The following is a 112,581-nucleotide window of genomic DNA, read 5'->3' as shown; positions in this document are numbered from 1 at the left end:
GAATCAATGTCACTTTGATTCTCCCCCTTTTTTTCTTAATTGGTTGATCGTTTTCGATAATGAAATCTGCTCAGGATCTGTTTCTACTTCAATCACGACAGGCTTGTCCAGAACCAGCGCCTGATCAAGCGCGCGTCTGAACTCTTCCTGTGTTTTCACATAAAAACCTGCCGCCCCCAGATTCTCCGCTACTTTTGAAAAGGCGACCTCCCCTAAATCCGTACCGATGACTTCGCCCGGGTAATGGATTTCCTGATGCATACGGATCGTTCCGTACATCCGGTTATTAAAAACGATGCTGATAATCGGAATGTCATATCTGACGGCTGTTTCCATCTCCTGCATCGTCATCATGAATCCCCCGTCCCCCGAAAGTGAGACGACCGTTTTGTCAGGATCAGCAAGCTTCGCTCCCAGGGCTGCCGGCATGCCGTACCCCATCGCACCTGATGTTGGTCCTATATATCGATGTTTCTTAAATTGAAAATACGTATGCAGCCAACCGGCGAAGTTTCCCGCATCGTTCGTCAGGATACTGTCTTCCGGCAGGTTCTCCTGCAAAAGGGAAATCACTTCCCCGTTCAATGTTTTGCGACCTTCTGTCACGAGCGTCGCCTCGTAGGCTTTCCGTCTCGCGCTTGTCCAAGCCCTCAAATCTCTTCCGTAGGCGGCAGCAGCTAAAGCCTCGAGCATTTCGTTGGCATCTGCAACAATCCCCACATCCGGAGGGTAGACTTTGCCTAAGACCTCGTCATCGATATCACAGTGGATCAAGGTCTGCTTTTTTAACAGCGTATAGTCCTGTGTCGTTACTTCCGAGAGTCTTGTCCCAATTGCGAGCACTGTATCCGCTTGAGAAATCGTCTCTAAAATGTTCGGATGGGTGCCGAGCCCGAGATGTCCGCAATAGTGGATATCATCGTTCGGAAAGACATCATGACGTCGGAACGCACTCACAATCGGAGCTCCCCATTTATAAGCCAGTCGCTTCAACACCATTTCTGCACCCGCAAGCTTCACTCCCCCACCCGCTAAAATCAGCGGACGTTCCGCTAAACGGAGGCGGTCGACCACCTCGATGACTTCATGATCCGATGGCTTCGGTGCCGGCCTTTTCACAACAGGTCCGAATGACATGAGCGCTTCTTTTTTCAAGACATCTTCGGGCAAAGCAAGGACGACGGGTCCCGGCCTCCCGGTCATAGCGATCCTGAGCGCCCGTTGGACAAATTCCGCCGTCCGGGGCGGTTCGCGGATTTCAGCCACCCATTTAGCGATCGGTCTGAAAAAAGCTTCAAGATCGACTTCCTGGAAGCCTTCACGTCCACTGAAGTTCGTGTGCACCTGTCCGAGGAGAACGACCATCGGTGTGGAGTCCTGACAGGCCGTATGAACACCGATCGCAAGGTTGCTTGCACCGACACCTCTTGTCGCCATCACCACGCCCGGACTTCCACTCGCTTTGGCGTATCCTTCCGCCATGAAAGCGGCCCCGCCTTCGTGTCTGGCCGAGATGAGATCCACGTCCGGCTCTTTTAAAATGGCATCCATCACAGGAAGATAGCTCTCCCCTGGTACACAAAACACTTTGGAAATGCCTTGCCTCTTCAGACAGGAGACGATGGCTTCCGCGCTCGTCATCTGACGTTCATCCATGGACTTCAGCCTCCCTTCATCGCTTTTCTCATTCGTATCGAAGCTTCATGCAGCCGCTCGATCGGAACAGAGAGGCTCATTCGGAAATAACCTTCTCCTTTCTGACCGAAAGCTGTTCCAGGCGTAAGAATGATGCCTGCTTCGTCGAGCATTTTTTCAGAGAATTCCTGCGAGGTATATCCTTCTGGCACACGCGCCCATAGAAAGAAGGTCCCCTTCGGTTTTTCCGCCTGTATATTCATCCCATTAAAGGCGTTCATCATTAGATCGAGCCGCTGCTCGTAGGTCCGGTTGTTCGCTTTTACCGATGAAAAATCACTCCGCAGCGCTGTAGCACCAGCTAATTGGATCGGTAAAAACTGACTCGTATCCATGTTGCTCTTGTACACACTGAGCGCACGGATCAGCTCCTGATTGCCGACGACATAGCCAAGCCGCCAGCCGGACATATTGAACGTTTTTGAAAGCGATCCGAACTCGACAGCGATTTCCTTCGCGCCAGGAACCTGTAATAGACTGGGAGCCTTGTAATCCCCGAACGTCACGAGATCGTAGGCGGCATCCTGGATGAGTGAAAGGTGGTGTTCTTTCGCAAAGCGCACCGCTTCCTCAAACGTCTCAAGATCGACCGTTCCGCCTGTCGGGTTGTTCGGATAGTTGAGCAGCATCATTTTCGATCTGGAGACATCCCTTGGAGAGATTTGATCGAACAACGGTGCATAACTGTTTTCTTCATCCAATGGAAAGCGGACGGTCACTCCATGAGCAAGATGGATCGCCGATTGATAGACAGGATAGCCCGGATCCGGCGCAAGCACCCCGTCCCCCGGGTCGAGGACGGCACTGATCAAATGGGCGATCCCTTCTTTCGAACCGATCAGTGTCAGCACTTCCGTCTCTGGATCCAAATCCACGTCATAGTGAGATCTATAGAAATCCGCGACGGCCTCTCTGAACTCCCGGCAGCCGCCGTACGGGGAATATTTATGGTTCTTCGGTTTGCGTACCTCTTCGGTCAAACGGTCGATGATGAATGGTGGTGTCGGTAAATCCGGGGCCCCGATGCCGAGATCGATGACATCAACCCCTTGAGCGGTCAACGCGACTTTCTTTTTATGAAAAATGGAAAACAAATAGGGTGGCAGGCTCTGCACCTGCTTCGAGCTTTGGATCATGGAAAGACCCCCTTCAAACAATGTGGTTGTCCCATCGCTCTATCCTATTAATCCATCCATGATTCTATGAAACAAAGTTTTCAGGTCATCTTTTCCAAATCGCTGCATATAGTGTGATATAGCCCGTCAAGGACAACTCCCCTATCTGAATTGATCCGTGTTTCCCAAGCCAGTTGGATTCATACGTCGTATGGGTTCTTCTGGCTTTTTCTATCGTGAAAGGGTGTGATGAGTGGTGACCGCCGCATTGGAAGGCATCCGCGTCCTCGATTTGACCCGGGTTCTCGCGGGACCTTATTGTTCGATGATCCTCGGAGATCTCGGCGCTGAAATCATTAAAGTCGAAGCTCCCGGGGGCAGTGACGAAACCCGTACATGGGGACCTCCCTTCAAAGAAGGGGTGAGTGCTTATTATTTATGTACCAACAGAAATAAGAAGAGTTTGACGCTGGATTTGAAGTCTCGTGAAGGAAAAGAAGTGTTGGAAAAGCTCGTCAGAGAAAGTGACGTTGTCCTCAATAATTTCAAGACGGGAACGATGGAGCGGCTCGGGTTCGAGTATGACCATATAAAAGAAATCAACCCGCGCATCGTCTTCTGCTCAATTACGGGGTTCGGAGAGACAGGCCCCTATCAGCAGCTGCCCGGCTATGACTTCATCATCCAGGCGATGAGCGGACTGATGAGCATCACAGGGGATGACCAATCTGGTCCCCAGAAATTAGGTGTGGCCATCACGGACATCCTTACCGGTTTGTATGCCTGCATCGGTATTCAAACGGCTCTGTTAGAACGAGAACGATCCGGATATGGTCAAAAAATCGATCTGTCTCTATATGATGCAGCCGTCAGTTCCCTCATCAACATCGGGAGCAATTTTTTAATGACCGGAAAAGTCCCTCAACGGCTCGGAAACCACCATGCCAACATCGTGCCCTACCAGACGTTCCGTTCCCGTGATGGTGAAATGGTGATCGCTGTCGGGAATGATCGTCAATTCGCCCACCTATGCGCCGTCGTCGGACAACCTTCGCTTGCTTCGGATCCTTTATTTTCTACCAATGCAAAAAGGGTGGAAAACAGAGAAGCGCTCTCATATATTTTGCAGGAACTTTTTTCACAAGAAAAAACGGCTTACTGGCAGGACCGGTGTCAGGAGAAGCACATCCCTTTCGGCCCGATTCAAACACTTGAAGACGTCCGTAACGATGAGCAGTTGAAAGCCCGTGACATGTTCCTCAACCTTGAGCATCCGAAAGCAGGTAATGTGGAGATGATCGGCAGTCCACTGAAACTCTCCCGCACGCCGGTGGATTACAAACAGCACCCGCCGGATGCTGGTGAACATACAGAAGAAATTCTTACAGGACTTGGGTACGACAAAAATACGATCCGCAAGTGGAAAAAGGATCACAAGGTTTAAGGAGTGAACGAAATGAACTTCGATTTCAGTGATGAGCAAGTGATGTTAAGAAAAGCGGTCCGAAGTTTCGTCGACCATGAAATCATGCCCAATATTGGCGAGTGGGATGCGAAAGGACACTTCGATCAGCAGACGTTGAAAAAACTGGCGGGGCTCGGTCTGATGGGTGTGTGCATTCCAGAGACCTATGGCGGAAGCGGGATGGATTACAATTCTCTCGCGATTGTCTGTGAAGAACTCGAGCGTGGAGACACGGCCTTCCGCACAGCCGTTTCCGTTCATACCGGCTTGAACAGCATGACACTCCTGCAGTGGGCGACAGAATCCCAGAAACAGAAATACTTGGTTCCACAGGCGAGAGGTGAAAAAATCGGGGCTTTCGGTTTGACGGAACCGGCGGCAGGTTCGGACGTTGCCGCCTTACAGACGACTGCGACCCTCGACGGTGATCATTATGTACTGAACGGGCAGAAAACATGGATTTCCCTCTGTGATGTGGCCGATCACTTTTTAGTGTTTGCTTATACGGATAAGAGTAAGAAACACCACGGGATTTCCTGTTTTATTGTGGAAAGGACCTATGAAGGATTCTCTTCGAAAGCGACGAAAGGAAAGCTCGGGATCCGGGCAGGCAATACAGGCGAATTGTTCTTTGATCAGATGAAAGTACCGAAAGAAAACCTGCTCGGAGACGAAGGGGACGGCTTTAAAATCGCCATGTCCGCCCTGGACAGCGGCCGGTTCACGGTTGCTGCTGGCGCCTGCGGACAGATCATGGCTTGCCTTGAGGCTAGTGTAGAATACTGTCATGAGAGAAAAACGTTTGGAAAAGAAATCGGCAAGCACCAGCTCGTCCAGCAGATGATCGCGAAGATGGAGGCCGGTTTACACATGAGCCGCCTGCTCGTCTATCGTGCAGGTGCATTGAAGAACAAAGGGGTGAGAAACACGAGAGAAACATCCCTTGCCAAATGGCAGGCGTGTGATTTCGCCAACCAGGCGGCGGATGATGCCGTGCAGATCCACGGGGCATACGGGTATTCCAACGAATATCCCGTCGAACGTTATTTAAGGAATTCCAAAGCTCCCGTCATTTACGAAGGAACGCGGGAAATCCATACGATTATGCAGGCGGAATATGTGCTTGGATATCGGAAGGACAAACCACTCAGTCAGATGCTTCCGGCTTGGGAGGGCTAAGTTGAAACGTGCGTGGATCATCCACGCACGTTTTATCTTTATGTAAAGTCCGCTGACCAGGGAAGCTCTTCTAAGATGCATACTAAAAAGCCAGCTTTTTCCGCTGACTTTTGAAGGCACATTTAATTGCGTTTAAGAAGAACAACAAAACCTAATAGTATACAAATGGCTATAGCCAGTATAGGAACGGTCGTTAAAATCGGGTTTCCACCCCAACCGATCCCTGGCCCATCCGCTCCGGATATCGATGCCGATACATGGGCAGCTGACATTTTAATGGCTGTGATCAGCTCACCTATGGAGTACGCGATGACTCCGGTTAATAAAGATAGTCCTACCAATAAAACTCCTAAAGCACGGTTGTTCATATGACTTCCCCCTTGGCTCTCATCTTGTGCACATCCCTTAGAACCTTAACATAAAATCAACGGGTGAAAAATTATGGGGAAATTGTTCCACTTTTAGATTTCACTAAGAAATTAGAGCAAAGAAGACGAACCTTTGTGATTCCGTTCATAAAGCAACCCTTTTTCATCGAGATTCGACTCAATCTCACTCGCTAATGGAACATTGTCACCGATCACGAACTTCCAATCCTGTGCCATTAGAAACGCTTCCTTCTCTATCCGCTCCCGCCATTCTATTAAATCCTCCATAGACCTCCTAACAGGTTCGGTCGTACTCCTGGCTAGTTGATTTCGGTAATGTCTTATAAAGTCTTTTTCCGTACAATCATTGACCTTGATGAAATGGCGCTTTAAATTCCTCATGACAAAATCACTCGTGTTCCCGGCTTTCGTTCGATGCCCGACATGGTGAATATGCTTCAAATCATGGCATGACCGGCACAAAGGCTGGATATCGTTTAAGATTAAAAGGTACTTCTCCTCGTCATATTGCCAGACTTCATGCGCATGCAATTTCTCTTCATCATGAAAGCCGCAGATTTGGCACTGAAAATCACTTTTCTTCAAGACATGGTGCCTCACAGCCTTCCACAAGGAACGAGGAATGGAATCCCTTACCGTTTTATTCTGCGCATAAGAAGGCTTTCGGATCTCTATGGTTAACTTATAATCAGACATAGCAACCTCCCTAAGATTCCAGTTGATAAAATTGGGTCATGAACCATTTATATCCTTATTATATCACGCTGCATCATCGACACTACGGTTGGAAACGAGCTCTCTTATAATGTATGTTCATCAGAAAATCTTACATAAAAAAATGCCCCGCCTCCTACTTAACGCTTGTAGAAAGGGGGCAATTCTCTATTCAACGTTCCATCACCTTCGTCCGCACTTTTCAGATGATCCTCATTTCTCCCCTTCCAACATTAAGACAGACCATTAATTTAGAGCATGTTATGTATCCTTCTGCATAAATCTTTAAGAAGGAGGCGATGCGTGTGGGAGATTTAATTCCTTTTCCTAAGAGAGAACCTGCAGAAGTCATCGTTCTGACACCGGAAGAAAGACAGGAATTCGCTCACCTGACTTATGAACTGATGAAAGAAGACCGACTCATCCCTTTTCTAAGAATCAAACGTCGTCTGAAAAAATTGATTAAACGGGGCCTTGAACGTGCGAAACACCAGGATTATCATAAGTGAGTCTGGTTCAGTTATCCTTTCCAAATAAACGAACTATCATCCTGCATCTCAACTTCCGGATGCTGCTTCAACTCTTCCACAAGCCGGAATAACGCTTCATCCTTCTGCTTAGCTTCAATCATGCAGTCGATTTGGTCTGTGGAGCCATTCGTTTTCTTTACAAACTCGAGGAACATTTCTGCATCCACAAAATCCGCATGACTTTTGAAATCCTTTTCGCTCTTCGGACTGGAAATATGCATTTTCACAGGAAGGGGTGAATGACGCCAAGTATCCACGACACGGGCCCAATGATCCTCCCATTTCTCCCCTTCATGGTTGGCATAATGATGATGGAGATCAAAGACGAGAGGGATGTTCAACTTTTCACAGACATAAAGACCATCCGCTAATGTGTAGGAGGTATCATCATTTTCAATCATGACGGTCTTTTGAATGCCTGAAGGGACCAGGGCCCAATTTTCAATGAACCGCTCCAGCGATTTTTCCTTATCCTTGTATCTGCCTCCGAGATGGAAAACACAACGATGAGTAGGATCTAGACCCATATGATGAAGCAGCAGGTAATGATACTTCAGCACGCCCATCGAAGCTTTGAAAATTCCCTGATCCGGAGAATTGATGACAACGAAGTGATCGGGATGAAAATCCAGCCTCATCTCATTTTCCACCGCATACGCTCCCAATTCCCTCAAATCTTCCTTAATCGGATTCAAATAATCCCAACCCTGTAGCTCTTCATGTGTAGCAAGAGGCACAAGCCGTGAACTCAACCTAAAAAAGTGGATATCATGAGCTTTATTATGTTTCAGTAACCGCAGACAGTTGTGAAGGTTGGATTTCGCAATCCGTTCCAGCTTCCGTCTGGCCGCTTCCACGTCACGAATCTCTGAAAATCGTTTATAGGTCATCGTTTGAGATGGAGAAGCGTTTTGCAAATGGACACTCATCGCTACATAACCGAGCCGGTACAAAGTCATGATTTCACCTACTCCCCGTTTTCCTTAGCTTGTGCGAAAAGCCTTTCGCTTATGTAGGTAAAGGAAATTGGCTTGTCCACCTCTCCCAAACAACCCCTACTCGTCCATTAAGATGGTGGGGATATGACATAACATTAAAAAGATAAGGAGAGGCATAACCCCATGACCAACAAAGGCAGGAATACAAAAAGCATGATCCATAACTTCACATTCCGCTCATCAGAGAAAAAGCTTTTTCTTGTGATATAAATGTAAACAATCAACCCCAGGATACCTATGAATAGAAATAATGCAGACATTTACAAACCCTCTTTCTTCACTAATCATCACTAAGGTTTATAAAGGACCCGCGTTGGACCCACAGGAAAAGTTCGATTATGCCAAGTACTGATGAGCTTCAGTTACTGCCAAATCACTCGATTTCCTGCACATCGACTAATCTTGACTGTACAATAAACCTTTCCGGGGCACTCCCTATGAAATCAAAAGGATAACAGGTCGTTAATGTAAGCGTCGGATCCTCATGATCAACGATGACAGAGCGGTCGTCTTCATCCGTCACCCATGTTTTCTCCACCTCATACTTGTACCTTTTCCCTTCATATTCATAAAAAAGCGGGGCGCCTTTTTCAATTTCCCCAAGCTCTGTGAAAACGGTCTCGCGGTGTCCGCTCAGGACGGTATGACGCTTCTCATCAGGTGTCGTTGTCCACTTGCTTATGAACATCCCTACCCCTTGATGAAGCGACTGTTCATCCGTGCCCCAATAGGTGGCATAGCCTTTATTCAAATGAGGAATGACCAGTCGCCCCACTTTTTCACCATCGTCAAACATATGTAGTTCATTCGAATATCGTGTGGTTTTCGTTTTCTCTTGTTTTTTAACAACCACAGGTTCAGGTTTCTCTGCCTGTCCCTGGGAGTGCCATTCGTTGATTTCCTCTTCGGTCACCTTTTCAACAGCCTTCGTAGAGTCCCACCATTGAAAGGTGAAATATGCAGTGCACGACAAACCGATCACGACAAGCATGTAAAGGACTTTGTTCAGCATGATGGCCTCCTCATCTATGGAAAGATTGAAAGAGCCAGGCCTGAGCCCGACTCTTATTTTTTACTGCAAGGATCTCTTTCTCACGAACAAAACACTTCCGGCAAGCAATACTACACTTGCGCCAAGTAAAGCATACATCAAATCCGGACTTGCGGTATCAGGCATTTCGCCTCCGATGGCATCTTCAATCGGTTGAGCCTCATCCAGCACCTCTTGTGGAATTTGAATTTCTCCGACACCATTAAAGTTTTCCAGTGTCATTTCAGTTTCCTGAGTGATCGGCATCGGCTGGCCCTCTTCGGTTTCGATTTCCATTTCCAAATGAACGTAGCTGGAAGTTAAATAGTGATTTTCTTTGTCGATCGTCATTTTATAGGTCACATCTTTGATGGTCATTTTATCAAGGATTTCTTCACCCAGTTCTTTTAACCCCTGCTCACCTTCACTGGAACCCATACCTTGTTGCAGCATTTTCATCGACATTTTCAAAAGTTTCTCCCCGTCACCCTCATAATGGAGGACATAGGAACCGTCACTTTCTTCCACACTCATATCCTCAGCTAATGGAAGCGCCTGAGCCATCTGTCCTTCCGCAAGCATCGACTGCATCATTTCCTGACTGGAATCATCAGAGAGCTGAACCCACCCTTGCCCTGGAAGTTCACTGTAGTAGCCTTCTTCTGTAAAATAAGACTCCGTCGTCTCTCCTGCCAATTCTGTTTTCAAATAGATGGCGAAAGGATCCATAGTTACATCGGACATCGTTGTGGTTTCCATTCCTTCTCCTTCATTCATCATCGGCATTTTCGCCTTGGAGACTTGTTTCATAGAGTAGCTGTCCAGGTTTTTCATCGCTTCATTCGATTTCTTCAACACGTCTTCTGCTGACATGTCCGCAGCGAATACCTGAAGAGGAAACAGGAACAGCACCAGAAAACTCAACAACAACAGGTTACACTTTTTTAACATCCAAACACTCCCGAATTTTTTATTCGGTAAAAAAAGAGGCTGGTCTATGTAATGACAAAAGCTGACTTCCACATCCCACTATTTTCCACCTAACTCCCTATATCCTTTCTCCCACAAAATTAAACACATTTTTCCAAATTCCTGCAAAAGAATGGCCCTCCTCATTTTGACGAAGGTTGACCATGAAAAAGCAGACAATCGTCGTATTGTCTGCTCACTTCCTGTTATTCTCCAGCTGGACTTTCATCCTGAAGGACAGATGGCTAAGCTTTCTTTCTGCTTCTGCCGGCGACATGCACGATCTCTTTGCAGGAAAAAAGCTTCTCAAAAAAACATAGACCTATTCTACTGTTTCTATAAAGATCGTCCCATCAGGATTGACCTGTGCAACCAGTACTTCCTTCACATTGGAAATCCCATGCGCCTGCAGTTGATCTTGCAGCCAGGCTTCACTGTAACCACTGGCATTCAATTGTTGACGGAGAATTTCCCCCTGGACCATGACCACGTGTGAATATTTTGCAGGGGCTGTTTCTAACTTCATATCACGAGAGGTGACAGGGGTTGCCTCTGATTTTCTTAGAACACTTACAGAACCATCCGTTTCCAAGATCGCTGTCTGAACATCACTGAACTGGAACACTCCCGCTTTTCTTAATTCAGCAATGAGTTCGTCGACATTGAATCGCACTTGTTTCATATTCTTTATAAGAATTTTCCCATTGTCCATCAGCAGCGTAGGTTGACTGTTCACAAGCTTTCGTATCGTCAAACTTTTAAGTGTGAGATAGTCGATGACAAGAACAAGGGCTGCGAAGGTCAGTAATCCAAGCGCTCCTCTTGAGAGCGTCACATTATCAGCAAGGAAGGTTGTAGCAGTCATAGATCCCAGTGTAATGCCTGCGATAAAGTCAAAAAGCGTCATTTGTGAGATCAGCTTCTTGCTTAGAATTCTCGCTAAAACGTACAATATAATAAATACGATGATACCTGTTCCGACGAATTCCAACCACTCATTCATAAGCGTCCTCCTACTCTTTTCTTATTATTTCATTTCCCTTCACAATTATGTTGAACAGGAAAATATAAGGGATACATTTCCAAAATAAAAAAACAGCAACCTTGAATGGTTACTGTTCTGTGTCCATCAGCCTTCTTTCGGCTCCGGCAAATATTTTGTGAAAAATGCTCCGGTAATAAAGCAAACACCAAGGATGAACCAAGTGGCAATGCCTCCGAATTCAAATAGATAGGAAAACAAGGCCACTAATGGTGCGATTACAAAAGCCCCCGGCGTCACGTAGCTCTTCCAGCCATATTCCTTCTTCAAATTTTTCCTCTTCTTATAAATCAAATAGATATAACCCGCTACTAAAACAACGGTTATGATCAGCATCAACAGTTCAAGCATCGAATCCCCCGTCATCTTTGTTTTTTCCAATGTGGTTGCAAATAATCACGGTATTCCTTGGTTAGATCTGCGGGTAGGTGATTGATAGAAAAGAAAGTGATTTGATGGGATTCTTCCTCATCCACCTCTACCTTTCCTTTGTACTCGTCCGTCCTGTAGACCGCCGTCACCGAGTACAGTTCATCCCCATTGGAAATCTTAAAAAAGTAGTCCTCTCCTGAAAAGATATCCAGTAGTTCAAGTTCCCCTACATGGAGGCCGGTTTCTTCTTTCACTTCACGTCGCGCCGTTTCCTCCAAACTCTCGCCGAGCTCCATTAAACCCCCAGGAAGTCCCCACCCGCCATCTTTGCGATGTTGGAGTAGAATCTTCTGCTGATCATTGACGATAATCACAACAGCCCCGGGTAGAATTAACGGTCTTGTTCCTACTTCTTTTCTAAGCTCTTTGACATACTCCATTTAAAATCCCCCCTTAATGGGTCTTGTTCCTTTAAAACCTCTGTGCTATCCCTTCATTCATTCAAATCGAATCATCGTTTATGTATGTGTGCCCTATCAAAATGAAAGAAACGAAACTTTCATCCCCATGATCCCCTCTCCCTTTTCCTTTATGGGATCAATAACGCGCCGAGCACGAAGACACCAGCAATGTAAAAGCCGATCAGCGATCCCCAGGACAATGGTTTTCTCATGAACACGACGACCTTCCGCAGCCAGCGGAACAAGGTATACATCACCAGAAACAAGAGGCTGTAGCCGATGAAGCTCCACCCCTCACCGATAAGGATGACCATCGTGTTATGAAAGAGTGTAAACAAAAGCATGAACAATAGAAACCACAGCTCTTTGAACTTCGCAAAGTCACTTCTTCTTTGTTGTTTATCCTGCTGCATCCCTAATCTCCTTCCTTGTTAAAACGCTGTCATCATGAGTAACTTTACCACTCTCCGTTTGTGCTAGTCAAAGTAGTCGGTGATCATTTGCCTGAATTTCAGTCGCTCTTCAAGATGAGGGTAGTGATTACTCTCAAGAAACCTATGATGGACAGCACCGGGAATAGCTTCGGCGATTTCTTCCGAATAAGAAGGTGGACACTGGACATCATGCGCACCAGATACAACCATCACCTTGGCAGCTATGAGTTTCAGCTTCCTTGTCACATCAAACGTGTGAAGCTCTCGGGAAAAGAAGTTCATGCGGAGGGCTGACATCTTCTTTTCAATCCCTTGATTAAAATAGCGTTCATAATTTTGCGGCTTCCATAAAGAAAGTTTTGTTCGTTCAACGGTTAATTCTTTTCTTGCTTCAGAGGAAAGGTCTTCTTTTTTCAACCCCTCGATCATTGACTGCATGTTATGGAATTCCGGGTGGGATTCATTATAAATACAATCCTTTGAAAACGTCATATACTCCCGAGCTGCTGCATTAGCAATGATAAGTGTGTCCAGGCTCCCCGAGAAATAGATCCCATACACACAAGCAAGCATGCCTCCCGTAGAGTGACCGGCAAAGTCCCAGGATTCATACCCTAATGTACTTCGGATGGCTTCAAGATCGAGGACACTTTCAAGCATTGTCAGTTCGTGAGGGGCCTTCGCCCTGTCAGACCCTCCACACTCTTTCAAGTTTATTAAGTAGACGTGATGGCTCTCTACAAAAGCTTCTGCAAAATAGTCTCCCGTTTCGTTGAACTCTGAATACAAATGAGTGACCGCAAGCGGGCGCCCCTGTCCTTTTTCAAAAACTTCGAAAGTACCGCGGCTGGTTTCTACTATCGTCCGTTTCCAAGTCATCTTCCTTCCCCTCCCATGTCTTACAGGTACTTCTACGATTCCCCACGGGTAAATGTTTCATCATTTCAGCTTTTGGTACTGGTATCTAATCAAAGAATCCAGGTGTCAGGTTTACTGCTCCCTTATGAACCTGGGAGGCTTAACGTTTGATAGAAAAGACGCGCTCTGAAATAATAAGAAGAAAATCAATGAACGGGGGTTTCTTTATGGAACGATTTATCCGCTCCGATCAGTATCATTTTATAAAAAATCAGGCTCATAACCTGTTGAACAGTCATATGACAACGAACGATGCCTCAGTCACTCAGGCCTTACAATCGATCACGCAGGAAAAGGTGCTGGATTTGTTTACAGAGCTTTCATCAGAACAGGAACAAATGATTGCACAAGCCAGTGACGTCAAAGACGAAACCGATGCGATCCTTTACTTTTCCCGCCTGAAGCAGTACGTGGTACCTTTTCCAAAACTGTCAGAAGCTGATATTCAAAAATTGTTCCCGAAAGTGAAAAAGCTGAGGGTGCCGGCAATTCCGAATGAAGAATGGACCGAGCTTTCTTATATTGGATGGAACGATGTATCAGCAAACAGAAAATACATCATTACTACAGTGGACGGTGAACTTACAGGGTTGTACGGTCATTACAAACCATTAAGACAGAAAAGCATTTGTTCGCTTTGCCATGAGCATGAAAAAGTGGGCATGTTCACAGCTACCTTCAAAGGGGAAAATAAGGAGGAAACGATCAGCCGCGGGAACTATATCTGCCATAACAGCCAGAAATGCAATCAGAACATCCAGTCACGTCAACCACTTGAATCCTTCATCAAAAGGATGCAGGCATAAAAAGAAGCAGGACCATTCCTTCTTGGAATGGTCCTGCTTCTTTTTTATTGCTGTTCTGCTGAATAATCCGGCGCAACCGCTTTTCTGATGAACAAAGCCACCACAAAGGTGAGGGCGGCAAGGCCTAAAGCGAACCAATACGCCTGATGGACCCCTGCTGTCATCGCCTGTCCCATGACTTCGCCTGTTACTTCTCCTGATACATCATTCAAATAGCTTCTCTCTCCCTGAGTCATGATGCTTACGAAAATGGAAACACCAAGGGCTCCACCAATCGGCTGCAATGTATTTGCGATCGCCGTTCCGTGCGGGTATAAATGCTTCGGCAGTTCATTCAACGCATTCGTCTGAGAAGGCATGAGCACCGCTGAAACGGCCAGCATCAATAACACATACGCCAGAATAAAGGACCATACAGGAATGGACGGCCCGATGTTGCTGAAGAAGATCATGACTCCTACCAGCACTAGTGTACCCGGGATGATTAATTTCCTTGGACCGAATTTATCAAAGAGCGTCCCCATCACCGGAGACATCAAACCGTTCAATAATGCACCGGGAAGCAGCAGCAACCCAGCTGTCTTCGCTGAAAACCCTAAAGGTCCCTGCAGATACATCGGCATGACGATTTCTGAAGCGAACATCGCCATGATGACGATCACGAAGATCGTAATCCCTCTTGCATAACTTTTATACGTAAAGACACGAACATCCAACAAAGGTTCTTCCAATTTCAATTGCCGGAGGACAAAAAGAGTCAAACTGAGAAAAGCCACGCCTAAAATGATGAGGATGTTGAGAGAAGAGAATCCTTCTCCACTTTCCCCTGCGCTGCTGAACCCATAGACGATGCCCCCGATCCCGATGGATGACAGGACAATCGAGAATAGATCCGCCTTCGGACGCGTCACTTCCCCAACATTCTCCAAATACTTCACGGCAAATAATATCGAAAATAAGGCAAACGGAATGACGGTGATAAACAACCATCTCCAGCCCAGGAAGTCTACAATAACGCCTGAGAGCGTAGGCCCGATGGCTGGGGCAAACATGATGACAAGACCGAACGTCCCCATGATCCGGCCACGGACTTCCGGTTCATAAAGCAGTAATAAGGCATTCATAATGACAGGGATCAATAGCCCCGTCCCGACCGCCTGAATCATCCGTCCTGTCAATAGCATCGGAAAATTAAAGGCCGACGCTGCAATGATTGTTCCTGCTAAGAACACAGTCATCACACCGATGAACATCTGTCTTGTTGTGAACCATTGAATCAGCAACGCAGAGACCGGCATCAACACACCCATGACGAGCATGAACCCGGTGGCCATCCATTGGACCGTAGGCGCATCGAGGCCGAACACCTCCATCAGCTCCGTAAGTGCAATATTGAGCAGCGTCTCATTCAGAACGGCAAAAAATGCTCCAATCATGAATGTCACGAGTATGATTTTTCTATTGTATTGCGTTTCCATCTTTATCCCTCTACTTCTCTTTATTTATAATCCAACCATTTACTTCTTCTATTCTTCCGCCAGGATTCCATAGATGGTGTGATTGACATAATGGTCGTACAGCCATTCCGCACCCCTGATGGTCCCTTCCTTCTTGAATCCAAGGCGCTTCGGAATCGCCGCGCTTTTTTCATTGCCTTCCGCTACACGGATTTCCACTCGGTTCATGTTCAGTTCCAAGAGTGCATAGTCCGTCAACGCCTGGGCCACACGTGTCATGATTCCTTTCCCTTGGAATTCCCGACCGAGCCAATAACCGATTTTCACGATTCTGTTTGTGTGGTCGATTTCATTGAAACCTGCCGTACCCGCAATGGCACCATTATAGAGTACCATAGTTGTCATGCTTTTGTTTTCTGAAAAGCCTTGCCTTCCTGATTGAATGAATGATTTCGTGTCTTCCACAGTTTTCGTTGAATCCAGCCATGGTAGCCATTCACGCAAATGCTCACGGGATCCATCCGTCAGATGAAAGAGCGCATCCGCATCTTCCGGGCCTGCAAGTTTGAGTGACAGCTCATGATCGATCTTATGTACAAACATACTTTCTCCCCCTTTTTTCATCATTTTACCATGAACCTTTGACAACAGAACAAAGATAAGGTAAATTACTAATGTACGAACAATAATTTTAATTAACCTTTTAAATATTCGGTTTTAGGAGTGAAATCCATGGAAAATGTATTTGATTACGAAGATATCCAACTAATTCCCGCGAAATGTGTCGTAAACAGCCGTTCGGCCTGTGACCCATCGGTTAAACTCGGCAACCATACATTCAAACTGCCTGTCGTACCCGCGAACATGCAGACGATCATTGATGAAACCATTGCTGCTCAGTTAGCACAGGAAGGTTACTTCTATGTGATGCACCGTTTTGAGCCTGAAACTCGTTTGTCTTTTGTAGAAAAAATGCAAAGCGAAGGATTGATCGCTTCCATCAGTGTCGGTGTGAAACCTGAAGAATACGAATTTGTCCAGATGTTGGCTACGAAAGAACTGGTGCCGGAATACATCACGATTGATATCGCCCACGGACATTCCACGGCGGTCATTGATATGATTCAGCACATTAAACAGCACCTGCCGGAAACATTTGTGATTGCCGGTAACGTCGGAACGCCGGAAGCCGTCCGGGAACTCGAAAACGCTGGTGCGGATGCCACCAAAGTCGGGATCGGTCCAGGGAAAGTTTGTATCACGAAGATTAAAACCGGCTTCGGCACAGGAGGCTGGCAGTTGGCAGCCCTAAGGTGGTGCGCGAAAGCAGCAAGCAAGCCTGTCATCGCTGATGGCGGCATCCGTACACACGGGGACATCGCCAAATCGATCCGTTTTGGAGCCACGATGGTCATGATCGGCTCTCTATTCGCAGGCCACGAAGAGTCCCCTGGTGACACAGTAGAACGAGACGGTAAGCTTTACAAAGAATACTTCGGTTCCGCTTCTGAGTACCAAAAAGGGGAAAAGAAAAACGTAGAAGGCAAGAAAATGTTCGTGGAACATAAAGGCGCCCTTCAGGATACGTTGACGGAAATGGAACAGGACCTGCAATCGGCCATCAGTTACGCCGGCGGCACGGATCTTGACAGCATCCGCCACGTCGATTATGTCATCGTCAAAAATTCCATTTTCAATGGAGATAAAGTCTATTAAAAAAAGAGCCCTGCGCGGGCTCTTTTTCTATTCTATGCTTTGATTGGAATATAAATATCAAAATGGGGGTCATCAAAATCCCGGTCAACCGGATACTTTTCGAATTTCAACGGCAGTCCATCAAAATATTCCGTATCAGGTTCAAGGTAGGGCTCCCCATTCCCTTCCCGAAACCATTGGTAAATGGCAGCATAGGTTTCACCGATGTCTCTGCCTTTCGGATGATGGACGTTCAAATACGTATGTGGAGGTACACTCATTTCTTCATACGCTTCCTGACTGCTTCCAGGGTCCACCTCGAAACCGCTGAAATGGACAAAGCCATTTTCAACTGTATGAACCGATAACCCCCACTGGAAATCAGGGTCTACAGGATTTATTTCTTCTTTTTCGTTCTCTACCTTTTTAATCACTTCTTTTAATACAGGAACTTCTTCATACCTTCCTTCCCATTTACGTCCTCGCACCTTAAATGCGGGTAAATCAAGAATCGTGACTTCCACGACATGACCTCCTTTACTAGTCCATAGATTCTCCATGTCTGAAGTCTTTTCCTGTTCAAAAACGATGGATTTTAAGATTCAAAGCCAAGGAGGCTACCTAATAGTCCTGTGATAAACCCTTCCGGTTCATATTTCCCCAGGAACTTTTCCTCTTTGATAGAAATAGGAATAAACCTTCGCACCTCCACCATACCAGGAGAGGCCGATACCAAAAGCTTTCGGAGAGAGCCCACCCATATAACAGTAGTACACTTTTCGGGTCAGGGTTTTTATGATAAGTCCATTCTTCCAGTAAAACGGCGAGAGAGGAGATCATGGAACCATAGAAGACGGTCAACAAACTGACGACGATGGTTATTTCGATCGATACAAATGAAAAGAAAATCCCGGAAATGATGATGAAGTATCCGATCATTTCAAAAATCGCACTCAATAGTTCGACGAAAAGATAATAAGGGAGAGAAAACATGCCGATCCCTTTGTATTTTGGATTGAAAATCATTTCTCTATGTTTCCAAAGGGTTTCCGCAAGCCCTTTCTGCCATCTCTTCCTCTGTGCTCTCAAGGAATAAAATGTAGAGGGCGCTTCTGTCCAGCAGACGGGATCCTGGATATACTCGATCCTCTGCCGTGACTTTTCATCTTTCAACGACCGATGGATGCGGACAATGAGTTCCATATCCTCGCCGACGGTATTGGAATCATACCCTCCCGCTTTGATGACTCGATTTTTTTCAAAAACACCAAATGCCCCCGAGATAATCAACAGGATGTTCAGTTTGGAAAGTCCCAGTCTCCCGATTAGAAAGGCGCGGAAATATTCCACGATCTGCATCAGGAGCATCGGCTGTTTCGGTAAACCGATCCGTTGGACAACGCCTTTGATGATTTTGGAACCATTGGCGATTCTCACTGTACCGCCGGTCGCTGCAACGGTGCCATTTGAATCGATGATCGGTTTCATCGTCTTCAACAACGCATCACGGTCGAGAATCGAATCCCCATCGATTGCTGCAAAATAAGGATATTTGGAAAAATTGATCCCTGCATTGAGGGCATCCGCTTTTCCCCCATTCTCTTTTCTCAACAGGTAGAGATTCGGATGGGTCGTCGATTGATAGCCTTCCAGGATTTCCTCGGTTTTGAAATGACGCCGGACGGCGAGTTCCATTCGTTCCATGGCAAACGTATCAATCATACGCTCGGCCGTTTCATCCTTCGAACCATCATCAATCACGATCACCTCGGACTGAGGGTAATTCAGGGCCAACATCGACCGGGCTGTACTGACGACACCGACCTCTTCATTATAAGCAGGCACCAGGACGGAGACCGGAAATGTATCTGTATTGATGGCGGTATCCTCAATGAGTTCCTCTCTATGAAGCCCCCGTTCTTTCCTGATATTAGGACTTGCGATCAAAAATAAAGCGAGATAGACGACAGCTACGACGATCATATAAACAATGACAAGATACCCCATCATTTCCATTGTGGTATAGAACAGATCAACATTCATATCGTATCCCCTACTTTCACTGTCAAATGCTGCCTAGCCATGGACCGGGCGAATTTATCCTCATGATGCTTGTGTGTATAATCCAGCAGACGGGTTCCATCGGGGAGGTTTTTCATCGCTTCACACGCCGAATACCTTACCCACCAGTGAGGGTCTCCCGCAAGTTTGAGCAAGGCATCCTGAGCAGATGCCAATTTCAGACTCCCCGCTATTTTAGCTGCATACATCCGCTCCTCCCAAACGTCTGACTCGTAGAATTTCTCCAGCTGATGGTGATCGGTGCAGGCCTTCATTTCCATTAGACTCCGGAGAGCTTTGAGACGTATTTCTTTTGAAGGGGATAGAAGCATCCCTTCAACGAATGGAAGATAATCCAAAGATTGCTTTTCTCCACAGAATGAAACGATCGCCAGATGAACAGGGTCAGGCACTCTTCCTGGTTCATCCTCTACCACCTTCACCATCTGTTGAAAAAGGTCCTCTTCGAAACGACGCAGGACTTGCTTGACGAGACGTTGAGGAATCGTTTCCTTTTCCAGCAGCCATCGAATGATTCGCTCGTCCTGGAAGGAAGCAAGTACCCTCACCGCCTGCCTGTATTCTTCGTCCACTACCGTGAGACGTTTAAAATAGTCCCAAACTTCGATTTTCATATCTATCATGCCGAAATCTTCTATATAATGAAGGGTGTTCACCCGTTGGGACCAGCTTCCTTTTTTCAAATAAAGACGATAAGCATGCGAAAGATACGTCAGCGCCGTTTCGCGCACTCTCGTATAATCGGTCCGCCCCTTCGCCTGATCCACAAAGCGATTCAACAGCCGCTCGACGAGTCGAACGCGGTAGCGGATGTCGCTTGGAAGCTCAGGACACTCCTCTGTTTCCCTCTCCAAATATTGAAAGAATGGCTTTTCACAGGTTTCTATGTACGTTGAAATCAATCGTTCATCCTTCAAACTATGGATCTTGGAAAGGACCAGGCCTCCCAACAGACACAGTTGAATGATGAATAGTAGAATTACAGTCCATATGACAATGGAGACCAACACAACCCCTCCCTAAGAGTTCATAGGCGATTATAATGAACACGCAAGCAATCATCTTCCGTATAAGATCGCCCGCTCCCCCTAGTATGACAGGACCATTGCTTTTTTTCTATCTATATCCCTGGAGAATTCACCTATGAATCCCCCTTTGAAAAGCAAAGCTTGTAAGCTATCATCCCTCTCATTTTCCATGAATAACAAACAGCCTCATCAACCATTCAAAGCCGTGAGCAGAAAACAAATGGCCGTGATGAACGATAAGGGTGTCATGATCATCTTTTCCTTCTTACTTCTGGAAAAAGCATTCATGGTCGTATTGAAGAATAAATAAACCGCGAAGAAGTAGCACACGCCTTTTGCCATAGGGGCCAGGAAATCAACGGAAATGATATTGCCCATCTGTAAGAGGAACAAAATGGCTGTCCATTGTATCAAAATGGATAGGGCGGTGGCGATGCGCATCTGTTTTGGTAACCTTTTATATTTTCCACCCATGGCAAACTCTCCATAAGGCAGACCTAAAGCAAGTAGCACGTACAAAATGGACACGGAGAAAAAAGCAATACTTCCCATCCATGCTGAGATCACTGGCTCACACCCCTTTGATTAATGATGACGCCTTCCAGGACTTCGGAACAGACCTTCGTTAAACTCTCCACCTAATTCCACGTGACATACCAAAAACCCTTTTCGTGCATCAATATACAAAGGATATTTATAGAGGGTTACGGCAGAAATAATTTTGACCTGGGAAAACATTAAAAAGACCAAATCTATTCGATTTGGCCTGTTACTCCTATACGCGCATGAGTGTGGCTTATTATTCCTCGGCAGCCAAAGCGTCTGCTTTCGTTTTGTGAACCGTACCAAAAGGATGTTCCGGCGGGGCATAAATCGAATAAAGTTTTAACGGCTGCTGTCCTGTATTGGTCAGGTTATGCCATTTCCCTGCAGGTACCATGATCGCAAAATCATCAGAAACTTCCTGTTGGAAGTTCAACTGATCTTTGCTATCCCCCATCTGCACGAGCCCCTGCCCTTGTTCTATTCGCAGAAACTGATCCACATCCGGATGGAGTTCTAACCCGATATCCTCCCCGACACCAATACTCATCAAGGTAACCTGCAGATGATCTCCCGTCCAAAGAGCCGTTCGGAATGTACGGTTTTGTGTTGTCGCTTCTTCGATATTGAGGACGAATGGCTGCCCTCCATAATCTCGAATGACCATACGGCCTTCCCCTCGTGAAAAAGCAACGAGCTTATTGGTCGTTACAGCTTTATCATGACAGGCTCTGTAAAATACATCACCAAGCTGATTTCCCTGGTTTTCCAGATAAGCTCGCTGGTACTTTTCAAATTCTTCCACTCCATGGTCATAGCCGACTCTCAAACCTTCTTCAAAGGTGCGGAAATCCGCGTCTTCCCTTTCATATTCCGGTTGCTCGCCAGTGAAGGATGTGTATAAATTCTTAAAATGATCCAGGTGCCTTTTCTCATTCTCTAACGCTTGACGAATTTCGTTTTTATAGGACTCATCAGGAGCTACATCGGCCAATTGACGAAAGATCTGAATAGCAGAATCTTTCCTTCTGATTCCTTCTAAAATATCTTCGGTGTTTTGCTCAGCACTTCTAAACAACCCCGTATGCGGGTATCCATATCCATATGGAGTGTGACTCATACACCTCATCCCCCCTCTCCAAACTATAAACATTTCTATGCGGAGAAAGAGAAAATCATACGTGTACACCTTTCCATATGGTCGAGTTTACGAAACAAAAAACCCGTCCATGGACGGGCTCTTATACATTCGAGTGCGTGGCTTCTTTTTCAACACGATCCAAAAATTCTTCGACCACACGATCATTCCCTTTTTTGTTCGCGAGTTTCATCATCGCTTTTCCGACGAAATTCACTCCTCTGTTTTGTCCAGCGTAAGTCAATCGTGTATGTTCCTCATCCACTTTCTCTAAAAGGAAGGACGCCGTCACTTCAAACGCTTTCCCGATGACGAACGCGATTTTTTTGTGCTTGCGTTCAGGGGATTCTTCATAGGCAAGCGTCTCAACCGTATAGGTTTCCAGACGCTTCCCTTCCCTGTACGTCTGTCTGTGTTTGGCTCCTACTTCCGTTTCGTTTTTTTCTATCAGTTCATGCTCTTCAACTTTAGGCATGATCCGCTTGATGTTGACGTCTCTGAAAAGCTCCCACACTTCATCGATGGGTGCGGCAATCACTCTATCGTTTTCCCATTGAATCATTCGTCTTCCTCCCTGCCAGATTCTAAAAAGGCATCAATGTCAGCAAGTCTACTCTGAAGATCGTGAATCTCCCTATGGATCTTGCTGCGTTTTTCCAGTAGCAGTTGTTCGAGTTGCAAAAAGGATTCATCATCCATCACTTTTTTCATTTCCTGAATAGTGAACCCAAGCGCCCGCAGCTTCCCGAGCATGAGCGCCAAAAAATAACTGCCATCATCATAATACCGGTAATGGTTATCCGGATGAATGTACGCAGGCTCAAGCAGACCGACCTCTGCATAGTAACGGAGCGTTTCTTTACTGAGTCCGGTCAGTTGTGAAAATTCGCTGATTTTATACACCGTGCTTCCTCCCACTTTCTATAGTAAACCGTGGGGTGCACCACAGAGTCAAGTCCTTACCGTTTCCCATAGTTCCATGTGAAGGTTTTCCTTATCCTGCCATGAATGATAGACTTCCACGTGCCAGGCCGTCAATTCCCGGGGATACCCCTTCCATTCCATCCAGTGGTGCAGGGATTCATAAGCTTCTCGGATTCGATCGTTTGAACCTTCATATGTAGTGATCGCATACGTTTGCTTTTCTATGAGCAATGACTCCATATCATCCGGAACGGCCGTTTCAGGACTCTGAGGGACGCCGATCCAATACCCGTCATTCTCTTCCTTACACTCTCCGGGGATAAATGCTCCTATTTGAACGTCTGCTTCCGGGAAACGGTGGTGAAGTTTTTCTGCTGCTTTCGGAATTTCCATAATATAATCTTCGCCATCACAGACCACCCTGTATCCTATGATCGCAATTGCTTCTTTCTCTTCGACCTTCGTGTTCCTATTCATACCTTGACCTCCATTCCTATTCCAGTTTGGGGGTAGAGGAAACGACCGCTTCCCCCCTCACCTGCCACGGTCATCCGGAACGGCCTTCTTGTAAACATAACTGACCCGTTCGTAGTCCACTTTCCCTTCATAAAATCGGTGGGCCCTGAGCCTACTGACACCAGTAGAAAGGGCAACACTCTCCCTACCATGTTCCTTTGCCCAGTTTTCCACGAAAGTCAGCAGCTCTTCGCCGTATCCTTGTGAACGGTGGGTGGAAGATGTGACTAAATCACAAACCCATACAAAGCGACCGTAATACAGAGTCGTCATCTCTTTGAACCCCGTAAGAGCAACGATTTCTTCATCTGCATATAAAGCGAAAAGGTGATAGCGGTCCACCTCCATCGCCTCTTGCACCAATTCGATATACTGCTCTTCACTTACATGCGATCTCAATTCCTTCATGACGGGATAAGCCGCTTTAATCTCTTCTGTGGACTTCAACTCGATAACTTCCTTACGTTTCATGTCTTTTCCCTCCTCAATAATTGAACATAGCCATTACCCATGGAGATGCGATCAGAACCATCGACCCAACAATAATAATTCTAGTCAAACTTAAGGGGAGCTTCTTTCTCCCTTTGCCCTTATACCACCCGGAAAACTGCCAGCGATTTCTATAAAACACAAATAGAATTCCGTACACTCCGAGGGCGCCAAGCCATTGATACTCTCTGGATAAAGGATGGACGTTATAGAAAGGAGCGAGCACAACCCAAACCAGCGCCCCTCCGAAAATAAATAGAAAAACGATGCGCAATAACTCTAACAAGACTCTCATATTATGAATACCTTTCTATCAAACTTACAGACTCATACCGATGTAGATCACCATCGCCGCTACAAAAAAACTGGTAAGAAATAAACCTCTCTGCAAGCGCGTCCAGTTCTTCATCCAGCCCCACCGCTTCCGATCGCGATCGAACCAAAAGTAATCAAGAGCAACAGCGATTGCGATCATAATCATGACTCCAACCGTTTCCACATGGACCCCTCCTTTTATTCCTTCACATTCACAAGGATCGTCCCAAACGCTTCACCATCGAGACTCGTTTCCAGTCTCCAATCACCACTTTCAGGCAAGGACATGTTCGACGGAAGAGACGCATCAGCGCCATTTACCGGCCCCGCGACTTCTGAAGTTTCCAGAACGGTGACTGTTTCACCAGTTTCCATATGTGTGCCTGTTACTTTGAAGGGGCCGTCCAGTTCTTCTCCACTTCCCCAAAAATGCCACATGTACTTTTGCACCTCACCTTCGATCCATGGGGCATCAATGAAAGCGACTTTACCCGGGATTCCTCTCATCGTGTAGGAGCCGGCTTCAAACTCCTCGGTTTTTATGGTAACCGATGACTCTTCATTTCCTGCTTGCTGACATCCCGCACAAAGGATGAACAAAATGATCCAAACGATCTTTTTCATCAAACAACCTCCTTTCCATCTTCCCCCATCATATCAAAAAATGGGTATTATTTCCTTTTTCAAGAATGAAGAAAAAGTATTTCGCCACAGCTTCTATAACTCTATTGGACTCACTACTATAATGATTTCAATACCAACGGTGTAATTCCTTTAAAAAGACAGCGACTTGCAGAAATGGACACTCTCTTATCATTTAATGTCGAAAAAAATAATTACATTCCGCCGGATAAGGGTATGGGGATGTATGAAGGATAAAAATGAAAAGGGAGTGTCATTCCATGAGCTTTAAATTATATCAACATGCCCCGGACTTCAAACTGTCTTCTGTCCAGGGAGAAGAGTTCCATTTTTCCGAGGATCTAAAAGAAAACCATCATTGGTACTTATTCGTGTACTTCCGCGGTTCATGGTGCCCTGTCTGCATGAGCGAGCTGGACGAATTCCAGAACACGTTGAGTTACTTCGAAGAACATGACATCAAATTCGCCGCGATTACTCACGAAAGCAAAGATAGTCTGGAAAAAATGGTAAGTGAACATGACTTCACCTTCCCTATTCTGATGGATGAGAATTTAGAATTTCTATCCAACTACCATGTGCATTATCATGATGAGCATGCGCCTTATGAAGACCATGGGACCCATGGGGAACCAGCTTATTTCCTGACAGATGAGCAGGGACGTGTCCTTTATCAACAAAGACAGACAAGTCCATTCGGCCGTCCGCATCCAGATGAAATCAGAAAGATCATCAAATATATCCGCGAGAATTTGAAATAATGACAAACGAGCTTCTGAACAGGAAGCTCGTTTTTTTATGGAAAAAACAGTCCCTTCTGAATCCGGCATCTTTTTCATATAAATCAGAAGGATGGAATCAAAGAGGGTGAACAATATGAACGATCGGATCAAGGATGCAATCAAACAACTGGAGGCTGAAATCCAAGGCCGCCAGAAGGATGACGGATGTTTTCATTTTTGTTTTGAAAACAGTCTGATGACCGATGCCAATATGATTCTTCTGCTTCAAACGTTCTCGAAAGAAAAGGAGCTCACTAAACAGTTGTGTGAGCGGCTCTCTTCCCTTCAGAACGAAGAGGGATACTGGAAGCTTTATGAAGACGATGAAGGCAACCTGTCTGCAACCATCGAAGCGGTTTTCGCTCTTCTCTATGCCGGATACTATTCAAATGGTGACCTCGCGATTAGGAAAGCCAAGGCTTTTATCCGGAAGCATGGAGGGTTGAACCGCGCTCATTCTATGACCAAAATCACATTGGCTATTCATGGGCAGTACCCATGGCCGAGTCTATTCCACTTGCCGGTTCACATCATTTTGCTTCCGCCATCTTCTCCTGTATCTTTTTATGATTTCAGTAGTTACGCACGTGTGCACATGGCACCTGTTCTGCTCTTATCCGATCAACCGTTTGTTTTGAAAAATAAACAAATTCCCGATATGAGTGACTGCTTTTTCAGAGAGGAGGAAGACTTGCTTCCAGAGGCAAGCCGGTCCTTGTTAACGAGTGTGCAGAGTGCGGTTAAAACGTTAACCGGACTTCCTCATCGACTCTATCTGCTCTCAAGGCAGCGCCTTCTTACCTACATGCTGCAGCGCATCGAGTCAGACGGAACACTCTATAGTTATTTCTCTTCCACTTTTTATATGATCTATGCTCTGGTGAGTTGCGGGTATCAAAAACATGACCCCCTCATCAAAAAAGCCATCCAGGGCCTCATGCAGCATGCCTGCCTGACAGAACGCGGCGTCCATATCCAAAATTCGCCTTCTGATATATGGGATACGGCGCTGATCAGTCATGCCCTTCAGGCGCATCCGGCATCAGGTATCCCTTTACACAAATCCGAACAGTTTCTTTTAAAACATCAACAAACCAAATTCGGAGACTGGATGGTAGCTGTCAACCATACCGAACCAGGGGGATGGGGTTTTTCCAAAAGCAATACCATCCATCCGGATGTCGATGACTCCACAGCTGCTTTGCGGGCGCTTCGTAAAGATGATCCCTCTTTCCAGAGCCATTACACGAGAGGCTTAAAGTGGGTTCTCGCGATGCAAAATGATGACGGTGGCTGGCCGGCTTTCGAGATAGGCAAGACCAATCCTCTCATGAAGTTCGTTCCAATAGACGGGGCCGAGTCGGCAAGCATCGACCCTTCCACAGCGGACTTGACGGGTCGGACACTCGAGTTCCTTGGAAGTAACGCTCGTTTCCCTCTCACCGATCCCCGCATTCAAAAAGCGGTGAACTGGCTGCGCTCCCATCAAGAAGGGGATGGATCCTGGTATGGCCGCTGGGGTATCACCTACCTATATGGAAGCTGGGCCGCCATTACTGGAATGCGGGCCGTAGGAGTAGGCAAGGATGATCCTTCCATCAGAAGAGGCGTGCAGTTTTTGGAGGCCGTTCAAAATGAAGACGGCGGTTGGGGAGAATCGTGTAAAAGTGACCAAGAAAAGACCTACATTCCTTTAGGGGATAGTACTCTTCCGCAAACTTCCTGGGCTCTGGATGCTTTGATGGCTGTGCACGAAAGACGGACACCGGTCATTGAAAAAGGAATCTCTTGTGTGCTTCGAAAACTGGAGGAGAAGGACTGGACATATGAATACCCGACGGGGGCAGGTCTCCCCGGAAACTTTTACATCTACTATCACAGCTACAACTACATTTGGCCGCTCCTAGTGCTAAAGAAATACTTATCACTCAGCACGTAGAAAATAAGTAAGTTAGCGCCAGGTACTAATATAATGGATGAAGTCGCCAATAAAACTTCGAAACCTGCTAATAAAATCCGAAATCCAGCTCATATTCAATAAAACACAGGGGCGAATACACAAACCTTCGCCTCTTTTCCCAGCGAATGGATGCCTAAATGAGAGGTTTGTACATATACATCTTTAAATGAGACTACCTGTGAAGGGAGCTGAAAAAATGAATTCTCAAAACGTGTCTATGAATTCCGCCATCGATCCATACGTGTACCAGACACTCTTGTCTATCCAGGGATCACCTGTCGTCGTCCAGACGACGCAAGGATCTGTACGAGGCGGGTTGAAGACGGTCATGCCGGATCATATCGTCGTTGAGGTGAGCGGAACCCCATTTTTCGTTAGGACCCAGCAGATTGTCTGGGTGTTTCCTGATCAACGTTACAAATAAAAGGAGGATGTTATGTTTAAGCGACTCGACCGGATGCAGATTGCTCTGACCATTCCTGAACACGGCGACGCCAATGCGGCTGCAGCTGTGCAGGAACTTTTAGGCGGAAAGTTCGGCGAAATGTCCACATTGAATAACTACATGTTCCAGTCCTTCGCTTTTCGCCAAAAGAAAAAGCACCGTCCATTCTATGATCTCGTTGCAAGTATTACAGCGGAAGAATTCGGACATGTGGAACTCGTGAACAATTCGATCAACCTTCTTACTCGCGGAGTGACTTTTACCGGGGATCCCGATATCGCTCCCCTGCAAAATGGGTTGAACAAAAGAAATACCTATCAATTCATCGCTACCGCACAAACGGCCCTCCCAGGCGATTCGATGGGACGAGCCTGGACGGGGGACAACGTGTTTTCCAGTGGCAACCTGGTGCTCGACCTTTTGCACAACTTCTTTCTCGAACTCGGTGCACGGACCCATAAGATGCGTGTCTATGAAATGACCGACCACCCGACCGCCCGTGAAATGATCGGCTACTTACTTGTCCGCGGGGGTACGCATGCCCTTGCTTATGCAAAAGCTTTGGAGATCGCCACAGGTGTCGATGTGAAAAAAATGCTCCCTGTGCCTGACCTCGACAACTCGAAGTTCGATTATGCCCGCCCCTACCTTGATCAGGGACTGGATAATATTCTCTACACGTGGAGCGACTATGATTACGGAGAGATCAGGAAGATATGGAAAGGGACGAACCCTGAGAACGGACAGCCCCTTCAGGTCATCCAAGGTACGCCAAAAGGAGCACCGATTCCTGACCTCGATGACCTTCCTGAAGAATTCGCCCCTGGTATCGACCGGGATGATTATGAACGGATTGCCAAGAAACTGATGGAGAATATGTAAAAAAAGAGCGTGATCCTCTATAGGAGGTCACGCTCTCATTTGTTCTATTTCCTCTTGTTCTTCTTCCACAGGAGGTTTTTCCAATTTATATACCAGCACCCCGCCGATCAACAAAGCGATGCCTGCAAGCTTCGTCACAGAAAGAGGCGAAGCATCGAAGCCGAACCAGCCTCCCGTATTGATGACAAATGCGATGACGATTTGTGATATGAGGGCGATGGAAATCGCATAAGCCGGACCGATCAGTGTTACGCCGCGCATGAGACAGAACACGATTCCTACTCCGAAAACGCCACTGAACAGAAAGATTTTGTTCACATCACCGAAATCAAACAAGCTCCTCTCTTCCATGGCATAGAAGACGGGTAGAGAACAAACAAGCCCTAAACCAAGCACGAGCGATGTCGTCGCCCATGCTCCTGTTTTCTCACTGACACGTGCATTGAACACGTTCTGCATACTGATCAAAATTCCGGCTACGACTGAAAATACAACACCAAGCATTGGATCCCTCCTTACTCATAAATGTTTCCGTTCGCAAGCTCCCGGAGTTTTTCTAAATCTTTAATCTTAATTGAGCCCTTCGCTCGTTCAATAATCCCATCAGAACCCATTTTCTTCAGCACCCGGTTCAGATGGCGGTAACTCGTCCCCACCCATTCAGCGAGCTCTGTGAGATTCGCCGTCCGCATCTCCTGATGAAAAAGTGTCCCTTCCCCATCTGAAGAGATGGATAGGAAATAACTGGCCAGCCGCACTTCGACCGGATAGAGCATATGCAGGCTCGACGCCTGGGATTCGGAATAAAACTTGTGCGCCACCGTCTCCAGTAAAAAACGAATGAATGGCGGATGGTTCCTTTCGAGATCCTTCAAATCCTCAAAGGATGCAGCAAGCATCACACCGTCAGAAACCGCTTCAACAGAGTTGATCACAGAGTTCCCTTTGACATATTCGACATCCCCGATTACGCCGAGCGGTCGTTTGAAACGGTTGATCAAAGACTTCCCTTCCGGAGTAAGGGTGAAAATTTTGATCTTACCCTCCACGAGCAGGTACATGTCATGCAACGTTTCCCCAGGTGCGAAAAGAACGTCCCCTTTGGCGAAAGTGTACACGCTCATTTTCGGAACAAATTCTTCAGGAAAAATCCGTTCCAGCTCGTACCTCTCGATATAAGGATGCGGATTGAATTTTTTGTTTTCTTTCATAAGAAACGAGCTCCTTTTTACAGTTGGAAAAGGATGACACCCACGAGCATCATAGCGATTCCGATTCCCTGCCTTTTCGTCACAGGAATTTTGTTCTCACCGAACCAGCCTTTCGATTCGATGACAAAAGCTGTACCGATTTGTGCCACGAGTAAAATGGCGATGGCACTTGCCGGGCCGATCATTTTAATGGCCGTCAATTCTGCAAAAACGACGACAACCCCGAACGTCCCTCCAATCAAATAAAGGAAGGGCACTCGTTTAAAGCTTTTCCCTTTTCCGTCCCTGACATAAAAATAAACGAGAATGGATATCGTGAAAGCGACCAGATGGACCATCGAAGTGGTATGCCAGCCGCCTATGGAGTCACTCATCCTCGCGTTGAAGATGCCCTGCATCGTGATGCACAAGCCTCCGAGTAGTGAAAATAAAGCACCTTTCATCGTTCATCCTCCTGTTCTGAAATCCATTTAAAAGGATGACGGCAATTTCTGAAAGGACATATGTCCTAAAGACTTAAATTTATTTCATATTCATCAAAGTGGCAGGATAATGCATGACTCATTTTCGAGATGTTTGTTGAGTGGGTGGGGGCTGCGGGAAAAGGTTCGCTTTCCATGGGACGGGCGCTGAGCCTCCTCGGACTACGTCCTGTGGGGTCTCAGCTGTCCCGCATACCCCATAGGAGTCTCACCGTTTCCCTCCGCCCTTCACCACTGGAGGTTCTCGAAACCCCCTTCAAAGGAGCCTACCTTGTTCAACTGTACTCACATTTTCCATGCTTGATTGTAGCGATATCAGACATCCTCTCTCTGTTATTTGGCTATATCATTATGACAGCAAGAGTACTCACAGTAGCCCATCCAAATCAACAAAAACACCTATATCAAGTCCTCACATATTAGGAAAAACACCTTCCAATGCTGTGTTTATCTTATTCTCCATCCCCTTACAGCTTGCTGAACCCAAATGTGTTTCGAGCATCTCATTATCCATGGTGGTTGGGAATATGGGGAGACTCCTGTGGGAAATGCGAAGTAGATGAGACCCCGCAGAGCGTCAGCTCGAGGAGGCTCAGCACTCGCCCACGGAAAGCGAGTCGTTTTCCCAACCACCTCATCCTCATGCAAAAGTCTCGAAACTACCCCTTCACAAAAGGGAGCTTAGTGGAAGTTATGTAGCCATAGAAAAAGACGCTTTAGGAGGAAGCGTCTTTTTCTTTCATGAGCTGTTCACTTTTTTGTACACGCTGTTCCAACGTTTTCTTGAGCTGTTCCTTGTACTTTTCTTCTACGAGAATGTACAGGAAATCTCCCGCTTTGATTTCTGTTTCCCCGTATGGCGTAATGACTTCATTGTTACGGATGATGGCACTGATGTTGGCCCGGTTCGGAAAGCTGACTTCATGGAGTTTCTTGCCGACAACCGCTGATTCGGCATTGGTCTGGTATTGAATCATTTCTGCCTTGGCTTTCCCCATGGATATCAATTCGATGCTGTGGTGAGGGATGTCTTTTTTCGGCCCCACCAGGTTCATCTTTTTCGCAACAAGCGAAATTGTAGATCCTTGGACGAGTGCTGAGGTCAGCACAACAAAGAAGACGAGATTGAACAAAGCCTGGCTGTTCTGAAGTCCCTCCACGATCGGAAAGGTGGCGAGTACGATCGGTACAGCCCCTCGCAGGCCTGCCCAGGAGATGAACAGTTTTTCTTTTGTTGAATAGTTCATCTTGAACAGCGATAAGAAAACAGCAATCGGCCTTGCGATCAAAATAAGTACGATCGATAGCAATATGCCGTTGACGATAATACCAGGTGTGAACAATTCACTCGGGAATACATAAAGACCGAGGATGACGAACATCAGAATCTGCGCCATCCAGGCAAATCCTTCATTGAACTGGAAGATCGAATAGCGGTATGTCAGTTCACTATTTCCGATGACCAATGCGGCTACATAAACCCCCAGGAAGCCACTACCTCCACTAAAAGCGGTGATACTGTAAGTCGCGAGAGCGAATGCTACAGAAAAAATCGGATAGAGGGCACTGGAGTCCAGTTTGATGCGGTTAATGGACAAAGATGCAAATTTTCCTAACGCTAAACCAATGATCAGGCCAAGCCCCATCTGCAAAAAGAACGTCGGGATCAGCATCCAGAACGATGATTGCTCTGAAGTGATCAATTCAATAAGAGATAATGTCAAGAAGACGGCCATCGGATCGTTCGTCCCGGACTCCGCTTCTAACGTGGCCCCCATTTTCGCCTTGATGTTTCTTTCTTTCAATGCTGCAAAAACGGCCGCTGCGTCGGTGGAGCCAACGATGGCACCGAATAAGAACGATTCCAGCCAACTCAGTTCGAACAGGAAATAGGCGGCAAGTCCGACAATAAGAGAGGTAATCAACACTCCAATGGTAGCAAGTGACAGCGAAGGGACAGCAACAGAACGCACAGTTCCCCACTTCGTATGTAGACCACCTTCGAACAGAATGATGACGAGGGCAAATACACCGATAACCTGAGCCGTCCCGGCATCACTGAAATAAACAATTCCGAGTCCCTCACTGCCGAAAGCCATGCCGACCATAATGAAAAGGATCAATGCCGGGATACCCCACCGGCTGGAAAATTTGGCTACAAGCACGCCGCTGAATAATAATAATGCCGTTAATAATAAAAATGAATCCGTCCCAAAAGCGTCAAAAAACATGTAGGTTTCGATTCTCCTTATGCACTCAATTTGGTTTTGAATGTTTTGGATTTATGTCATGAAAAAAGTAGGTGGAGCGTGGATCAATATATACAGAAGTAGGATAGGAAGCTTTAATTGTATATCCATCATTATCCTATATCCATGTTATGAAATCAAAGATATCACCTTGTCCCTTTCAGCCATTTGTGTATCCAGACAGATGCCTGAGCACCTTCACCCATGGCTGTGGTGACAAATTGTGTGTGATCCACCACATCCCCCGCAGCCCATATGCCATCAATATTCGTCATTTTCGTTCTAGGATTTACAAGGAGGTGGCCTTTATCGGTGGCTTCCGCTCCGAGTTTAACCGCTAAATCCGATTGAACCCGATTCCCTCCGAAAGCAAGGAAAGCTTTATCGATATCCCACCGATGATCACCGGCTGTTTCAATGGCTTCCAGTAATCCTCCGTTGTGAACGAACCTGTCCACTTCCGTTTGCTGGACAAGGATTCGCCGTTCTCTCAACTCCCCTTGCATTTCAAGCGATACAGGGGCACCGCCATGGTTGAAAAAGATAATCTCCTCGCTCCAGTCTTTTAACGCAATCGCAAGCCCCGCTCCCGTTTCTCCACTTCCGATGACAGCCGTCTTCTGGCCGATGATTTCGTACCCATCACAGTCCGGACAAACATAAATAGATAAACCTAAGCATTCTTTCATACCAAGTATGGGAGGGAAATTTTCTTCGATCCCTGTAGCGAACAAGACGGTCTGTGTATCGATGGATTTCCCTTCAGCCGTTTCAATGATGAAGTTCGAATGCACATCGACGACTTTACTCTCAAGCGTTTCCACTCCAAAGGACCTCGCTTGTTTAACACCCGCATGACGTAGCTCCGGACCACTCACGCCATCAGGAAACCCGATGATATTATTATACTTCCGGCAAAGATTCGAGCGTCCTTTACCACTGTCGATGAGCAAAACCCGGTGTTGATATCTTCCGAGCATGATTCCTGCCTGCAAACCCGCAATCCCTCCACCGATGATGACGCAATCATAAGACAAACCTACCCACTCCTTTCTCAACTCTTCCTACTTTTCCCCTATCGTTTCCCCTCATTCCCCTTTATAATATAGAAGGACGAATCTAACGATAGAAAAGGTGTTAACGAAAATGAGCTTACTCACAGTGAAAAACTTGAGCCACGGCTTCGGTGATCGCGCGATCTTCGATGACGTGTCTTTTCGTTTGTTAAAAGGAGAACACATCGGCTTGATCGGAGCAAACGGTGAAGGCAAGTCGACGTTCATGAATATCATTACAGGAAAACTCGAGCCGGATGCCGGGAAGGTCACGTGGGCGAAGCGGATCCGTATCGGTTACCTCGACCAGCATGCCGATTTGAAACAAGGCATGACGATCCGCGATGTTCTGCGGACGGCGTTCCAATACTTGTTCGACATGGAACAGGAGATGAACGACCTTTTTGCCAAAATGGGCGAAGTCGATCCGGATGAACTTCAGGACTTGCTGGAAGAGACAGGCGTGCTTCAGGATATGCTGACGAATAATGATTTCTACACGATTGATGCCAAAGTGGAGGAAGTAGCAAACGGACTGGGCCTTAACGAAATCGGGCTTGACCGTGATGTGCATGATCTCAGTGGCGGTCAGCGTACGAAAGTACTGCTTGCGAAGCTGTTGCTGGAGAAGCCGGAGATTCTGCTTCTTGATGAGCCGACCAACTATCTTGATGTTGAGCATATCGAATGGCTGCGGACGTACCTTCAGGAATATGAGAATGCCTTCATCCTCATTTCCCACGACATCCCGTTCCTGAACAGTGTCGTCAATTTGATCTATCATATGGAAAACCAGGAGCTGACGCGCTACCCTGGCGACTATGACGAATTCCTCCGTGTTTATGATATGAAGAAACAACAGTTGGAAGCCGCTTATAAAAAGCAGCAGAAAGAAATTGCCAACCTGAAGGATTTCGTCGCCCGAAACAAAGCGAATGCGGCGACAAGTAAAATGGCGATGAGCCGTCAGAAGAAGCTGGATAAGATGGACGTCATCGAACTCGATGCTGAAAAGCCGAAACCGCAATTCAACTTCAAGCAGGCCAGGACTCCAGGGAAGTATTTGTTTGAAACAAAAGATCTAGTGATCGGTTATGATGAGCCACTGTCCAGGCCTCTTAACCTTTCGATGGAACGGGGACAGAAAATCGCCTTGTCGGGGGCGAACGGCATCGGTAAAACGACCTTACTGAAAAGTATCCTCGGTGAGATTCAGCCGGTTTCAGGCTCCGTTGAGCTTGGCGAGCATCTGCACATCGGTTACTTTGAACAAGAGTTGAAAGAGATTGGAGACAACACTTGTATCGAAGAAGTATGGGAGGAGTTCCGTCACTTCACCCAATACGAAGTGCGTGCGGCCCTTGCGAAATGTGGCCTGACCCGTAAACATATCGAGAGTAAAGTCCAAGTATTGAGCGGTGGCGAAAAAGCGAAGGTCCGCCTTTGCAAGTTGATCAACAAAGAAACAAACCTGCTCGTACTCGATGAGCCGACCAACCACCTGGATGTGGATGCTAAGGCTGAACTGAAGCGTGCGTTGAAAGAATACAAGGGAAGCGTCCTGCTTATCTCCCACGAACCTGAATTTTATGAAGATATCGTCACAGATGTATGGAACTGTGAAGATTGGACGACGAAAGTCTTTTAAAAATCGAAAATCCTCTATGGCGGGACTCGGTTTTCTTTCCAAAATTTTTTGATTGACCTGTAAAATCATCGCTAATAAAATGTGGTCACGAATTAGAGAAATTCTCTACTCGTGACCACTTTTTTTATGGAAAGGAGGCATTTGTCATGCTTTATCGTGCCACGGTTTATCTTGTCGGTATGTTCATCAATTTCTTCGGCGTCGCCCTTCTCATCAACGCGACGCTCGGGGCCGGTTTTTGGACCTCGTTCTTCATCGGAGTTTCCGATCACTTCGGTTATACGGTCGGATTTTGGTACGGAGCTTTTCAACTGATTATCATCTTCATCAATGCCAAATTGATGAACTCATTACCTGAATCGAGGGCGGTCGTGCCTGTGTTCCTTGAAAGCTTGATTTTGGACTTTTGGCTGGAAGTCGTGTTTGCTCCGGTCAACTTGTCCGCCGCCCCATTCGCTTTGCAAGTACTGACACTACTTGCTGGAGTAGGAATCATCGGATTAGGCGTTGCAATCTATATCCTGCCTCAATTTCCGAGGGCTCCGGTCGATCAGTTGTTCCTTGCGGTAAGTGCCAGGTTTCAGTTGAGTCTTCAGACAGGTCAAACGTTGGTAGCGGTGATCATGACAAGCCTTGCCTTAGCCATTGGTGGCCCGGTCGGACTCGGCACCCTTGCACCGATGCTCTTTCTTGGGCCTGTGATTCAATATTTCTACACGAGGGCATATCCGATCTATTACCGCTTACACCCTGGCGGAGAAGCTGCCTATCAGGAAGTAGTCTAAAGCAAAAACCATGAATCTATTTCCTCCTCTGTGGTATATTACTTTTGTAATTTAAAGGAGGAGGGAAAGAAAGATGAGTGACAAAACGAAAAAGCAGGATATTTTAAGCGCCGCTAAGTTCAGACATGCAACGAAGCAATTCAACCCGGATAAAACCATTCCAGAAGATGATTTCAAATTCATCCTTGAAGTCGGCCGGTTATCACCGAGCTCGTTCGGATTTGAGCCGTGGCGCTTTGTCGTCGTTCAGAACCCTGAACTCCGACAAAAAATTAAAGATACGGCCTGGGGAGCGTATGGCAAACTGCCAGATGCCAGTCACTTCGTCATTTTCCTTGCAAGGACGAGGAAAGATACCCAGTATGATTCCGAGTACTTGCAGGACCACTTCAAGAACGTCAAACAGATCCCCGATGATAACCTGAAAAAATATTTGAGCCGGATCGAAGAATTCCAAAAAGAAGACTTCAAACTGCTGGAAGGCGATCGCCCACTTTATGACTGGGCTGGTAAGCAAACGTATATTGCTCTATCCAACATGATGACAGCGGCAGCTGAAATCGGTATCGACTCCTGCCCGATTGAAGGATTTAATATGGAGAAAATGAATGAACTCCTGGAAAACGAAGGTCTACTCGAGGATGGAAGCTTCGGTATTTCCGTGATGTGTGCGTTCGGGTACCGCTCTCAGGAGCAGCCTGCAAAATCTCGTCGTTCTTTCGAAGATGTCGTGAAATGGGTGTGAAAGATAAAAAGGAACTTCCTTTTGGGAAGTTCCTTTTCTTATCAGTAAAAAATCAGAAATCCACTAAAAATGGCTGGCGGCTTTCATCTAAACAAAGCTCAATCCTCTCCCAGAAGTTTCCCCAAGTCACCATCTTACGTGCTATATCAAGGGGGAAGAAACCGACTTCCAGAGCCTCATCTGTCGTTCTCAACGTTCCTCCGACCGCTTTTCCTAAGAAAAGGGTGTTACAGATAGATCGATCGACGTTTTGGAAAACCCCGCAGAACTTTGTAAGCTCCACTTCCAATCCGCACTCTTCTTTCGTTTCTCTGATCGCCGCCTCTTTTAAGGATTCCCCTTCCTCCACTTGACCTCCAGGCATCTCCCAGCCACGCTTCGGCCCTTTAATTAGAAGTACTTCATTTTCTTCATTCGTTATAATAGTCGCTGCTGATACGATGTGTTTCGGTGGTGTCATGATGCGTCCTCCTGTTTTTTTGAAAAATCTTCAGAATTACTTCCTTACGCGGGAAGTCGATCCGATTCAATTGTTCTACGTATGTAGCCATTGGATAAGGCACATGACGCTTGATGTATCGCACATCTCTGCCGTCTACTTCAATGATGGCATAACGGGCATATGGTTCGTTGTTACACCCTAAAGCGCCGGGATTGAAGAATACTTGCTCGTTCATGGAAAAATGATGGCCGTCATGGTGATGACCGAAGCATACAATCGCTTCCCTTTCCAATTCCTCCAACTGTGAAAAGTTTTCTCCATTCGGTGGGCCGATCTGGTCAAAGGGATCTTCACTAATCGGCAGGAGACTCGCTTTCGTGTCCATCGGATAGTGTGTGAACTGAAACGTACGTGCTTCTACCTCTTTTACGATCTTTCTTGGCAGCGTTTCCATCCACTTGGCATATCTCTTGTACAAACGATCGGCGATCCACTGATGATGCTCCTTCACATCAGCCCTGCTTTCAGGATAAGGGTCATCATTCATCAGGGCAAGCACCGCTTCATCATGATTCCCTCTGACAATAATCGTATCCTTTAATGCATATAACCTTTCGCACACTTGATTGGAAAATGGACCGATCCCGATCAGATCACCTGTACAAACCGTAAAATCTACATGCTGCTTTTTGAGATCACGAAGGGCAGCTTGTAGGGCATGGATATTCCCGTGAACATCTGTCATGACAGCAAACCGTTTCATCCTCCAGCCTCCTTCCTAAATTCACAGCTATGTGCAAACATGGGTCCAGGCTTACCTTTTCTCATTTTCATAGAATAAATGATCCCTCTTTAATGAAACGAGGTGATAGATATGTTTGTTACAAGAGACCGCATTGAAGTGTTCTCAGCCGGTAAGTCAATTGGTATAAGTGTCTTCGCTCAACTCAGTTCCGACAATGCTGCACTCAACCTCAACAATAATTTCCTATTGCGGGTCGATGATAAAGATCAGTCCACCCATCTGACAAATATGAGTACCATTAATATTAGAAAGTTGAATGGATCATCCTGACCCGTTCGTTTTCCCTTCATTCTATGCCTGGTTTGCCTTTAGAATTCATATTTAGAAAGGAACACTTCCAACGTCTTATTGTATAAATCAGGCTGCTCTGTATGAACCAAGTGGGAAGCAAATGGGAGAACAGCTGCATGCAGGAATTCTGATTGTTCTTTGTAAAAAGTCACACCTTTGAGCTCGTGTTCCAACCCCTCCCCGATCAAATATAGTACAGGCATGGTGAGCGCCTGTATAGAGTGGACTTCATCAAAAGGATACCAGTCTTCGTCCTCTCCCATATGAATAAACCTCTGCCAGCCTTGTCCGTGGAGGGAGTCAAAGTAAGCGCAGGCTTCTTCATCTTTTAAAAGATTCATACGGAACTTGGATTCTTCTTCATTCATAGTCTTCCAATTGTCCGGTTTAAGCGGAGTCACCCCTGAGATAGTCAGAGTCCGAACAAATTCAGGATGTTTCTTTGCTAGAAACAGCGCTACTAAGGCTCCGAATGAACAACCAACGATATGAGCGCTTTTAATTTCCTCGGCACGGACCGTTTCTGCCAGATCGTCAGCCGCCTGGTTATAATAGTCATCCAAATCATCAGAAGAAGATTTCCCATGCCCTCTTAGATCAGGCGAAATCACCTCGTATTCGCAGGAAAAATACTCCCGCTGCTTCTCAAAATCCGTCTCTCCTGTTTGTAAGCCGGTGTGCAGAAAAACGAGGGGCTCCCCTTCCCCTGCCACCTCTGTATGTAAAATCATCGTTCCCCTCCTAGCATTTGCAGATCATCAATAGATTCCCATCAGGATCCTTAAAATTGAAAAAGTGCCCGAATTGAATATCAGAGACCACATCGATGCCTTTTTCCTTCATATACGAATAAGCTTCCTCAATGTCTTCTGTATTAAAATGAAAGGCGGGCGTTCCATAGACCACTTCTTCTGAATAAATCTTACTATCCAGCACGACTCCTCCATGTTTCATTGGTAAAACGTAAAGGTGACCACCTGGAAAATCATCTTCCGCCGGCACACCAAGCAGATCACAGTACCAGTCGCGGGCTTTCTCAATATCTTTGACCGGGACAAAAATGGCTCCTACTTCGTTTTGAATCGGGCTTTTCATTTGAATCGTCCTCCTCTTATGATTATCGACCTAAAAAACCGCCGTCCGAATGGATGACCTGTCCAGTCACCCAGGAAGCATCCGGGCTCACAAGGAAACGAATCAGCTTCGCAGCATCGTCTGCCTTTCCCAAGCGCCCTTTAGGGAATAATGGCAGAAGGCCTTCCTTCGTCTCCTGATCCATCCAGCCGGTATCCGTCGGGCCCGGGTCGACAGCATTCACGTTGATTCCGATGGGGGCAAGTCCTGTGGCTAAAGGTGGAGTGATCGCCTTCAACGCCCCTTTAGTCGCAATATAAGCCAGGTTATTCGGATCCGGCCCTCCGGATACTAAAAAGACGATGCTTCCTTCTTTTTCCGTTTGGAACGTTTTCTCAAATAAATTCGCGAAGGCCTGTGTTAACAAAACCGGGCCTTTATTATTGATTTCATAGTGATGATCCAGAAGCTCTGAAGTCAAATCCTTGCAGTTCGTATTCACACTGAATGTAGCATTATGGACGAGGATCGAAGGCACTCCAATTTCTTCAACTGCCTTTTCTAATAATTTCTTTGGCAGATCTTCATCCCTCAAATCCGCTTCCATATGAGCGGCTCGAACCCCTATTTCATTCAGCTGTGCCGCAAGCTGTGCCGGCCAATGTTCTTCTATTCCTTCTCCATCCGTTTCATCATAAGGGCAGTAATGAGTGAAAAAGAGGTCCGCCCCTGCTTGGGCGAGTCTATAACACGTACTTGTCCCAATCCCATTTTCACGACTTACGCCAGTGACAATGGCGACTTTTCCTTTTAACGGCTGACTTTGTTTCTCATTATTCATTCCATATATACCTCCAAAACCTCTAAAACCATTTTCCGCATCATTTAAAATGGTTGACCATTGAGTCGTTTCAGTGCTTCTGCAGTCTCTGCCACTTTTTCAAAACGTCAGCTTCCTGATCCCTTGTTATGCCAGCACCTCTATCCCCATGCGATCGGTGCTGGTCCCAGTGATACGTGTCCAGAATGGTTTCTTTTAACGGTCGGAACTTCAATCCACACTGAATCGCCTTTGATGCATCCTGACTGAAATCTTTATCTGTCGGAATCCACACGGGAAGGTCCTTCCATGGCTGAATACCTTCCTCCATCAAAAACGGTGCAGGTATCCAAGTAAAGGACACCGCTTCATTCAGTGTGGATGCACACGTCTCTAAAAACTTCTGTATAGTGAGCTTGTTTTCAGGACCGTTGGCATTGAAAATACCTGTGTGTTCTGTTGCAGACAGATGGACAATCCACTCTGCCAAATCTCTTGCATCAATGAACTGAATCTGTTGATCCTTCCGGCCAGGAGCGAGCACTTTCCCTCCTTCAGCAATTCTTGAAGGCCAATATGTAAAGCGATCGGTCGGATCATGAGGCCCTACAATTAATCCCGGCCGGATGATGACGCTCTTATCTTTCATTCTGGTTTGGACTTCCTGCTCACAATGAGATTTCAAAGGTCCATATAAGGATGGATCAAACGTTTCTTTGTGTTCTGCCTGTTGCAGTTCCTCCTTCGTTAATGTCATCGGTTCTGCTGTTTCCTCCAGGTCAGGCACTCCTGTAAAATCCGGATACACCGAAATGGTCGATATGAACACATACTTCTTTGTAAAGCCGGCAAGAACGTCCAGACTCCTGGATACCGTAGATGGTTTGTACCCGCACGTATCGATAACCACATCCCAATTTTGACCAGCCAGTTTTTCCAGGTCCTCAAGGTTCTCCCGATCTCCGTAAATATTATTCACCTCTTCAAATAAACCAGGGTTGGTCTTCCCTCTGTGAAATATCGTCACCTCATGACCATCGCTTAGGGCTGATTCAACGATGTGTCTCCCCAGAAATTTCGTCCCGCCGATGATAAGCAGCTTCATGTATGATCCACTCCTTGATTCTTTTTTGTCAGCAAATGATATAAAAAGGGCTGGTCTTCAGGAAAAGAGAGTGACAATTCGACTAAATCATCTTGCGAAATCCAGCGAACCTCATGAATCAGATGGTCAGGATCCTGGATTTGCATTCTTCCACCCGTCACGGTGCAGGAAAAGTATTCGACATGGATATCCGTCTTTCCAATAGTTCCTCTTTTCGTTTGCAAACGTTCCGTCACATGAATGATGTAGCCCGTTTCTTCTAAAGTTTCTCTCTCGCAGCATTGTTCAAAGCTCTCTCCATGAACCAGACCTCCTGATGGAACGGTCCATGTTTTCGTTTCTTCCGGCTTGCCCTGGAGAACCATCAAAAGTTCATACTGTTCGTTGATACAGACAGCTGCTGCTCCCCGCCACTTATCCATCACTCAACACGCTGAAGAGCAGGGAATCACGGCGCCCTTCTTTCATTTTTAAATGGCCCCGCAAACGTCCTTCCATCTCCATGCCGCACTTTTCCAACACCCGTATCGAACCTTTGTTATCGGGGTGACAAGTCGCCTGGATACGCTTTAGAAGAAACGACTGGAACCCATCACGGATCAACCTTTGTGCTACTTCTGTCCCCAATCCGCGCCCCCATTCATCCGGGTGGAGGATATACGCGATTTCTCCAGTCTGATGGTAAGCATCCAAAATCGTCAGTTCTGCAACTCCAATGAGGTCTTCATCCGCCTCGCGAAGGATGGACCACGCATGTTTACGAGGTTCCGGCTGCCTGATTTCGTGGACTAAGTGCTGGACATAGTCCTGGGTATCCTTTTCCGTATTCGGACCCCATGGCTGGTATTGAGAGACCTCTTCTTTCGAAGCATAGGTATGGATCTTCTTCCAATCTTCCTGTTTGAGCTCACGGAACAACAACATGCATGCTCTCCTTCCTTTTCACATATTCCAAGATCTGTCCTTGATGGACGGTAAAATGATGATGGAATGGTTGTTTTTCATTCAAAACAGTATGTAGATAATACGGAATCATCGGGCTGACCCCGTAATTGCACTCGGAAAGGACCCAGGAAATGTCTTTCCAGGCCAGAATGCCCTCATCCATCTCCACTGGCTTTGAGTAGACATCATCATCGATGCGAACGACAAACGCCTTCATCCCGCCTGTTCTCCCGCCATCTATTGCCCAGGAAATGGTCCCTTTATATTCGAATAGATGCGCTTCGAGAAAAAGTTCCGTTTCCTCTGCAACTTCACGCTGCACACTAGAAAGCGTGGTCTCTCCTTCTTCTATTTTTCCTCCGACACCGTTCCACAACCCCTGGACGGGAGGTGCGTTTCTGTTCAACAGGAGCAATTCTTCACCCCGCTGGATGAAACAGATGGTATATCCGATTTCCATATTTCTCCCTCCTCAACGATAGGACTTAAAGCGGTCTTCCTGATAGAGACTTGGTAAATAGGCTTCCAATAGATTGCCATCCAAATCTCTGAACTTGAAATGCCCTTCACTTCCACCTTCTAAGACAACGACACCACGACCCTCTAAGGTTCTCCTGCATTTTTCCACGCTAGCTGGAGAGATGCTGAAAACAGGGTGGGTTCCCTCCAGGTTGTCCGGAAACTCGGTGTGCGGAGGCTTTTCGATCAAACAAACCGGGACTCCTCCCTCATGCTCGAGAACAACCGTTTTTCCGTAATCCTTCAAAATCCGTAAACCTAGGATTTCTTCATACCACTTCACAGCTTGTTTGATTTCTTTCACTCTCACATTGATTTGGTAGACTCCTGTAAAAAGGCTCACGGTCTTCCCTTCCTTTCATCTATGTTCCTTTGGATGTTTTTATGGTCCCGTTCCTTCAGCCTATAAAAGGTATAGGTTTACTTTTTGTTCATGATTATGCATGAATCCAACCACAAGAAATATGATGCTTCCCCTAATGCAAAAGAAAAATCGGGGTCACCGATATCAACTGAATCGGATTCGCTGTCTGCCCCCACACTCCTACCTGGAATTTGCGGATGTCCTCTTTATCAGCAATGACGATTGCTTCGCCTTGTTTCTTCTCTTCAAAACTTTCCATCTCATGGATGATGACCTTGTCAGGAATCGTTGCAGAAAGAGGAGGTTAGGAAAACAGCAAGAAACAAAAAATAGGACCTCACGACTCCCCTCCCCTTAATAGCATGGATACATGATATCTTCTACATTTTTACAATAAAATCCTTTATTCCATAAGAAAAAGCACAATCCGACAAAGGATTGTGCTACTCCGATCTATTTGACTGGAATCCATATTTCCGAGTAATAATCTTCACTGTTCGGATTGCCCTCGTGATAGACTTCTAGCTCCGGGCCACCGGCATTTTCATAGCCGCTGGATGGAAACCATTCGGAATAGATTTTCTTCCAGGTTCCCTGCATGGCGTGGGGCATAGCGCCATGCACACCGAAAACCGCCCATTTTGCTCTTGGAACATGCAAAGATTCTAAACCTAGGACCTCTCCCCCTTCATGGGAAGTGGCAATCCAGTAGTCGATGTGGTTCTCTTTTACAGCCGTTTTGTCGACACAGATTCCCAGAAGTCCTTTTACAGGACCATTGTTTTCTTTCAACAATTTCTGGTCTGTACCATCTCCATTTACTTTCCCCCACATCTGAGGGATGCCTTTCAAATTCTCGCCGTTCACACAGGAAAACTCTTCCTTCATACCAACCACATGAAACGCTTCTTTTTCCATTACTTCATACTCCATCGGATCAGCTCCTTTTAAATTCACCTGGATGACCAGGCGGTTGTATGCGGTCATCTTCCCCCTGTAACTCTTAGCTTCTCGAGGTGATATGCTGTGCTGCTTCCTGAAGGCCCGGGAAAAAGACTCGGGAGTTTCATAGCCATACTTGTAAGCGACATCGACGATTTTCCGATCCCCCTTTCTCAGTTCCTGTGCTGCGAGTGTCAGCCTCCGTCTTCGTAAATATTCCGCGACTGTCGTATCGGTCAGAAGGCTGAAGATGCGCTGGAAGTGATAGGGGGAGGTATAGGCTGCCTTTGCGACTTCATCCATGGAGAAATTCTCCAATAAGTGCTGTTCCATGAAGTCGATAGCTTTCTGCATCGATTGAATCCAACTCATGGCTTTCCCTCCCTATGTCTCATTCTATCCATACTTTATCATGAAAACCTGACAGCAAGTGCTTACTGCTGTCAGGTTTAATAAAAAAGACTATTATCAAGGGAAACTTCATATTCAAAAGTCCATGGATATTTTTAGAAAAGAAAAGCCTTTATGACGGAAATATGTGGTTATCCGTGACGAGAATAAGGGTACTAAACCTTAATGTAATTCTACTTTAGGAGGGTGAAAGATGACTGCAAAGAAAGTGTTAATTGTCACCGGAGATGCTGTCGAAGCGTTGGAAGTGTATTACCCTTATTTCCGCTGCCTGGAAGAAGGATTTGATGTCGATATCGCCGCACCTCACAAGAAAAAATTGAATACGGTCATCCACGACTTTGAAGACTGGGAAACATATACCGAGAAGAAAGGGTACATGATTGATTCGGACATGACTTTCGAACAAGTCGATCCGAACGATTATGATGCACTGATCATTCCAGGAGGCCGCGCCCCTGAACATATTCGTATGCATGAAGACCTGCCGAGAATCGTCAGCCATTTCTTCATCGCTGAAAAACCGATCGCCGTCATGTGCCATGGCAGCCTTGTGTTGACAACGATCGCTGACGTCGTAGAAGGTCGCAAGATGACCGCCTATCATGCATGCCGACCTGAAGTAGAGAGTATCGGCGCCACATACATGGATGAAATGAATTATGTTGATGACAACCTCATTTCCGGACACGCATGGCCGGACCTGCCTTTAATCATGAAGGAATTCGTGAAGCAGGTGAAAGGAACAACCGTCAACTCATAAAACAAAGACCGTGTCTTCTCCTCACCAGGGAAGCCACGGTCTTATTTTTTCCACTGTTGAACAATGGACTTGATATTCGGATCCTCGCGCTGATCGATGCGGTAAGCAGCGTATAGAGCGTTCTCTACAGAGGTTTCAGGAAAGAGAATCTGTACTTTTCCTTCTTCTACAGCTTCTTCAATCAAGTATAGCGGCAGCACACTGATGCCCATCCCTCTAACGATTGCCTTCAGGATCGACTGCAGGTTAGGGATGATGTGCTTCGCTTTCACATCCGGGCGTTTGTTGAAATGTTCCCGCCAATACCGGCGAATGATTGGAAGGTCAAGGCCGTAACTCAGCCACGCCTGCTCTTTGAGCCAGCCTTCGATATCCTCCAGCTCTTTCTCCACCCTCATATTCATCGGGGCAACAATGACGAATGTCTCTACTTCCAAGTGGGTGTATTCAATGCCTGTGACCGTCTGTTTCTGCGGAGTCATGATCAGATCGACTTCTTCGTTGATCATCTGGTTCAGAAGCGTGGGAGCCGTACCGAAATGGACAAGATAGCGGATATCCAGGGAACGGACCTTCTCAAGGACTCTCCCTGTAAAAAACTCGACCGGTGAACCCAGCTTGACCAGCGGCATCTCTGAAGGATGGTTAGACGTCTGTTTGATTTCCTGTGTTGTGCTTTCCAGGTTTTCAATAAGAGGCACAAGCTTCGTGTACAATTCCTTCCCTTTATCCGTAGGCACCATTTTTCTTGGTGCCCGAGTAAACAGCGGTTCTCCGACTTCTGACTCCAAGGCAGCCAAATGCTGACTCATCGCCGGCTGGGTCATGAAGCGCGCTTTGGCAGCCGCGGATACCGATCCATGCTTATAGATCCCGATGAAACTACGGTACCATTCAAAATCAATCATCGATTCCTGTTCCTTTTATAACTTCTGCAGTTTATGAACCGTGCGCGATTCGGTGAGTTCGGCTGTCGCCTCGCGATAAGCTTGATAATGCTCTGAATCAATATGAGCTTTCAACGCCGCTTCATTTTCCCATGTTTCATAAAAGACAAAGGTCCCGTCATCGTCCAACGAACGGTGAAGGGTATATTCGAGACACCCTTCTTCTGATCGGGATGGTTCAACCGCTTTTTTCATTTCTGCAAGAAGTGCTTCTTCCTGCCCCTGTTTCGCTTTAATAATGGCATTAATTGTAATCATCACTTTTCTCCTTTACCACGAAAGAACCTGCGAGTTAAACTCACAGGCCTCCCGCATTCCTTTATTTTTCAAGCTTGTTGATAACTTCTTTGGCAACGCTGATGGTTGATTGAGGATTCTGGCCAGTAATTAAGTGACCGGAAACTTTCACGTGATCGGACCAATTGTCTGCCCCGACGAAGTCTGCGCCAAGCTCACGCAAGCGTGTTTCCAATAGGAAAGGCATGTGGGCATCTAATGTCGTTGCACGCTCCTCTTCATCGGTAAACGCCGTAACCGTTTGTCCTTTCACGATTGGCGAACCATCGGAAAGTGTCACACCAACAAGACCTGCAGGACCATGACAAACCGCTGCCACCACCTTGTCCGCTTCATAAAGGTCACGGAGGATTTCATGCAGTTTCTTGTTGTCCGGTAGATCGAACATTGTTCCATGGCCACCCGGCAGGAAAATCGCATCGAACTTGGAAACATCGGTGACGTCATCGATTTTCAACGTGTTTTCCAAATGCTTCGCCGTATCAAGAATTTCCTGAGGCGTTTCGCCACCTTCCAGACTGCGGTCATCCACAGGTGCTTTTCCACCTTTCGGGCTTGCGATAGTCATATCATACCCTTTCTTTGCAAATTCTACATAAGCTTCCCCGAATTCAGAAAGCCAAAGACCTGTGTCCAACTCGTCATTCATCTTGTCTGCCGTCGTAACGACCATTAGTATATGTTTACTCATTTTTCATTCCTCCTGAGGATTTGAATTGGTTTACGTTTCTAATTGTAGAACGGAGGCATGTATAATACAAATTAGTAAATATAGGTTCATGTATAAATATTTTTATATATCAATCAGTATTCTGCGCGACTGTGTTAACCATCTTCAAAAAAAAGAAGGCTTAGCTTAAAAGCCAGCCTTCTTCATGTTTTATGCTAATTGACGCTCATAAACGACTTCCTCCGTATTCAAGTCAATCGCATCCACTTTCATATTCAATACTTCATCAGTTTCATTGTTTTTCGAACCATAGAGGCGGATAAAGTTATGGGAGTTCGTATCCAGGAAATTGACCTGGACTGTTCTGACTTCCCCTTCTTCCACTTGCTGATCCTGAATCCAGCATTCTTTAAACTCCATGGTGGCCTGGCTTAGTATGTAGTCTTCCATCATTTTTTTTAGTTCCGGGAAAGCTAGTCCGTCGTTTTCAACGCAGACGCGGTTGAAGTCGCTGTCGTCTGTAATATGGAAGGTTTGTTTGGTTTCGTTAGGCATGGTGATTCCTCCTGAGTAAGTTTTATAACAACCATTTTCCCTAATAAGAAAAGGCGGAAACCTACTCTACCTTCATACGGAGTACAGGTGATGTTCTCAATCTTGGTTATATACTCAAGTCCCTCATCGTTTTATCTAAATGGTCCATAGCCTCCTCCACACCATGGGAATATTCCTCCCAGGATTCAGATGGAAACCCACTTTCAAAATTCGCCTCTAATACAGAAACCGCAACATAGATATTCTCTAATTCCCTATGCAGCTCCAGAAGCTTTACAATTGTTTCCGGAAGAAGCTTACTTGAATCTATCTCTTCTAAAAAGTTAAGTTTTTCTGCTAACCTGTTTATTCTCCACTTGAACATTTCTCGTTCCATAGGATTCCATTCATTCCCCTGCTCCAACATATGGTGATTGTTTTCCAAGGAGTATCTAATATCCTTTAAATTTGATTTGATTAATAGAAACTTTGGATAGAGCATAAGAAGCGTTTTATGTTCATTCACTTCATCTTCCTGTAGTTTGTTCCTATTTTGGAAACTAAACGTAAGCAAAACACCTGCCAGAGTCATCAATCCTCCAATGATCCCACCGAGGTAACTTCCATAAAAAGCAATCCAAGTTTCCTCATCCCCGACAACATGGAACCAACGGAATGTCATAAGCTGGTTGGTTAGAATAGGAAGCACTAAAATAACAAGGGAACCAAGCGTTAAGAATAATCTTCTGTTCGATTTCCAGATGGTTTGTCACTTCCTTTTTTTAAAAATCCTCTTGTTATTTTATGTGTATGAACTAGACACACAGCTCTTCACATCCAGTTGAGATTTTTTCAACGGGTTAACATCCATCTTATGAGGTACGACAAGATTCAGGTTCGTATATAGATGAAAAACCGCTATTCTATCGATTTTCAGAGATAGAATAGCGGCTTTTTTTATTTCATTTATGATGTCTTCCGTTCTTTTCCCTCAACAGATGCAGGTTTACTACTTTCCGTAATCAGCCCTTGTTCCTCTGCCATCCGTTTTGCAACTTTCGGTGCCAGCCAGACAGGTGGCAGCAATAGCAAGGAAACCGGAACAGCGGTAACGACGATGAAGTTTTGCAGCGTTTGAATACTGCTTTCCCCAATACCGAGAAGGGTTGCAGCGATTCCCCCGAACAACAGCGCCCAAAACACACGAAGGACACGTGGCGGGTGAGTATCACCTGTAATCGTAACTGCGACGGAATAAGACATTGAATCGGCCGTTGTCGCGACGAAGATAATCGTCACCATTAAGAATCCAGCAGCCATGACCATGCCGAATGGTACTTGTTCCATAATCGCCATCACGGCGGCAGGCATGCCTGTTTCATTCAAAGCCGTGGAGACCGCTCCAGGTGATTCCAATTCGTAAAACAAACCAGATCCTCCGACAACGGCAAACCAGAAATTACTCACAATCGGAGCGATGATGGCTACAGCAAGAATCAGCTCACGGATGGTACGACCTCTCGAAATCCGGCTGATGAACATCGCCATCGCCGGTCCGAAACCGAGGAACCAGCCCCAGAAAAACACGGTCCAATAACCAAGCCAGCCGCTGTCACCGCGATAAAGACTCATACGCAGGAAATTCTGGATTTGAAAGGCTTCTGCTGCGATGAATGAATCGATGATGAACATGGTCGGTCCTAAGATGAGCATACCGATCATTAGGACAACGGCAAAACCGACGTTCAGACGGCTCAGCAGTTGAATCCCTTTATCCACGCCGGAAGCAGCAGAAATCGCAGCGATTGTCACAAGGAAAATAATCACCAGTGACTGCGTGAACAGCGTATCCGGAATGTTGAATAAATAATTGAGCGCATAACCGACTTGCAATCCTAAGAAGCCGATCGGTCCAATTGTTCCAGCGGCTACGGCAATGACAGATACAATATCCGCGGTAGCACCGATGACACTTTTTTTATTAAAGATCTTTTCTCCGACCATCGGATACAAAATCGCCCTTGGCTTCAATGGATACCCTTTATGATAGTGTGCATACATGAGGACAATCGTAGCTACAGTACCTAAACACGCCCACGCGGTAAAGCCCCAGTGGAAAAAGCTCTGGGCTAAACCAGGGACCACGGCCTGTGCACTTGTCATTCCCTCATCAGCGAAAAGTGGTGGCGTCGTTAAGAAATGGTAGATCGGTTCTCCGGCTGCCCAGAAAACACCTCCACTCGCAAGCAATGTGCAAAGGATCATAGAGACCCAGCGGAACCAGCTATTCTCCGGCCGGTCCAATTTTCCTAACTTCACTTTTCCATATTTAGATAAGGCCAGCGAAACGCCCACTACGAAAGTAGCCAGTAGCAGCAGCTGCCAAAAGGCACCGAAGAATGTAACAGAAAAGTCGAACGAGCTTGAGATCCATTCTCCCATCAGGTCTTTATTCAAGAGCGACAAGAGTAAAAATAAGACGAGAAAGCCCCCGCTGATGCTGAATGTGATCCAGTCAATTCTCGTTCTCCTATTCGTTTTTTCGTTCATTATTTTCCTCCTAGGTTTTTTTAACCTGTGATAGTTAATGTATTTTTAAATCTATGACGGATTTACAATGGCTTTGTTCTTTAGACGTTCAGAAAACGAATACTCCTCTTGTTCTGAGACTTTTTTTAACACATAGGGATTAATTATAGAGATGTTCGTACAACTCGTCAAATGGAAGTGAAGCAAGGATTGATAGGATGTGAAAGCATTTGACAGCTGAGGCACCCTAATTTCCTGTGAGCCATAAATCTATAAGGTCATGGGGGCTGGCCCCTGCATTTCATAGAAAAAAGCAGCTCATGGTGTGCATGAGCTGCTTTTTTTAGGTACAATCCTATTCAATCACATGGAATGTTGAACCTTACTCTGTATGGCATTCAAAGGAGTAGCTGATCGCTAAAAAACTACTTTCCACTTCTGGAGTCCCTCCGATGTCATAACATTGATTACTAGCGTTGTCGATTTCTTTGCTATTGAAGTAGGACTGCGTGCCTACTAAGAAAATACCCATAAGGATCGTTATTGTACATAGTGTGGATACTACCCATTTTGTCCTATATTCCATGGTCATTTCCCCCTCTATTCCTAGCCCGGTACGAGTGCTATATTTTTGTTGCTCCTTAACCAACTGTTTCCCTTTATCTTAACATCAATAGGAATATTTTGGGTAATACACCAAAAAGATGACCCTGAACAAATCGGGTCACCTTTTTACTCCACCTTATTTTACGAATTCATGATTTAACTTCGTCTTCTTCACGCCTCTTTTGTATTTGATGAATCCATCTATGATGTTCCATAAAGAAAAAATGATGAAGATCGCGGCTATTCTCCAAGCCAGACCATTCTCGACTTGAGCTGAATTCCATTGGAAAAGATCCGAAATATAGTTGATAAATGACGAAGCGAACAGCTTTTCATCTGTAATGATCCAAACGAATATCCCTATGGATACGCCTTCTTGAATAGTATTGAACCACATGATGCCCTTGCTCCATTCTCCCTTCAATAGCTTATAGAGAGCCAATGCAATTTCCAGCCCGATCACGAGAACGACTCCGGGCCAATAGCTGAGCAGGACTTCCTGGTTCAGAGCCGGGGTAATGAAGGTCAGTTCTTCTCCTTGGTTTTCATAGATTCCTAACAATTGATCCGCGTGGAAGTAGACCGTTCCCCAAATCGCTGTCCAAAGAAATGCTCCATAAACTTCCCACTGGGAAATCGAACGTCTCCTCGGGGCACGAGCAACTTTTTTCAAATCTGTGGGTGTCCATTTTTTGCGCGGAGACCTTCGTTCTTCATCTTCTATACCGATGTCCACACGTTCGATCAGGGCGAAAATGATCGTGACCCAAAAAAATACTTGCATGCCGACGGAAATCACTCGCCAGACGCCCTCACCGACAATGGCGAGGATCATCGTAATCACGTTGCCTTCCTCCACCGTCCCCAAAATATTCTCAGCGACGAGAGTGATTAATGAAATCGTAATCGCGATCGGCAGGATCATTTTTATAAGGGAGATATAGGTATCATAATAACGAGGACCGATCAGATGCATCGGCTTCTCACTGTATCCATGGGCAAGCTTTACAGGATCGCCCAATCCCTGAAGCACTCCTTTGACATCTTCCTCTGAAGGGTTCTCAGGAAGCATATCCTCGATCGTCGATCGGATTTCAAGCAAAATGTCTTCCCGGTTCTTCTCTGGCAGCCGGCGTTCAACTTCCTGTAAATAGACATCAATCCATTTCATTGTTCTCCTCCTCCAATAAGCGGAACAATTCATTCGTCGCTTTTTTCCATTCTTCCTTCAACGTTTGAAAAACATTTTCCCCATAAACACTCAATACATAATACTTCCGGGGGCGGGACTCTGTAGTATCCCAGCTGCTCGTGACCAGGTCTTTTTTTTCCAACCGGCGAAGCAAAGGGTAAAGCGTACTTTGGTCAATGGTGATGCCTGAATCTTCTAATCGTTTTACGAGAGAGTACCCATATTGCGGCGTCCGCAGCTGACTTAGGACCGCCAACGTCAGGTTCCCCCTCCGCTGTTCGGTCAGCAATGAGTTCAGTAGTTGACTCAAAATCTTCACTCCTCTATATACTGTACGACAAACACTATCTACACTTAGTATATGTCATACAGTATTGTATGTGCAACTGTATTTTCATAGATCTATAATAATTGTTCAAACAAAAAAAGCACCTCTTCGGAAAGAGGTGCATTTGAACATTAAAAATTAATCAAACAGGACACTCACGGAATGCTCGTGCTGGACGCGGAGCAACGCATCTGCGAGCAGAGGCGCAACAGAAAGCACGGTCATTTTATCAATCTGTTTTTCTTCCGGCTGGAAGATGGAATTCGTGATGACCAATTCTTTGATTGGAGACTGCTCAATTTTAATGACGGCCGGATCGGATAATACCGCGTGCGTACCGCAGGCATAGATATCATTGACGCCATTTTCATGGAGAATATCGGCAGCTACAGTCACGGTACCTGCTGTATCCATCATATCATCGACGATGATGACATTTTTGCCTTCCACTTCTCCGACAACGTCACGGACTTCTGGTTCCCCGGGTTCTGCTTTTCGTTTATCGATGAACGCAAGAGGGGCATCAAGGATGTTCGCCATCTTTCTTACACGGTTTAAACCGCTTGTATTAGGAGCGACAACAACAAGGTCTTCGATGTCTTTCGTTTTGAAGTACTCTCCCAGGATCGGGATTCCCTGCAGCTGATCAACCGGAATGTTGAAGAAACCTTGGATCTGCGGGGCATGCAAGTCCAAAGAGATGACTCTGTCAGCTCCTGCCTTCTCCAGAAGGTTGGCAATCAATTTCGCTGTGATCGGTTCACGGGCACGTGCTTTGCGGTCCTGGCGAGCATACCCGTAATAAGGAATGACCACATTGATCGTCTTAGCGGAAGCGCGCTTCAAGGCGTCGACCATGATCAACATTTCCATCACATGCTCATTGACCGGCTGGGAGGTGGACTGAATCAGGTAGATATCGTCACCGCGCACACTTTCTTCGATATTGATCTGCACTTCTCCATCACTGAAACGGACGACTTTACTCTTCCCTAAAGGAACTTCCAGGATCTCTGCTATTTCCTGAGCCAATGGTTCATTGGAGTTTAATGTAAAAAGCTTCATCTGAGATTGTGTATCCATATGTATCGCTCCTGTTTTGTAAAGGTTTTGTTAAGAAAAACTTATCACTACAGGGGCTTTGTTGCAAGTTCGGAATCTTGTTTGGTAAGAGTTACCCATTTTCATAATTCGGATCCAATTGATCGGTAATCAACATATGACCCGGAGCATGGGTAATCATGATTGGTGGCTTCGCTTGAAGCGCCGCATTTTGTGGGGTCACCCCGCACGCCCAAAAAACAGGCGTCGCTTCTGCAGCGTCGAATTCGACGGCTTCTCCATAATCCGGATTCTCAAGATCCTTGATTCCGATTTCTTCCGGGGCCCCGATATGGACAGGACTGCCGTGTGATTGTTCAAATCGTTCGGATATGGCAAGGGCCTGATCGACTAAATCGTTCGGGATCGCCCGCATACTGACGACCATATTCCCTTTGAAAATTCCGGCAGGCTCGAGCGGTATGGTTGTGTCGAACATAGGAACGACTTTTTTTTGCTGCTGGTGGAACAAAGGGATTCCTCCATCAAGGAGCGCTTTTTCAAAAGTGAAACTACAGCCGATGAGAAACGTTACGAAATCATCCTGCCATACGTCGGAGATGTTCAGGACTTCTTCTGAAAACTTTCCATCACGGTAAATGCGGTAACGCGGCAGGTCGGTCCGGATATCCGCCTCCGCCACTTTCGGTTCGGTCTGCCCCGCTTCCATTACTTCGACCAAGGGGCAAGGCTTCGGATTCCTCATGCAGAACAACAAAAAATCGAAGGCATACGCTTTCGGGAGGGTCACCATATTGGTTTGAATATATCCTTCACATAAACCGGATGTTGTACCGGTGTTTTCTTCGTTTCGAATGGATGTTCTTTCTTTCAATGGTTTCATGTTGATTGTGTCTCCTTTCCTATTTAAAACTTCCTAGTCATTTAAGGCCCCCACTCTTGCAGGGAGCGAGTGTTCATTTACGCCATTTGAAGGTATCAACAACAAAATTCATAAGGGTGAAGAGGCGGGCATGCCCTGAACAGCCAGGCGGGTTCGTGGTCAGGATCCTGCCAGTGCCAGGCCGCAAGAGCAGCTGCACAAGCGTCGATGGTGTGAGATTCTTCAGCCATTCTTTCCGGTACACCCAGCATTTGTTGTGAATCGAACCATGTTCTTATTCTTTTACGAATCGAGTGGTCCTGTTTGTAGTAAAGCACATCATCGATATTTTCCATTCTTGCTCCCAGGGCGGCTCCAGGATGGACTTCCACGAGATGAATCTCATATGGCGTGGAAAGGCGTTCAATTTCTCTCGTGATCCGGATCCCTCTCAAGGATAAGTACACCATGCGCATCATCGTCGGCGGCATGATGGAGGCCCCTTTCATACCCAGCTCAGTTACAAAGCTTCTCAAGGCTTTGTCGCTTTCCCTGTCTCCTCCCCCGTCTTCATAGGATAATGGAGCGTCTATCCCTATCGTGACGGAATCTCTATTCGCTAAAGACTCTATGTATGTAAGTAAACCATGGTCATTCACAGGTGTTTCATGTTGTTCATAATAAAGCTTGTCTCCCTGCTTCTGAAAATGAACGAGTACGGTGTCTTTCGTGTTACTGGGTCCCGATAAGTCCAAGCCTATGTATTGCATCTGCGGACCTCCTTCAAATGACGCTGGTTATGAGAGGGTAATTAATATTGGATGGACACTTTTCTAATCTGTAGTGAAAGTTAGATGATTATCGACCATCATAACATGATTCATAGGAATAGATCAGTTTTTTCAGAAAACGGCCTTCTTTCCCTTGAAGACAGCCGAAAAAAAACAGGCATCTATATGAAAATAGATACCTGTTAACCCTCCCCCTGTGCAAGTGAATAGGTTAAATAATCATCCATGTGAGAGACCAGAAACCTTGTTGACCATGACAAAGCCTTCTGTAAATAATGGAAATATCTGTATGACCTGGTGTGGTAAATTCAGTAAATAAAATAACTAACTTTTAGGCATTGTTTTTGCTTTTGCGTACGCCGATCATTGCGGCGAATAGGACGGCTGCCATACTTGCGAAAGCGATCATCCAAGCGTTCAATCCCTCATCTGCCGTTCCACCAAGACCTGTGTCCGGCATTTCAGAAGGCATGTCTGAGGCGAACATGTCCGGGTTTTGCGCGACGATGGCACCAGATAGTCCTTCACCTACCCCATACATGTGAGCATACGCTTCACGAAGCTGATCATAAGCAGCATCAAAGTCACCATCTACATAACTGTCAAACGATCCTGTCAATTGGTTTACGTGCATTTGAAGGCCTTCAGCAGTCGCTTCTGCTTCTAATCCACCTTCTGTCGCTGTATCAAGGAACTCGGAGAAATCTGCACGGTAACCGTCGAGAGCCGTCAGTGCTTGTTCTTTGGCTTCTTCATCTCCGGCCCCTGTCGCTTCTACATAGTCAACGAAGTATCCAATATGCTCAGACCACATATCTTCAAACTGCTGTCCGGCTTCATCGCCATAAACAGAAGTGATAGCCGCTGTCAGGTCCTCGGTATTATTGCTGAGCGCAGCTGCAGCATTTTCAAAGTCCTCCGCACCATCTCCGCCTTTTTGCATCGCAAGGACGGCAAGGGCTGCGTGCTCAGATAGCAGATGGTTCAAGTCTGCACGAAGATCAGCCGCCGGTGTCGCTGGATTCGTGTTTTCGAATTTATCAGGGAATTGGTCCGTAATCGCAGTGGATAGACCTTTTCCTACTCCATACATATGGTCGATACTCGTGCGTAGTTTTTGATAGGCTTCATCAAAGTCGCCTTCTTCATAATTGTCAAAAGCACCGATCAGCTGATTGACGTGCATTTGCAGACCTTCAGCCAGAGAGGATGCTTCTAAGCGCTCACCTGTTGCTGTTTCCAGGAACATGGAGAAATCTTCACGATAGTCATCCAAGTTACTCAACGCTTCTTCACGTCCAGCTTCATCTTCTTCAGCTGTCGCTTTCACGTAGTCTACAAAATATCCGATATGTTCAGACCACATCGATTCGAACTTCTGGCCAGCTTCGTCTCCATAAACGGAAGCAATCGCTGCGGTCAAATCCTGTGTATTTCCTTCAAGAGCTGCTGCCGCTGCATCAAAATCCTCGGCTCCCTCAATCCCCTTCTGCATCGTTACAACGGCAAGGTAGGCGTGCTCGGAAAGGGATTGATCAAGGGTTGCGCGTAAATCAGCAGCCGGCGTCGATACCGTTACATCTGACATTTTTTCGTGATCTCCGTGATCATCGGCGAATGTAACCGTGGCTGTCGGCAACATAAGTGCTGCAGACATCGGCAAAGCGATTAAAGACTTTTTCCAATTGATTTGTTTTTTCATTTCCAACCACTCCTCTTAATTTTGATTTCACTAAGCTAACGAGAGGAGATGCAATTTGGATCACAAAAAAACACAAAAAGTTTTAAAAAAGGCTACAACCCTTGTTATATCAACAAATATTTCTTCATAAAAAAAGAAAACCACCATTTTCCTGTGGCTTTCCATAGGCGCTTTCAAAAGCTGCATCACTTATTTTCTACTGAAGAATTCGATCGAAGAGAAGTTAGTCTCTGATCCAACTCTTTAATTGTACTCACCTTGAGCACTTTATCTTGAACTTCCTCAAAAGCTTGAAAAAAGTGTGGTTTCCCGTTTTCTTCAAAATACTTATTCCACTTGAACATCTTAAGGAAGATTCGGAAGGTAGGTGTATAATGAGCGTTCTCCAAACGTAACTTTTGTAAAATGAACCGCTTGATAATCCGGTAAGTCCGGACATTGTAGTTCGTATCGAGGAAAATGATGACATCCGCATGACGGAAACTTTCTTCCACCCACCACTCATTGTGGACACCTTCCATGATCCATCCTTCCATCCCGACAATACCCTTCAAGTACTCGGCCCTCTCCTCTTCTGTTCTTCGAATATCGCCCGACTGGTGCCTCTTCCAAACGACATTATCCAGCTCATGATAAGGAAGGTTCAACTCTCCAGATAGCTTTCTTGCCAAAGTCGTCTTCCCACTCGCAACCGAACCGATGATATGTATTTTCTTTATGTCTCCCACCAAACTCCCCCTTTTCCCATTACACGATAAACTTTGTGAACCAGGCAATGTATTTTGCACCCGGGATGAAAACGAGCTGCGCCAAAAGCGTTCCGAACAGTCTGGATGTGATCATCATAAGCGATAAATTTTTCAGTTTACTATAATCTCCCTTTTTATTAATAACATCATCGGCCATGACGGAGATTTTAGGATCAACGAAAATGACTAATAGAATAGTGGCGATTCCGTTAATCAAACCAGAAGCCATGATGGCTGTAGAGGCTCTTTCTGGAACCAGCAGGGCCGCGTACAATGCTGACAAAACACCCACGGTATAAATCGATGTCACAATCATATTGTTGAAAAACAACCGCTTCGGGATATGGTCCAATGAAAAACCCTTCAGGTACTTTCTGTTGGGAAGGTGGATTTGGTGCAACCCTCTTTTTATGTATTCGATGGAAAAAAGCATCCGAAACAAGGAAGGGATCGATCCCCCTTTTTCTGATAAACGAATGATCGACCGTGAAAACAAGGCCACAAAGGTCGGAAGTAAAATCATCCCGAGAATCGTCCCCACCGTGGAGGCTCCCAAAATGACCCTGTATTGACTTTCTACAAAGGAGAGAGGATCTGCCGCGGGAGCGGTGTCAATCAAACTCCCCGTAAACGGCTGCTGCATCATATTGGCCATCCTTGAGACAATGACCATCAAGTTGAACAGAGATAGCGCAGAAGCGATCAATCCTACTCTTGCTCCTGATAATCGCACCGCATAAGCCAGGGTTTCTATGGTATGGATCACTAAAATGAATAAAGCAATATAGAGGACTTTCACTGTAACAAATTCCATACTACGACTCCTCATCCTTACATATGCCTGCCTCCTGAGAGGAAGACTTCAACTGAAATGAACGAAATTCACAAAAGAACCCTTCATTTAATCATCCTTGCAGAGCCATGCTTCCATACTTATTCGTGCACCGCTTTAACAGGAATCCATACTTCCTCCACAGCTTCAGGATCAGCTGGATAATAGTCAATGGTGAAGCGTTCGAAATGCGCCCTGTCATCCAAATCGTAGGCAGAAGCTGGGAGCCACTCTTCAAATATGTACTGCAACGTTTGATTGAAACGATCAGCAGGACCTCGATGCAAAAATACGGCATACAACCCTCCCTTTAAAACAAGGGTTTCCATCCCAGGGTCCTCATTATGAGTTCGTGGCAAAACCTCCACAGCTGCCCACTTCACAAAAGGGGTGGAAGGATGAAATTGTTTTGGGTCGAATCCTTGATCAAAAACTTTCAGGTTGTAAAGCCTTTCATCCACACGATCCGGAATGGATTGCCGGTGAGGCATAAAACTTTTCCAAAGCTCCTGGGTAGCGTCTTCAGCCAGGGTCATCCGGATTGATTTACCGACCATTTTCTTTTCCTCCAGTACAATCATTTTCGGTTCCATTCATTCACCTCCCTTTCATTTGCTTTTGCACCATTCGAACTCATTCTACATCAGATGCCAGAATCCTCCATCAAAACCAATTCGATAATCACGAACCAATCATTTTTTTAAAGACTGAGTATCAAACATTTCCATTGAGATGATCAATATTGATGGGCAACATCTGGCTACTCTTTTGAATCTATTGACTTAAGTCAATGTGGGATTTCGCAGGCCGGCGTACAATTAGATCAAACAGACAAGGAGGTTTATAATGAAAACAGTTAAAAGAAAGGAAGATTTCCAACCAAAACCAGCAATGATAGCCGGCTTAAGTTTGATGCTGATGACCATTGCTGCTTTCTTCTCCTATGGATACGCGCACAGCTCATTGGTCATCTACGAAGACGCAGCAAAAACGTATGACCTCCTGCGGCCTTCACTTTCCTTATTTCATATGGAAATCGCCGGCTGGGGCGTTATTATTCTTACTGATCTCATCGTAGCCTGGGCACTTTATAAAGTCTTGAAACCTATCCATCCCCTTTACGCATTACTGGTAGGAGTTCTCCGTCTCTTCTACACGATCATCCTTGCCATGGCTGTCTTCCATCTAGTGATTGTAAGCCGGATCATTCTAGACAATTCAGGTACAGTTGAACAAGTGATGGACAGTCTTCTTCTTTTTGAGAAATTCTGGTCGATAGGACTGATCGTATTCGGATTTCACTTGATCATGGTGGGCATTTTGGCTCTAAAAGCTCCTTTTATTCCCAAATGGATAAGTATTTTGTTAATCATAGCGGGAGTAAGCTATACTTTGATCCATTCCATGTACAATGGACTTCCTCAATATGAGACTATGACAGCTGACATGGAGATCTTTTTAAGCCTTCCTATGATGATTGGCGAATTAGGACTCGGGATCTGGCTGTTCTTCAAAGGAATCCAGACTCTACACAACTCCCGACCTTCATATTTGGGAGCTTCCTAACCGCTTCTTGATGCGACTCAGGGATTCAGGCGTTATCCCCAGGTAGCTGGCCAGCTGATGCTGTGGGACCCTTTTTAACAATTCTGGCCTGTTTTCAAGAATGGATTGATACCGCTCTTCTGGAGTGGATGAAATGAATGCCGCAAAATGATCATGGATTTCACCCATGTCGCCCTCCACCATTTTGAGGATCATCGTTTCAAGACCTGGATTGGTGTCGTACACCACCTGCTCTTCAGATAAATCACCTACGACCAGGACACAATCTTCAACGCATTCCAATGAATATTTGGAAGGTTGATCAGATAATCCATGTGGATGGAAGATGGTTACACTCTGTTCTTCCGTATAAAATTCGACGGTCGTTTCTTTTCCGGATTCGCTCACAGCAAACTTACGGATACAACCTTTTAAAATAAAGAAACACTGCTCAGTGACCTCCCCCTGTTGCAACAACACCGTCCCTTTATTGAATGGAGTGATAACGACATCAGAAGCGACCTTATCCAATTCCGCTTCACTCCGATCACTATATTTTTTCATATAATTGATGAGGATCTCCTTCATAAGCCTTTTCCTCTCCGTCTTTTCTTTTATACTAATCTAGCACTTCATTCTATTATGGGAACATTCTTCCTTTCTATTGGTTCTAAAAGCAGACGATGTTAAAGTTAACTATCAGTGATCAGTCTTTAATAAATGCTCTTCCATCATCAACCGCAACAGTTCTGTAGAATAATCACCTGACGTAAAATAAAGAATCATCGTTATCGAGAGATCTGTTTCATCCAACTTTAAAGAACAATTTAGATTAGTGCCATTGCAGAAATTTTTATCCAAGGGGGATAATCTATGGACCTGTTTTTATTTATTATCATCATTGTTGGCTTAACCTTCTTATTTTTAGGATTTGTCATCAACTTCGACTTGAAAAAGAAGAAACTCGAACTGGAAGAAAAAAAGGTGGAGTTGGAAAAACAAAAGCTGGAACTCAATAATCAAGGTCAAGGGGAAGAATAAACAAGCTTTTCCTATACTTTTGATTTTACAGCCAATGGTTCTCCAGCCTTGACATAACGTTGGATTTTCAAACCCGGCTGAAAGTTCACTTTTCCATTTTCGAACAAAAGCACAACGGTTGAACCGAAACTGAAAAAGCCGACTTCTTCTCCTTTTCTCAGCCTGGAGTAGGGATGGATCCATTCAATGGTATTGACCCACATGGCACCTATTTTAATAAACGCCATGTACATCCCTTCCTCCAGCTTCATTTCTGTAATGATACGATAATTGGTTGATAGGGGTGATTTCCCCAAAGTTAAACCCCATTTGTTTACAGGGGAGGACTTCCCACCAAGGTCAAACTGTTTTTCAACAACGGCATGAGCTGGAGAATGAATCCGGTGATAGTCGCTCGGGCTGAGATACAGAACAAGAAACAATCCATTCCGGTAGCGTGTCATCATTTCCTCATCCCTCAGCAAGTCTTGGATAGAATAAGAGATTCCTTTCACTTGAATCCTCTTATCCTGTACTTCACCGAACTGCTCCACTCGGGCGTCCACAGGACTAACAATTTCCTCTTCCAAACCCTTCACGGCCCGTGCGCCTTCTTTCAATTCTCTGATAAAAAACTCCTCCAATGAGGTGAAATCCTTCAATGGTTTATTCAATTCTCCCGTAGGAACTTCAAACAGTTTCACGTAAAGAGGAATCAACCGCCTGCTTAAGGAAGAGCGGCTTAATTTACGTATAAACCTGCCAAACGTTTTGGAATTGAACATACGAATGATGCCCCGGTATACATACGTTTTCACTAGACTCCCCCTTAATATGAATAATCATCCCCCTGGACTTTCAACGCTGTTCGCTTGGAATTAAAGTATAAATGCATTGCGTTTCACCAAAACGAGTAATCGTCTTATCTAATTTCATCCCTGCTTTTTCTAAGAGCCTGCAGGAATAAACATTGGCCATCTGTGTTTCAGCCGTAAGTTTTTGAAGGTTGAGCTCATGAAAAGCATAAGCTGCGACTTCTTTCACAATTTCTGAGCCGTACCCTTTCCCCCACCAACGGGGCAGGAATTGATAGGAAAGCTCGATATTCTCCCCATACTGATGAGGATCAAGGGAAACGAAACCGATGAAATGTTGAGTGCCTTTCTCCCGGACTACTAAATACAAGGAGTTTCCTTCACCTTCTGAATTCCGGATGCCCTCAAAAAGCGCAGGAAGGCTTTCCTCATCACGCGGCCCTCCGAGGTACTTCCTGACTACGGGACTTAAGTAAAGCTCTTTGACTTCTTCAAAATCTTTCTGCTGTATCTCTTTCATCACTGTTCGATCTGTCGTTAACACATCCATCTCCCCCTTTACTTCTGTTCATAATAGCGTAATGAAATGATCCTTCTCTTGATTATAGGACGCTTCTATTATGTAAAAAGTTACAATTCCATGGACTTTTTTCCAACATAAAGAAAGAAGCTAAATACTCCAAGGAATGTTTAGCTCCTGAAAATCGTTGTTCATGCATTGTAAAATGTTCTTCTTCGCCTATTTACTGAATAATGCTTTCCTTGTCTTTGGCCCCACGATTCCATCAGCTTCCAACCCCTTAGAAGTTTGAAACTTCTTCACAGCTTTTAAGGTCTGCGGACCAAAACTTCCATCAGCTGTGATCCCGAGCTTCTTCTGAAGAATGACCACGGAAGATCCTTTGCTTCCATACCTTAACGTTTCATCAAAGAATTCGTAGCCTGCAACTGCTTTATTGGCCCCCACACCATACTTTTGTGCTAAAGACGTGAATGAGGAAGAGGAACTTGTGATATAAACAGGGATATGTTTATCCGCACGTTCAAACAACCAGATGACATCTTCGTTATACATGCGAATACAACCACTGGAGGCGTAGGTTCCGATGGAGGATGGTGCATTCGTTCCATGGATGCCGTACATATTTCCAGAGGTATGCCCCCAGTCACCCGGCACTTTTATGCCAAGCCATCTTGCACCCAGAGGATTCCTGGGGTCACCGCCTGGGATGCCTTCTTTATACCATGGCCTGTTTTTCACTTTATTGACAAGAGAAAACTTACCTTCCGGCGTCATAGCTCTCGTTCTTCCTGTTGCTACAGGAAACACTTTCTGAAGGGTTCCACCTTCATAAAAAGCCAGTTGATTATTACTTTTGTTAATAATAATGGCTTCCTTCTCAGCAGCCTCCGCAGGCTTTACCATCAAACATGATCCCAGTAACAACATCGCAAGTATGAACACAAGTTTTCTAATCCCCATTTTCTTTCCTCCATTACTCCCTTAATGAATATGGCAACATTATACTCCCGGGAGCGAGGCAATCCTTGTCGAACGGAGCTGTCGAAATAAAGAAATTTTCTAGAAATTAAAGAAGGGCGGCTCCATGAGCCCCCTTCCATGCCTTCCTATAGTTCCGCCTGTAAAACAACTTCACCTTCAGGAAGCTGGTTATTCGGTTGTGGTTCTTTGGTGATGGCGATTGCATCCCAGGATTTCTGATTTTCTTCATCAATCCGGAAAGTCACCGCACCGTTACCTTCCCCATCTGTTGTAAAAGCACCGGCCGGTTCAGGATTTTCCCCTTCAATCAGCCACACTTGATAGACCTGGTCCCCTTCAAGTTCACTCAACTCTTCCACTTGGACAAGCAGTTCAGAACCGATGCTGCGATCAACAAGGGTCGCGACTCCGGATCCTGCTTCACCTGTTGAGGCAAGCTGCGTCCGCTCGGTTGGTGTCACCGTATCTCCATTCTCACTTTCACGATCCTCGAGTTCAGATAGAGCGACTTGGAGATCAGAAAGATTCGACTCAAGATCTTCATTTTGTGTAGAAAGCTCTTGAAGCTGCAGACCTGCAAAAATATTTCCACCTACAGACAGGAGGAGACCTGCGGCCAATGCACCAGCCCAAACCTTCCACTTGTTCGGCTTTTCAGGCGAAATCATGGTGGGCTGTCTGTCTTCTGTTTCATAGGTTTGTTCTTCTTCATCTTTGAAAACACCATCCAGGACACGTTCTCGCATACCGGCGGGAGGTGCCGCTTCTTTCATATAGGCAGGGAGGTCTCCCATCAGGTTCTCCAATTCCTGCACTTCTTCCTGACAGTCGGGACACTCCCGTAAATGCTGTTCGAATTCTTTTTTCTCTCTATCTGTTAACTGGTCATTCAAATAATCAAGGACATTCTCGCATTGTTTGTCATTCATCGGTGGTCCCCCCTTTCTCATCCAAATGCTCGCGCAATTTTTTCAATGCGAGCCGGACCCGTCCTTTGACTGTACCAAGGGGAATGTCACATTTCTCAGCGATTTCCCGTTGTGATAATCCCTGAAAATAAAAAAGGCAGATCATACGTTGTTGTTCGTCCGGTAATGTGTCGATGGCATTCCGCAACTGGTCGCGTTCCTCTTTATCTGTGACGACTTCCTCGACACCGGGCATTTCTTCATGCACGGAATCTCTTTGATCCCATTCCACTTCCTGAACTTTCTTTTTTCTGATCAAGTCGATGGAAGCATTTCTCGTGATGGTCAACAGCCAGCTTGAGAACTTGCCGCGTTCCTTCACATAATGACCTGCCCCTTTGCCTCTCCACAACTTGATGAAAACATCCTGCATCACTTCTTCTGCGGCCTGCTGATCTTTCATCATTCGATAAGCAAAAGAATATAATAATTTCTCATATCGGTTGTAGAGGGTTTCGAGAGCAGCTTTATCTTGATTACGGATTTGTTCGTAAAGCTCATAGTCCGTCGGTTTGCTCATTCAAATTCCCCTTTTTATGCCATGGTCTCTTTAGTATATCTTTTTAAAGGAGATTCTTCACGTTTCACAAAGCATACGAAAAGAAAAGGGGATTGGATCATTTTTTATAAAATTCTCCTGCCCATGTTTTGCAGCTTTACAAAAAAACACCCTGGACAGGTGTTTTCATTGATTCTCGTATTTTAAATAATTATAGTGCGTAGTTGGTATTCTATTGAGGACCTTTCCATCTCGATCTTTGTAAACTTCGTATTCCCGATATGCTTCCACTTTCGTTCCATCCACCACCTTCGTCCCTTCATAGACGAGTTCCAACTCCAGATTCATGGGGGTATCATGTTCCTCCTGTGCCACAGCTTCTGTTTCACTTTCTTCCGTACTGATTGGATAATGGGAAGGCTCTTCTGGTTTCATCCGGGGAGACTCCATATAACCGATTAAAGCAAAAATTCCCAAAAGGATTAAGAAAGAATACATCTTCTTCATAAAATCGACCTCCACAAAAGTCTATGTACAAGCATCTTATGCATGCGCTCATGAAAAAAGGAACTCCCCGGCATGGAAAGTTCCTTTTTTCTATCCATTTAGTAGTGAAACCCACCATGACTATGGTGATAACCTCCGTACCATGGGTTGTAACTCCCATGTCCTTGATGATATCCATAGCCGGGCGAGTAGGTGCTGTGCCCGTGTTCATAGCCGTAACCTGGAGAATATGTCCCTTGACCATGGTGATATCCGTAACCGGGAATGTACGTGCCGTGGCCATGATGGTACCCATCCCCAGGGATATAGGTGCCGTGACCATGATGATAGACTCGATCCAAACCGATCGCCCCTTCCTTTCCCTCTCATTAGCCTATGTGGAGCGGAATCTGTTGGTCTGGGCAATTTTTTCATAAAAAAATAGACACGCTCTTATAGAAAGAGCGTGTCTACCCCATTATTTCGCTTCAAGATTTACATTATCGATATAGATATCATGGGAATCTGCAAATTGTCCCATTAAGAATTTCAAAGATGCGACATCATCTTTACCCATCTCAAACTCAAAGTCATAACGCTCCATGTCTTCAGTTAAAGAGACCTTTTGACTGAGGAAGCGCGTATAAGCCGCGTTCTCGATCGTCACCTCGATCTCTCTCGCTATGGTTGATCTAGCATCAAAAGATAAGGTGTAGGTGCCCCCTTTGCTAAGAACAAGACCAGGCTGCTCGGCTAAAACACTCCATGCTTCATTGCCCGCATTTTCTATCGCTACTTTGAGTTCTTCATCCACAACTTCAATATTCGCACTCGCATCAAAGTGAATATACTTGGACCACGATTCCATTCCTTGTGAAAAATCACCATTTTGGAAATTGATCGGAGCAACGATGACCGACGTTTGAATCATACGAACGTTATCTAACGTCACATCCCCGTCTTCTCCCCCTAAAAGAAACCTCAGCTGGCCGACTTCACCAGACAACTCCTGGGGCAGTTGGAATTCCAACGTATGACTCGACATTTCTTTCGTCAAGGAAACCGCTTCTTCACTGAAGTATTGGACAGAACCATCTTCACTGACCACTTCTACTTGAAGGCTTCTTGCTTCTGATGCCTTCGCATCGAAGGTCAATTTGTATTCCTGATTCTCAGCAAGCGGAATGCCGCCTTGAGTAAATAGGATGTCTTCGGATTGTTGACCGGAATCTTGAACGGTAATTTCAGCTTTTCGCGTTGACTCCGGTACAACGACACTGGCATCCGCACCATTTTGCGAGGACAGTTCCCAATAGTTGAGACGCGTCATATCCCCCTGGTCGAAAGTACCGTTATAAATGAGGTTGCCATCACCGAGAGCCGGCTTCGAAGTGTCCTCTCCGATTTGATCGGTAATATCCTCCACTCGTACATTGCCCATCCATACAGGTGCAGTTCCATTGCCACCCAGATTGAATTCCAGACGCGCGGCTAAATCTGTATCCTGTTTAAACGTAAATGTATAGTCATAAGACTGAAGGTTCTCCGTCAACTCCACCGTTTTTTCACCAGAGTAATTCGCATAACCTCTTTCGGATCCACCGGATACTTTTGACATGATGTTCCGGGTCGTATTGGATTTTGCATCAAACGACACCTTGTACGTGTGTCCTTTTAGAACCGGAAGCTTTTGAATTTGCTGCAAAGACCACAGCGCATTCCCCGGATTTGTAATTTCCGTTTTTGCATAATTTTCTCCATCTACATCTTCAATGGTCAGATTTCCCTGTCCTTGGAAATCTGGAAGCTTAAGGAAATTCCAATAGGTTGGATCGAGCGTTTTTTCTGGGGAATCTACCACAGTTATCTCTTTTTCATAATTCTGATCATAGATGAAGTTCCCATCTTCTAGTGGCTGCTTGGCATCTTCCGGAAGTGTCTCCTCTTCCACGACAGGTTCGACCGGCTCTCTGTAATCTCTTCCCGTCAATTCATACACGCGCACATAGTCGACTTCCATTTTGCCTGGGAATTCTGTCGTTTCATCTGGATCACCACCGTACCATCCGCCGACAGCAAGGTTCAGGATCATATAGAATTCCTGATCAAACGGAGCAGGATACGCATACTGATCCCCTTGATTTGTCCCTTTACTGAACCAATCATTCAAGGTTTGGTAAAGTTCTCCATCTACGTACCAGCGAATCTCTCCTGGTTCCCATTCGACGGAATACGTATGATAGTCGGTAAAGTCTTCTCCTTCAGGGAAGTGATACTCTTTACCTGTGTACGTATTATTCGGCCATTCTTCACCATAGTGAATCGTTCCTCCGATGTTACTCGTGTCGCCCCCAGCGGCTTCCATAATGTCGATTTCTCCGGAAGTCGGCCACGGTCCATACACATCATCCTCCGGCATCATCCAGAATGCCGGCCAGAAACCTTGACCTTCAGGAAGTTTCATTTTCGCTTCGAATTTACCGTACTTCTTACTGAAGAGACCTTTGGTTTTCAGTTTGGCAGATGTATAATCATAGCTTCCAAACTCATCTGTAACCGGTTCTTCTTCCTTCTTCGCTTTGATGACTAAGTGGCCATCTTCGGTATAGGAGTTTTCGCTGGAATCGGTATAATATTCTTTCTCATTGTTACCCCAGCCAGCAGCGACACCATCTCCGTTTTCATCGACAATCCAGTTACCTATGTCATACGTCCACTTGTCTGAATCGATTTCTTCTGCTAAAAATTCATCGTTCCACACTAGCGACCAATCCGAAGCCTGATCTGCAGCATCGTATACGATAACTTTGTTCAAGTCAGTATCCACTGTAGACACTTCGTTTTGAATCTTTTCGTTAATATAAACCGTCCCGGAAACGGTTACATTTTCCAGAAGGATGTTATTACCGTTGGCAATGATCAAATCACCACCGAAAGTAGAATCTGAGATCGTTACACCAGAGGCATTGATCCAACCATTTACTTTAATGTCCTGACCTGTGTATTCTCCTTCTTCATGATAGTAAGCATCCACGAATCCACTCACTAATTGAAGGACGTCTTTACGTTTCACCGGCTTACTGGAACCGTCCCAGGCATCCAGTTTTCCTTCCAGTTGATAAGGAAGAAATTCAATTAAAACGTTCTTCGCTTCCTCCTGCTTTATGGCAGAACGAAGGTTGATGTCAGAGCCAGCTGCTTCTTTTGTTTTTTGAACAGCCTCTTCCTCAGCCACGCCAAACCAATGACTTAATACAACAGAATACTCTTCATAACTCATGGAGGCGTTTTCATTTTTCTTGTTGTTTAATCCATCGAACAGTCCCGTTTCATACCATCCTTGTCCAGTAGACCTTTTGCTGTCTGACTTTTCAGCCTGCACAGACGTGAAACTTCCTAAAACGATAAACAGCACCATAAAACAATAAAAGGTTTTCTTCAATCTGTCTCCTCCTTTGATATTTAAAAACTAGGTGTGATTATCCTCTATGATGATTTTCTTGGCTGAACACCTTAATCATTCAACGATAGGTTCCAATTTCGAGACTGTCGGTTGGAGAGTGTAGCGGCTGATTTCATCCAGTAATGGAAGGAGGGAATACTCCCTCCTTATTAAACTGTTGATTACGAAACCGGTTTCCATATCGATCAAAAAATTTTATCTTTCAAAGCTGTGATTTTCCACCGTGTTCTTGTACCAATAGTAACTATCTTTTCTTGTGCGTTCGAACGTATCGAAATTCACATGAATGATTCCGAACCTTTTCTCATAACCTTCTGCCCATTCGAAATTATCAAGAAGGGACCACACGATATACCCGACGATTGGTACGCCAGCTTCCATTGCGCGGTTTAGAGCAGTCAGGTGTTGTTTAAGGTAATCCACGCGTTCTTTGTCGTGTACTTTTCCATCTTCTGCTACCTCATGGTTATAGCAGGCGCCATTTTCCGTGATGTAAATAGGGACATCCCCGTATGTCTGATGAAGGTCTGTAAGGGTCTTGTAAAAGCCTTCCCCATAAATCGGCCAGCCGATATCTGTGCGGCGTTCATCGAGTGCGATTTCTTCGACTTGGAACAATCCGCCGTCTTCCTTGTAGCGGCCAAGACTCCCTGAATAATAATTAATCCCCATCATATCGATTGGCTGGGAGATGATTTCAAGGTCGCCCTCTTCCATGTTCAAGGTTGCATCGTGCTTAGCAAACAAATTCACCAGAGTTTCTGGATATGTACCTTTGAACACGGGATCCATAAACCATTCTTTCTGCCACATCATCCCGCGTTTACACGCATCCACATCTTCTTGTTTCGGGCTGTATGGCTCAAGCCATCCCATGTTGGGGGCATATCCGATTTCTCCATCCGGAACGAGCGTGCGGAACGATTGGACCGCTTTCCCGTGAGCGAGCAACAAGTGATGGGAAACATCCACAGCCGCTTGTAAACTCGTTTTTCCTGGAGCGTGGACACCTTCATAGTTTGATAAGAAGGATGCGCACCATGGTTCGTTGATCGTCAGCCACTTTTTCACCTGACCGCCGAATTCCTGGAACATCGCGTTTGCATAAGCCAGGAATGCCTCCGTCGTGTCACGGTTTTCCCAGCCACCTTCTTCCTGAAGGACTTGAGGAAGATCCCAGTGATAAAGTGTAATCATCGGCTCAATTCCGTTATCAATCAGTTCTTGAATCAGGTTTCGATAATACTCGACACCTTCCGGGTTCAGTTCTCCTGTCCCTTCAGGAATGACACGGGACCATGAAATTGAAAAGCGATACATGTCGACACCCAGATCCTTCAAGTGCTGGACATCTTCTTTATACATATGGTAGCTGTTGCATGCGTGATCGCCATGATCGCCGTTCTTCACATTGCCGGGGGTGTGGGAGAACACATCCCAAATGGATGGTGTGCGTCCTCCTTCCTTTGCGGCTCCTTCAATCTGGTAGGAAGCTGTCGCTGCTCCCCATTTTAATTTGTCAGGAAATTGAATCGTTGTCATTGCCTTTACCTCCAGTTAATCTTTAGGAGTCTAGCGTTCTTTCGTAGATGCACGTGGTACCAGCTCCGGGTCCACTTTGACATCCTGGATGTCGTGATCATCCTTGATCAAATCTTCCAGCATGTACGCCGCTAGTTTTCCTAGTTTTTGTTTATCTTGCTTTACAGTCGTCAGTGGTGGATCACTGTAACGGCAGGCCTCGATATCATCGCAACCGACCAATTGGATATCTTCGGGAACCGACAATCCTTCTTCCTTGATGGCTTTCAATGCGCCTAGGGCCATCATATCGGAAGCTGCGAAAACCGCGTCTGGAAGCTGGTCTCCTTTCAGAATCTCCTTCATTCCTTCATATCCACTTTCTTCGAAAAAGTCGCCGTAATAGATCCAGTCTTTATGGATGGGAAGTCCGAATTGATTCATGGCATCAATAAAGCCGATGTTCCGGATACTTGACACGAGGGAATCCTGCTTCCCTCCGATGTACGCGATCTTGCGGACTTTGTTCAAATAAAGATACTCCACGACTTTCGCACCGATTTTTGCGTTGTCTGTCATAATGTAGCTGGACCTCGGACCCTCGAGCTTCAAGTCAATCCCAATGCATGGAATCTCACTTTTCGCAATGTCATGAACCGCCTCTTCAATTTCATCACCAGCGATGACCAGGCATCCATCGACATGGAAATGCTTACACCTTTCCAGGTACTTGCTTTCCCCTTTATAAAATTTTTCATTTGAGAATAGCAGCAAGTCATACCCTAATGCCCCTACGGCTCTCTTAAATGAATTGACGACTTCATTGAAAAAGGGGTGTGTAAAATCGACATTAATCTTACCGGCATAAATCAAACCGATCAGATTCGATTTTTTCGTAGCCAGAGACTTGGCTGAAAATGTAGGTTGATATTTTGTATCTTCGATAATTTTATAGACTTTCTTCCGCGTCGATTCACTGATGCCTCCATAATTGTTGATGATTTTAGAAACAGTGGCTGGAGAAACACCTGCCATTTTTGCTATGTCACGTATTGTTAAATCCATATCTTGTTCTCTCCTTAAAAAGCTAGCCGCTCTGTGATTACCATCTATTGTATCAACAATTCATAGAGGTTGGCATAAGATTTACTTGATCGACCCTTCTGTAATACTTGAAATGAACCAGCGATTGAAAATCAGGAAAATGATGATCAATGGAACGGTTGCCCAGAATACACCTGAAAGCAGCATACCGAAGTCAACACGGAACGCATTGTTCAATGAAGCAAGCGCTACTTGCAATGTGTAGGATGCTGGATCACGCAATACCGTAAACTGCCATAAAAATTCTCCCCATACAAGCGTGAATACGATGATTCCTAATGTTGCAAACGCCGGCTTGATGATCGGAAGCACAACACTCCGGAAAATTCTGAAGTTCGAGCAGCCATCAAGTTTCGCCGCTTCCATCAACTCATCAGGTACAGACTCGCTGATGTATTGGCGCATTAAGAAGATGCCCAATGGATTCAGTAAGAACAGCACGCCTGCCCCAAGCAACGTATCCAACCATCCTAATTGAGAAACCAGATAGAACTGTGGAATCAATCCCAATTGAGGAGGGATCACCATCGTCAAAAGGATCAGGATGAAGAAAAAGTTTTTACCTGGGAACTCGAACTTCGCAAAGGCGAATCCAGCCAGAGAACTGATCAATAATACCGCGAGGGTTACTGTGGTACATAATAGGATCGTATTCCACATGGCCTGAAAGAATGGAATCGTATCCAGGACTTTCATAAAGTTTTGGACTAGTTGGTCACCCGGCAGAAGTGTCGGCGGAATGGAATTGTAAGCAGCACTCGGCTGGGTCGCCATAACAAACATCCAATAGAATGGAAAAATGGATAAGATGGAAGCGATCCATAAGATGATGTAAACGGGAAGCGTCCCTTTTTTCAATCCTTTAGATTTTCTCATTTCTTAAACGCCCTCCTTTTCTGCTTACGACCGACACCAGAAGTCAACCACGTATTCAAAGCTGCTGCACCGACAATGATAATGAGTAACAATACAGCTGTTGCTGATGCTGTACCGAATGAACCTAAGTTGAAGGCATCACGATATAGATACATTACGACGGTCATGGCTTCATCACGGTTGAAAGCAGAAGATCCAAGGAATACCGCTGGTTCCGCGAACAATTGCAAGGCACCTACGGTAGACATGAAAACCGTCAGGATGATGAATGGTTTCAGCATCGGAATGGTAATATGAAAGAACTGCTGAACCTTGCCGGCACCGTCGATGGTTGCTGCTTCATACAAGTCTTTCGGAATACTTTGCAAGCCTGCTAGATAGATGATGGTGTTATAGCCGACCCATCGCCAGAAAACCATCAAGGAAATCGCGATTTTTGCTCCCCACTCGGAAGTTTTCCAGCTGACAGGATCAACCCCGAATAGACCGATTACATAGTTAGCGAGAGCTGTCTCACTACTACTGAAAAACACTCCGAACACTAATGCCACAGCTACCATAGACGTGATGTAAGGCATAAAGATCGTCACACGGAAAAAGTTTGTGAAACGAATGACGGCCATATTCAGGAAGTAGGCCAAAATAATTCCTACGATCAATTGTGGAGCTGTTCCCATTAAACCGATGATGACAGTATTATAAAGAGACTTCCAAAACAACGGATCCTGAAGGACGACCACGAAATTCTTCAATCCAACAAAGTCCATCTCCCCGAGACCGTTCCAATCCTGAAAGGCCAATACGATACTAAAAACAGCTGGATAAAGACCGATGATTCCAAAAATGATGAAAAAGGGTGCAATATATAAATATCCAGACAGCATATCTTTTTTCTTTTCAGACATTTGGGTAGTGGATTTCACTTTTGAGGCATGCTGACGTTTTTGTACGTTCTCCACTCTATTCCCTCCTTTATGTAGGAGGGCCGGATGGAATCCATCCAGCCCATAAAACCTTTAGCGACTCACTAAACCTTCAATACGTTCGACAGCTGCTTCCCATTCTTTTTCAGGGTCTGCACCTTCTTGAACATTTCTTAAAGCTGTCAGTACTTCATTGTTTACCGTTACATATTTCGGTCCTTTGTACACTTCTGGAATTTCTTTTGCCGCTTCGGCAAAGTAAGCAGCTGTGTTCTGTCCGCCGAAATACTCATCGGAGTTGTTTACGAATTCTTCCATTTCGTACACTTCTGGAGCAGATGGGAACAAACCACTTTCTACGAAGGATTCTAATTGGTTCTCTGGAGAAAGCATCCATTTAGCGAATTTGTAAGCTTCTTCACTATGTTTCGTTTCAGAAGGAATCGCTACATATGAACCTCCCCAGTTTCCGGCGAAGTCTGTTGGAAGTGTCGTAACTCTCCATTTACCTGCGCCTTCTGGTGCGTTTTCAGTCATGTAACCTTTCAACCAGGCCGGTGCCATTTCAACCGCAAATCCACCTTGGTTCAAGGCATTCGCCCACTCCGGTGTCCACATTTCGAATGAACCTACGACACCTTTATCATGAAGTTCAACCGCATAGTCATACGCTTCTTTTACTCCGTTATCTGCTTCACCGATCAATAGTTCACCATCACGGTTGAAGTAGCTGACTTCAAGAGCATCCATGTTTGCACGGAATGCCATTTCCATACTGTCGACCATTGGTTTTCCTGTTTTATCTAAAACGGTGGTCGCTGCATCTGCAAATTGTTCAGGAGTGGAAATCATTTCACTGACTTTATCAGGATCTGTCGGTAGTCCAGCTTCTTCAAATACTTCTGTGTGGAAGTACATCGCTTTCGGACCTATGTCTGTCGGTAAGCCGAACAAGAAATCTCCTTCTCCATTTTCAGCCATCTTCCATTTCCAATCTAAGTATTGATCTTGAATTTCATCCGCACCTAAGTCGTATAAGTTAACAAAGCGATCCTGCGCTTCGCGGTAACGGTCCAACTGATCGACTTCGATCATCGTCAAATCCGGAGCCCCTGTTCCAGCTGAAATCGATGTGAACAAGCTATCGTGGTGATCGCCAAGCTCAGAGTTTTTGATATTGATTTTGACATTTGGATTCTCTTTTTCATATTCTTTCGCTAAATCTTCATAGTTGGTAGCACCGAAAACCCAGAAATCAAGGGTGACTTTGCCTTCACCATCACCTGAAGCCGAGTCTTCCTCGCCACTGCTACACGCATAAAGGAACATCGATAAGACTAACAACATAACGACGAATAAATTCTTTTTCACTTTCACCATTCCTTTCGTATTCCTGTCTAATTTCTCTTCCCCCTACATTAACGAAACCGGTTTCGTTAATGTTTAAAAAAAATCAATTGATTTAGTAGGTTAGCTTGATTATATCGACAAATGTATCCGTTTTCAATGGTTTTTTTAAATTTTTTCACAATTAAACCTAGTTTTTAGTAAACCGGTTTCCTTATATTTCTTATGAAGGATTTATTTCGTTTATTACATGGAACAGTTCCTTAGACGCATTTCTTGTCATAACAGCATGAAAGCCGAGCAAAAGGGAATAGAGTATTGTAAGCCAAAAACATCGAGGAGGAAAGAAATATGTTATGGCTCTTACTATTCATTCCAATCGTATTGATCGCTATCTCCCTCTACTTCGCCCGAAAAAGAAAAGCTCAGCCTCATGTCAATATGGCCAATGAAGACAAAAAAGCCTATGAAGAAATATATTATGACCAGGGAGCTGCCAAAAAATCAGCAGACCCTAAACATACAAAACCATTTTAAAAAGCACAAAAAACGGAAGCTCTTCAGCTTCCGTTTTTCAATGCTCATGAGAGGAATGGGAACCTTCTCCCAGCAGAAACTTTTCCAAATCCTCAATATGGGGAGTTCTGAAAACAATTTCTTTTGTATCTAAAACGATAAATTGTGGCAGCTCATCGATATTCAAAAGTTTTTTATAATCATAAGGTTCCTCCGGCACTTCCTTTAGAACGTTGAAAGAATAGAGTCTGTTCTCCCAGACTTCCGGATCGCTGAACATTTGGTTGATTTCGCTTTGGAAGGCTTCCAAAGAACCCTTTTCACTATTAAATGCCAACACACTATAACGACCTTCTACCCCTGACGTTATTTCGTCCATCAGCTCCTCTTTTTCTGAGCTGCAACCGGCAAGAAGGACAAACATACCAAACATAAAAACGAGAAACGTCCTCAAGTTCTCTCCCCCTCTATGGCACATACTCTACCGATCCTTCTATTAATAAAAAGGGTTACCTTCCTTATGACGCTTTTGTGTGAGGATGCCGAAAAGTCATAAAAGGTTCCTGGAACCTTTTTAACGACCACAATAAAAAGATATGGAAGGGGATTCTTAGATGTTTGACATCCGGGCGTTCTGCTTTCACTCTTTCATTTCTTCACTCCACTGTTGGTTCAATAGATGATTGATCCCAACCGTCCTTTCCACATCCAGTACAAAAGCAATCCCTCTGCCCGGCTCATCAAGTCTTGCTCCTCGTTCAATCGCATGCAGGACGCCATCACACTTTTCCTTCACGATTAATGTCAACACCACTTCTTTTTCAGGTTCGATTAATATATTAAAGAGCTTCGCCTTTTCATGTATACCTGTTCCACGTCCTGTGATGATGGTACCTCCCTCTGCTCCTGCTTCTTTAGATGCATCCACGACTTTTTCTGCATCTCCTTTATTCACGATTGTCACAATGAGATCATAGGAAAGTTTCTGCTTCTCCACCTGCATCACATCCTCACTTGCGTTTTGTTCTGATTCAAGCCCTAATCCGATCATATGATTGATGCCGCTGATATTTTTCGTGTCGATGACAAATCCTATGCCCTGTCTCGGACGGTTCAGTTTTGCTGCATGGATGATGGCATCCATGACCGAATCATAAATAGAATGAGAGACAAGAGTTAAAATGACTTCCCGCTCCCTTTCTACAGGTATGCCAAGAAAACGCTTCTTTTCATCCATTCTGAAACCTTTCCCAAAAAGAGTCGTCCCTCCCTGTGCGCCTGCAAGAGTCGAGGCATGTACGACTTTTTTAGCTTTTTCTTTTTTAACGATCGTTACTATGAGCTTTTGTCCGGATGTTTTCTTTGTCATACTGTTCCTGCTCCTTTCTCCTGTAGATCACACCTAGTGTAAGAACTGAAATAATGGGTGCCAAAGCTACGAGAGCCACCATTCCAAACCCATCTAAGAGCGGATCGCGACCTTCGGTAACAGAAGCTATGCCTACGAATAGACTCAGAATAAAAGTGGCGGTCATCGGACCTGTGGCTACTCCACCAGAATCAAAAGCGACCGATGTGAACGTTTTATTGGAAAACCGAACGATGATCAAGGCGAACAGGTAACCAGGGACCACAAAATACCAAATAGGGATTCCGATTAAAATACGCACCATGGAGAGAGCGATGGAAATGCCGACACCAAAAGAAAGGGTATAGAGCAATAATTTATGAGGGATATAACCTCCAGAGACTTTTTCAACCTGATGGGTCAACACGCTGACCGCAGGCTCTGCATAAATGGCCACAAAGCCGAGAACAAAACCGATGGGTACAAGCAGCCACGTGTGCTCTATCGTTCCAAGTTTCTCTCCCATCATGCTTCCGACGGGTAGAAAGCCGATATGAACCCCTTGCAGAAACAAGGACAGACCTGCATAAGTCAAAAAGAAACCAACAAGGATGTCCTGTAATTTTTTCCATGGAAGCTTTAGAAAGACAAGTTGAAAGAGAAGAAATAAGAAGAATAGTGGAATGAGTGCTGTAGCGACATCAAACAGGACGTGCCAGAAACCATCGAAAATTTTAATGTTCACCCATAAATCACCCCTAAAAGGAGAACCGATAAAATCGGGCCGATCGATGCCAAAGCGACAAGTCCAAATCCATCACCTGATGAAGTTTTGCCACGCATAACCGAAGCCACACCCACCCCGAGTGAAAGAATGAATGGTACGGTCAAAGGACCCGTGGTGACTCCACCTGCATCAAAAGATATCGGGACAAAAACACTTGGTGTAAAGGCCGCCAGGAAAAAGACGAGGCCATATCCTCCTGCAAGTAAATAAACCATGTTGATACTGAAGATGATCCGAAACATGGCGAGTGCGACAAACACTCCTACCCCGATCGCTACGGAAAGGATAAGAATGTCCATTGGAATCTGTCCACCAGAGACCTGATCCACCTGAGAGGAAAGTACACGCACATCAGGTTCTGCTATGGTCACGACAAGACCTAGAAGAAATCCGAAAAAAATGATCAGCCAGACTCTTTTCGTTTTAGACAACGCGGAGCCGATCATTTCTCCAATTGGTAACAACCCGATATTGACCCCGAGCAAAAACAACACCAGGCCGGCCCCGACCATCCCCGCGCCGATGATGAATTGTAAGAACATGTCCAACGGAAGCCAGACTAAAGTGAATTGAAGGATGGTGATGACAATCGTGATGGGGAGAATGGAGAGGACGACTTCAAGAAACGTCTCTTTAATATTGTCCATCTAAAGCCTCCTAGGAAAAAGTTGAGGAGCTTGTCTATGGATGTTCCGTTTCTAAAAAGTTTTTCTGTACTCATTATATCATTAAAAACATGCAATCATGATAAAGATCCGCGACTTACCTTTTTTACAACGATAACCGCTCATTATAGGTCATACAGACGAAGACACCAGACTCACGTCCCTTTACGTTGAAACAGATAAATCGTCCCAGCGAGGACGATCATGAAGCACAAGAATAGATATGTACCGAGTGCGAGATCCTCCTGTTCCACCGGTTCTCCTTTGTCCAGGAAAGAATCTGATGCTTCATTCTTTTCACTTCGGTAGGTGTAAGCAGCTTCCCGCTCTGCTTTTCTATAAACACCCTTTCGTTCCTCAACAGCAATCATGTCTGTTGTGGGATGGCCGGATAATTTATAATAGTCCGTCCCTTTTTCAAAAACGTTGGAGAAATTCCCTTCATACTGTTGCATATCCGAATAAGCGGTCACTTCGCCGATCTTCTCTTCCACTTTCACTTCTGTGGCTTCTTCTTCAACTACATAAATGTAACCATCATAGACGACAAAAGGATAGGCCCACGATGTGGCTGAAGCCGTTATTGATAAATAGAATAATGGGAAAAGTAAACAACAGAGCATAACCAATAGCCTCATCGTCTCCCTCCTTTTCAACATAGTCGTCTGAACATGGAATAAGTTGCAAACAAATTATTTTGAGACACGAAATACAGCTGATATGATAAATGTTGTTAAAGAAGAAAAGGGGCATTCTTGCCCGTATATTATAAGTGAAACAGAAAAGAGGTTATCCTATGTCTGTAAAAGGATTAGCAAATACGAAATTCTCGGTCCTCGACCTTGCCCCTGTGATTGAAGGCGGGACGCCGGCGGATTCTTTCCGAAACACGGTTGATCTTGCCCAGCATGTTGAAAAATGGGGATTCACAAGATACTGGATGGCCGAACACCATAACATGCCATTTATCGCAAGTTCCGCCACTTCTGTTGCCATCAGTCATGTGCTGCACAATACGGACTCCATCCGAGTCGGCTCAGGCGGAGTCATGCTTCCGAATCACGCGCCGCTTGTTGTCGCAGAACAATTCGGCACACTGGAAACCCTGTTTCCCGGACGTGTAGATTTAGGTCTCGGACGAGCTCCAGGAACAGACGGAATGACGGCTCGGGCTCTAAGGAGAAATTTGGATTCTGATCCTAATGAGTTCCCTGCGATGCTCGATGAGTTAAGAGGCTATTTCGCCGGAGATCACCACATCCGGGCGATTCCTGGAGAGGGACTCGACATTCCGGTTTGGCTGCTCGGTTCTAGTGGATTCAGCGCACAACTTGCGGGACAACTTGGGCTGCCTTTCTCTTTTGCCAGTCATTTTTCACCGAACAATACACGCGGTGCTTTGAATTTGTACCGTTCCAGTTTCCAGCCTTCGGAAACGCTTGATGAACCCTACGTCATGGTAGGTGTCAATGTAATCGCTGCAGATACAGATGAAGAAGCAGAAAGGTTGGCAACTTCCCTGCAGCAACAATTCCTGAATCTCGTACGAAACACGAATCATTTGCTCCAGCCCCCGGTTGATGACATGGACGAAGTATGGACAGCCCAGGAAAAAGCAGCCTTAAGACAGCAACCTGGCGCTTCCATTATCGGAAGTAAAGAGACAGTGAAAGAACAATTGAAGAAATTCCAGGCGGACACCGAAGCTGATGAGATGATGGTCATTTCACAAATCTACGACCACGACGCACGTCTGCGCTCCTATGAAATCATTTCTGAAATAATAAATGAATGATTGCGAAAGCTTTCATTTTGCACAAAAGTCCCTCTGTTCTTCAGAGGGACTTTCCTTTATGTATAAAAAAGAAGACAAAGATCCTGCACTTTCAGGAAAGGAAGAATAGCATAAGCTCCATTGCCCTTTAAGATTTCATCATCCGGTATGTTTAAAAAAAGAAGACCACAGAAAACAGGAAAATGACCCTACTCATTCAGCACCTTCGTTAACAATCGAATGCCTTCCAGCACTTTTGCATGATCTCCGCCGTTATTTCTGGCATGAAGCAAAACAGGACGGACCGATTCCACCGAACGTCCAAATTCATACATCCAGTCGTATCGGGGCACCATCCATAAATGAAAATGGTGGGTCGTGTCTTCGTTGTAAAAGTAATAGACATGCTCAATTCCTAACACTTCTCTTTGCGCCTTTCTGATCTTCGTGATGAACGTGATATAATCGTGTTGTTCCTCTTCTGTCAATTCATCAAGGCCCTTAATATGCCTTTTGGAAGCTACAATAACTAACCCTCTAATCGGATAAGCGACATCCTGGTGTGCATGGAAATGCACTGTTTCTGCAATGACACCACCTTCCGGTTCCACTTTACCGCTTGTCAAAGCGCAACTAAGACAGTCCACTTCCACCGTATTTCCATTCGCTAATGTAATTGTACGCATACTCTTCCCCCTTTTTCATTTTTCTGTTTATAGGATCATTAACGTTAATGATAAAGGCTGACCTCTATTAAGTGAGGTCGGAAATAAGACCAATCAGCCTTCCAATCCCTTTTATTAACCAAATAACCATTCGAATTGGGAAAATGATCAGTTCAGGTAACCAGAGCACCAGCTCAAACAGAACGTCAAAAACACTTGATCTTTCCGTGTTTTGTCTTCGTTGTTTCAACACTTCCTGCTTACTTTTCAACCATTGTCTCATTTGCGGTTCCTCCCTATCTATCTTACGGTTACTTTTTATGGAAGGTTTCACAGATGAAAAAATTTCCTCGTTTTACCTCTATTCATTATATACAAACTATGTACATAAGAGGAGGTAGATGTTGATGGGAAAAAGAACGTCACAGATGAACGCAGCGAAAACGAACAATAAAACTCCGAAAGAAAGCCTGCCGATTGAAGAAGAAGTCGGGCACCGCACCAACAGGAATCGACCAAAGCAGGGACCGGGAGCGAATGAATGAAAAAAATCCAGAGGAATCTTCCTCTGGATTTTTAATTTACGGACAACCCAGATGTACAACTGATCTCGACTACCGAAATCCGTACAACCCTTTTGGAAAAATCAGATCATTCCATCGTAGCAATTCGTGTGTAGATCTCATTCAAGTTGGTATATCCTTCTTTCTTTAATTGTTTGATACAGGCCACCCATAATTCAGCGGTTGCCAAACTATCATAAAGCGCATGGTGCCGTTTTTGAATATCAATTCCAAAATGCTCACAACATTCATCTAACGTCATCAGCCCTTGCTGGTTAGGGAGAACCTTTGTTAAAAAGGCGGTATCGACAATTCTATGCTGAAACCTTTTTCTCAAGGCGATCCATGTCGCATGATTCATGAATTGCTTTTCATGATTCGCATGATGAGCGACAAGCAAATCCGCTTTCACATACTGATAGAAACTCTTCAAAGCGTCACGCAGTGGTGGGGCGTCTTCAATCATGCTGCTTGTAATCCCCGTCAACTCTTCAATCTCCTTAGATGGCGCAACATCTGTTCCGACCAAGGTGTAAAACGTTTGGCTGTCGATTATTTGATCTCCCTTTACTTTCACCGCACCTATAGACAAAATCTGGTCACCATTATAAGGATAAAAGCCGGTCGTTTCCAAATCGAAAACCGTAATACTTAAATCATCAAAAGGAAGGTCGAGAGTATTTGCGTTTTTCATCTCTCTCTCAAGGTTCCTTAAATAAGCCATATTCGACGGATCATTCTGATTCAATGAAGAAAAACCACCGCCGATTTTACCGGACAAATCTTTTACAAACTGTACAAAAGGGTTCATCTTTGACCCTCTTTAATGATGGTTTTCGCCATTTGATGGAGTTTTTGAGCCCGTTTGACCTGCTTTTTCAATTGCTGTTTTTCCTCTTTCATTAACTGTTCCACTTTGATCACGTGGACATGGTGATAATCCTCGGCATCTTTTTTCAGTTTCAATCTTTGCTGCAGGAATTGTCGGAAATCATTTTCATATTCAGAAAGAGTAGGATAAAGAGAACGCAGCGCTTCAAATCTTGATAACGTTGAAGAACTAGTGACATGGTGAAAAAGGGAAAGAATTCTTAAAGCGTTAATGTAAGGAAAGTAGACCGTCTGTTTCAGATTGAAATGCCCCTTTTTCTCACCACTGTAATCCGGTAGCAGCTGCCCGAAAACTCCTACACCCTTTTTTACGTAATTGACATTATCCAGCAACCTAGTCAAAAGCGCTGGTTCTTCATCGATCACCGCAAAAGATGCCTTTTTCACTTGAAAAAGCAGATTTCGTTCCCCCACCAGCACTCTGGAGTCGAAGAAAATAAGGAAATGGCGCAGTGCCTGCCACTCCGCCTCTTTCAACCACTCTGTAATCTGCACCGTGAACAATTCCACGGACTGACACCATAATGGATTGGAAGCCATCACATTCCCCTCGCACCTCTCATAACCGACGACAGCCATCCCTTCTCTGATTTCTTTCCCCAACACTAAATAATAGTCCTGGTGCTTCTCATCCCCATCAAAAATAATGCCGTGATCTTGATCACTCCATAACGACTGCTCATATCTTCCGGCACTTCCCATCAAAAAAAATGCAAAAGGAGCAGGAGGAGGCCCCTGCTCACGTTCAACCTTTTCTTTTGCCAGATGGAAAGTATGATGAATCAATCGGTCGTGAAAAGCATTCAACTGAAAATGATCACCGCTTACAGATTCAATCATCTCTTCCCGCCATACTCTGATTTCTTCATATGTCTTAAACATCCATTCCATCCTTTTTCATTACGTCTTTATGCTCCTGATTTCGTCTTTTGCGGAGGCGTTAAATTCTCTGGATAACCATAACCACCGTGCTCACTTAAATCGAGACCCATGATTTCTTCCTCTTCAGATACACGAAGTCCACCCATCGCCTTATCCATGACTTTCAGAATGATGAAAGAAACGATAAACGCATACAACCCACTACTTACAACTCCGAGCGTCTGTACCCAAAGCTGCTCGAATCCACCACCGTAAAACAGGCCGGGGCGACCTACAGAAGCAAGCTCTGGTGTTGCAAACAGGCCGTTCGAAAGCGTTCCCCATACACCGACGACACCATGAACAGAGAGAGCGAAGATCGGGTCATCAATTTTCCTTTTATCAAAGAAACGCATGCTGAAGAATACAATTCCTCCACCGATCAAGCCGATTAATACCGCTGCCCAAGGCTCAACGAAAGCACACGAAGCTGTAATCGCTACAAGACCGGCAAGAGCACCATTCAGCGTAGTCGGTACATCCGCTTTTCCTGTGACGGCCCAAACCATCAGCATCGCACCGATAGCACCAGCACCTGCTGCCAATTGGGTGTTAAGAGCGACATAACCAAAGAATGCATCTGCAACGCCGAATGTACTTCCTGCATTAAATCCAAACCAGCCGACCCACAAGAGGAGGACACCTAATGCTGTAAACACTTGGTTATGGCCGGCAATTTCATTGGAAGAACCATCTTTGTTGTATTTCCCGATCCGGGGTTTCAAAATAACCGTTGCCGCTAAAGCTGCCATAGCACCTGTCAAGTGGACAACCGTTGAACCGGCGAAATCCTGCTTCCCGTGTTCACCTAACCAGCCGCCGCCCCAAATCCAGTGAGCAATCACAGGATAAACGAGAATAGAAAATAAAATAGCGAAAATGACGTAGGCGACAAGTTTTGCTCTTTCAGCAAATCCACCGAAAGCAATCGTCATCGCAATGGCCGCAAACGCCAGCTGGAATAGAAAGTCTGTGGATCCCGCAAGACCTTCTCCCATCGTCGTTGCATCACCATAAAAGAAGTTAGAGAAGCCAATAAATCCATTTCCTTCACCATAAATCAGGCCATACCCTAATGCCCAGAATACCACAGAAACAATACCTATAGTAAAAACCGTCTTCCCCGCAATATGACCCGCGTTTTTCATTCGTGTCGACCCGGCTTCCAGTAATATAAATCCTCCCTGCATCAATAAAACGAGGATCGTACAGACGATGATCCAAAGATTGTTCATTAAAAAAGTTGCATCCATTCTCTTGACTCCCCTTATGTTAGATTTTATAACATTTTATGTTATTAAGCATTGTATCAAAGTCGCAATATTTACACAACTATAAATGTCAGGTTTCTTAACATAGGGTATGATTGGGATTTTCTTAAGTTGCCTGGAAAGGCAGCCCCATCGTGTTTTTTATTAAAAAAAACAAAAAAGATCCCCATCTTTTAAGATCAGGGGATCATTCTACTCCATTGACTCCATGGAGGAGATTGTATTTGGAATGTTTTTGAAGCAATTCTGAGACAGTTACGAATTGATACCCTTCCTTTTTCAACTGAGGGAGAATCTGCTTTAATGCTTCAATCGTCTGCGAACGATCGCCACCAAAATCATGAAAAAGGACAATGTCCCCATTCCTCGTGTTGTTTAATACGGTTTTTACGATATTGTGGACACCAGGCCTTTTCCAGTCTCTCGTATCTTGATGCCAGGACCACATAACAACCATATACCCTTCCTCATTGGCTGTATTGACAATAATGTCGTTATACACACCTCCTGGTGGACGAAACAACCTCGGAGGAGCTCCTGTCAAACTCTCAAGAACTTCTGCTGTATTGTCCATTTCATGAATCAGCTCTTCTTTCGTAATCCCTGTAAAGTCAGGGTGATGAAAGCTGTGGTTAGCAAGCTCGTGACCACTTTTCACCATCGACTTGATGATCGATGGATTCTCCTGAGCTCTTGATCCAACTACAAAAAAGGTGGCTTTTGCGTTGTACTCCTGTAAAATATCCAGAATTTCAGGCGTGTACTCAGAACTTGGACCATCATCAAAAGTAATGGCGATATACTTTGATGAAATCGGAACATCCCAAATCGCCGTCCCCTGCTGTTCATAATAATTTCTTGTATGGTTTTTTGCGTAAACGCTTACAACACTCAATTGAAAAACAATGAGAAAAAGCGAAAGATACAGGATGATTTTCTTCAAGGGAAGCCCCCTTTCTTTTTTGATTAGTTTGCGGGTAAAAAAGCTCTCTTATCCAAGCTAAAAAACGGAAAAAACCAGCCCCCTTACAGGAGCTGGTCAATCCTCATCATTTTTGAGGTTTCAGTATCGTCCGCTGTAAAGGAACGCCCCCCATAGGAACATTCCTTTCAAAGAATACATAAGCTTTTCCGTCCACAATAAAAACATGGTCCCCCTTATAATGGACGTCTTTATATCCTCTATCCCTTAATTCTTCACTAATTGCTTCAATATACGCTTGATGATTCATATAACGTTCATCAAAATCCATTTGTATATGGCCTTTACGATACCCCATCAACCAGTTAAAAAACAGAAAAACGCCAATACCGGCAGCAGTACCGAGTATAATATAAAGCCAAAACATATCATCACCCCATTACCTGTATGTACGATAAGTCTCAAGTGAAAGTTTCAGAAAAATAAAAAAAGACCAGGATTTTCCCTGGTCTTTTTAGAGGGTGTTTCTCAGCCCCAAGCACTCATCCCGCCTCGAACATTGGTGATGTTTTCGAAACCTTTCTTTTTCAATACTCTCGCTGCGTTTGTACTTCTCATTCCGCTTTGGCAGATTAAGACGACTTCTTTATTACGGTCCAGCTCCCCTGTTCGTTTTGACAGATCGGAGAGAGGTATATTCTTAAACGGTTTTTTATGATTTGTCCGATACTCTGCGGGCGTACGGACATCAACCCATTGGACATTTTTTTCTTTCAAACGCTCTTTTGCTTCCTGGACAGTTATATTTTGAACACCTTGGGCTGGCAACAGCTTTTTAATGATGAACCAACCGAGTAACAATCCGATTCCCCACGGGAGAATAGCTTCCATATGTTTCACCTCTTATTTTTCAATCATACATGGCATCGCCCGGCACTCCTGGTGCTGGGTTGGAATGGTATAACCAATCACTTCATACCCTTTTCTCTTCAGTAGTCTTGCTGCCAAATTCTTTTCAACTTCATCTGAACAAATGAGTACAATCGGCCGCTGTGGTATATCTTGATGATGTCTTTCTAAATAAGCCAGTGGCAGACAAACAGCGTGCGCCAATTTATCTTGAGATGACGTTTGATAATCTCTCGTATCAACGGGAACGACCATGCCATCTTCAGACGTTACTTCGGACATATCCATCTTTTTGACATGGGAAGCCGGCAAGTATCTATGAAGGATGAAGAGCCCCGTCCCCACGATTAACGTTACGATCAACACGAATGACATGATGTTCCTCCTTTGTCTTGAACTAAGATCATTTTATACCCTGCGCGGTATGTATGTCAACAAGTAAACCTCTTGTTACCAATGAATATTTAAGCAGAAAATGAGTCCCTTTTCCAGAAAAAGGGCTTATGCCTAGCCCACCACCTGCTGAATTCGATTAGAAGCTGTTCATAACTAGAAAAGCCTAAAGCAGCAGCTTTAGGCTAATGGAACATTCTTTAATTGATCATTCGATTATGGTCTTTCCAAAACTTCTTGCGGATAATGACTTTCTGGATCTTTCCAGACGCAGTCTTTGGTAATTCTTCGATAAAAGATACACTCTTTGGTGCTTTGAAATGCGCCAATTTCTCCCGGCAAAAAAGAATCACTTCTTCTTCAGAGAGGATTTCTCCTTCTTTCACCACCACTACCGCATGGGGTACCTCGCCCCACTTTTCATCTGGCACAGCTACAACAGCAGCTTCAAGTATGGAAGGGTGTTCGTATAAGGCCGCCTCCACCTCGATGGAAGATATGTTTTCTCCTCCGCTTATGATCACATCTTTTTTACGATCGACGATTTCAATATTCCCGCCCTCATCAACCACTGCCATATCTCCCGTATGAAGCCACCCATCCCTTATCGTCTCATTGGTCGCTTCCACGTTTTTATAATACCCTTCCATCACGTTGTTTGATTTTGTTACGATTTCCCCAATGGATATTCCATCACTCGGAACTTCATCTCCCAGCTCATCTACGACCTTCACCTGGCTGCCGATCATGCTGTAACCAGCCTTTGCTTTCAACCGGTAACGTTCTTCCGCTGGCCGATCGATGTCCATCGACCGAAGTTCCGAGGTAGTAATGAGCGGTGAGATTTCCGTCATCCCGTACACCTGAATGAATTTCCATTTCAAATCTTCCTCCACTTTACGGACAAACGCCGGCGGCGGAGCAGAACCGGCGATCACGACTCTTACGTCCTGATCAATGGATGGCCGCTTCTCTTCGTAAGCGCCGATCACCATGTTTAATACAGTCGGCGCCATATGTAGCACGGAAACTTGGTGCTCCTCTACTTTATCCAGGATCAATTCAGGATCTGTTTTTCGAAGCATCACTTGTGTGGCACCATTCGCCGTATAATAAAAAGGAGATCCCCAGCCGTTGACATGGAACATAGGCAGCACATGGAGGAGAGTATCCTGATCCGTAACCCTTAGGTGATGCATGGATGATAAAGCATGGAGATAGTTGGAGCGATGACTTAACAATACCCCCTTAGGATTTCCCGTCGTTCCACTCGTATAGAGTAAAGAGGCGATGTCTGTCTCTTCTACATGCTCCCGTTCAAAACGGTCGGATGAAAACTGGGTGAGCCACGACTCATACCCTTCACTGGAAGAATCCCCATGAACTATCACTTTTTCTATAGAAGGAAGCCCTTGTACAACCTCTTGCACCAGCGGCAGGAGAGTATGATCGACGAGAAGCACTTTACTTTCACTGTGCTCTAAAATGAATCGATAGTCTGCCGGTTTCAATCTTGTATTTAACGGAGTCATCACCGCCCCCAGTTGAAAGACACCATAGAACCCTTCCAGCATCTCCGTCGAATTCGGAGCTAGATAAGCAACCTTGTCCCCTTTCTTTACTCCCAAAGATTCAAGCCCTCTTGATAACTGATTGACGCGAGCGTTCAATTCCCGGTAAGTCAAAGTCCAATCATCATCAATGATCGCCGGTTTCTCCCCATATAACTGTACCGCTCTGTCCAGAAACTCTGTCAATATCAATGGAACATGCATCGGATACCCTCTCCCTTTAATATTATAATTAAGCGCTTACATATTATTCTAATTGTAATACTGTTCTACATCAATAGTCGATTTATATCCGTGTACACAAACAGATGATTTTTCCGCAGTCCACAGGCATTTGCTTCTGATGGGTTCAAAGACTTATGTAAAGAGAGCTGTCATGCAGCTCTTATGAATCTTCAAAACGTGCAAGACCTCGCCGGAAGGCTGCGAGGTGATTCAATGATGCATTCCTTAACTGTGTAAAAACAGTTCTCGCATCCTCTGGCAACTCATACAATAAGAACTTCTCATACATGGAAATGTTTTCGATTTCCCCCTGCACACCAGCAGCATATGCCGCTTTGACACTGTCAGGAGTGATTACATATTGACTGGCATTATCGGACGGTATAGGAAATTGATACCTTGTGAAAAGTGTATTCAGAGCAGTGATGTGCCGCTTCTCCGCTTCCTGTATACGGACGAACGTCTGGATATCACCAAATTCCCTTCTGATAGCATCATACCGGGCCTGAGCAAGGTATTCATCCTGGATGGCATAAGTCAACATGTCTTGGAATGTTAATGAAGAAGCATTTAAAGCACCTGTTGCCCCATAATCCTGCTGTCTGATCTGGGCACGATCCTTTTTGGGAAACGAAAGAAAATAAAGAAACCATACCGCATGGTTCTGCTCATCAGCCGCCGCCTGGCGGAACGTTTCTTTGATGGAAAGATCCTGCGCTTTCCGTTCTATTTCATGATAGAAGTCCGTCGTCTTTTGTTCATCAATAAACGCTGCATCTATCCCTTCCCTGTATTGTTCCGAGCAAGGGGCATCGATTTTCGGGGAGGGTTGTTTTCCAGTCAGTTGCTTATAAATATTAGTGAAAGCCTCGTAGTGACGGATTTCATCCTGACGAATCTCATAAATCTGCTGTCTTGCCTGCTGTGTAGGAGCTAAATCAGCCAATTTATTGTAGCAGGCAATCGCACTGTACTCCCCGTTAATCGCTTTTTCAATATCTTTGACGATTGATTGGTCACTTTGGACGCGAAAGTAACCATCATACCCATAAGGGTTAAATGTATATCCATATTGATTCCGATACAACCCAATCAACCTCCTTTTAGAAGTCATCAACCTATCCTATGAAAACTGGGCTTTTTTTGTGTGCAAGTCAAATACCCAGAACTTTGATAATGGATCACTTCACACAGAAAAAAACGTAATGAAGAATTCCTCTTCATTACGCTTCTATGTGACATGTTTTATTTTAAAAACCAAGAACACCCTTACAAATTTCAATAAAACCCTTCCGATCCTGAGGGGGCATTGGCTAGTAAAGGCTGCGGTTGTTTTTCTATCCTCCGGTTACCATTCGTAAGAAGAGCTCTGCGTTCGAAGACACCAGGATATTCAACGACCCAACCTTGTTCATCAATGACTAAAGCGGTCTCATAATCTCTACAACGGTATTGAAAAATCCTATAGCCATCGTTGTCTCCTAGATACGTGTATACTTGGAGCAGTGGACATACTTCTTTCCTTAATACATCGATAAAAACCATTTTGAACGTCCGTCGTTCTCCTACATGCCAAGTCACACGATTGATCGGCAAGGTGTTCGAAAAAGGAGTAATGGTCATATCGACGTTCGTCGCACCATCCAGGTTCTCATCGTATTTTCCATTGATCCACCATTTATCCTGATTTTCCGCCTGGACAACAAAAGGTTCCCTCTCCTGATCTTGATAAACCTTCACCTTTTTGGTCTTCCAATCCAATCCGAGCTTCAACTCATAAGAAAGATGGTGCGGCACTCCCTGATCAACAAGCAATACCGTTCCTTGTACCTCCATGTGATTGGTGAACGTTCTCAAAGTTAAATGTTCCGCCCCAGCCGACTCCAAATGATTCCACATCACACGTTGCTCCATATGATTCCCTCCTAAATGGATTTTTCAACAGACCCTTTCCTCCGAATGACTGTCCAACCAGGTTAAGAACCGACCATTTTCATCCCTCTCTGAATCCCATCTCGCTCCTCCTTCTCTTAAAATTCGCTACCTGTTTTGAAATTCCTTCCTTTTTTTACATAGAGAAGGATAGAGGTCAAATACTAAGTTAATCATGTTGCAATCGTTTCAGAAATATATTCAGAGTAGGAGGTGAGAAGGAAGTGTTTTCATCCAAGTGGCGCATGCTGAAAAAAGACCTGAAGGCCGCATTGAAGTCAACCCCGTCTTCATTGACGACGGAGGAAGAAACACTGGTGAGGGAAATCAGGAGAATCACTCAGGAGAAAAATCGGAATAACGTTACACGTACGATGGCGTACCTTCATTTTTTTCAAAAGCATCCTGAGATTCATTGGGCATTGCTCGCCCACCTTGTATCTAGAAACGCCGGCTGGAACATGACTGACCTGAAGGGTGAATACCTGCCAAAGCTTTTGACAGGAAAGGAAGGAACAGACTTTTTCGTTTTCTTAGAACGGGGAAACTGGCTCATTTTTCAAGATGCCTATCCACAACTATTGTTGTATGATGCCAGCTTGAAGCATGGCCGCCCTCTCTACCACCTATTAGATGCGTTGAATGTTTCCAAATTCATGAGGCCTTTTTGGGAACGCTATTGGAAAAACAGAAACAGTGAAGAACTAACTAAAGCGCTGATTGTAAATGAACAGCATTATATCGAAAATCGGGTCATAAGAAATCACCTGTATATGGCGACTGTTATGGATAAAGTGATGTTCAAGCTTCAAGATGTGCTTTCCATGAACCATATCCTTTTCCCTTATGTGACCCCCATTCAGCAAAAGATACACCTTGTAGGTGGAACAGTCCACCACTTTTCAGCCGTGGATGAACGCATTCTCCTCGGTAGATCCCTTTATGAGCTTCTTTATGGTGTTCGGTCACGCTTAGATCAAATAGTTCAATGGTGCTCTGCTCATGCACACACAGGCTCGCGTAAGGATTATTGGCCGCAGCTGTTCAATGATATCAACGAAACACCACCAGGGCATGTTCATGAAATGACCGTGAGCCCATGCAAACGAAAGCAGAACGGTCCTAAAATTTACAGTCCCAGGCTTGAGATTGTGTGGGAGGATTGGGTCCATGCAGAAGCGGAGACAGGGGATTGGTTCAAGAGTGTACACGTACTGGATTTGATGAAAAAGGATGCTAAGGAATTGAGTGGAGATATTGAATCCGTGTATTGCCGGACGATGGAAGAAATCGAGTTCGCCTCCCAAACAAAGCATACGTTCTTCCAGAAGCCAGAAGAACGATCCGAAGAGCGCCCTTAACTATGCAACTGATTTTTTCGTTAAGTTTGTTGGATTAGTTTAAAAACCTTACCAACGATGAGGTCCGGGTTCTCTAAATGAACAGCGTGGCCGGTATCAGCGAAAACCTGATCTGTGCACAGGGTCAGTTCTACTAATAACTGCTGATACTCCCGCCAATGTTCAGAAGGATGATTAGCGCTAATGACAACCACTGGCAGAGATTGTTATAAGGGCTGGGCTTCCTTCAATATCCTTGCACTTCTCTAGCGTATTGATAGTATTCATACGCTGCAAGGAAGCTTTTCGGACGATAACCCATGTAGTGTAATGCTTGTTTAACTTCTTCATTCCATTCGTTACGGCCCACTTTCTGCTTCAAGATCCTTAGTAATCTACATTCTGTTCTCATCTCCTATTGTCTTGGCGCAAATAACATGACACATACGCCTATAAGGCATATCCCCGCACCAATCCAGTCATAAAAATCAGGGGTCTTACGGTCCACGCCCCAACCCCACAACACAGAAAGAATGATGAACACCCCGCCATAGGCGGCGTACACACGACCAAAGGATGGGAAGCTTTGAAACGTAGCGATCACCCCGTACAAGGCAAGGGTGAATCCTCCGGCAATCCCCCAGGAAAGCGGCTTCCCTTCACGGATAGCGAGCCAAATCAAATACCCTCCTCCGATTTCAGCTACTCCTGCTAGTAGAAATAAAACGAATGCCTGGATCATTACGATCCCTCCTGTAACAACGGTATCTATAAATTTTAAGGGGATTCACCTACCTGTCACAAGCCAACAAGTATCATCCTCCATAATCAGGACTTAACTCACTCCAGACATCCAAACGATTTCCGTTTACATCCTCAAATACAAAATTCAAACCAGGGTGACCCCTGTCTTCGATTTCTCCCACTTCGACGCCTTTGTCTTTTAATTCCTTCTGTAAAGACCTCAAAGCTTCTTTTCCATCCACTTCAAACGTGATAGCAAATCGATCGCTACCATCCTCATCTACAAAGTTGGATGTTTGTTCCGGTGATGACTTTACCAAGAAAATACTGATGTCCGCTAAGCCGATGATTGCTTTCTGCTCATCCTGATAATGGATGACTGCTCCAAGCTTTTCTTTATACCAGACTGCGGATCTATCAACTTCCTGGACGGGTAAGTAAATGGTTCCTACTCGGATTAGTGAATGGTTCATGATACGTCCTCCTATCGATATACGTATTCCACCAAATGCTAGAAACTCCTTCTTTCAATAAGTTTCTTATGTTATAAAAGCTCCCTATTCTTGAAGACTCAGTTTCGGGACTTTTATTGAGAGGGTGGGTGCTGCGGGGAATAGCTCGCTTTCCGCGGGAGCGCCATTCCCCTCCGCCCCTTTGCTATATGAGTATCTCGAAACCACGCCCGGAAAAGGAAGCTTTTATCTTGTATGGAAAGTAGAACATTATGTATATTATCGCTTTTATGAATGGAAAAGCTTGTTATAAGCGCTTTATGTTCTATAGTTCAGGATTTGTGAAGAGAACTTCTGCTTGGCAAAGGGGTAGTTGGGAAGCTGCGAGACTCCCGTGGGAGAAAGGAGGCAGGCGAGATCCCTCAGGACGTAGTCCGAGGAAGCCAGGCGCTCCCCCACAGGAAAGCAAGTTGCTTCCCAGACACCCCTGACGCCTAACTTAGCAACGAATCCCCATTAACTTGAAACTGAGTCTTCAAGAAGCCTGCATATTCGTTAATAACTCAAGTCTAAAAAAACAGGGCAGGCGTTAGTCATAACGCTGCCCTGTTTTGTCATTTTCTTCTTCCTCTTCCCTATCTTCTTCATGAAAAGGCGTTTCTGTTTGTCCGCTCACATAATCGAATGGTGTGTAGGAATTATCCGGGTACTGTTTTTTCACAAACATACGATAGGCGGTGCGTAGTACAACGGCAACGATTAAGCAGGAAAACAACACCGTAATGATTGTTGAAACCATAAACCGCCCCTTATACCTTTAATTTAACGGCTCTTGTCGCGAGCATTGTTTTAATGTGATGATCGATGGTTCTTCCTCCACCGAAATCATCTTCATAGATTCCTGCAATGACAAACCCTGCATCTGTCTGTCCCTGAAGCTGATCTTCCAGTGTGTGGCCGAACTCAAGCGTTTCGCCTTCCCTCACTTCTTCCTCTTCAAGTGCGGAGTAAGGAATCTTGTGTGCCACTTCCAACTTTCCTTCATCCTCTTTTTCTGCATTAAACAAGTAGAGGACGGGATTCATAAAGCCTGAGATGAGTGTTCCTTTATCCTTCAAAACACGTGCCGCTTCTTTCCATACCGGGCGGACATTTTCGATGAATACGTTGGCCACAGGGTGAACAATGAGGTCGAAGGTTTCATCAGCAAATGCTGATAAATCTGTCATATCCCCTTTAACGGTTTTCAAATCGAGCCCTTCTCGATGAGCTACCTCCACGTCTTGTTGCAGTTGTTTCTCTGACAAATCAAAAACCGTAACATCAGCACCTGCGGCAGCTAGGACCGGTCCTTGCTGGCCACCTCCGGATGCGAGGCAGAGAATCTTTATGCCTTTGATCGATTCAGGAAACCAATCTCTTGGCACCTGACGATCTGCGGTCACACCGATAGACCACTTGCCGCAACGAGCTTTTTCGATTGTTTCAGGGGTTTCGCTTTGGGTGTAACGTACCCCGTCTTCCACTTTCTTGTCCCATGCTTTACTGTTATGTTCTGTCGTTTGACTCATCTTTTTATTCCTCTCTCTGTTCAATCAGTAAGGTGCTTTCATCTTCAAATGACGGTAGATCAAGCTGGATGACCGCTTGTGTGCATGCGGTTTCCATAGTAGTGCTTTAACTCGTTTAAAAGAGCTTCTGCGTCCTCTTCAGATAAGTTTTCTAAGTAAATGTTCTCTTCCTCACCTTTGTCTGATTTTATAGAAATGACATCATCCATTTGCTGGATACGCTCAATTTCTTCATCTGCCAGACGAGTATTCGGATCTGCAATGCCCAGCCGAATCTCGAGGATATCATCTTCCAAGCGCACATAATCTCGCTCAGGCATTTTGTAATAGTGAATCATTTGCCAAATCCCTAATAGAAAGATCACACCTGATCCGAAAACGATAAATGGCTCGACACGGCCGTGCAAATACAGTGAAACTCCTACCGGTAATACCCCTGTGAAAATGTTAACCAACGAACCCCGCGCTTTTTTTCCCCATAATTCTGTGTTGCTATATTTATAATTCAAGACATCACCCTCTGAAACCTCTCGCTGCGAGACTGATTTGTCGTATGCAGCGTTGAAATGATTGCTTCAAGGTTAAAAATCGACCTTTCTCCTCTTATTCTTCCAACATGACCCGAATAAGTGGCAAACCATAGAGTTTTTGGTTCCTTCGTTTATCAGATATTTTCATGCCCATTTTTTTATGGTCCTGGATTTTAATGAACTCTTTTGAATAGCGCTTGATCCTCTTTGTTTTTTGTCCTTTGAGAAGAGAAAACAAATCTTTCAACAAACACTCACTCCTTATGCAAGACTTCCTCATCCGATAAGTGAATCACCAGCGGTTGGACAAATAGGACGATTAACAAAAGGAAGACAGCGAAAAACAGGGCTGATGTCAGTCGCATTTGAAACGTTTCTACTAATAACATAAACACAAAAAATGCCGAAACCGCTAATATCCCTGAACGATGATAGGACCGTTTCGTAGAATAATGTTCCTCTCCGCAATGCGGACATTCTTTCTTGCCGCTGACTTTTATCGATGAAAGCAGTGCTCTTCCAAATGGCCAACTGCGTCCGCATGCCTTACACCTCACCTTGTTCACTCTCCTTTAATGCTTCCACTTCTTTTTCCAAGTGTTGAATCCGCTCCTCCTCGCCTGTTGATCGAATGTTACGGACAATCGCAAGAACACACCCGATGACAGCGATTGTCACACCTATCGTTCCAATGAAGAATACAAGGAAAAAATCGATCATTTTGTTCCCTCCTGCTTTTCTATACGGTCGATATGGTCCGAATGTTTCAATTTTTCCGAAAGAAAATTATGGATAGCTCCCTAACTAAAAGGAATAACGTCCGATGCGAAAACAAATAACGACCTAACGGAGCGCACTAGCCCAACGACTTAACTCAAAAATCCTCACAAAAAATAAGCACTCCATAGCGGAGTGCTTATTTTTTGAAGGATTTCCAGTTGAGATCACTTTCATTCAACAGTTCCTCAAAGCTTTTGTTTGCTTCTGCTCGCTTGCGCTCTTCGATACGGCGCTGCTTTTCCTGTTCTTCACGTTCATCGGCCTGCTGTTTCAGCTCTGTCTTTTTGGATTTCAGCTTTGATAAAACATCAGCATTAAGCTGGTCGCCAAGAGAACCGGGTTGCGGCTTTTTCTTACTCATACGGTCGCCCCTTCTTTCACGTCTTTGATCGGGATGATCGGATTCAGGATGCCGTCCGGGCTGGAAAGGCGGAAGGTGCCTCTCATGAAATCAAGCTTCATTTCTTTTTTGAAAAAAGTGGCTTGCTGATCATCGATAATGACGGAATAATCATCATTTTCTACTTTGAGATCTGTAGGACGTTCTTCTTTTTCCAAACGAATGGTTGGCAGTCCATTCACGCCGCATCCACATCCTTCGGTGTCATAAAAAAGACGGATGAGTGGACGCTCGGGATCCTGAATGTGTTCTAGCTGCTGCTTCGCCTCTTCAGTGATGCGTAGTTTCATCGTTCATCCCTCCTGTTTCTTCTATTGTAAGAAAACTCAGCCTCAGAGGCAACGGTTATGTTTATTCTGCATAGTGTCCACCGACCAGACGACTGCGGTGGCGGGCGGTTCCTGCATTTGTCCAGGACACTGCCCGGAGAAGCATATCCTGCCCGTAACGCTCGCGAATCTCATCCATCGCATAGCCGAGGTCCCTTTTTTTATCGCGGCCGTCATCAAACAAGTCCAGTTGGACATTGGCATCTTCTGTAATGTTTCCAAGAGTGACGGAGATGCGGCGGACGACTCCGCCATTATAAAAGCGTTGGAACAAAGTGAGGCAGGCGTGATAAATATCCATCGTAATGCTCGTCGGATGTTCAATAGATACAGAGCGATGAAAGCCACCCGCCCCTTCACTTTTGCTATAGCCGATCCCAAGAGAAACCGTTCTCCCTGCATGGCCTTTTTTCCTTGCACGTCGGGCGACTTCTTCACACATCTCGAGGATGACGTACTTTACTTCTTCAGGATCCTGGTAATCGCGAAGGAGAATCTGACTTTTCCCATAGCTCACCTGACCGTGAATAATCGGAGCTCCGGGGTCGGACAAGTCGATACCATTCGCGTGGTAGTACAGCTGGTTTCCCATCACACCAAACGTTTTTTCCAGACGATCGAGCGGGAACTTCGCCAATTGTCCGACAGACCAGATGCCCATACGATTCAACCGATGCTCAAGCCGCGGGCCAATGCCCCACATTTCCGACAAGGGAGCGACCGGCCATAACTTCTCTTGAAAGTCATCAAACGTCCAGCGGGCGATGCCTTTCTTTTTTGCTTCAAGATCGAGACAGAGTTTGGAAAGCAGCATGTTCGGGCCAATGCCGATCGCTGCATCCAGGTGGAACGTTTCTTTTAATTCATCGACGATCATTTGAGCCGTTTCTTCGGGGACACCGAATTTCCCTTTATTATCTCCTACCTCTAAAAAGCTTTCATCGACGCTGTACGTATGGATCTTTTCTTTCGGGACGAATTTGTGAAAAAGGTTCGTCACTTGAGTAGACACTTCCAAGTATTTTCTCATTTGCGCGGAGAGGATGACAATTTCCGGCGCGGAAGGAATTTCGAACAGGCGGCTCCCTGTGCGGATCCCATATTTCTTTTTCATTGCCGGGGTCGCTGCCAATACGACACTCCCCTTCCGGTTCGTATCCGCAACTACAGCAAGCGGGACTGTGAGCGGATCAAGCCCGCGGTCAATGGCCGCACAGCTCGCATAGAAACTCTTCATATCCACACACAAAATCCCCCTGTCCGGATACCTCCCATAATCAATGCTCGGATGCCCCATGTCGTCTCCACCTCCTTTACCTAGTATATCCTCATTATGCGAATATATGTTCGCTTTTGCAAGTGGCAATTCCTTCTACCATTTCCTGTCTGACCAGGTCTTACATATATTGGCGTACCAGGTCATACAGATTTTCCCACCTCACCCAACCAAAAAACCTCTTCCCTTAGTGGGAAGAGGTTTTTTGGTTGGGGGGCCGTTATTTTTTGTTGAACTGTTTTTGCATGAGTTTTTCCATCGCGACTGGTGCGAGGGAGTAGACTTTGCTTCCCGAATCCATCCAGGAAGGCATATTGATTTCCCGCTGTTTCGTGAATAAATGGTGGACGACAGTCCTTGCTACACGGTTCGGATCAAGCATAATCTTATCGACCGACTTCTCATACTTTCCGCTCGGGTCCGCTTGTTGAAAGAAATTGGTCCTCACAGGTCCTAGATTAACGGAAGTAACATAGATACCTAATGGCTCAACTTCCATCCTTAAAGCATTCGTAAACCCTAAGACTGCATGTTTAGTCGCTGCATAGACCGCTGATTTAGGTGTGGCAATTTTGCCTGCCTGTGATGCTATGTTGATGATGTGTCCCTCTCCATGCTGGACCAAATGAGGGAGCAGCTGATGCGTGGCACGGAACAAGGACTTCACATTAACCGAGAGCATACGCTCAATATCCTGCCAATTCGACTCTGCTACATGATCGAACACGGCGATTCCCGCATTGTTGATCAGCGCATCAATGGATCCATGTTCATAGCAAATCCGGTCAATCGTATCTTTCCATTCTGCATCATTTGATAAATCCGCAGGGTACCATGGACATTTGACACCAAAGGCCTCTTCAATCTTCTCGGCGATGATTTCCAATTTGTGGGCGGTCCGTGCCACAAGAATCGGCGTGCCGCCTTCCTGCGCGACGTGTATCGCGAGAAATTCGCCAATTCCGCTTGAGGCTCCCGTGATCAATACTTTCTTTCCTTTTACTCGTTCATTCATCCAAATCACCTATTTGCTTGATAGAATTTCTCTCCGTCTACGTAAGAAATCTTAAGCTTTCCTACGCTCTCTAAGTAGTCCAGTTGTCCGATTGTTTCAGACATCGTCAAACCGAATTGATTCTCGATGTGTTTCGGAAAGAGACGCTTGCATACGTCATATGCACGTAATGGGCCCTCGCTAAACATCAGAAGCACCTTCTCTGCCCGCTGTTCCTGCTTTTTCAAACGTTCGGGAATCAGCTCGTGAGCATGATTGAAAATTTTCCCGTGCCCTGGATAAACTGTACTGATTTCCCACTGCAACAACTTTTCCATAGAATGGCGATAATCAAGCAAAGGTCTTGGGCGCTCCTCTCCTTTGTTGTGAGGCGGCTCAAGTAAAGGGTTCGAAGAAATATGGGACAGCAGGTGATCCCCACCGATCAACGCCCCATCACCTTCTCTGTAAAAGGACAAATGGCTTTGGGCATGGCCGGGCGTTTCAATCGTCACCCATTCTTCATGACCTGGCAGCCGGTCGCCTTCGATCAACTCATGCGTAAGCTTTCCTTCTGACGTCCACTTCAACGTTTTCCTCAATCCTTTTAACAATGGAAGAAAGCGCTCAGGCACTCCAGATTCCTTGTACATACCTTTGAAAAATTCCTCATAATGAGAGAAGTAGGCTTCGTCACGCTCAAGCCAAGGCTTCAATTTCGTGTGGCCGGCGATAGTATTCACGTTCGGTAAACGTTCAACAAGCCCCATATGATCCGGGTGATGGTGAGTCAAAATCACTTGTTCAATATCTTCCGGCTGGTAGCCCACTTCCTTTAACTGATCAACTAAGGCTTTCCAGCACTCCTCCGTCTTCACACCTGCATCGATAAGGGAGAGCCGGTCACCTTTTACTAGATAAACATGAACATCCCCCACCGCATACGGGGTCGGCAATGTGAACTGGGTAATGGTATCCTTCAATGTCTTCATAACACTTCCTCCATACTGAATGATCATTCACTTTTCTACATTGTAGCATGATTGCCAGATCTTTTCCTCCAATATGACAAAGATTACAGACGTCTCATTATTCATAATTCTTTTTCTAGTGGGACTTTTTCCAAAAGACTTCAAATAAAAATTACTTCCCATTATACTTTAACGCGTCATTGTAAATTTTAAAGAAATGTAAAGGTCAATAAGGAGGAAGATCATGGAACAACAAGAAAAGAAAGGGTTGACAATGCGCATACTCGACTGGATTGAGCGCGTCGGGAATAAATTGCCTCACCCTGTCACATTGTTCGCAATATTTGCACTCATGGTTGTCGTCGCTTCCTGGATCTTCTCCACGATGAACGTGGAAGTCGAAGACCCAGCGACCGGCGAAACGTTACAAGTCGTCAACTTGCTTTCCAGTGACGGTATTCAATACATGTTTGAAAGCATGGTAGAAAACTTCGTAGGCTTCGCGCCTCTCGGTACCGTTCTTGTGACAATGCTTGGTATCGGAATAGCTGAACGCTCAGGGCTGATTAGTGCGATGCTTCGTGGACTCGTTACATCCGTACCACGTTCATTGATGACAGCAGCGCTCGTGTTCGGTGGTATCATGTCCAGTATGGCTGCTGATGCGGGTTACGTTGTTTTGACACCACTCGGAGCCGTTTTATTTGCTGGTCTTGGCCGTCACCCACTTGCGGGTCTTGCCGCAGCATTTGCCGGGGTTTCGGCTGGTTTCAGTGCCAACTTGCTCCTTACGTCGTTGGACCCATTGCTTGGTGATTTGACGATTCAGGCAGCAGCAACCATTGATCCTGCCTATGCGGATACCATCCTTTATACGATGAACTATTACTTCATGATTGCATCTGTTTTTGTCCTTACGATTGTAGGAACACTAGTGACAGACAAGATTGTTGAACCGCGTTTAGGAGAATACAAAGGTGGCGTGAAAGAAGAAGTCAATTACCTTTCTCCACTTGAGAAAAAAGGGATGATCGGTGCTCTGATCGCGTTTATCGTGACCATCGGGCTGCTTTCTCTGCTCGTCGTACCATCCTGGGGGCCATTGCGTAACCCTGATGATTTCTTAGCATCTCCATTTTTCCATAGCTTAGTGCCTGTCATTCTGATCATGTTCTTCGTTCCTGGTTATGTTTACGGGAAGATTACAGAGGAAATCAAGAATGATAAGGACGTAGCCAATCAAATGTCTGAAACGATGGCGAGCATGGGAATCTACATTGTCCTCGCCTTCACGGCAGGTCAATTCGTTGCCTACTTCAACCATACGAATCTCGGAAAAGTCATTGCTGTCAGCGGTGCCGAGTTCTTGGATTCCATTGGTTTCACAGGCATCGGTCTCATCATTGCTTTCATGTTCGTAGCTGGTTTCATCAACCTGTTTATCGGAAGCTCGTCAGCAAAATGGGCGATTATGGCTCCTGTATTCGTACCGTTGATGATGCAGCTCGGTTACTCTCCGGAGCTTACGACACTCGCTTATCGGATCGCCGACTCAACAACGAACATCATTTCACCATTGATGCCGTATTTCGCAATCGTCATTGCGTTCGCACAGAAGTATGATAAGAAGGTCGGTATTGGTACATTGATTTCTACCATGCTTCCTTATTCCATTGCATTCTTTGCCATATGGACACTGATGCTGTTGATTTGGATGTTGACCGGTGCACCAATCGGTCCTGGAGCAGGATTCGAATACAATGGTTAATCCATCATAAACAAAAGCGTCCGGAAATGATTTCCGGACGCTTTTTTATCTAAATCCTGACCTGATGTGCCAGGATCATTAAACTTTTCAGACGATCGGCCGTTTCAGAAATGCCCACCTTTGAAGTATCAATCACCACATCTGCCCCCGCTCTCAGTTTTGGCAGCACATGAGTAAAACTTTCTATGATTGCCTTTCTCTCCTCTGGATGCTTTCCGTAAGGATTTGTCTTTCTTTTATTCACACGTTCAAGCATGACACCTAAAGTAGCTTCAAGAAGAACGACATAATCAAAAGATTTATAGAACTTCCCTTGATTTGAATAACACCCGGAAAGGATTAAATGAGTGTGCCTTTTTCTTTCGATGAGATGGGAGATTTTTTCTCCATCCCATACGATTTCCTCCCCTTCTCCTGAAGCGACTTTTTTTGTGAAACCATGATTATCAGTATCCACCACGTAGTACCCTTCATGATGCAGCCTTTGCAGGACACTGGTTTTACCAACACCAGATAACCCTGTCACAAAAATAACACCCACTCTACCACCGACTTTCCAAAAAAATAGTTCTAATATCCTTTCATTCCCGCTCTTTCTTAAAGAACTCATGAATAACCTGTGTCAAAATCTGCGGCAGTTTTTCAAAGCTGTATGATAATTCCAGTCGCTCCGTCCACTGATGCGGATCTCTTCCTAATGGTCCGATGTTGATGATCGGCATTGTGATCGATTCCATCACTTCTGACGGCCATTCAAACCCATTTCCGTGAATCGGCATCTGCTTTGTCAAATCTGACAGGGAAGAGGTGGAAGATGTCGGACCGATAAAACTCAAATCGCTCAACCCTGTAAAATACTCCACCACTTCAAGATCTTCGTCAAACTTTTCCTTCGCATAATCGATGGCAACCTTGGCCCCATGCAGAATGAAAGGATCATCATTCGAGGACACAGCTGGATAAAAGGGTGGGCTGTAAAAAAGGACGATCATCGGACTGATATCTTTACATAAGGATGCCAGACTCTGGACCAGTGTGGTTGAGAAATCCCGATCACCCTGGTCTCTCAAATTGACTAACCGGTTTTGACGGCGGTCCACTTCCATTTTTCCGTAACGTGCGACCGCTTCCTTGTATAACTGATCATAGGTCAGAATCGTGATATCCGGATGGAAAGCAGATGTCTGGGTACCTTCCAAATAAAAGGAAGCCTGATGATGGTAATGATTGATGATTTTCGCCTTCGCTCGCTGGGCTGCCTGCAGAAGCTTTTCATTCAATTCAGCAATGGACTGCTTCATATACAGGACATTGTACATCGCGACCGCTGCCTGAGGTGTCTGAACCGAATACTCAAATTTCAAATCGCGCTGCATCAGACTGAGTGGAGGCGGGGTCCGCTCTCCGCCGACCTTTTCAATAAAAGCTTCATTCAGTTCCATTTCCTGTGCCAGGTAACTGACCATCAGGTTGGCGTTCAAACCTCCAAAGGGCTCACCAGCATGTGTTTCTTTTCCATAGCACAAAAAGCCCGGCAGCGTCTTTCCGATAGAACCCGTGTACAAATAATAAGCAGGATCGCCAGGGTATTTGCTGAACATCGGTTCGCCGTTCAAAGCGGCTTTATAGACAAGTCCCTCTTTATCACGAATGTCTGCAAGAGCAGGAAGAGCAGCCAGCATTCCCTCCGAATTCACTTCTTCGTCCGGAACAGCGACGAGAAGCAGGTTCCCGTCAAACTCACCGGCCATCGCTTTTTCCAAAAGGGATAAATGTACGGTAAGTCCTGCTTTCATATCCATGGTTCCACGTCCGAACAACCAATTCCCTGACTCCAGATCACGGGCAGCTTCTTTCGGCAGATCTTCGATATTCTTATGTAGCTCCTGGGTGAGCTCACGGGGATAAAAAGCAAGGTTCTGATAGGATCCATAATCTTCGATTCCCACGACATCCACATGGGAAATCAAGACGAGCGTTTCCTTGGATTCGTCTTTTTTCACTAAGGCTGTCAGTAATTGACGCCCATCGTCCAGCGGGTGCAAGTTGAGGTGGCTGGGCCGTTTTTTATAATAATCGCGATCTTCTAAAATATAATATAAGTATTCGATGATTGCGATTTCCTCATTGCTGTTCGTTATACTAGGGTACTCTACAAGGGAACATAGTAGATCCGTCAACTGCTCTTTCGTCTGCCAAACGGTCATGGGGTCTCACTCCTTATTGACTTTTCCTGAATTATCAAACACAATCAAACTCATAAGCTACTTGGAAGAGGTGAACGTCACGATGAAAACCCTTATCTACGCTCATAGAGGAGCAAGTAAGCTGGCTCCGGAAAATACGATGCCCGCGTTTGAGCTGGCGCGTGCAGCCGGAGCTGACGGCATCGAGACCGATGTGCAGCTTACCAAAGATCAAATCCCCGTCCTCATCCATGATGAGAACCTGAGACGTACTACCAACGGAACAGGGTTCGTACAAGACTATACATATGCTCAGCTGCGCCTGCTTGATGCAGGAAGCTGGTTTTCTCCTAAATTTTCTGACATTTATATTGTAACACTGGACGAGTTTCTTCGCTGGTTTCGTGACCAGCCTATGTTCTTAAATATCGAACTGAAAACGAACGTCATTGCCTATAAAAACATTGAACGGATTGTCTATGAAGCCCTAAAACGTTATCACGTTCTTGAGCGGACCGTTATTTCCAGCTTCAATGTTGATTCCCTCACACGCATGAAAGAAATCAACCCATCGGTTCAGACCGCATTCCTGACATCGACCAAGATGCGTAACCTCCCTCAGTATGCCAAGTCCGAGGGGTGTGACGCACTCCATGTAAAACACCGTCTTCTGGATAAGAGGCTCGTCAAACGCTGCCATAAAGAAAATCTCGAACTCCGCATCTATACGGTCAACCGTCCTTCCATGATGAAGAAGTGCTACAGCCTGGGTGTCAATGGAATTTTCACAGATGTCCCTCATCAGGCTATCGAATACCGTGACTTTTATCGAAAACGGAGAAACCGTTAATATGTTCTGGGTGTTTGCTGGGCTCCTTTTTGTATGGATGATTCTACTGATGGACTTCCTTATAGGAATGAGAAATATTCCAAAACTCGAACAGACCCATCCTTCTCAAACGACAGAGCTTATTTCTGTAATTATTGCGGCTAAAGACGAGGAAGATTCAATTCACGAGACGATTCATACACTGACAAAACAGGAAGGGGTCATGTTCGAAGTCATAGCTGTGAACGACCGCTCCACTGATCGAACAGGTGCGCTCATCGATGAAGCATCTGCGTTGTACCCTGATGTCCAAGCCGTTCATATCCGCCACCTGCCGGAAGGATGGCTAGGGAAAAATCATGCTCTAAAAAAAGGCGCCGAGCTTGCCACTGGCGCTTATTTACTTTTTACAGACGCAGACATTCAATTTGAAGAACAGACCCTCGCTAGAGCAATAACATTCATGAAAGCAGAAGAACTGGATCACCTCACAGCAGCACCGGATCTAAAAGCCCGCTCTTTTGCGTTACGCGGCTTGATTTCCTACTTTTTGTTCGGTTTCGGTTATTTAAAACGACCATGGACGGCGAACCAGAAGAAACCTAAAGGTGGGATGGGGATCGGAGCTTTCCAAATGATGACCCAATCATGTTATCAAAAAATCGGGACACATGAAGTGGTGCGTTTCCGACCCGATGATGACCTTGCCATCGGACAGAAGATCAAGGCAGCTGGCTTCAGACAAAAGCTTGTAACAGCCAAGTACCTTCTCTCAGTCGAGTGGTATCCTGATTTCAAGTCTGCACTAAAGGGTTTCGAAAAGAATGCATTTGCTGGATTGAATTATTCTATTGCCCTCTCCTTGTTTGCCCTTTTCGGTGTCCTGTTTTCCCAGGTACTTCCCTTCATTTTCGTCTTTATCGGGAGTCCCGCCGTTCAAATCATTAGCGCAATCAACATCCTTTTGTTATTTTGTTTATATGGTTTAACCACCCGTTCATTCACAAACTATCCATGGTGGATGGTATTCGGCCTGCCGATCTTTGCCATCCTGTTTGTTTTCATGCTTGCAAGAGCACTCATCCTGACATGGATTCGTGGGGGAATTGAATGGCGTGGGAACCGGTATTCGATCAAAGAATTGAAACAATTTTTCCGTAACTCGGAGGAGGACCATCGTTGAAACATAAATTATTTGAACCCTATACAGTAAAGAACGTCACGTTAAAAAACCGGATTGTCATGTCTCCCATGTGTATGTATTCGTCAGACAACCAGGACGGTTACGCTCAGCCTTTTCACCTTGCCCATTACGAAAGTCGTGCGGCCGGACAAGTTGGATTGATCATTACAGAAGCCACTGCCGTTTTACCTGAAGGCCGTATTTCCCATGAAGACCTTGGCATCTGGAGCGACGAACATATCGAAGGTTTACAAAAAATCAATGAAGGCATTCACCGTCACGGAGCTAAAGCGGGGATTCAACTGGCTCACGCCGGAAGAAAGGCCAACTTAAGGGATGAAATTTTCGCCCCTAGTGCTGAAGCTTTCAGTTCATCCATGAAGGTCCCGACAGAAATGACAAAAGAAGACATTAAACGTACAGTGGAAGCTTTCCGCGAGGGAGCTCGCCGGTCTGAAAAAGCGGGCTTTGATGTAATTGAACTTCACGGAGCACACGGGTATTTAATCAATCAATTCCTCTCCCCTCTTACGAACAAGCGGAACGATGAATATGGAGGCACCCGTGAAAACCGGTATCGTTTCCTGCGTGAAGTGATTGAAGGCGTTAAACAAGAATGGGAGGGGCCTCTGTTTGTCAGAGTCTCTGGAGAAGAATATCATGAAGATGGAAACACGATGGACGACTTTATCTATTTTGCCCGTGAGATGAAGTCTCAGGGTGTGGACCTCATCGACGTAAGCTCAGGTGGTGTCGTGCCTGCAGCAATTGATCCCTACCCCGGATACCAGGTCACGTATGCTGAACAAATTAAAAAGGGAGCCGACATCGACACGGGTGCCGTTGGTCTGATTACAAGCGGCAACCAGGCAGAAGAAATTTTGCAAAATGAACGGGCCGACTTGATTTTCCTTGCCCGCGCGCTCCTAAAAAATCCTTATTGGCCAAAAGAAGCAGCAGATGAACTTGGCTACTCCTTAGAAGGACCCAGACAATACAATCGTGCTTGGTGAACAATTGTGAACTGCCGGAAAAACATCCGGCAGTTTTTTTATGGCTTTTCAAGTGTGTTCTCCCCCTTCTGGTGGTATCATGATAAGTGTAGGAGAGTGTTGGCAATGGAACTATTTTTTTTAGGTACGGGATCTGGTGTCCCATCAAAAGAAAGAAATGTCTCCTCCCTTGTCCTCCGCCTTCTTGAAGAGCGAGGAACGACTTGGGTTTTTGACTGTGGAGAAGGCACACAACAGCAAATATTGAATACAAACATACGACCGCGACGAATTGAAGTGATTTTTATTACTCACCTTCACGGGGATCACATTTACGGACTGCCCGGTTTATTGAGCAGCCGTTCATTCCAAGGTGGTGAAACACCTGTAACCGTTTACGGGCCGCGCGGGTTAAAAGATTACATTGATATCAGTCTCGAATTGAGCGGAACACACCTTCGCTATCCCCTTTACATTGAAGAAGTGGAAGAAGGAGAACTCTTCGAAGACGAACAGTTTGTCGTTGAAGCCGTCAAACTTGAACATGGACTTGAAAGCTATGGATATATCCTTAAAGAAAAAGATCAGCTTGGTGAACTTCAGCCGGAAAAGCTGAAGGCGCTTGGGATCAAACCAGGACCTGTTTATCAAAAAATCAAGAATCAACCACGGACGGTCCTGGAAGATGGAAGAGTCATCACACGCAAAGATGTCATCGGGCCTCCTAAAAAGGGACGTAAAGTCGCCATATTGGGAGACACACGCTACCTGCCGCATCTTGAAGAAGTCTTAAGAGACAGCGACGTTCTCGTCCACGAAGCCACATTCGCTGGAAATGAGGAAAAAATGGCTTATGATTATTTTCATTCCACCGTCAAACAAGCCGCTACCCTTGCAAAGAACGCAAATGTTGGGGAACTGATTTTGAATCACGTCTCTTCCAGATACCAGGGAGATTCCGTGGAGGAGCTCCTGGAAGAAGCACAGAATTTGTTCCCAAACACCACGATTGCACACGATTTTTATCAACATCCCATTAAACGTACTTAACGAAGGAGGAGCTGTATGCACGCAACGGTCAAGCAACAAAAAACATGGTTCCAGGAAGGACATACGAAAAGCTATGCTTTCCGAAAAGAACAGCTGTTAAAAATGAAGAAGATGCTGACGACCTTTGAGAAACCAATTCTCAATGCATTGAAATTCGATATGAACAAATCGGAATATGAAGCGTACGCATCTGAAATCGCCTTTTTAAAAAGTGAGATCGATCATCATGTGAAACAGTTGAAAACATGGATGCAGCCGACTAAAGTGAAGACCCCACTTACCCATACAGGCTCAAAAAACTTCATTCGAAAAGAACCCTATGGCACGGTATTGGTCATTGCCCCTTGGAACTATCCTGTCCAGCTAGCCCTTGCTCCGGTAATCGGCGCGATTGCAGCAGGAAATACGGTCATCATCAAACCATCCGAACTAACACCAACCGTTTCATGGGTGTTGAAAAAAATGATAGAACAGTACTTTCCTCCCCACTATATTGCCGTAATCGAAGGCGATAAAGAGGTGACCCAGGAGCTGCTTGAACAACCGCTAGACTATATCTTCTTCACCGGGAGCGTCCCCGTCGGTAAAATCATTATGGAGAAAGCGAGTAAACAGCTCATCCCGGTCACATTGGAACTTGGAGGAAAGAGCCCGACGATTGTTCACAAAGATGCGAACATCGACCTTGCTGCGAAACGGATTGTATGGGGTAAATTCACCAATGCAGGTCAAACATGTATTGCACCTGATTACCTTTACGTACACCATGAGGTGAAAGCGGACTTAATCCGTGCCATGAAAAAGTACATCCAGCAGTTTTACGGAGAAAATCCTTTGAACAATGAAGAATACACCAAAATCGTGAACCAAACGCACTTCGAACGCGTATCTTCTTACCTTGATTCCGGAACGGTCGTGGTCGGCGGTTCTTTGGATGAATCTAAACACAAAATCGCACCTACCATTCTCGACCAGGTGTCCTGGGAGGATCAGGTTATGAAAGATGAGATCTTCGGACCTGTGCTTCCTGTCCTGACTTACCATGACCTTGATGAAGCAATTGAGAAAATCAACAGTCGTCCTAAGCCACTTGCCCTCTATTACTTCGGGGAAAACGAAATTGAACAGCAGCGCATCCTTAACTCGATCTCATTCGGCGGTGGATGCATCAACGACACCCTTTACCATATTATCAATCCACACCTCCCATTCGGAGGCGTTGGTGAGAGCGGCATGGGCAGTTATCATGGCAAACGGAGCTTTGAAACCTTTACGCACGAGAAAAGCATCACAAAACAAACCACCCGTTTCGATCAAAACTTCCGCTATCCAGGATCCCAACTTGGTCTTGCGGTATTAAAGAAATTCTTTGGTTAGATAAAAAGCGAGCATTACGCTCGCTTTTTTTATGCGCATTTTGGCATTCTTGCGCGCGTTCCTGGCTTCTTGCGCGCGTTCCTGGCTTCTTGCGCGCGTTCCTGGCTTCTTGCGCGCGTTCCTGGCTTCTTGCGCGCGTTCCTGGCTTCTTGCGCGCGTTCCTGGCTTCTTGCGCGCGTTCCTGGCTTCTTGCGCGCGTTCCTGGCTTCTTGCGCGCGTTCCTGGCTTCTTGCGCGCGTTCCTGGCTTCTTGCGCGCGAAAAAGGACAGCGGCCGGGCCGCTGTCCTTTTTCTCTAGTCCTGTTGCTTTTTCAATGCTTCCTGTAAAGATACATCTTTCAACTTTCGTTTCGATAATCCAAGAGAGAGCCAATACGTAAGCATGATTACAATGAATCCTGTCAGGACCATCCACCATGCTACATCTGTCGGCATAAGAAAACCAGTCTCTTGAACTAATGTATTCATCGTTTGGTCCAAACTCAAACTCGCCAGAGGTATGGACACAAAGTAGGCAATCAAAACGATAGGAGTGTACACACTTAAAACAAGTTTGGATACTTCTTTGTCATGGTAGCCCATCACTTTAAACAACGATATAGAAGGTGAGTTTTCCTCAACGATTAAATTGGTGAGCAAAGTAAGAACAATTACACCAATCAATACAGCAAATACAGCCATGCCGGCAACAGACGCTCTCGTTGCTCCTGTTGTCGATTCAAAACTGTCTATAGCCTTCTGCTTATCTTCTACCATATAAATATTTCCGCTGTTTTGTGGAGATTGTTTCTGCCATGTTCCTGTATATCCTTCATCGGGGAAACCTAGAAAATCATTCAATTCAACACGCGGAAGATACAAGTTATTCCCAATATAAAGATCAGCAACGGCTACGACTTCCACCCTCATCGTCTCTGAGTTCAATGAGTTCTCGAGGTTGATGTCATCCCCTTCCCCCACACCAAGTACAGCAGCTAAAGGCGCACTGATAATCGCTCCTTCAGATATTTGCGATTCTAGACTTTCCCCATCAGCACTCAACTGAATATATCGATTCTCTTTTTCCATTCCATATGCCGTAATTTTCACATCTTCATCAACGACACCAAGTTCGTTCATTGTAAAAGGACTCTGTTGTTCATCCGTTTCTTCCGTCATTAATGATTGATAATGGACCGCATAGTCGTATTTCAAAATATCCTTATACGTCGTTTCTACAAGCTGGTCCATGCTATTAAAAGTAATGAACCCGAACAATAATAAAACGGTTGAAAACATCACCCCAATAAAAATATAAAAACTTCTCGCTTTATTTCTCACCAGTAACCTCAAACGGAACCTGCGGATAAAACCACCTTTTTGCAAAAGCGGAAGTTTTTCCAGCCAGGATTTTTTCCCACTGGACATCTCCTTCGGTCTAAGAAGCGTCAGCGGTTCTGTCCGCAATGTCCGATTAATAACGAAGGTGGTGAGTAAGATCAAAAGCAATAAAGGCAGGACAAATCCTATAACAAGAACGAAAGGATTCCAGTCAAACATGGATAGAGCAGGTAAGTTAAAATAGTTCGCATACAAGTTCGAAAGCGGTACAGACAGACCTGCACCTGCAGCTAAACCACCGACTGTGCCCGCTAACCCGATTATCCAGGCATAACCTAAATAATGACGGACCAATTCTTTCTTACGATACCCGAGGGCCATGAGCGTACCTATTTCTTTTCTCTGCATTTCCATCCGTCGCTTCATGAGCATCAGCACCATAGCAATCGAAAGAGCAAGAATGAACAATGGCAATGTCGTTGTCATGCTCTTAGCGCCTTGAATTTCTGTTTCCACAAACCCAATGCGTGGATTATCTTCTGAATGAACAAATTGCAAAAGTGCCGTTTCTGCACTCACCGCTTCTCTAAACCCCTCGGGCACCGCTCCATCATCTGTCCATCCTAAGATCTGTGTCTGTCCATTTACCTCTGAAATATCAGAACCGGATATGACGGCGACTCCGAATTTCTCAGCATCCGCTAACAAATCCGTCATTTGTTCGACCATATAAATGTAATCAGGCAAGTAAACGAATCCTGTAATTTCAAATTCCCGATCACCCAGTGTTAGGACATCACCCAGCTCATATTGATGTTTCTCAGCAAACACTTTGGAAATAGCCAGTTCTTGAGCACTGGACGGTGCTTTCCCTTCAGCGATGTAAGGAATGTTAACTGTGTCAGTAGTCGTGAACGTACGTAATGTCGAATCATCGATCTCAAAATCTGCATAATTCCGTTTTTCTAAAACGACATTGTACTCATCTTCCCATAAAGAAAGCTGTTCATCGGTCACATCCCCTCCAGCTACAAAATGAAAGCTTTCCTGTCTGTAGTCTTCCGTAAATGTTTCATTTCTCGATTCCAGAGTCGTGATGGCCATGGATAAGGACACATAAAGCATAACTGCTAGTAAAAGAAGAACAGCCACCCCGGCATATTGGAATTTCTTTTCCTTTAAAGTGCGGTACACAGATTTCTTTAAAATCATGACCAGGTCACCTTCTCTGGAGGGACAGGATTTTCATTTTCATAGGCATCCACAATTTCACCGCTTTTCATTCGGATAACCGAATGAGCCATCTCGCCAATCCCCTGGTTATGAGTGATGATCAAAACTGTCGTTCCATACTGCTCATTAACGAACTTCAACAACTTCAAAATATTTTTTCCCGTTTCTTCATCCAGGGCTCCTGTCGGTTCATCACAGAGTAAAATCTGCGGGTTCTTAATCAGTGCTCTCGCGATTGCGACACGCTGTTGTTCACCCCCGCTCAGTTGAGAAGGGAATTTATCTTTCTTATCCCACATCCCTACTTTTTCTAAGATATCCTTCATATCAAGCGGTTTCTGACTCAATTCCCGTCCGACCTCCACATTTTCTTCAACGGTCAGTGTCGGTATTAAATTGTACTGTTGAAAAATGAAGCCAACGAACTTCCGGCGGTAATCCGTGAGCTGGCGATCCTTCAGTTGATCGAGGACCGTGTCTCCTACTTGGATTGATCCTGAATCGTAACGGTCGATTCCTCCAATAACATTTAATAATGTTGATTTCCCTGACCCTGAAGGTCCGAGAATCGTCACGATTTTCTTATCTGGTACCTCTAATGAAGCCTGGCGTAGTGCCTCAACTTTTACTTCTCCGCTCTGATACGTTTTATTGACTCGGTTTGCGAAGATAGTCATTTCATCATCTCCAATAAAAGTTTTGTAATGAAATACATCATTTATTTCATTTTTAGTGTACCTCAATAAAAAAAGAAGTCAATAACTTTTTATTTCATTATTTATCATCACGCTTACTATTTTTATTGAAGATAATGGCAGGATTGTGGAAGACTCAGTTTCGAGACTTTACGGGGTTCGTTGCCCGGATTGAGCGTCAGGGGTGGCTGGGAAGCTACTCGCTTTCCTGCGGGGATGACGGCAAGCCTCCTCGTGCTTTGAAGTGACCCCCAAGAGTTGGACACCTTCTAACTCTGACCGAAGGGGGATACACCTTGAATAAATTTACGAATGAAGACAAATTTCAAGCCGTCCATCGATATCTTGATGAAACCATAAGCTACC

The 112,581-nt window shown here is 45.3% G+C and carries 137 protein-coding genes (1 of these 137 only partly in view); 27 read left to right on the top strand and 110 right to left on the bottom strand.

The annotated features are described in order from the left end of the window. The 3 genes in view from GLW00_RS16325 to GLW00_RS16315 are tightly spaced (at most 5 nt apart) and all read right to left on the bottom strand, a layout consistent with a single transcriptional unit that may run on beyond the window. On the bottom strand, positions 1-13 hold the 5' portion of the coding sequence (locus tag GLW00_RS16325) for an aldehyde dehydrogenase family protein (RefSeq protein WP_160915834.1). It extends 1,484 nt beyond the left edge of the window; 13 of the gene's 1,497 nt are visible here — the first part of the coding sequence; the start codon lies at positions 11-13; the stop codon falls past the left edge of the window. After that, complete coding sequence (locus tag GLW00_RS16320) at positions 10-1,656, bottom strand: thiamine pyrophosphate-dependent enzyme (RefSeq protein WP_160915832.1); 1,647 nt, start codon at positions 1,654-1,656, stop codon at positions 10-12. The genes GLW00_RS16325 and GLW00_RS16320 overlap by 4 nt, the downstream gene beginning before the upstream one ends. A 5-nt stretch (positions 1,657-1,661) precedes the next feature. After that, on the bottom strand, positions 1,662-2,831 hold the full coding sequence (locus GLW00_RS16315) for an aminotransferase class I/II-fold pyridoxal phosphate-dependent enzyme (RefSeq protein ID WP_160915830.1): 1,170 nt from the start codon (positions 2,829-2,831) through the stop codon (positions 1,662-1,664). A gap of 235 nt (positions 2,832-3,066) precedes the next feature. On the opposite strand from GLW00_RS16315, the gene GLW00_RS16310 reads away from it, so the two are divergent. Then, positions 3,067-4,254: a CaiB/BaiF CoA transferase family protein gene (locus GLW00_RS16310; RefSeq protein ID WP_160915828.1), complete on the top strand. Its 1,188-nt coding sequence runs from the start codon at positions 3,067-3,069 to the stop codon at positions 4,252-4,254. A gap of 12 nt (positions 4,255-4,266) precedes the next feature. Further along, positions 4,267-5,454 (top strand): acyl-CoA dehydrogenase family protein, encoded by a 1,188-nt coding sequence (locus GLW00_RS16305; protein ID WP_160915826.1) that lies wholly within the window; start codon positions 4,267-4,269, stop codon positions 5,452-5,454. A gap of 122 nt (positions 5,455-5,576) precedes the next feature. Here GLW00_RS16305 and GLW00_RS16300 read toward each other — a convergent pair whose 3' ends face one another. Next, complete coding sequence (locus tag GLW00_RS16300) at positions 5,577-5,822, bottom strand: hypothetical protein (protein ID WP_160915824.1); 246 nt, start codon at positions 5,820-5,822, stop codon at positions 5,577-5,579. Positions 5,823-5,933: 111 nt separating this feature from the next. Next, the gene (locus tag GLW00_RS16295) at positions 5,934-6,539 is read right to left on the bottom strand and encodes an HNH endonuclease (protein ID WP_160915822.1); all 606 of its coding nucleotides are present in this window, start codon (positions 6,537-6,539) and stop codon (positions 5,934-5,936) included. Between the two features lie 323 nt (positions 6,540-6,862). On the opposite strand from GLW00_RS16295, the gene GLW00_RS16290 reads away from it, so the two are divergent. Next, the gene (locus tag GLW00_RS16290; protein WP_160915821.1) at positions 6,863-7,066 is read left to right on the top strand and encodes a hypothetical protein; all 204 of its coding nucleotides are present in this window, start codon (positions 6,863-6,865) and stop codon (positions 7,064-7,066) included. A gap of 11 nt (positions 7,067-7,077) precedes the next feature. Here GLW00_RS16290 and uvsE read toward each other — a convergent pair whose 3' ends face one another. The 4 genes from uvsE to GLW00_RS16270 form a co-directional block, all read right to left on the bottom strand. Next, a complete protein-coding gene (gene uvsE, locus GLW00_RS16285) occupies positions 7,078-8,046 on the bottom strand; it encodes a UV DNA damage repair endonuclease UvsE (RefSeq protein ID WP_160915819.1) in 969 nt (322 codons plus the stop codon). Positions 8,047-8,180: 134 nt separating this feature from the next. Next, the gene (locus GLW00_RS16280; protein ID WP_160915817.1) at positions 8,181-8,345 is read right to left on the bottom strand and encodes a hypothetical protein; all 165 of its coding nucleotides are present in this window, start codon (positions 8,343-8,345) and stop codon (positions 8,181-8,183) included. A gap of 113 nt (positions 8,346-8,458) precedes the next feature. Continuing rightward, positions 8,459-9,097, bottom strand: coding sequence for a class D sortase, LPxTATN-specific (gene srtD, locus GLW00_RS16275; RefSeq protein WP_237417543.1), 639 nt, complete (start codon positions 9,095-9,097; stop codon positions 8,459-8,461). A gap of 60 nt (positions 9,098-9,157) precedes the next feature. Next, the gene (locus GLW00_RS16270) at positions 9,158-10,066 is read right to left on the bottom strand and encodes a DUF6612 family protein (RefSeq protein WP_160915816.1); all 909 of its coding nucleotides are present in this window, start codon (positions 10,064-10,066) and stop codon (positions 9,158-9,160) included. Between the two features lie 182 nt (positions 10,067-10,248). Here GLW00_RS16270 and GLW00_RS16265 point away from each other — a divergent pair, with 182 nt between their 5' ends. Further along, complete coding sequence (locus GLW00_RS16265; protein WP_160915814.1) at positions 10,249-10,404, top strand: hypothetical protein; 156 nt, start codon at positions 10,249-10,251, stop codon at positions 10,402-10,404. A 2-nt stretch (positions 10,405-10,406) separates the two neighbouring features. On the opposite strand, the gene GLW00_RS16260 is transcribed toward GLW00_RS16265, so the two are convergent. From GLW00_RS16260 to GLW00_RS16240, 5 genes are all read right to left on the bottom strand, one after another. After that, entirely contained in the window at positions 10,407-11,087 is a 681-nt protein-coding gene (locus tag GLW00_RS16260; RefSeq protein ID WP_160915812.1) for a DUF421 domain-containing protein, read from the bottom strand. Positions 11,088-11,213: 126 nt separating this feature from the next. Further along, positions 11,214-11,477 carry a hypothetical protein gene (locus tag GLW00_RS16255; protein WP_160915810.1) on the bottom strand — a complete coding sequence of 88 codons (264 nt, stop codon included), beginning with the start codon at positions 11,475-11,477 and terminating at the stop codon, positions 11,214-11,216. Positions 11,478-11,488: 11 nt separating this feature from the next. Beyond that, a complete protein-coding gene (locus GLW00_RS16250) occupies positions 11,489-11,938 on the bottom strand; it encodes an NUDIX hydrolase (RefSeq protein WP_160915808.1) in 450 nt (149 codons plus the stop codon). 149 nt (positions 11,939-12,087) lie between these two features. Further along, positions 12,088-12,372 (bottom strand): hypothetical protein, encoded by a 285-nt coding sequence (locus GLW00_RS16245; protein WP_160915807.1) that lies wholly within the window; start codon positions 12,370-12,372, stop codon positions 12,088-12,090. A gap of 63 nt (positions 12,373-12,435) precedes the next feature. Then, complete coding sequence (locus tag GLW00_RS16240) at positions 12,436-13,272, bottom strand: alpha/beta fold hydrolase (protein ID WP_160915805.1); 837 nt, start codon at positions 13,270-13,272, stop codon at positions 12,436-12,438. 206 nt (positions 13,273-13,478) lie between these two features. Between GLW00_RS16240 and GLW00_RS16235 the strand changes: the two genes are divergently transcribed. Further along, positions 13,479-14,117: a FusB/FusC family EF-G-binding protein gene (locus GLW00_RS16235; protein WP_160915803.1), complete on the top strand. Its 639-nt coding sequence runs from the start codon at positions 13,479-13,481 to the stop codon at positions 14,115-14,117. A 44-nt stretch (positions 14,118-14,161) separates the two neighbouring features. Here GLW00_RS16235 and GLW00_RS16230 read toward each other — a convergent pair whose 3' ends face one another. Continuing rightward, entirely contained in the window at positions 14,162-15,595 is a 1,434-nt protein-coding gene (locus tag GLW00_RS16230; RefSeq protein ID WP_160915801.1) for an MDR family MFS transporter, read from the bottom strand. A gap of 48 nt (positions 15,596-15,643) precedes the next feature. Next, the gene (locus GLW00_RS16225; RefSeq protein WP_160915800.1) at positions 15,644-16,177 is read right to left on the bottom strand and encodes a GNAT family N-acetyltransferase; all 534 of its coding nucleotides are present in this window, start codon (positions 16,175-16,177) and stop codon (positions 15,644-15,646) included. 129 nt (positions 16,178-16,306) lie between these two features. On the opposite strand from GLW00_RS16225, the gene guaC reads away from it, so the two are divergent. Further along, positions 16,307-17,290: a GMP reductase gene (guaC, locus tag GLW00_RS16220; RefSeq protein ID WP_160915799.1), complete on the top strand. Its 984-nt coding sequence runs from the start codon at positions 16,307-16,309 to the stop codon at positions 17,288-17,290. Between the two features lie 32 nt (positions 17,291-17,322). On the opposite strand, the gene GLW00_RS16215 is transcribed toward guaC, so the two are convergent. The 12 genes from GLW00_RS16215 to GLW00_RS16160 all read right to left on the bottom strand — a co-directional run bounded on the left by GLW00_RS16215 (position 17,323) and on the right by GLW00_RS16160 (position 24,928). Continuing rightward, positions 17,323-17,793 carry a GyrI-like domain-containing protein gene (locus GLW00_RS16215; RefSeq protein ID WP_335808491.1) on the bottom strand — a complete coding sequence of 157 codons (471 nt, stop codon included), beginning with the start codon at positions 17,791-17,793 and terminating at the stop codon, positions 17,323-17,325. A 97-nt stretch (positions 17,794-17,890) separates the two neighbouring features. Continuing rightward, positions 17,891-19,312 carry a glycosyltransferase family 2 protein gene (locus tag GLW00_RS16210; RefSeq protein WP_160915797.1) on the bottom strand — a complete coding sequence of 474 codons (1,422 nt, stop codon included), beginning with the start codon at positions 19,310-19,312 and terminating at the stop codon, positions 17,891-17,893. Then, entirely contained in the window at positions 19,309-20,358 is a 1,050-nt protein-coding gene (locus tag GLW00_RS16205; protein WP_160915796.1) for a HEAT repeat domain-containing protein, read from the bottom strand. The genes GLW00_RS16210 and GLW00_RS16205 overlap by 4 nt, the downstream gene beginning before the upstream one ends. A gap of 210 nt (positions 20,359-20,568) precedes the next feature. Next, entirely contained in the window at positions 20,569-20,946 is a 378-nt protein-coding gene (locus GLW00_RS16200) for a hypothetical protein (protein ID WP_160915795.1), read from the bottom strand. Positions 20,947-21,178: 232 nt separating this feature from the next. Further along, positions 21,179-22,042 (bottom strand): cupin domain-containing protein, encoded by an 864-nt coding sequence (locus GLW00_RS16195; protein ID WP_160915794.1) that lies wholly within the window; start codon positions 22,040-22,042, stop codon positions 21,179-21,181. 121 nt (positions 22,043-22,163) lie between these two features. Beyond that, positions 22,164-22,622 carry an SRPBCC family protein gene (locus tag GLW00_RS16190; RefSeq protein ID WP_160915793.1) on the bottom strand — a complete coding sequence of 153 codons (459 nt, stop codon included), beginning with the start codon at positions 22,620-22,622 and terminating at the stop codon, positions 22,164-22,166. Further along, positions 22,619-22,963 carry a MerR family transcriptional regulator gene (locus tag GLW00_RS16185; protein ID WP_160915792.1) on the bottom strand — a complete coding sequence of 115 codons (345 nt, stop codon included), beginning with the start codon at positions 22,961-22,963 and terminating at the stop codon, positions 22,619-22,621. The genes GLW00_RS16190 and GLW00_RS16185 overlap by 4 nt, the downstream gene beginning before the upstream one ends. 48 nt (positions 22,964-23,011) lie before the next feature. Then, positions 23,012-23,461, bottom strand: coding sequence for a GyrI-like domain-containing protein (locus GLW00_RS16180; protein ID WP_160915790.1), 450 nt, complete (start codon positions 23,459-23,461; stop codon positions 23,012-23,014). Between the two features lie 57 nt (positions 23,462-23,518). Beyond that, positions 23,519-23,971, bottom strand: coding sequence for a GNAT family N-acetyltransferase (locus GLW00_RS16175; RefSeq protein WP_160915789.1), 453 nt, complete (start codon positions 23,969-23,971; stop codon positions 23,519-23,521). Positions 23,972-23,984: 13 nt separating this feature from the next. Further along, positions 23,985-24,284 carry a hypothetical protein gene (locus GLW00_RS16170; protein ID WP_160915788.1) on the bottom strand — a complete coding sequence of 100 codons (300 nt, stop codon included), beginning with the start codon at positions 24,282-24,284 and terminating at the stop codon, positions 23,985-23,987. Between the two features lie 24 nt (positions 24,285-24,308). Continuing rightward, entirely contained in the window at positions 24,309-24,488 is a 180-nt protein-coding gene (locus GLW00_RS16165; RefSeq protein WP_160915787.1) for a hypothetical protein, read from the bottom strand. A gap of 14 nt (positions 24,489-24,502) precedes the next feature. Continuing rightward, complete coding sequence (locus GLW00_RS16160; RefSeq protein WP_160915786.1) at positions 24,503-24,928, bottom strand: DUF4871 domain-containing protein; 426 nt, start codon at positions 24,926-24,928, stop codon at positions 24,503-24,505. Positions 24,929-25,206: 278 nt separating this feature from the next. On the opposite strand from GLW00_RS16160, the gene GLW00_RS16155 reads away from it, so the two are divergent. From GLW00_RS16155 to GLW00_RS16140, 4 genes are all read left to right on the top strand, one after another. Beyond that, positions 25,207-25,707: a peroxiredoxin family protein gene (locus GLW00_RS16155; protein WP_160915785.1), complete on the top strand. Its 501-nt coding sequence runs from the start codon at positions 25,207-25,209 to the stop codon at positions 25,705-25,707. Between the two features lie 115 nt (positions 25,708-25,822). Next, entirely contained in the window at positions 25,823-27,667 is a 1,845-nt protein-coding gene (gene shc, locus GLW00_RS16150; RefSeq protein ID WP_160915784.1) for a squalene--hopene cyclase, read from the top strand. Positions 27,668-27,884: 217 nt separating this feature from the next. Then, positions 27,885-28,112, top strand: coding sequence for a YuzF family protein (locus tag GLW00_RS16145; RefSeq protein ID WP_160915783.1), 228 nt, complete (start codon positions 27,885-27,887; stop codon positions 28,110-28,112). A 12-nt stretch (positions 28,113-28,124) separates the two neighbouring features. Further along, the gene (locus GLW00_RS16140) at positions 28,125-29,015 is read left to right on the top strand and encodes a manganese catalase family protein (protein ID WP_160915782.1); all 891 of its coding nucleotides are present in this window, start codon (positions 28,125-28,127) and stop codon (positions 29,013-29,015) included. A gap of 27 nt (positions 29,016-29,042) precedes the next feature. Here GLW00_RS16140 and GLW00_RS16135 read toward each other — a convergent pair whose 3' ends face one another. From GLW00_RS16135 to GLW00_RS16115, 5 genes are all read right to left on the bottom strand, one after another. After that, a complete protein-coding gene (locus GLW00_RS16135; RefSeq protein ID WP_160915781.1) occupies positions 29,043-29,519 on the bottom strand; it encodes a DMT family transporter in 477 nt (158 codons plus the stop codon). 11 nt (positions 29,520-29,530) lie between these two features. Continuing rightward, entirely contained in the window at positions 29,531-30,226 is a 696-nt protein-coding gene (locus GLW00_RS16130; RefSeq protein WP_160915780.1) for a Crp/Fnr family transcriptional regulator, read from the bottom strand. A 17-nt stretch (positions 30,227-30,243) separates the two neighbouring features. Continuing rightward, complete coding sequence (locus tag GLW00_RS16125; protein WP_089652086.1) at positions 30,244-30,669, bottom strand: DMT family transporter; 426 nt, start codon at positions 30,667-30,669, stop codon at positions 30,244-30,246. A 755-nt stretch (positions 30,670-31,424) separates the two neighbouring features. Next, entirely contained in the window at positions 31,425-32,939 is a 1,515-nt protein-coding gene (locus tag GLW00_RS16120) for a potassium/proton antiporter (protein ID WP_160915779.1), read from the bottom strand. A gap of 164 nt (positions 32,940-33,103) precedes the next feature. Further along, positions 33,104-33,994 carry an NAD(P)/FAD-dependent oxidoreductase gene (locus tag GLW00_RS16115; RefSeq protein ID WP_160915777.1) on the bottom strand — a complete coding sequence of 297 codons (891 nt, stop codon included), beginning with the start codon at positions 33,992-33,994 and terminating at the stop codon, positions 33,104-33,106. A gap of 109 nt (positions 33,995-34,103) precedes the next feature. On the opposite strand from GLW00_RS16115, the gene GLW00_RS16110 reads away from it, so the two are divergent. The 3 genes from GLW00_RS16110 to GLW00_RS16100 all read left to right on the top strand — a co-directional run bounded on the left by GLW00_RS16110 (position 34,104) and on the right by GLW00_RS16100 (position 37,190). Beyond that, positions 34,104-35,660, top strand: coding sequence for an ABC-F family ATP-binding cassette domain-containing protein (locus GLW00_RS16110; RefSeq protein ID WP_160915775.1), 1,557 nt, complete (start codon positions 34,104-34,106; stop codon positions 35,658-35,660). Positions 35,661-35,806: 146 nt separating this feature from the next. Further along, positions 35,807-36,445, top strand: coding sequence for a YczE/YyaS/YitT family protein (locus GLW00_RS16105; RefSeq protein ID WP_160915773.1), 639 nt, complete (start codon positions 35,807-35,809; stop codon positions 36,443-36,445). 73 nt (positions 36,446-36,518) lie between these two features. After that, entirely contained in the window at positions 36,519-37,190 is a 672-nt protein-coding gene (locus tag GLW00_RS16100; RefSeq protein ID WP_160915771.1) for an NAD(P)H-dependent oxidoreductase, read from the top strand. A gap of 52 nt (positions 37,191-37,242) precedes the next feature. Here the strand turns inward: GLW00_RS16100 and GLW00_RS16095 are convergent, their stop codons facing one another. Continuing rightward, positions 37,243-37,650 carry an NUDIX hydrolase gene (locus tag GLW00_RS16095; protein ID WP_160915769.1) on the bottom strand — a complete coding sequence of 136 codons (408 nt, stop codon included), beginning with the start codon at positions 37,648-37,650 and terminating at the stop codon, positions 37,243-37,245. After that, positions 37,601-38,395, bottom strand: a complete 795-nt coding sequence (locus tag GLW00_RS16090; RefSeq protein ID WP_160915767.1) for a metallophosphoesterase family protein — start codon at positions 38,393-38,395, stop codon at positions 37,601-37,603. Before GLW00_RS16090 ends, GLW00_RS16095 begins: the two co-directional genes overlap by 50 nt. Positions 38,396-38,506: 111 nt before the next feature. Between GLW00_RS16090 and GLW00_RS16085 the strand changes: the two genes are divergently transcribed. Then, positions 38,507-38,707, top strand: a complete 201-nt coding sequence (locus GLW00_RS16085; RefSeq protein ID WP_160915765.1) for a hypothetical protein — start codon at positions 38,507-38,509, stop codon at positions 38,705-38,707. A 38-nt stretch (positions 38,708-38,745) separates the two neighbouring features. Here GLW00_RS16085 and GLW00_RS16080 read toward each other — a convergent pair whose 3' ends face one another. The 10 genes from GLW00_RS16080 to GLW00_RS16035 all read right to left on the bottom strand — a co-directional run bounded on the left by GLW00_RS16080 (position 38,746) and on the right by GLW00_RS16035 (position 44,869). Then, positions 38,746-39,459: an alpha/beta fold hydrolase gene (locus GLW00_RS16080; RefSeq protein ID WP_160915763.1), complete on the bottom strand. Its 714-nt coding sequence runs from the start codon at positions 39,457-39,459 to the stop codon at positions 38,746-38,748. A 10-nt stretch (positions 39,460-39,469) separates the two neighbouring features. After that, the gene (locus GLW00_RS16075; RefSeq protein ID WP_160915761.1) at positions 39,470-39,823 is read right to left on the bottom strand and encodes a VOC family protein; all 354 of its coding nucleotides are present in this window, start codon (positions 39,821-39,823) and stop codon (positions 39,470-39,472) included. Between the two features lie 22 nt (positions 39,824-39,845). After that, entirely contained in the window at positions 39,846-40,643 is a 798-nt protein-coding gene (locus tag GLW00_RS16070; protein ID WP_160915759.1) for an SDR family oxidoreductase, read from the bottom strand. Between the two features lie 70 nt (positions 40,644-40,713). After that, a complete protein-coding gene (locus GLW00_RS16065) occupies positions 40,714-41,727 on the bottom strand; it encodes an SDR family oxidoreductase (RefSeq protein ID WP_160915757.1) in 1,014 nt (337 codons plus the stop codon). Next, a complete protein-coding gene (locus GLW00_RS16060; protein WP_160915755.1) occupies positions 41,724-42,149 on the bottom strand; it encodes an NUDIX hydrolase in 426 nt (141 codons plus the stop codon). The genes GLW00_RS16065 and GLW00_RS16060 overlap by 4 nt, the downstream gene beginning before the upstream one ends. Beyond that, positions 42,142-42,651 (bottom strand): GNAT family N-acetyltransferase, encoded by a 510-nt coding sequence (locus GLW00_RS16055; protein ID WP_160915753.1) that lies wholly within the window; start codon positions 42,649-42,651, stop codon positions 42,142-42,144. Before GLW00_RS16055 ends, GLW00_RS16060 begins: the two co-directional genes overlap by 8 nt. After that, entirely contained in the window at positions 42,635-43,132 is a 498-nt protein-coding gene (locus GLW00_RS16050) for an NUDIX hydrolase (protein WP_160915751.1), read from the bottom strand. Before GLW00_RS16050 ends, GLW00_RS16055 begins: the two co-directional genes overlap by 17 nt. Positions 43,133-43,144: 12 nt before the next feature. Further along, positions 43,145-43,534, bottom strand: a complete 390-nt coding sequence (locus tag GLW00_RS16045; RefSeq protein WP_160915749.1) for a VOC family protein — start codon at positions 43,532-43,534, stop codon at positions 43,145-43,147. Positions 43,535-43,667: 133 nt separating this feature from the next. Then, a complete protein-coding gene (locus GLW00_RS16040; RefSeq protein ID WP_160915747.1) occupies positions 43,668-43,814 on the bottom strand; it encodes a hypothetical protein in 147 nt (48 codons plus the stop codon). Positions 43,815-44,008: 194 nt separating this feature from the next. Further along, complete coding sequence (locus GLW00_RS16035) at positions 44,009-44,869, bottom strand: AraC family transcriptional regulator (protein ID WP_160915745.1); 861 nt, start codon at positions 44,867-44,869, stop codon at positions 44,009-44,011. Between the two features lie 232 nt (positions 44,870-45,101). On the opposite strand from GLW00_RS16035, the gene GLW00_RS16030 reads away from it, so the two are divergent. Next, complete coding sequence (locus tag GLW00_RS16030) at positions 45,102-45,671, top strand: DJ-1/PfpI family protein (RefSeq protein ID WP_160915743.1); 570 nt, start codon at positions 45,102-45,104, stop codon at positions 45,669-45,671. A gap of 41 nt (positions 45,672-45,712) precedes the next feature. Here the strand turns inward: GLW00_RS16030 and GLW00_RS16025 are convergent, their stop codons facing one another. The 16 genes from GLW00_RS16025 to GLW00_RS15950 form a co-directional block, all read right to left on the bottom strand. Further along, positions 45,713-46,579: a LysR family transcriptional regulator gene (locus GLW00_RS16025; RefSeq protein ID WP_160915741.1), complete on the bottom strand. Its 867-nt coding sequence runs from the start codon at positions 46,577-46,579 to the stop codon at positions 45,713-45,715. A 15-nt stretch (positions 46,580-46,594) separates the two neighbouring features. Then, entirely contained in the window at positions 46,595-46,876 is a 282-nt protein-coding gene (locus GLW00_RS16020; RefSeq protein ID WP_160915739.1) for a putative quinol monooxygenase, read from the bottom strand. Between the two features lie 61 nt (positions 46,877-46,937). Then, positions 46,938-47,606 carry a type 1 glutamine amidotransferase domain-containing protein gene (locus tag GLW00_RS16015; RefSeq protein ID WP_160915737.1) on the bottom strand — a complete coding sequence of 223 codons (669 nt, stop codon included), beginning with the start codon at positions 47,604-47,606 and terminating at the stop codon, positions 46,938-46,940. A 189-nt stretch (positions 47,607-47,795) separates the two neighbouring features. Beyond that, positions 47,796-48,140, bottom strand: a complete 345-nt coding sequence (locus tag GLW00_RS16010) for a hypothetical protein (RefSeq protein ID WP_160915735.1) — start codon at positions 48,138-48,140, stop codon at positions 47,796-47,798. Between the two features lie 106 nt (positions 48,141-48,246). Then, on the bottom strand, positions 48,247-48,645 hold the full coding sequence (locus GLW00_RS16005; protein ID WP_160915733.1) for a hypothetical protein: 399 nt from the start codon (positions 48,643-48,645) through the stop codon (positions 48,247-48,249). A gap of 440 nt (positions 48,646-49,085) precedes the next feature. Next, the gene (locus GLW00_RS16000; RefSeq protein ID WP_160915732.1) at positions 49,086-50,669 is read right to left on the bottom strand and encodes a BCCT family transporter; all 1,584 of its coding nucleotides are present in this window, start codon (positions 50,667-50,669) and stop codon (positions 49,086-49,088) included. Between the two features lie 361 nt (positions 50,670-51,030). Further along, positions 51,031-51,234, bottom strand: coding sequence for a hypothetical protein (locus GLW00_RS15995; protein ID WP_160915731.1), 204 nt, complete (start codon positions 51,232-51,234; stop codon positions 51,031-51,033). Positions 51,235-51,390: 156 nt separating this feature from the next. After that, positions 51,391-52,425 carry an HAAS signaling domain-containing protein gene (locus tag GLW00_RS15990; protein ID WP_160915730.1) on the bottom strand — a complete coding sequence of 345 codons (1,035 nt, stop codon included), beginning with the start codon at positions 52,423-52,425 and terminating at the stop codon, positions 51,391-51,393. Continuing rightward, positions 52,412-52,756, bottom strand: coding sequence for a PadR family transcriptional regulator (locus tag GLW00_RS15985; RefSeq protein ID WP_160915729.1), 345 nt, complete (start codon positions 52,754-52,756; stop codon positions 52,412-52,414). Before GLW00_RS15985 ends, GLW00_RS15990 begins: the two co-directional genes overlap by 14 nt. Before the next feature lie 156 nt (positions 52,757-52,912). Beyond that, positions 52,913-53,857, bottom strand: coding sequence for a ribose-phosphate diphosphokinase (locus GLW00_RS15980; protein WP_160915728.1), 945 nt, complete (start codon positions 53,855-53,857; stop codon positions 52,913-52,915). A 91-nt stretch (positions 53,858-53,948) separates the two neighbouring features. Beyond that, positions 53,949-54,719, bottom strand: a complete 771-nt coding sequence (locus tag GLW00_RS15975; protein WP_160915727.1) for a putative hydro-lyase — start codon at positions 54,717-54,719, stop codon at positions 53,949-53,951. Between the two features lie 95 nt (positions 54,720-54,814). Further along, complete coding sequence (locus tag GLW00_RS15970; protein ID WP_160915726.1) at positions 54,815-55,468, bottom strand: DUF429 domain-containing protein; 654 nt, start codon at positions 55,466-55,468, stop codon at positions 54,815-54,817. A gap of 352 nt (positions 55,469-55,820) precedes the next feature. Next, positions 55,821-57,191 (bottom strand): copper amine oxidase, encoded by a 1,371-nt coding sequence (locus GLW00_RS15965; RefSeq protein ID WP_202412536.1) that lies wholly within the window; start codon positions 57,189-57,191, stop codon positions 55,821-55,823. A gap of 185 nt (positions 57,192-57,376) precedes the next feature. Continuing rightward, a complete protein-coding gene (locus GLW00_RS15960; RefSeq protein WP_439108902.1) occupies positions 57,377-57,919 on the bottom strand; it encodes a P-loop NTPase family protein in 543 nt (180 codons plus the stop codon). Between the two features lie 19 nt (positions 57,920-57,938). After that, on the bottom strand, positions 57,939-58,754 hold the full coding sequence (locus GLW00_RS15955) for a lipid II flippase Amj family protein (RefSeq protein ID WP_160915724.1): 816 nt from the start codon (positions 58,752-58,754) through the stop codon (positions 57,939-57,941). A gap of 119 nt (positions 58,755-58,873) precedes the next feature. Continuing rightward, positions 58,874-59,365 (bottom strand): GyrI-like domain-containing protein, encoded by a 492-nt coding sequence (locus GLW00_RS15950; RefSeq protein ID WP_160915723.1) that lies wholly within the window; start codon positions 59,363-59,365, stop codon positions 58,874-58,876. A 253-nt stretch (positions 59,366-59,618) separates the two neighbouring features. On the opposite strand from GLW00_RS15950, the gene GLW00_RS15945 reads away from it, so the two are divergent. Continuing rightward, entirely contained in the window at positions 59,619-60,338 is a 720-nt protein-coding gene (locus tag GLW00_RS15945; RefSeq protein WP_160915722.1) for a DUF4386 domain-containing protein, read from the top strand. Here the strand turns inward: GLW00_RS15945 and GLW00_RS15940 are convergent. Next, positions 60,318-60,905 (bottom strand): Crp/Fnr family transcriptional regulator, encoded by a 588-nt coding sequence (locus GLW00_RS15940; protein WP_160915720.1) that lies wholly within the window; start codon positions 60,903-60,905, stop codon positions 60,318-60,320. The two genes, GLW00_RS15945 and GLW00_RS15940, sit on opposite strands and share 21 nt — an antisense overlap. A 285-nt stretch (positions 60,906-61,190) precedes the next feature. On the opposite strand from GLW00_RS15940, the gene GLW00_RS15935 reads away from it, so the two are divergent. After that, complete coding sequence (locus tag GLW00_RS15935) at positions 61,191-61,358, top strand: hypothetical protein (RefSeq protein WP_160915718.1); 168 nt, start codon at positions 61,191-61,193, stop codon at positions 61,356-61,358. Positions 61,359-61,369: 11 nt separating this feature from the next. Here GLW00_RS15935 and asd read toward each other — a convergent pair whose 3' ends face one another. The 13 genes from asd to GLW00_RS15870 all read right to left on the bottom strand — a co-directional run bounded on the left by asd (position 61,370) and on the right by GLW00_RS15870 (position 74,876). Beyond that, entirely contained in the window at positions 61,370-62,155 is a 786-nt protein-coding gene (asd, locus tag GLW00_RS15930; protein WP_160915716.1) for an archaetidylserine decarboxylase, read from the bottom strand. Between the two features lie 40 nt (positions 62,156-62,195). Next, the gene (locus tag GLW00_RS15925; RefSeq protein WP_439108901.1) at positions 62,196-62,702 is read right to left on the bottom strand and encodes a GNAT family N-acetyltransferase; all 507 of its coding nucleotides are present in this window, start codon (positions 62,700-62,702) and stop codon (positions 62,196-62,198) included. A gap of 189 nt (positions 62,703-62,891) precedes the next feature. Then, complete coding sequence (locus GLW00_RS15920; protein ID WP_160915714.1) at positions 62,892-63,635, bottom strand: L,D-transpeptidase family protein; 744 nt, start codon at positions 63,633-63,635, stop codon at positions 62,892-62,894. A gap of 146 nt (positions 63,636-63,781) precedes the next feature. Continuing rightward, a complete protein-coding gene (locus GLW00_RS15915) occupies positions 63,782-64,585 on the bottom strand; it encodes an anti-sigma factor (RefSeq protein ID WP_160915853.1) in 804 nt (267 codons plus the stop codon). Further along, a complete protein-coding gene (locus tag GLW00_RS15910; RefSeq protein WP_160915712.1) occupies positions 64,578-65,144 on the bottom strand; it encodes an RNA polymerase sigma factor in 567 nt (188 codons plus the stop codon). Before GLW00_RS15910 ends, GLW00_RS15915 begins: the two co-directional genes overlap by 8 nt. Positions 65,145-65,309: 165 nt before the next feature. Next, positions 65,310-65,630, bottom strand: coding sequence for a hypothetical protein (locus GLW00_RS15905; RefSeq protein ID WP_160915710.1), 321 nt, complete (start codon positions 65,628-65,630; stop codon positions 65,310-65,312). Between the two features lie 98 nt (positions 65,631-65,728). Next, positions 65,729-65,971, bottom strand: a complete 243-nt coding sequence (locus GLW00_RS15900; protein WP_202412535.1) for a hypothetical protein — start codon at positions 65,969-65,971, stop codon at positions 65,729-65,731. Positions 65,972-66,087: 116 nt separating this feature from the next. Then, a complete protein-coding gene (locus GLW00_RS15895; protein ID WP_160915708.1) occupies positions 66,088-69,051 on the bottom strand; it encodes a carbohydrate binding domain-containing protein in 2,964 nt (987 codons plus the stop codon). Between the two features lie 216 nt (positions 69,052-69,267). After that, positions 69,268-70,614 carry a GH1 family beta-glucosidase gene (locus GLW00_RS15890; protein WP_160915706.1) on the bottom strand — a complete coding sequence of 449 codons (1,347 nt, stop codon included), beginning with the start codon at positions 70,612-70,614 and terminating at the stop codon, positions 69,268-69,270. A 30-nt stretch (positions 70,615-70,644) separates the two neighbouring features. Beyond that, a complete protein-coding gene (locus tag GLW00_RS15885; RefSeq protein ID WP_160915704.1) occupies positions 70,645-71,658 on the bottom strand; it encodes a LacI family DNA-binding transcriptional regulator in 1,014 nt (337 codons plus the stop codon). Between the two features lie 81 nt (positions 71,659-71,739). After that, positions 71,740-72,573 (bottom strand): carbohydrate ABC transporter permease, encoded by an 834-nt coding sequence (locus GLW00_RS15880; protein WP_160915703.1) that lies wholly within the window; start codon positions 72,571-72,573, stop codon positions 71,740-71,742. Further along, positions 72,570-73,478, bottom strand: coding sequence for a carbohydrate ABC transporter permease (locus GLW00_RS15875; protein ID WP_160915849.1), 909 nt, complete (start codon positions 73,476-73,478; stop codon positions 72,570-72,572). The genes GLW00_RS15880 and GLW00_RS15875 overlap by 4 nt, the downstream gene beginning before the upstream one ends. A 111-nt stretch (positions 73,479-73,589) precedes the next feature. Then, positions 73,590-74,876, bottom strand: a complete 1,287-nt coding sequence (locus tag GLW00_RS15870; RefSeq protein ID WP_160915701.1) for an ABC transporter substrate-binding protein — start codon at positions 74,874-74,876, stop codon at positions 73,590-73,592. Positions 74,877-75,194: 318 nt separating this feature from the next. Here GLW00_RS15870 and GLW00_RS15865 point away from each other — a divergent pair, with 318 nt between their 5' ends. Next, positions 75,195-75,380 (top strand): hypothetical protein, encoded by a 186-nt coding sequence (locus tag GLW00_RS15865; RefSeq protein WP_160915699.1) that lies wholly within the window; start codon positions 75,195-75,197, stop codon positions 75,378-75,380. Between the two features lie 37 nt (positions 75,381-75,417). On the opposite strand, the gene GLW00_RS15860 is transcribed toward GLW00_RS15865, so the two are convergent. From GLW00_RS15860 to GLW00_RS15840, 5 genes are all read right to left on the bottom strand, one after another. Then, positions 75,418-75,813 (bottom strand): hypothetical protein, encoded by a 396-nt coding sequence (locus tag GLW00_RS15860; protein ID WP_160915697.1) that lies wholly within the window; start codon positions 75,811-75,813, stop codon positions 75,418-75,420. A 186-nt stretch (positions 75,814-75,999) separates the two neighbouring features. Further along, positions 76,000-76,728, bottom strand: a complete 729-nt coding sequence (locus GLW00_RS15855) for a P-II family nitrogen regulator (RefSeq protein ID WP_160915695.1) — start codon at positions 76,726-76,728, stop codon at positions 76,000-76,002. Continuing rightward, on the bottom strand, positions 76,682-77,452 hold the full coding sequence (locus GLW00_RS15850) for a DUF1538 domain-containing protein (RefSeq protein WP_160915693.1): 771 nt from the start codon (positions 77,450-77,452) through the stop codon (positions 76,682-76,684). Before GLW00_RS15850 ends, GLW00_RS15855 begins: the two co-directional genes overlap by 47 nt. Further along, complete coding sequence (locus GLW00_RS15845; RefSeq protein ID WP_160915692.1) at positions 77,449-78,141, bottom strand: DUF1538 domain-containing protein; 693 nt, start codon at positions 78,139-78,141, stop codon at positions 77,449-77,451. The genes GLW00_RS15850 and GLW00_RS15845 overlap by 4 nt, the downstream gene beginning before the upstream one ends. Before the next feature lie 173 nt (positions 78,142-78,314). Continuing rightward, the gene (locus tag GLW00_RS15840) at positions 78,315-78,797 is read right to left on the bottom strand and encodes a hypothetical protein (RefSeq protein WP_160915690.1); all 483 of its coding nucleotides are present in this window, start codon (positions 78,795-78,797) and stop codon (positions 78,315-78,317) included. Between the two features lie 158 nt (positions 78,798-78,955). Here GLW00_RS15840 and GLW00_RS15835 point away from each other — a divergent pair, with 158 nt between their 5' ends. Then, positions 78,956-79,954 carry an LLM class flavin-dependent oxidoreductase gene (locus tag GLW00_RS15835; protein ID WP_160915688.1) on the top strand — a complete coding sequence of 333 codons (999 nt, stop codon included), beginning with the start codon at positions 78,956-78,958 and terminating at the stop codon, positions 79,952-79,954. A 188-nt stretch (positions 79,955-80,142) separates the two neighbouring features. Here the strand turns inward: GLW00_RS15835 and GLW00_RS15830 are convergent, their stop codons facing one another. Together GLW00_RS15830 and GLW00_RS15825 are read right to left on the bottom strand one after the other, a co-directional pair. Next, positions 80,143-80,619 (bottom strand): HIT family protein, encoded by a 477-nt coding sequence (locus tag GLW00_RS15830; RefSeq protein WP_160915686.1) that lies wholly within the window; start codon positions 80,617-80,619, stop codon positions 80,143-80,145. A gap of 67 nt (positions 80,620-80,686) precedes the next feature. After that, positions 80,687-80,881 carry a hypothetical protein gene (locus GLW00_RS15825; protein ID WP_160915684.1) on the bottom strand — a complete coding sequence of 65 codons (195 nt, stop codon included), beginning with the start codon at positions 80,879-80,881 and terminating at the stop codon, positions 80,687-80,689. Between the two features lie 124 nt (positions 80,882-81,005). On the opposite strand from GLW00_RS15825, the gene GLW00_RS15820 reads away from it, so the two are divergent. Further along, positions 81,006-81,143 carry a hypothetical protein gene (locus GLW00_RS15820; protein ID WP_160915682.1) on the top strand — a complete coding sequence of 46 codons (138 nt, stop codon included), beginning with the start codon at positions 81,006-81,008 and terminating at the stop codon, positions 81,141-81,143. Between the two features lie 106 nt (positions 81,144-81,249). Here GLW00_RS15820 and GLW00_RS15815 read toward each other — a convergent pair whose 3' ends face one another. The 10 genes from GLW00_RS15815 to GLW00_RS15770 form a co-directional block, all read right to left on the bottom strand. Then, positions 81,250-81,972, bottom strand: a complete 723-nt coding sequence (locus tag GLW00_RS15815; RefSeq protein ID WP_160915680.1) for an exonuclease domain-containing protein — start codon at positions 81,970-81,972, stop codon at positions 81,250-81,252. After that, a complete protein-coding gene (locus GLW00_RS15810; protein ID WP_160915678.1) occupies positions 81,969-82,934 on the bottom strand; it encodes a DUF294 nucleotidyltransferase-like domain-containing protein in 966 nt (321 codons plus the stop codon). Before GLW00_RS15810 ends, GLW00_RS15815 begins: the two co-directional genes overlap by 4 nt. Before the next feature lie 26 nt (positions 82,935-82,960). Next, the gene (locus GLW00_RS15805) at positions 82,961-84,226 is read right to left on the bottom strand and encodes an ammonium transporter (protein ID WP_160915676.1); all 1,266 of its coding nucleotides are present in this window, start codon (positions 84,224-84,226) and stop codon (positions 82,961-82,963) included. Between the two features lie 205 nt (positions 84,227-84,431). After that, positions 84,432-85,187 (bottom strand): polysaccharide deacetylase family protein, encoded by a 756-nt coding sequence (locus GLW00_RS15800; RefSeq protein ID WP_160915675.1) that lies wholly within the window; start codon positions 85,185-85,187, stop codon positions 84,432-84,434. A gap of 106 nt (positions 85,188-85,293) precedes the next feature. After that, positions 85,294-85,593: a hypothetical protein gene (locus tag GLW00_RS15795; protein ID WP_160915673.1), complete on the bottom strand. Its 300-nt coding sequence runs from the start codon at positions 85,591-85,593 to the stop codon at positions 85,294-85,296. 101 nt (positions 85,594-85,694) lie between these two features. Then, positions 85,695-86,057, bottom strand: coding sequence for a rhodanese-like domain-containing protein (locus tag GLW00_RS15790; RefSeq protein ID WP_160915671.1), 363 nt, complete (start codon positions 86,055-86,057; stop codon positions 85,695-85,697). Positions 86,058-86,069: 12 nt separating this feature from the next. Beyond that, on the bottom strand, positions 86,070-86,450 hold the full coding sequence (locus GLW00_RS15785) for a rhodanese-like domain-containing protein (RefSeq protein ID WP_160915669.1): 381 nt from the start codon (positions 86,448-86,450) through the stop codon (positions 86,070-86,072). Between the two features lie 218 nt (positions 86,451-86,668). Then, positions 86,669-88,243 carry a long-chain-fatty-acid--CoA ligase gene (locus GLW00_RS15780; RefSeq protein ID WP_160915667.1) on the bottom strand — a complete coding sequence of 525 codons (1,575 nt, stop codon included), beginning with the start codon at positions 88,241-88,243 and terminating at the stop codon, positions 86,669-86,671. A gap of 181 nt (positions 88,244-88,424) precedes the next feature. Next, a complete protein-coding gene (locus GLW00_RS15775; RefSeq protein WP_237417542.1) occupies positions 88,425-89,351 on the bottom strand; it encodes a ferritin family protein in 927 nt (308 codons plus the stop codon). Positions 89,352-89,542: 191 nt separating this feature from the next. Next, a complete protein-coding gene (locus GLW00_RS15770; protein ID WP_160915663.1) occupies positions 89,543-90,178 on the bottom strand; it encodes a putative glycolipid-binding domain-containing protein in 636 nt (211 codons plus the stop codon). Positions 90,179-90,420: 242 nt separating this feature from the next. Here GLW00_RS15770 and GLW00_RS15765 point away from each other — a divergent pair, with 242 nt between their 5' ends. Next, entirely contained in the window at positions 90,421-91,557 is a 1,137-nt protein-coding gene (locus GLW00_RS15765; protein ID WP_335808489.1) for a DUF2515 family protein, read from the top strand. Positions 91,558-91,783: 226 nt separating this feature from the next. Here the strand turns inward: GLW00_RS15765 and GLW00_RS15760 are convergent, their stop codons facing one another. The 14 genes from GLW00_RS15760 to GLW00_RS15695 all read right to left on the bottom strand — a co-directional run bounded on the left by GLW00_RS15760 (position 91,784) and on the right by GLW00_RS15695 (position 99,604). Further along, positions 91,784-91,948, bottom strand: a complete 165-nt coding sequence (locus GLW00_RS15760) for a hypothetical protein (RefSeq protein WP_160915662.1) — start codon at positions 91,946-91,948, stop codon at positions 91,784-91,786. Between the two features lie 3 nt (positions 91,949-91,951). Then, on the bottom strand, positions 91,952-92,278 hold the full coding sequence (locus GLW00_RS15755; RefSeq protein ID WP_160915660.1) for a YnfA family protein: 327 nt from the start codon (positions 92,276-92,278) through the stop codon (positions 91,952-91,954). A gap of 73 nt (positions 92,279-92,351) precedes the next feature. Beyond that, positions 92,352-92,753 carry a VOC family protein gene (locus tag GLW00_RS15750; protein WP_160915658.1) on the bottom strand — a complete coding sequence of 134 codons (402 nt, stop codon included), beginning with the start codon at positions 92,751-92,753 and terminating at the stop codon, positions 92,352-92,354. A 568-nt stretch (positions 92,754-93,321) separates the two neighbouring features. After that, a complete protein-coding gene (locus GLW00_RS15745; protein WP_160915656.1) occupies positions 93,322-93,531 on the bottom strand; it encodes a DUF3951 domain-containing protein in 210 nt (69 codons plus the stop codon). A 10-nt stretch (positions 93,532-93,541) separates the two neighbouring features. Continuing rightward, positions 93,542-94,303 (bottom strand): class I SAM-dependent methyltransferase, encoded by a 762-nt coding sequence (locus GLW00_RS15740; protein ID WP_160915655.1) that lies wholly within the window; start codon positions 94,301-94,303, stop codon positions 93,542-93,544. A 59-nt stretch (positions 94,304-94,362) separates the two neighbouring features. Next, positions 94,363-94,710 (bottom strand): hypothetical protein, encoded by a 348-nt coding sequence (locus GLW00_RS15735; protein ID WP_160915653.1) that lies wholly within the window; start codon positions 94,708-94,710, stop codon positions 94,363-94,365. 196 nt (positions 94,711-94,906) lie between these two features. Then, positions 94,907-95,080, bottom strand: coding sequence for a hypothetical protein (locus GLW00_RS15730; RefSeq protein WP_160915651.1), 174 nt, complete (start codon positions 95,078-95,080; stop codon positions 94,907-94,909). A 7-nt stretch (positions 95,081-95,087) separates the two neighbouring features. Next, on the bottom strand, positions 95,088-95,390 hold the full coding sequence (locus GLW00_RS15725; RefSeq protein WP_160915649.1) for a TIGR04104 family putative zinc finger protein: 303 nt from the start codon (positions 95,388-95,390) through the stop codon (positions 95,088-95,090). Then, positions 95,380-95,553 (bottom strand): hypothetical protein, encoded by a 174-nt coding sequence (locus GLW00_RS15720; protein ID WP_160915648.1) that lies wholly within the window; start codon positions 95,551-95,553, stop codon positions 95,380-95,382. The genes GLW00_RS15725 and GLW00_RS15720 overlap by 11 nt, the downstream gene beginning before the upstream one ends. Positions 95,554-95,749: 196 nt before the next feature. Beyond that, positions 95,750-95,974: a YqkE family protein gene (locus tag GLW00_RS15715; RefSeq protein WP_160915646.1), complete on the bottom strand. Its 225-nt coding sequence runs from the start codon at positions 95,972-95,974 to the stop codon at positions 95,750-95,752. Continuing rightward, entirely contained in the window at positions 95,971-96,303 is a 333-nt protein-coding gene (locus tag GLW00_RS15710; protein ID WP_160915644.1) for an iron-sulfur cluster biosynthesis family protein, read from the bottom strand. Before GLW00_RS15710 ends, GLW00_RS15715 begins: the two co-directional genes overlap by 4 nt. A 61-nt stretch (positions 96,304-96,364) precedes the next feature. Then, on the bottom strand, positions 96,365-97,639 hold the full coding sequence (locus tag GLW00_RS15705; protein ID WP_160915642.1) for a Y-family DNA polymerase: 1,275 nt from the start codon (positions 97,637-97,639) through the stop codon (positions 96,365-96,367). 199 nt (positions 97,640-97,838) lie between these two features. Beyond that, positions 97,839-98,633, bottom strand: coding sequence for an SDR family NAD(P)-dependent oxidoreductase (locus GLW00_RS15700; RefSeq protein ID WP_160915640.1), 795 nt, complete (start codon positions 98,631-98,633; stop codon positions 97,839-97,841). A 5-nt stretch (positions 98,634-98,638) separates the two neighbouring features. After that, positions 98,639-99,604, bottom strand: a complete 966-nt coding sequence (locus GLW00_RS15695) for an MBL fold metallo-hydrolase (protein ID WP_160915638.1) — start codon at positions 99,602-99,604, stop codon at positions 98,639-98,641. 223 nt (positions 99,605-99,827) lie between these two features. On the opposite strand from GLW00_RS15695, the gene GLW00_RS15690 reads away from it, so the two are divergent. Next, on the top strand, positions 99,828-101,351 hold the full coding sequence (locus GLW00_RS15690) for an AbgT family transporter (RefSeq protein ID WP_160915636.1): 1,524 nt from the start codon (positions 99,828-99,830) through the stop codon (positions 101,349-101,351). Positions 101,352-101,400: 49 nt separating this feature from the next. Here GLW00_RS15690 and GLW00_RS15685 read toward each other — a convergent pair whose 3' ends face one another. Further along, on the bottom strand, positions 101,401-101,877 hold the full coding sequence (locus tag GLW00_RS15685) for an AAA family ATPase (RefSeq protein WP_160915634.1): 477 nt from the start codon (positions 101,875-101,877) through the stop codon (positions 101,401-101,403). A 55-nt stretch (positions 101,878-101,932) separates the two neighbouring features. Continuing rightward, positions 101,933-103,558, bottom strand: coding sequence for a M20/M25/M40 family metallo-hydrolase (locus tag GLW00_RS15680; protein ID WP_160915632.1), 1,626 nt, complete (start codon positions 103,556-103,558; stop codon positions 101,933-101,935). Between the two features lie 82 nt (positions 103,559-103,640). Between GLW00_RS15680 and GLW00_RS15675 the strand changes: the two genes are divergently transcribed. The 5 genes from GLW00_RS15675 (at position 103,641) to GLW00_RS15655 (ending at position 108,968) form a co-directional block, all read left to right on the top strand. Next, entirely contained in the window at positions 103,641-104,387 is a 747-nt protein-coding gene (locus GLW00_RS15675) for a glycerophosphodiester phosphodiesterase (protein WP_160915630.1), read from the top strand. A gap of 1 nt (position 104,388) precedes the next feature. Next, a complete protein-coding gene (locus GLW00_RS15670; RefSeq protein ID WP_160915628.1) occupies positions 104,389-105,549 on the top strand; it encodes a glycosyltransferase family 2 protein in 1,161 nt (386 codons plus the stop codon). Further along, positions 105,546-106,562 (top strand): NADPH dehydrogenase NamA, encoded by a 1,017-nt coding sequence (gene namA, locus GLW00_RS15665; RefSeq protein ID WP_160915626.1) that lies wholly within the window; start codon positions 105,546-105,548, stop codon positions 106,560-106,562. The genes GLW00_RS15670 and namA overlap by 4 nt, the downstream gene beginning before the upstream one ends. Positions 106,563-106,667: 105 nt before the next feature. Continuing rightward, complete coding sequence (rnz, locus tag GLW00_RS15660; protein WP_160915624.1) at positions 106,668-107,591, top strand: ribonuclease Z; 924 nt, start codon at positions 106,668-106,670, stop codon at positions 107,589-107,591. Positions 107,592-107,606: 15 nt separating this feature from the next. Then, positions 107,607-108,968 (top strand): aldehyde dehydrogenase, encoded by a 1,362-nt coding sequence (locus tag GLW00_RS15655; RefSeq protein WP_160915622.1) that lies wholly within the window; start codon positions 107,607-107,609, stop codon positions 108,966-108,968. Positions 108,969-109,261: 293 nt separating this feature from the next. On the opposite strand, the gene GLW00_RS15650 is transcribed toward GLW00_RS15655, so the two are convergent. Continuing rightward, a complete protein-coding gene (locus GLW00_RS15650) occupies positions 109,262-111,499 on the bottom strand; it encodes an ABC transporter permease (protein ID WP_160915620.1) in 2,238 nt (745 codons plus the stop codon). Next, on the bottom strand, positions 111,496-112,197 hold the full coding sequence (locus GLW00_RS15645) for an ABC transporter ATP-binding protein (RefSeq protein WP_160915619.1): 702 nt from the start codon (positions 112,195-112,197) through the stop codon (positions 111,496-111,498). Before GLW00_RS15645 ends, GLW00_RS15650 begins: the two co-directional genes overlap by 4 nt. Positions 112,198-112,581 lie beyond the last annotated feature (384 nt).

The organism is Halobacillus litoralis (assembly GCF_009856445.1).
GTDB classification, from domain to species: domain Bacteria; phylum Bacillota; class Bacilli; order Bacillales; family Halobacillaceae; genus Halobacillus; species Halobacillus litoralis.
The sequence above is the reverse complement of the archived record's forward strand: the minus strand, read 5'-3'. Positions and strand labels throughout refer to the sequence as shown.

Bases quoted from the DNA above. Each gene is read 5' to 3' on its own strand.
- GLW00_RS16320 (WP_160915832.1), bottom strand. From the start codon at position 1,656: ATGGATGAACGTCAGATGACGAGCGCGGAAGCCATCGTCTCCTGTCTG.
- GLW00_RS16315 (WP_160915830.1), bottom strand. From the start codon at position 2,831: ATGATCCAAAGCTCGAAGCAGGTGCAGAGCCTGCCACCCTATTTGTTT.
- GLW00_RS16305 (WP_160915826.1), top strand. From the start codon at position 4,267: ATGAACTTCGATTTCAGTGATGAGCAAGTGATGTTAAGAAAAGCGGTC.
- GLW00_RS16300 (WP_160915824.1), bottom strand. From the start codon at position 5,822: ATGAACAACCGTGCTTTAGGAGTTTTATTGGTAGGACTATCTTTATTA.
- GLW00_RS16295 (WP_160915822.1), bottom strand. From the start codon at position 6,539: ATGTCTGATTATAAGTTAACCATAGAGATCCGAAAGCCTTCTTATGCG.
- uvsE (WP_160915819.1), bottom strand. From the start codon at position 8,046: ATGACTTTGTACCGGCTCGGTTATGTAGCGATGAGTGTCCATTTGCAA.
- GLW00_RS16280 (WP_160915817.1), bottom strand. From the start codon at position 8,345: ATGTCTGCATTATTTCTATTCATAGGTATCCTGGGGTTGATTGTTTAC.
- srtD (WP_237417543.1), bottom strand. From the start codon at position 9,097: ATGCTGAACAAAGTCCTTTACATGCTTGTCGTGATCGGTTTGTCGTGC.
- GLW00_RS16270 (WP_160915816.1), bottom strand. From the start codon at position 10,066: ATGTTAAAAAAGTGTAACCTGTTGTTGTTGAGTTTTCTGGTGCTGTTC.
- GLW00_RS16265 (WP_160915814.1), top strand. From the start codon at position 10,249: ATGAAAAAGCAGACAATCGTCGTATTGTCTGCTCACTTCCTGTTATTC.
- GLW00_RS16260 (WP_160915812.1), bottom strand. From the start codon at position 11,087: ATGAATGAGTGGTTGGAATTCGTCGGAACAGGTATCATCGTATTTATT.
- GLW00_RS16255 (WP_160915810.1), bottom strand. From the start codon at position 11,477: ATGCTTGAACTGTTGATGCTGATCATAACCGTTGTTTTAGTAGCGGGT.
- GLW00_RS16250 (WP_160915808.1), bottom strand. From the start codon at position 11,938: ATGGAGTATGTCAAAGAGCTTAGAAAAGAAGTAGGAACAAGACCGTTA.
- GLW00_RS16245 (WP_160915807.1), bottom strand. From the start codon at position 12,372: ATGCAGCAGGATAAACAACAAAGAAGAAGTGACTTTGCGAAGTTCAAA.
- GLW00_RS16240 (WP_160915805.1), bottom strand. From the start codon at position 13,272: ATGACTTGGAAACGGACGATAGTAGAAACCAGCCGCGGTACTTTCGAA.
- GLW00_RS16235 (WP_160915803.1), top strand. From the start codon at position 13,479: ATGGAACGATTTATCCGCTCCGATCAGTATCATTTTATAAAAAATCAG.
- GLW00_RS16230 (WP_160915801.1), bottom strand. From the start codon at position 15,595: ATGGAAACGCAATACAATAGAAAAATCATACTCGTGACATTCATGATT.
- GLW00_RS16225 (WP_160915800.1), bottom strand. From the start codon at position 16,177: ATGTTTGTACATAAGATCGATCATGAGCTGTCACTCAAACTTGCAGGC.
- guaC (WP_160915799.1), top strand. From the start codon at position 16,307: ATGGAAAATGTATTTGATTACGAAGATATCCAACTAATTCCCGCGAAA.
- GLW00_RS16210 (WP_160915797.1), bottom strand. From the start codon at position 19,312: ATGAATGTTGATCTGTTCTATACCACAATGGAAATGATGGGGTATCTT.
- GLW00_RS16195 (WP_160915794.1), bottom strand. From the start codon at position 22,042: ATGAGTCACACTCCATATGGATATGGATACCCGCATACGGGGTTGTTT.
- GLW00_RS16190 (WP_160915793.1), bottom strand. From the start codon at position 22,622: ATGATTCAATGGGAAAACGATAGAGTGATTGCCGCACCCATCGATGAA.
- GLW00_RS16180 (WP_160915790.1), bottom strand. From the start codon at position 23,461: ATGAATAGGAACACGAAGGTCGAAGAGAAAGAAGCAATTGCGATCATA.
- GLW00_RS16175 (WP_160915789.1), bottom strand. From the start codon at position 23,971: ATGAAACGTAAGGAAGTTATCGAGTTGAAGTCCACAGAAGAGATTAAA.
- GLW00_RS16170 (WP_160915788.1), bottom strand. From the start codon at position 24,284: ATGAGAGTCTTGTTAGAGTTATTGCGCATCGTTTTTCTATTTATTTTC.
- GLW00_RS16160 (WP_160915786.1), bottom strand. From the start codon at position 24,928: ATGAAAAAGATCGTTTGGATCATTTTGTTCATCCTTTGTGCGGGATGT.
- GLW00_RS16155 (WP_160915785.1), top strand. From the start codon at position 25,207: ATGAGCTTTAAATTATATCAACATGCCCCGGACTTCAAACTGTCTTCT.
- shc (WP_160915784.1), top strand. From the start codon at position 25,823: ATGAACGATCGGATCAAGGATGCAATCAAACAACTGGAGGCTGAAATC.
- GLW00_RS16145 (WP_160915783.1), top strand. From the start codon at position 27,885: ATGAATTCTCAAAACGTGTCTATGAATTCCGCCATCGATCCATACGTG.
- GLW00_RS16140 (WP_160915782.1), top strand. From the start codon at position 28,125: ATGTTTAAGCGACTCGACCGGATGCAGATTGCTCTGACCATTCCTGAA.
- GLW00_RS16135 (WP_160915781.1), bottom strand. From the start codon at position 29,519: ATGCTTGGTGTTGTATTTTCAGTCGTAGCCGGAATTTTGATCAGTATG.
- GLW00_RS16130 (WP_160915780.1), bottom strand. From the start codon at position 30,226: ATGAAAGAAAACAAAAAATTCAATCCGCATCCTTATATCGAGAGGTAC.
- GLW00_RS16125 (WP_089652086.1), bottom strand. From the start codon at position 30,669: ATGAAAGGTGCTTTATTTTCACTACTCGGAGGCTTGTGCATCACGATG.
- GLW00_RS16120 (WP_160915779.1), bottom strand. From the start codon at position 32,939: ATGTTTTTTGACGCTTTTGGGACGGATTCATTTTTATTATTAACGGCA.
- GLW00_RS16110 (WP_160915775.1), top strand. From the start codon at position 34,104: ATGAGCTTACTCACAGTGAAAAACTTGAGCCACGGCTTCGGTGATCGC.
- GLW00_RS16105 (WP_160915773.1), top strand. From the start codon at position 35,807: ATGCTTTATCGTGCCACGGTTTATCTTGTCGGTATGTTCATCAATTTC.
- GLW00_RS16100 (WP_160915771.1), top strand. From the start codon at position 36,519: ATGAGTGACAAAACGAAAAAGCAGGATATTTTAAGCGCCGCTAAGTTC.
- GLW00_RS16095 (WP_160915769.1), bottom strand. From the start codon at position 37,650: ATGACACCACCGAAACACATCGTATCAGCAGCGACTATTATAACGAAT.
- GLW00_RS16090 (WP_160915767.1), bottom strand. From the start codon at position 38,395: ATGAAACGGTTTGCTGTCATGACAGATGTTCACGGGAATATCCATGCC.
- GLW00_RS16085 (WP_160915765.1), top strand. From the start codon at position 38,507: ATGTTTGTTACAAGAGACCGCATTGAAGTGTTCTCAGCCGGTAAGTCA.
- GLW00_RS16080 (WP_160915763.1), bottom strand. From the start codon at position 39,459: ATGATTTTACATACAGAGGTGGCAGGGGAAGGGGAGCCCCTCGTTTTT.
- GLW00_RS16075 (WP_160915761.1), bottom strand. From the start codon at position 39,823: ATGAAAAGCCCGATTCAAAACGAAGTAGGAGCCATTTTTGTCCCGGTC.
- GLW00_RS16070 (WP_160915759.1), bottom strand. From the start codon at position 40,643: ATGAATAATGAGAAACAAAGTCAGCCGTTAAAAGGAAAAGTCGCCATT.
- GLW00_RS16065 (WP_160915757.1), bottom strand. From the start codon at position 41,727: ATGAAGCTGCTTATCATCGGCGGGACGAAATTTCTGGGGAGACACATC.
- GLW00_RS16060 (WP_160915755.1), bottom strand. From the start codon at position 42,149: ATGGATAAGTGGCGGGGAGCAGCAGCTGTCTGTATCAACGAACAGTAT.
- GLW00_RS16055 (WP_160915753.1), bottom strand. From the start codon at position 42,651: ATGTTGTTGTTCCGTGAGCTCAAACAGGAAGATTGGAAGAAGATCCAT.
- GLW00_RS16050 (WP_160915751.1), bottom strand. From the start codon at position 43,132: ATGGAAATCGGATATACCATCTGTTTCATCCAGCGGGGTGAAGAATTG.
- GLW00_RS16040 (WP_160915747.1), bottom strand. From the start codon at position 43,814: ATGGAAAGTTTTGAAGAGAAGAAACAAGGCGAAGCAATCGTCATTGCT.
- GLW00_RS16035 (WP_160915745.1), bottom strand. From the start codon at position 44,869: ATGAGTTGGATTCAATCGATGCAGAAAGCTATCGACTTCATGGAACAG.
- GLW00_RS16030 (WP_160915743.1), top strand. From the start codon at position 45,102: ATGACTGCAAAGAAAGTGTTAATTGTCACCGGAGATGCTGTCGAAGCG.
- GLW00_RS16025 (WP_160915741.1), bottom strand. From the start codon at position 46,579: ATGATTGATTTTGAATGGTACCGTAGTTTCATCGGGATCTATAAGCAT.
- GLW00_RS16020 (WP_160915739.1), bottom strand. From the start codon at position 46,876: ATGATTACAATTAATGCCATTATTAAAGCGAAACAGGGGCAGGAAGAA.
- GLW00_RS16015 (WP_160915737.1), bottom strand. From the start codon at position 47,606: ATGAGTAAACATATACTAATGGTCGTTACGACGGCAGACAAGATGAAT.
- GLW00_RS16010 (WP_160915735.1), bottom strand. From the start codon at position 48,140: ATGCCTAACGAAACCAAACAAACCTTCCATATTACAGACGACAGCGAC.
- GLW00_RS16000 (WP_160915732.1), bottom strand. From the start codon at position 50,669: ATGAACGAAAAAACGAATAGGAGAACGAGAATTGACTGGATCACATTC.
- GLW00_RS15995 (WP_160915731.1), bottom strand. From the start codon at position 51,234: ATGGAATATAGGACAAAATGGGTAGTATCCACACTATGTACAATAACG.
- GLW00_RS15990 (WP_160915730.1), bottom strand. From the start codon at position 52,425: ATGAAATGGATTGATGTCTATTTACAGGAAGTTGAACGCCGGCTGCCA.
- GLW00_RS15980 (WP_160915728.1), bottom strand. From the start codon at position 53,857: ATGGATACACAATCTCAGATGAAGCTTTTTACATTAAACTCCAATGAA.
- GLW00_RS15975 (WP_160915727.1), bottom strand. From the start codon at position 54,719: ATGAAACCATTGAAAGAAAGAACATCCATTCGAAACGAAGAAAACACC.
- GLW00_RS15970 (WP_160915726.1), bottom strand. From the start codon at position 55,468: ATGCAATACATAGGCTTGGACTTATCGGGACCCAGTAACACGAAAGAC.
- GLW00_RS15965 (WP_202412536.1), bottom strand. From the start codon at position 57,191: ATGAAAAAACAAATCAATTGGAAAAAGTCTTTAATCGCTTTGCCGATG.
- GLW00_RS15955 (WP_160915724.1), bottom strand. From the start codon at position 58,754: ATGGAATTTGTTACAGTGAAAGTCCTCTATATTGCTTTATTCATTTTA.
- GLW00_RS15950 (WP_160915723.1), bottom strand. From the start codon at position 59,365: ATGGAACCGAAAATGATTGTACTGGAGGAAAAGAAAATGGTCGGTAAA.
- GLW00_RS15945 (WP_160915722.1), top strand. From the start codon at position 59,619: ATGAAAACAGTTAAAAGAAAGGAAGATTTCCAACCAAAACCAGCAATG.
- GLW00_RS15940 (WP_160915720.1), bottom strand. From the start codon at position 60,905: ATGAAGGAGATCCTCATCAATTATATGAAAAAATATAGTGATCGGAGT.
- GLW00_RS15935 (WP_160915718.1), top strand. From the start codon at position 61,191: ATGGACCTGTTTTTATTTATTATCATCATTGTTGGCTTAACCTTCTTA.
- GLW00_RS15925 (WP_439108901.1), bottom strand. From the start codon at position 62,702: ATGGATGTGTTAACGACAGATCGAACAGTGATGAAAGAGATACAGCAG.
- GLW00_RS15920 (WP_160915714.1), bottom strand. From the start codon at position 63,635: ATGGGGATTAGAAAACTTGTGTTCATACTTGCGATGTTGTTACTGGGA.
- GLW00_RS15915 (WP_160915853.1), bottom strand. From the start codon at position 64,585: ATGAATGACAAACAATGCGAGAATGTCCTTGATTATTTGAATGACCAG.
- GLW00_RS15910 (WP_160915712.1), bottom strand. From the start codon at position 65,144: ATGAGCAAACCGACGGACTATGAGCTTTACGAACAAATCCGTAATCAA.
- GLW00_RS15905 (WP_160915710.1), bottom strand. From the start codon at position 65,630: ATGAAGAAGATGTATTCTTTCTTAATCCTTTTGGGAATTTTTGCTTTA.
- GLW00_RS15890 (WP_160915706.1), bottom strand. From the start codon at position 70,614: ATGACAACGATTCAATTTCCTGACAAATTAAAATGGGGAGCAGCGACA.
- GLW00_RS15885 (WP_160915704.1), bottom strand. From the start codon at position 71,658: ATGGATTTAACAATACGTGACATAGCAAAAATGGCAGGTGTTTCTCCA.
- GLW00_RS15880 (WP_160915703.1), bottom strand. From the start codon at position 72,573: ATGAGAAAATCTAAAGGATTGAAAAAAGGGACGCTTCCCGTTTACATC.
- GLW00_RS15875 (WP_160915849.1), bottom strand. From the start codon at position 73,478: ATGTCTGAAAAGAAAAAAGATATGCTGTCTGGATATTTATATATTGCA.
- GLW00_RS15870 (WP_160915701.1), bottom strand. From the start codon at position 74,876: ATGGTGAAAGTGAAAAAGAATTTATTCGTCGTTATGTTGTTAGTCTTA.
- GLW00_RS15865 (WP_160915699.1), top strand. From the start codon at position 75,195: ATGTTATGGCTCTTACTATTCATTCCAATCGTATTGATCGCTATCTCC.
- GLW00_RS15855 (WP_160915695.1), bottom strand. From the start codon at position 76,728: ATGACAAAGAAAACATCCGGACAAAAGCTCATAGTAACGATCGTTAAA.
- GLW00_RS15845 (WP_160915692.1), bottom strand. From the start codon at position 78,141: ATGGACAATATTAAAGAGACGTTTCTTGAAGTCGTCCTCTCCATTCTC.
- GLW00_RS15840 (WP_160915690.1), bottom strand. From the start codon at position 78,797: ATGAGGCTATTGGTTATGCTCTGTTGTTTACTTTTCCCATTATTCTAT.
- GLW00_RS15835 (WP_160915688.1), top strand. From the start codon at position 78,956: ATGTCTGTAAAAGGATTAGCAAATACGAAATTCTCGGTCCTCGACCTT.
- GLW00_RS15830 (WP_160915686.1), bottom strand. From the start codon at position 80,619: ATGCGTACAATTACATTAGCGAATGGAAATACGGTGGAAGTGGACTGT.
- GLW00_RS15825 (WP_160915684.1), bottom strand. From the start codon at position 80,881: ATGAGACAATGGTTGAAAAGTAAGCAGGAAGTGTTGAAACAACGAAGA.
- GLW00_RS15820 (WP_160915682.1), top strand. From the start codon at position 81,006: ATGGGAAAAAGAACGTCACAGATGAACGCAGCGAAAACGAACAATAAA.
- GLW00_RS15815 (WP_160915680.1), bottom strand. From the start codon at position 81,972: ATGAACCCTTTTGTACAGTTTGTAAAAGATTTGTCCGGTAAAATCGGC.
- GLW00_RS15810 (WP_160915678.1), bottom strand. From the start codon at position 82,934: ATGTTTAAGACATATGAAGAAATCAGAGTATGGCGGGAAGAGATGATT.
- GLW00_RS15805 (WP_160915676.1), bottom strand. From the start codon at position 84,226: ATGGATGCAACTTTTTTAATGAACAATCTTTGGATCATCGTCTGTACG.
- GLW00_RS15795 (WP_160915673.1), bottom strand. From the start codon at position 85,593: ATGTTTTGGCTTTATATTATACTCGGTACTGCTGCCGGTATTGGCGTT.
- GLW00_RS15790 (WP_160915671.1), bottom strand. From the start codon at position 86,057: ATGGAAGCTATTCTCCCGTGGGGAATCGGATTGTTACTCGGTTGGTTC.
- GLW00_RS15785 (WP_160915669.1), bottom strand. From the start codon at position 86,450: ATGTCATTCGTGTTGATCGTAACGTTAATCGTGGGGACGGGGCTCTTC.
- GLW00_RS15780 (WP_160915667.1), bottom strand. From the start codon at position 88,243: ATGCATGTTCCATTGATATTGACAGAGTTTCTGGACAGAGCGGTACAG.
- GLW00_RS15770 (WP_160915663.1), bottom strand. From the start codon at position 90,178: ATGGAGCAACGTGTGATGTGGAATCATTTGGAGTCGGCTGGGGCGGAA.
- GLW00_RS15760 (WP_160915662.1), bottom strand. From the start codon at position 91,948: ATGAGAACAGAATGTAGATTACTAAGGATCTTGAAGCAGAAAGTGGGC.
- GLW00_RS15755 (WP_160915660.1), bottom strand. From the start codon at position 92,278: ATGATCCAGGCATTCGTTTTATTTCTACTAGCAGGAGTAGCTGAAATC.
- GLW00_RS15750 (WP_160915658.1), bottom strand. From the start codon at position 92,753: ATGAACCATTCACTAATCCGAGTAGGAACCATTTACTTACCCGTCCAG.
- GLW00_RS15745 (WP_160915656.1), bottom strand. From the start codon at position 93,531: ATGGTTTCAACAATCATTACGGTGTTGTTTTCCTGCTTAATCGTTGCC.
- GLW00_RS15740 (WP_160915655.1), bottom strand. From the start codon at position 94,303: ATGAGTCAAACGACAGAACATAACAGTAAAGCATGGGACAAGAAAGTG.
- GLW00_RS15720 (WP_160915648.1), bottom strand. From the start codon at position 95,553: ATGATCGATTTTTTCCTTGTATTCTTCATTGGAACGATAGGTGTGACA.
- GLW00_RS15715 (WP_160915646.1), bottom strand. From the start codon at position 95,974: ATGAGTAAGAAAAAGCCGCAACCCGGTTCTCTTGGCGACCAGCTTAAT.
- GLW00_RS15710 (WP_160915644.1), bottom strand. From the start codon at position 96,303: ATGAAACTACGCATCACTGAAGAGGCGAAGCAGCAGCTAGAACACATT.
- GLW00_RS15705 (WP_160915642.1), bottom strand. From the start codon at position 97,639: ATGGGGCATCCGAGCATTGATTATGGGAGGTATCCGGACAGGGGGATT.
- GLW00_RS15700 (WP_160915640.1), bottom strand. From the start codon at position 98,633: ATGAATGAACGAGTAAAAGGAAAGAAAGTATTGATCACGGGAGCCTCA.
- GLW00_RS15695 (WP_160915638.1), bottom strand. From the start codon at position 99,604: ATGAAGACATTGAAGGATACCATTACCCAGTTCACATTGCCGACCCCG.
- GLW00_RS15690 (WP_160915636.1), top strand. From the start codon at position 99,828: ATGGAACAACAAGAAAAGAAAGGGTTGACAATGCGCATACTCGACTGG.
- GLW00_RS15680 (WP_160915632.1), bottom strand. From the start codon at position 103,558: ATGACCGTTTGGCAGACGAAAGAGCAGTTGACGGATCTACTATGTTCC.
- GLW00_RS15675 (WP_160915630.1), top strand. From the start codon at position 103,641: ATGAAAACCCTTATCTACGCTCATAGAGGAGCAAGTAAGCTGGCTCCG.
- GLW00_RS15670 (WP_160915628.1), top strand. From the start codon at position 104,389: ATGTTCTGGGTGTTTGCTGGGCTCCTTTTTGTATGGATGATTCTACTG.
- rnz (WP_160915624.1), top strand. From the start codon at position 106,668: ATGGAACTATTTTTTTTAGGTACGGGATCTGGTGTCCCATCAAAAGAA.
- GLW00_RS15655 (WP_160915622.1), top strand. From the start codon at position 107,607: ATGCACGCAACGGTCAAGCAACAAAAAACATGGTTCCAGGAAGGACAT.
- GLW00_RS15650 (WP_160915620.1), bottom strand. From the start codon at position 111,499: ATGATTTTAAAGAAATCTGTGTACCGCACTTTAAAGGAAAAGAAATTC.
- GLW00_RS15645 (WP_160915619.1), bottom strand. From the start codon at position 112,197: ATGACTATCTTCGCAAACCGAGTCAATAAAACGTATCAGAGCGGAGAA.